The sequence below is a fragment of the Paenibacillus sp. FSL H8-0548 genome (assembly GCF_038630985.1).
GTDB lineage: Bacteria > Bacillota > Bacilli > Paenibacillales > Paenibacillaceae > Pristimantibacillus.
This window is the reverse complement of record NZ_CP152049.1, coordinates 593,701-709,043: the sequence shown is the minus strand read 5'-3', so window position 1 is coordinate 709,043 and position 115,343 is coordinate 593,701. Positions and strand designations below refer to the sequence as shown.

Genomic DNA, 115,343 nt, shown 5'->3' with positions numbered 1-115,343 from the left:
TGAGCAGGCAGCTCCTTGTTAGCTGGAATGCCGTAGTTATGTCCATCGATCTTAGAGCCTTCCAAGAATGCCGGATCAAGCGTGTCGACGATGCCTTGTCCATGCTCTTTGAGCAGATCATCGATTTGCATGAAGGCGCCTTTTCTAGCATTTTGAACGTAGTCGAATGCCCATGAGGCTGTAAACATAATGTCTACCGCTTCGCCGGATGCTGTCATTACTTGCAGCTTCTGTGCGTAGTCGCCCCAATCGATCATGTTCATTTTAACGGTAACGCCGATTTTTTCAGCTGTATATTTACTAACTTCAGCCATAACCTTGTCTACATCTTTTTGAGGCGTACCAATCGTGTACCAGATCAGCTCTACCGGTTTTTCGGCAGTGCCTTCCGCGCTCTCGTTTTTGCTGCCCCCGCAGGCGCTAAGCACGATGGACATGACCAGCATCAGCGCAAGCGCTGGTATAAATCTTCTTTTCTTATTCATTGTGTAAATCCTCCCCGTATCGTGTTGCGAAGCACAAACCGATTGTGTAAGCATACGCTTACTTCTTTGTCTCTTGTCCCATATTCGCGATGCGTTTTAAGGACTAATATAAAAATAACGGATGTAACGGTTTTCAAATAGAGAACAAAGTAAAGGTATGCTGTACAAATTAAAGAAAAAAGACTGCCCAGTCTTGCTTAGAGCAGTCCTTTATAGTCGGTGGGTGAAATTCCAACATGTTTTTTGAATTGCTTGTAAAAATACCCAGTTTCCCAGTAGCCTACCTTCATGGCAATTTCCTGTACCTTTAGTTGCGTTTCTTTCAGCATTTCCTTGGCCTTGCCGATTCGATATTTGTTAATATATTCAGTGAACGTTTCACTCGTTTCCTTCTGGAACAGATGACCAAGATAGACGGGATGAATATTGTATTGCTGGCTTAGCGATTTTAACGACAACGCCTGCGCGTAGTTTTCATGTACATAGCCCAGCAGTTGCTGAATAATCGGACTTTTCACGTCGCGCATAAGCGAATCCACTGTTAACCTCGCTGCTTCCTTGACCACTGACACCAAGCCTTCAATCGTCTCGGCCTGCATCATCTGCACGAAGCCTGCTTTGTACAGCTCTGGCTGGTCTGCCTGTTTGATTTCTTTCAGCTCCATCTTGAACCGAATCATCAGCTCAATAGCCATGCTCTGAATATAAGCCGGCGTAACGCCTTCAAGCGCTTGATACAACTCAAAATCTGCATCAATCGCCGCGTGCAGGCTTTCCAAATCCTTGGCCTTAATAAACTTCGAGTAGGATGACCAATCCAGCGGCTTAGCCTCTATATTGACAATGTCATTCTTCTCTGACAGCAAGCCATAATCCAAAATAGCCGGCTCGTCCATCAACAGAAAATACTCCTGCGCCTTCTTCGCATGGGCATAGCTTCTTGGCGCACCTTCGCCTATTGCCTCCACGCTGCCGAGCGAAATTCGCATGGGACTGGGCGCAAGCCTTTTTTGCATATTCTCAAGAATGCTTATCGCCTTTTCTTTGCCGGCCGCAGGATCATCAAGCATAAAGACAATAACGAGATCGCCATCAATATCGACAAAAGGCAGCATCGACGGGTCTTGAACGGCGAGCCGCTGCGCAGCCTCATAAGAGGGCTCAAATTGATTCTCCGTCCGCAAAATCGCGGTGATGAGATACGGCGCATCTAAACGAATGTCCAGTATATCGGCCCGTTCGCTCAGCTCATTTGGCGCTATGCGTCCGGTTAACCAGCGATACAATATATTATCCCTAAGAATGCGAATATCATAATCGCTAAAAAGTCGGTCTGGTCTCGTCGTATTCAGCTTGTCGATCGTACCCACAAGCGTCTCCTGAAGCTCGTCGATATTGATCGGCTTGAGCAAATAGTTTTCGACGCCAAGCCTCAGCCCCGACTTAATATAATCAAATTCATTGTAGCCGCTCAAAATAATAACCTTCAAATCAGGTCGGAATTTACGAGCTTCACGAATTAAGGTTAGGCCATCCATGATCGGCATCGAAATGTCCGTCAACAAAATGTCCGCCGCTGATTCCTTGAGCGCCTCTAGCGCATCCTGTCCATTTTCCGCGGAGCCTACAATTTCTAGGCCGTATGCCGACCAGTCAATAATATCGTAAAGACCCTCGATGATGAACGGCTCGTCGTCTACTAAGAACACTCTATACATGCTGTGCTTCCTCCTCGCTTGGAAACTCAATCGTTACGATCGTTCCAACGCCTAGCGTGCTTGTAATATCAAGGCCATAGTCCGTTCCATAAAGCAGCTTCAACCGCTCATGCACGCTGCGCAAGCCGAAGGAATCACCAACCTCCTCCACGGAATCAAGCGATTGACGGATCGTCTCGAGCCGCTTGGGCTCAATTCCGATACCATTATCCTCCGCCTGAATGCGGACTCGTCCTTCTGCCTCATAGACGCTTATTCGAATATGATTATCCGATCTGCGGGGCTGGAGACCGTGCACAACGTAATTTTCTATAATCGGCTGGAGCGCCATGCGCATTATATTTTTTCCAGCCAAGCAATCGTCGCATAAAATCTCGTAGGATAGCTTATCCTTGTAACGAATGCGGAACAGCTCCAAATAAAGACGCGAGGTCTCAAGCTCTTCCTTAAGCGTATTTTCGCCTTTAGGCTGAACGAAGCTTTTGAACAGAACGGACAGGCTATAGATCATCTCACCTACATCCTTCGCCCCTTGCGATACAGCACGCATGCGAATCACTTCCAGCGTATTGTACAAAAAGTGAGGGTTGACCCTTGCCTGCAGCGCAGCAAGCTCCGTATGCTTCTGCTTGATTTCCGCTTTATATACGCGGTCGATATGGCGGGTGAGCTCGCCAAGCATATCATTAAAGCTGCGGGATATTTGTCCGAGCTCGTCTTCCTTATCATCTTGAATACGTGCTGACAAGTCGCCATTCTCCACCTTGCGCATGAAGCGGATAATTTTATTCGTTCGTTTCGCAAAATTCGTGACGACCAAAACAGGCAAGAGCAGCACCACAATAATACAAATCGCGCTAATCAATGCAATGGTGTGCTTCAGCCCCTGATAAGCGGCGGCAACCTCTGCCTTCGAAGCTACGCCGACGACTAGGTAACCCGCTTGAGTTTGAGTAAGTGTCGTCACATGCGATTCCTCTTCAAGCATTACGGTATCATACAGCGCTTCGATTTTATCCGCATAGGGATAACGGATTCCATAGTAGCGGTCAGAGGAGTCGAACAAGACCTCGCCAGTAGGCCCAAGCACGAGAATGTATCCTTTTAATTGCTCCTTATAGCTCTCAAGCGCTTGCTTAATGCGATCGGAATTAAAATAAACAAGAAGCTGGCCTAAATTTTTTAATGAATTTTTGTCCGTGATCGGCACGCGCATTGCGAAGAGCTTCGGATCATGCTGATTAATCGCATTACGAACCCAAGCATTAGGTACAGACATCATGCTATTCTCAAGCGCCATCGCATCTGGAATATAAGAACGCGAGGCGTTAGTTGAAATTAATTTGCTCACATGCCCCTGCTTATAAGCGAATAAAAATTGCTTCTCCGAGCTGTACAGCAGCAAATTCTCGATATCATCATCGTTATCCAGCTTATTTTTAAAATAATCGAGTCCCTTAGCCACATCAATATTAGCATCGTTGGTATACTGATCCAATTGATATTTCATGTAATCATCGAACGGATGCTGCAAAAAATAGGAGAGATGAAGCGACAGCGCCTCATTCCTATACACATCCAGCATCATCGATTGTACCGATTCATATTTGCGAGTAATGTAGCTATTAACGCTTTCCATCGCTTTTTTCTGATTTCCGAGCTCATTGTGGATGATCGATTGTGACATTACATTAAACATAAAATAAGAAAAGGTCACGATCGTTACGGTCGTAATGAGAGCGAACAACAGAATCATTTTCATAAAAAGATTATTTTTGACATAGTTGTCGTACAAGCTTCCAGCCTTCAAAATAAACTCCTTCCTCATGTTTACCCAGAACGATTGAATAGATGAGAACACGATTTTCGCTACAACGCTTAATATTACTTCAAGATGATTTATAGATACAAGTAGGTTGGATAATCAACAGGCCTGTATTTTGTGCAACGCGGCCCTTCGAATCACTCTTTATACTGTCGTACATTGCACAAAGCACACTATTTATCATCATGCCCCATTCGCAGTGATCATCTACAGCCGCAGCTGCAACCACACATAAAAAAGGAGTGAAAACCGGATTTGAGTCCTTGCGCGGTGTGACATGCTGAAGAGATTCTGGATACGGATGAGAAGAGCGTGTTGCTGCTGCACTGCACTTTGTCCATAACTAATGGATGACTAACTTACCCTCCAACCAGCTCTCCAACTACTCCCGTTCCGGTGCTATCCTGCACTTTGGCAGGATAGAAGCTATTTCTTCGAGCTCCCACGAGGCTATGTTGTACCCCTGCACGATAGACCGCCTGACAGGTGTTTCTTAAGCCGAAATTAGTCCATTCTAATGCAAATGTGCAGGATAGGCAGCTCAGAAAGGCTGAAAAGCGCGAAGTTACTGCAAATGTGCAGGATAGCCTGCGTGCGGAGAAAGCGGGGGTTCGTGCTCGGAGTGAATGTACCACTATCCTAGAACTAGCCCCATTCCGGAGAAATATAGAGAAAGTATGGCAAAATGATATACTTTCCCGTGCAACAAAAAAACCGGTTCAGCCAAGACTAATATCGCCTTGGCTAAACCGGTTTACTATGAACAAACTTACAAACGCAGCGTTGTTTTTGTTTCACTTGCCCTGACGATGGCATCCAATATCTCTTGGTTGCGATAGCCGTCCATAAAACCGGCAATCCCATCGGGGATAGTTCCCTCAAGCAATGCCTTGAAATTGGCGTACTGCGTAACCCTGCAATGCTCAGGCACATCAACCGACAGCTTCGCTAGCTGCCCTGGCGCTTCCTCGCGAATCCAGGACACCTCATTCGGATTCAGCGTTGAAGCGTGCAGCGTACCGGAATCTCCGTAGATAGATACCTCATGCTGATTGCCCGATCCGATCGCATTGCGAGTCGTTTGGAAGACACCCATCACGCCACCCGTCATTCGCGCTTGAAAGCTTGCGAAGTCATCGACTTCAATTTTGACCATGTTGCCACTCGCTGGATCTATTCGCTCGGGAATAATCGTATGCAGCTGTGCTGAAAGCTCTTCAAATTCTCCAAAGAGAAAGCGCGCCATGTCGATCATATGCGAACCTAAGTCACCAAGCGTCCCTGTACCGGTAACGTCTTTATTAAACCGCCAAATATAAGGAACATTATTTGATGCCGCGCCCCAGCCTTGCAAATATTGAATGGAGAAGCTGCGAACAGCGCCAATCTTGCCATCGCGTACAAGCTCCCTGGCGTAGCGGAAGGCCGGCGTGTAACGGTAGGTGAATGCGAGCATCGCTGGAACCGGCTGCCGCTCATACGCCTCCAGCAGCGGAGCCGCCTCCTCAAACACACGGGTAAACGGTTTTTCTGCCATGAACGGCTTCCCCGCTTGCAGGCACGAATGGATAATCGCTGCATGGACGTTGTTTGGCGTAACAGACACGACTGCATCAACAGCCGGGTCCTCAATTAGCAAATTATAGTCAGTGTAGCGCTTATCGGGAGCGACACCGAGCTGTTCGCCGACTCTAAGCAGTGCCTCTTCATACACATCACTCACAGCAACCACCTCAAAGCAGCCTTCTGCATTCATCCATCTGATATGCTCTCCAGCCATTCCTCCTAAACCAATTAAGCCGATTCGAAATTTGCTCATCTTTATGTTCCTCTCTTGATTAAGCCTTCGTTGAAATTGGCTCGAGTGGAGGCGTATTGCCGTAGACCGGTTCAGCCGTTTGACTAGGCACAGCCCACCTCACGCCATTCACAATTACCTTCTGGATTTCTTTATTGTAATAGGTCGGATACGTTTCATGTCCAGGGCGGAAGTAGAAGACTTTCCCTTGTCCCCGGTGGTAAGTAACACCGCTGCGGAACACTTCTCCGCCTTCAAACCAAGAGACGAATACCAATTGGTCAGGAGCTGGAATATTGAAATGCTCCCCGTACATCTCTTCCTGCGGAAGCTCGATATACTCGCCAAGTCCTGAAGCGATCGGATGCGCCGGATCAATGACCCAAATCCGTTCCTTCTCATCCGCCTCGCGCCATTTCAGCTGTCCCGTTGGTGTCCCCAGAAGCTTGCTGAAAATTTTCGAAGCATGCCCCGAGTGCAGAACGATAAGCCCCATTCCCTTCAGCACTCGCTGGTACACCTTCTCGACGATGGAATCCTCCACCTCATGATGCGCCAAATGCCCCCACCAGATTAATACGTCAGTTTCGCTTAAGACATGATCAGTCAGTCCATGCTCTGGTTCATCCAGCGTAGCTGTTCCTACTTCATATCCAGCTTCCGTTAAGAAGCCGGCAATAGCGCCATGTATGCCGTTTGGGTAGATTTCGCCAACTGCCGGATTATTTCGTTCATGGCGGTTCTCATTCCATACCGTTACTTTTATCATCAATTGTATGCTCCTTCATCCCTATTACTTAACGCTCGTGTAACGTTCATAAGCGTCAGTACGAATCTCAAGCAATCGTTTCATTCCCATAGCATTCAGCTGTTTGATGTAAGCATCCCACCCCTGATCGATGTTTCCTTTGATGATCCACTGAGCACGGTTCGTTTTGACATAGCTGTCAATATCGGTAGTAAGCGTCGGAAGCTCCTGGAATTCCTCTGCGGTATACATAACGTTCGGGAACGGTGTAGTCACATACTCCCTTCCAAGCTTGTCGATCACGAGCTTCAACCCGTCACCAGTTGTCTCATCTAAAACTATGTTTTTCTCGAAGCCGGGACTCACATATTTAGGGCCAAAATCACGCAGCGATTGATCCCAGTACCAAGCATCTGCGCTTGTGCCTTCAGGTGGATTCATTAGCGCATAGGTGCCGCCTTCTTTTTCCTCAATAACCGTACCTATAGCACCCCAAAAGTTTTGAATACTTGCTTCATTCGTGTAGAACTGATCTGCCCAGCGCGCAGAAATTTCAGGGTGTTTGTTGAACGTCGTAATTAAAAACTCATTGCGTCTTAAGCTTAATCCGACCGGGTCTCCAGCCTGATAGCGATTGCCATCCGGTCCAGCAATCGATGGAATGGTTGCATACTCATCTTTCCATTTGCCAAAGACCGCATCTGGTATCCATTGATTGGAGAAGCCGATAATAGCCGCATCAGGGTTTTGCTGCTTCGCCGTAGACATGGTGTTGTCCTGCGTGAACAGCTCCTGATCAATTAGGCCCTCCGAATACAATTTATGAACCCATTTCAGTGCTTCTTTATATTCATTCGAAGCAGGATAAAACACTGGCTCGTCATTTTTAAGCATCATGCTATTGCCATTGAGATCCGTAATGCCGAAGGGGCTCAAAAAATCCATACTGATGTCTACCGAGCCGCTAAATGGAATTTCATCCGCTTTTCCGTTTTGATTTGGGTCCTTTTCTTTAAACGCTTTGAACACATTGTACAGATCCTCGATATTGTCTGGTACCGCTAGGCCAAGTCGATCAAGCCAAGCTTTATTGATGACGGGCTGCATTGTCGTTATCGGACGTGATGGCAGCCGCGCGGGCAATGAATACATTTTCCCATCCGGGAACGTGCTGATTTGCTTCAGCTCCGGCGTTTCCAGCATGGCCGCTTTAAGATTTGGCATGTAGTTTTCAATATAATCATCCAGCGGTCGGAAATAAGATAGGTTATTTACGATATCGGAATCCGAAAAAACATTGTCTCCAAAAATAATGTCAGGCAGCGTACCGCTAGCCAGCATAATAGACTTTTGCTCACCCCAGTCATTGGAGGACATCACTTGCCAATTTATTTTAATATTCGTTTCTTTCTCAAGATCCTGCAGCCATTTATTTGCTTTAAACGTATCCCCCATATTGCCCCAACGAACGGTAAGGACATCAAGCGTGATCGGTGTCGTTACAATCGGCAAGCCTGCTTGGTTGAATTCAGAGTCCGTTTTTGCAGGAGCCTCTTCCTTTTTACCGGCGCAGCCAATAAGGGTAAATATCATACTAAAGCTCAGAATCAATGTAATGAACAATCTTTTCCCCATCGTTTTTGATATGCGGCTCATTCGAGTGTTCCCCCTCTTCAAATTATGATTATCCTAAGGCCAGCTTACTTCACAGCGCCAATCATCACCCCCTGATTGAAATACTTTTGCACAAATGGATACATGCACATAATAGGAAGCGTAGACACGATGATAACGGAATAGCGCATTAGGTTGGCAAGTCGCAAAGCGATAACGGCCGCTTCGCCAGTTCCCATGCTGGACTGCATCTGGTTTGTAATTAAAATATTTCGCAGCACAAGCTGCAGCGGATACAAATCCTGATTCTTCAAGTAAATGAGTGCGTTAAAATAGGAATTCCAATAGCCTACCGCCGTCCAAAGTGCCAAAACCGACAGAACGGCTTTGGACAACGGCAATACCATTTGTACATAATATCTGAGGTTGCCGCAGCCGTCGATTTGCGCTGCTTCCCACAAATCGTCAGGAATGCTGGACTGGAAAAACGTCCGCGCCACGATAATATTGAAAACCGCAACCGAGAATGGCAGTACCATGACGAGAAACGAGTCGTACAAGTGAAAATCGCGGATCGTCAAAAAGGTAGGAATAAGACCGCCATTAAAAAACATGGTGAATATAAAAAACATCGTGATGCTCTTGCGGCCGATAAGATCCTTTCTAGAAAGCGCGTAAGCTGCCGAGACATTAATGACTAAGCCAATTAACGTCCCGATTACGGTATAGAGAATCGTATTTCTGTAGCCTATCCATATATTAGAATGCTTTAACAGCTCCTTATAGCCATCCAGCGTAAAGCCCTTTGGCAAAACCCACATCTGACCGTTAGCCACTGCTGCCGGATCACTGAATGATGCGATAACGATAAAGTAAATGGGATAAACGATTACGATCAGCATCACTATAGCAAACAAGTATAACAACATTTCCACTATGTCTATTTGACTCTTTTTTTCCTTCTGTTTTGTCGAATTCACCACAATGTCCATCTCGCTCATCCGTATCGTTCCTTTCTGTTACCACAGGCTGTTTTCACTGTATTTTTTGGCTGCCTGATTAACAATAATCAATAAGATAAAATTAATAATGGTATTAAACAGATTGATAGCCGAGGAAAAGCTGTACTGGCTGCTCAGCATCCCAATTTTATATACATAGGTAGCAATGACCTCACTGGAGGAAATATTCAAATTATTTTGCATGAGATAAACCTTTTCAAATCCAACACCGAGCAGTCCGCCAATGCGAAGAATGAGCAGCGTAATGGCTGTCGGAAGCAGCATTGGAATATCAATGAAGCGAATTCTTTGCCAGCGGCTTGCTCCATCCACCTTCGCCGCTTCGTAAAGGCTTGGATCAACGGCTGATAACGCCGCAATGTAGATGATGCTGTCCCAGCCGGCATGCTGCCATACATCTGTCCAAACGTAAACGCTGCTGAACCATTCGACCGAGCCCATCAAATTCGGGGCCTCCGCACCAAACAGACGATAGATGTTGCCCAGCAGTCCGCTGCCAGGCGAGAACAGGATCAGTATGAGACCAACCATAACGACGGTAGAAATAAAATGAGGCATGTAGGTCACCGTCTGGAAAACATGCTTGAATCGATTCACACGCATTTGATTAATCATCAGAGCAAGTATAATCGGTATCGGAAAGGTGGCCATGCTGTAGAGACTAATAATTACTGTGTTTTTAATCGTAATCTTAAATTGATAGGAATTGATAAACTTCTCAAAATACTTAAGTCCTGCCCAGGGGCTTTCCATAATTCCGAGAGCGGGACTGTAGTCTTTAAAAGCAATCAATACGCCATACATCGGTTTATACGAAAAAAGCAGAAGCAGCACGACTGCAGGCAGCAGCAATAGATACAAGCCCCAGTTCTTTCTTATCCGGCCAATCGTAAGCTGCGTATTAATGTTGAATTGGCTGGTTTTCAAAGAGATTCCCCCATCCTTATTGTTCTTAACTCTATGTCGTCTAACCGCGCGCTCTTGCTTCTTTATTATAGATGCTGCTTTTTTGACAATGCGGACCTTCCTAGGTCGCCATTCGGACTTTTATTATCTTTTATACGATTCATAGGAAATAGGTCCATACAAATAAAAGAGACGCTGACACTATTCAGACTTTCTTTCGTTTTTTTCGGACTTTCGCGCAAAAACAAAGAAACGAGGTGACTTATTATGGCGCGTTCGCATTATAATAGGTTTTACTAGCAGACAGTAAGTTTAGAGAGAAGGAATTTGTATGAGAGCTATGAAAAAACAGACGACAGGCAAGTCCTACCCGATTAGGCACTACGTTAAAGTGATGCTCTTCATTTTGTTCTCTGTATTAGTAGTGGATTGTTTTATTAGCTTTGTCGCGATTTCTATGGTCAAACAGCAAACGACTAGATATTTGCAGGATACGGCTAATATGTATATCAATCGTATAAACCTTGATTTCTCCAATATTAATCGATACATGGGCTGGACGCTCGCAAACGATGAAATCGTAAAAACGCTGAACCAGCACTATCCTAGTGACAATGAGTTTTTAAAAGCAAATAGCGAGCTGTACAAACGTTTCTCTGAACTTCAAAAAAATTATGAGAACGATTACAATTTCTTCATCTATTTAAAGGATCAGCAGTATTTTTTAAATTCCGCTCCAACAAACCTGATCTATCCCGATTATTTGGAATTAAAAAAACAGATTCTATTTAATGTCCAAGATGAGAGTACGCTTGAAAAATATTATTCCAAATGGTCGCCTATACTGCTGAACGATAAATATTTCATCATCAATATTGTGCCTTATTATGAAAGCTATCTGATCTGCCTAATTTCTACAGATAATCTGATCAGTCCGCTGCAGCAGATGGATCTTGGAGGCGACGGATTTGTTTCCCTTATTGATCATAATGGAGGGGTTCTTGATCATCCGGGCTCTGCTAACGACAATATAAGCCAAAGCGACGAGGAAAAGGCATCCTTTCTAGGACTGTTCCAGACGAGAACCACCTTCAGTGAACCATTCGCAAATGCCGCCTTCGGAGTGAAAATACTCATTAAATTCGGAGCCTTTGAAAAAATCATGATTGCCCAGCTTCTCATTATGCTCCTTGCCGCTATTGTTGCTTGTGCCTTATGCGGCATCATGGTTTATTTCAACATTCTGATTCTACGGCCATTAAAAAACTTTTCGTACAGTCTCACTCAGTTTAATGAAGACAGCAAGCCTCTCGATCTCAAGATGAATAAGATTGTTGAGCTGGAGTATGCGAATAAGCTGTTTAAAAATCTGCTCGAGCAAATACGAATTTTTAAAATCGATATGTATGAGAATGAGCTCGAAAAGCAAAAAATCCAGCTGGATTACATGAAGCTGCAAATCAAGCCTCACTTTTTTCTCAACTGCTTAACCAATATTCACAGTATGGCCCAAATGCATATGTTTGTGGAAATTGAAAGTATGGCTATTTCAACGTCCAATTATTTTCGTTATCTTTTTCAAAACGGGCAGGATTTCGTTAAGCTAGGCGATGAGCTCGATCATGTCCGTATTTATTTAGAAATTCAAAAGCACCGTTACAGAGATGCATTTACTTACCATATTAATCAGGGGGACGGTACTAAACAGATGACTATTCCACCGCTAGTTCTCCAAACCTTCATAGAAAACGCAGTGAAATATGCGGTATCACGAGTAAATGAGGTGCAAATTCGTTTAGAGGTTGAGCTTGAAATCGAAGAAGGGGAAGAGATAGCAGTCATTCGCATCTCTGATACAGGCCCTGGATTTGACCAAGAAACACTCCATCGGCTCGACAGCGGACAGCCGCTGGATCAAACGGAAGGAAATCATATCGGCATCATGAACACAGTGCAGCGCCTTGTATATTTGTACCGCGGCAAAGCGGATATCCAATTTACTAATGTCGAGGCCGGAGGCGCCTGCGTCACCTTATCCCTCCCTCAACTGAAAGGAGCAAAACCATAATGAATGTGCTTCTAGTAGATGACGACTACTTTGTCGTGACGGCGTTGGAGAAAAAAATAAATTGGCAGGCGCTTTCGATCGACCATGTGTATACGGCTTTCAATATTGCCCATGCGCAGGAGCTGTTGAAGCAGCACCCCATTCACATTTTACTTTGTGATATTGAGATGCCGCAGGGCAGCGGTTTGGAGCTGCTTGCTTGGATTCGGGAGGAGCAATACAGCGTACAGACCATATTCCTGACCAATTATGCTGATTTCAACTATGCGCAAAAAGCGATTGAGCTGCAAAGCTTTGACTATTTTTTAAAACCGATTGAGTTCGACAAGCTAACGCTTATTATTCAAAAGGCAGTCTTCAAAGCAAATGAACAGCAAGGGGTAGCCAAGGCGATCAAAGAGGGTTACTTCTGGCAAAAAAATCAAAAAAATGTGCAGGAGCATTTTTGGCGCAAGCTGATTACGGGGAAAACGACTTATGCTAATCCAGCCAACATTACCTATTTAATGGAGGAGCAAAATCTTTCTTATACCTTGTCCGATTTGGTGCTGCCTGTGCTCATTCATATTTTTCCATACGATGAAAGTCTGGGAAAGAAGGATAAGGATCTATTCGATTTTGCGCTGCTGAATGTTTTGCATGAGCTTCTCCAGCACGCCAGCTTTACCGTCGAAACGATATTGGAGTTTAAGGAGTCCAATTGGATCGCTATCCTCAAATGGAAAGAACAGCCTGATCTCGGTATTGTAGAGCATATTTGCGCTACGCTTATTCAGAGGGCAAATCAATTTCTCAAATGCGATGTATGCTGCAATATTGCCGCCATAGGGAAGCTTGAGGCTATCCATCAAGTCATGATAGACCTGCTTAACATGAATGATAAGATCATTAAGTACCGCAATCAAACCTTTTTATTGGAGCATTTCCATCAGCAGGAAGCGTCTTATACGCCACCAGATTTAACCCTTTTGGAACAGCTGCTAGAGCAAAATAAACCGAGTTCCTTTTTGGAGGAAACAAGTAAATATTTACAAAACATATCTCATCATCAGATGCTGAATGCGTCTGTCCTAAGCCTGTTTCGGCTCGACATGGTGCAGCTTGTATATGCCTATCTCAAAAGCAAAGAAATACTGGCTCACAAAATGTATACCGGCAGAACCAACGACCAGCTGTTTATGCAGTCCTTGAACTCTATCGAGGATATGGAAAGCTATCTCCGATATTTGGTGAACACGGCAACGGAATACCGGAGCTTCACAGAGCAGCCCAACTCTGTTGTTGAAGAAATTAAGCATCATATCCGTACGCATTGCGGCGATGAGCTGTCAAGAACGAGCCTAGCGGAAATCGTCTATCTTAATCCCGATTACTTGGCTCGATTGTTTAAGAAGGAAACGGGCATTTCATTAGGAAACTATATCATTCAGGCCCGCATCAAGGTTGCCAAGCATTTGCTGGAAACGACTCAGCTATCCGTTAATACGATTGCCAGCAAAACAGGCTACACCAATTACTCCTACTTTACGAAGCTATTCAAACAGGAAATTGGCTTTACGCCTAATGAATATAGGAAAAATCGATAGTTTGCTGCTTGCTGCTTGGTAAAGTGTGGCTTTGCACCCTCCTAAAACATGACCGAATACAAAAAGCCGCGTTTTCTACGGAGGAACACGCGGCTTCTCACCCTTAGTTCGAGTTTTGGAACTATAGCATCACTTATCACCATAATGTGTGCGAAAAGCAAAAAACTCAATCATCCCATTTTGAAGGCGGTAGACTAATCTGTTGGTGTCATCAATGCGACGGCTCCAATATCCGGATAAATCCCCGCGCAGCGGCTCCGGTTTTCCTATCCCCTCATAGCCATTGCGTTCAATATCTTTAATTAGTTGATTGATCCTTTTCAGCGTTTTCCGATCCTCGGTTTGCCAGTACAAATAATCTTCCCAAGCATAGCTTGTAAAAATAAGATTACTCATCAGCCATACGCTCTAAAACATTCATCGTTTAAGACACTGTAGTTCCTTGCTCCATTTGCTGGATGGATTGCTTTAATCTTTTAAGATTAACCGGGTTATAGAATGGATCGGTCTGGGTTGTGATTTCAAAAGGAATTCCACCTTGGCGTAGTGACTGCCTAACAAAGATATTTATAGCCGTCGTCATGTTCATCCCTAAATCCGAAAAGAGCAATTCCGCTTCCTTTTTCAAGTCTTCATCTATCCGAATATTGATATTGGTTTGTGCCATTTTCAACTCCCCTTTTCAATAACATTATTTACATTGTATTATATTTTATTCACATGGTAAATACATTGTGCGTATTATTACAATATGAAAAATACTTGCACAGCGTAGACATGGATTGGTCTTATTACATATGACGTACCACCATTGTTCCAGCCATTTTCAACACCGTCCAGCTCGCTTTCGTTCGTCTAGATGAGCAAGGTGAAACAGCTGGCGCCGTCCTTTAGCGGCGCCAGCGCGTTACATTCCCAGAAATATAGAGCTAGTATGGCGAAATAATATACTTTCCTATATTTGGACAAAATCACCCTTACGGGTGACTGGAAATCACAGTCGCGTCCGCTCACACTTCTAACGGAAACCAGAGACGTTAAATCGCCTTTATTTCTCGTTTCAGGATTGTAACGGAAATACAGGCCTCTATTTGTACCCTACATGCCCGATCTTGCTTCATTTATGCGTAATAGCGTCTCCCTCTTCCGTTAAAATGTGACGCTAGCCAAAAATGGTACTTTAGCGTCTCTGATTTCCGTTAGCTTTCGTTAGCTTTCGTTATCTGCTCTAGGCCCTCCGTCTGCTGGCGCAGCATCGTTATCCAGAGGTTCGGAGAATCCCTAGTTTCCTATATAACAAAAAAATATTCGCTATCCTGCGCCTGCGCAGAATAGCGAATACATGATACTGCTTTTATCACATACCAATTCCCTGCTCCCGAATCTCTACAGCAGTGTCTCCGCGCCGTCAATAAATATCTCCGTCCCCGAAATATGGCTCGATTGCTCCGAAGCGAGGAACCAGACCAAATCAGCTACCTGCTCCGGCTGCCCTGGCCCATGCTCAAGCGGTTGATTGCCTTCCGGATATTCTACAGGAATACTAATTTTATCTACCTGCTTCGTACGGTCTGTATTCTCGCCAATATTCGTTTCGATTGCCCCCGGGCATATGACATTGACGCGAATTTTATAGCGAGCCAGCTCGAGAGCAGCCATCTTCGCAAAGGCAACTTGTCCGGCTTTGGAGGCGCTGTATGCCGACATGCCAAACCCCGAAAATTTCCGGCTGCCATTAATGGAACTTGTAATAATGATGCTGCCGCCCGCTTTCTTCATATGAGGAATTGCATATTTAACCGTCAGATACGTTCCCTTTAAATTCGTAGTCAACGTCTCGTCCCATGATTCTGGTGTTAGATCCTCGATCGGTGAGAGTGTGCCGTTAATGCCTGCATTGGCGAACACGATGTCGATATGCCCAAAACGCTCAACAGCAGACTGAAACGCCTTCTCCATCCGCTGCGGGTCAGACACATCCACATCAAGGAATATGGATTCCCCTCCCATTTCCTTGATGTTTTTCTCAACATCCTCGGTTCGGTTGTCGTTCAAATCAAGCAAGCAAATATTCGCGCCTCTCCGGGCAAGCTGCAATGCGGTTGCACGGCCAATACCTGATCCTGCACCCGTAATGACCGCTACTTTGCCTTTCAAACAATGCTTGCTGGATGCATCATGCTGCTCATTATGCGATTGGTTCATGCCAAGTTTCCTCCCTTGAAGCTTTTTAATGAATATAAACCGTTATACCCCTCAGTAAACAAGTTTATTCATAATCAATTTAAACCAAATAGTACCTTGATCATATGAGGGATTTAGTCAACAATATTTCATAGAGGAGTTTGTAAACAAGCACACCTCTCATTAGGTATTGGGGGGCAAATCAGAAATGATGTCTTTAAGAAATATGGTGCGCGGCTTAGAAAATGATGCTCCAGCCAAACAACTGATTCAGTTTTGGGAACATGATCCGGAAACATTAAAGTTTTGGAGAGCAAGCAGTAACTTTATTTATGTATTTGAAAGAAACGGTAATCCACATTTCCTCAGGTTTATTCATGAAGAAGACAACACCATCGAGAATATCCAGACTGAACTAGATTTCATGCTGTATTTGAGAGACAAAGGTTATTCGACCGTTGCACCTATTCGCTCCAAGAACGGACATTGGATAGAAACCATTTCAAGTAAGCACGGTTTTTATTACGCAGTGGTCTTTGAGCAGGCCAAAGGAATCCATATCCCACTTGATCAAATGTTGAATCTTCATTTTGAACATTGGGGTAAATCTCTCGCTTCGCTTCATCAACTATCCGAAAACTATAGTGCTGGAACCACCTCACGAAGAGGCTGGGCGGATATTCTTGCGTTTATTTCATCGGTATTGCAGCGTTATCCGAAAGAAGTTGGGGTCAGACAACAACTGGATCAGATACGGGAATTGTTCAATGGTCTGCCCACTGGTGAGGGACATTCAGGTCTAGTTCATTATGATTTCGAGACCGATAATATCTTCTATGTAGCAGAGGAATCGCGGTATTGTGCTATTGATTTCGATGACATGATGGATCATTGGTTTATGATGGATATTACATCTGCCATTTCCGATCTGCTTGAACAAGCTGACAAGGAAGCTTGTAGGAAGATTCAGCAATTTCTTGCGGGGTATAGATCAATCAAGCTATTAGACGAGGCGTATATAAGCTTACTCCCTATGTTTCAGAAGTTTTCAGACCTCTACACACTCGCAAGACTGCTTCGTAGTGTTGAAGATATGGACATCGCTAGTTCGCCAGAATGGGCTATTAAGCTTAAGGAGAAGCTGCTGGGAGTATGCGCTCAAATACGTGAACGTTATCGCCCAGCAGTTAAACTTGCGGCGATCGATCAAAGTAATTGGTATGCCTGCACCCAGCTCGAGGTTACAGGCGAACAGAAAAACATGTTCCCTATCCCAATTGTGTATTGGCTCGCAGAGTCAGCCTACTGCGGATTTACTCCCTTGGCGATATATGCTGCCGAACAGTTAATCGGATTTGCAGTTTACGCGGTCGACCCTGACGACGGAAGCTACTGGATCATGGCCTATATGATTGATCATAAATTCCAGCATAGCGGATGGGGACGATCCGCTATGCTGGAGCTCATGCACCACATGAAGGAAAAGCACGGTTGCGATCAAATCCGACTTGGACATCGGTATGATAATGAGCGAGCATCCAAGCTATATGCTTCTTTAGGTTTTGAAGAAATAGACCGCAACGATCATGAAGTCATACGACAGTTGAAACTTTCCAGCTTTAGCAGTGAAAATGCCGGCTCAGAAAGTTAGCGCTAACCTATTACCTTTATACTCATCGTGGCATATTGTCGAGTACAATTGCCGATTTCCTTTTAGATACAGATACCCACTATTCTATCCCATCAAAAAATAGGATTTTGTACACTTGCTCTTTTAACAGCGCAGAGCTTATTTCGGAAAATATCAATCAAGTTTTTGGTTCAAATATTTGTCATTAATGCTATATTAAATAAACTGGACTGCTACATTGAAATTACGGCGTAAATGATCAATTACGGGAGATAAAACGAGGAGTGAGCTATCTACTCCACTATCTTAAAACTGCTTTTATTCCATCTTTAAACGGGAGTGATTATTTTCATAGAATCATTAATAACGTTAATAATGAACATTATATCTCTGTTAATTAGCTTAACATTTCTGTTTTATGCTTATCGTACATATGTGACAGGAAGAATGACTGGTGAAAAAATAACAAAACACCCCTTTAAAGGGCTGAAAGGATTTAAACTTAAAGAACAATTCCTAAGGCTATGCTTGTTGCTTATCGTTCAGGGTGTACTCTTTTTATGTTTAAGCTTAGTATTTAATGAAAGAACAGCCGTTGCTCAAATAGGCTTAGGTGTCTCTATCGCCGTAATACTTACTTCTTTTAATTTAACTAGGTTTGGGAAAAATGGTGTGGCTATTGGAACTCACTTTTATCCATGGAGTGATTTCCAGTCTTATATCTTCAATATGAAGCTTTCTAATACGAATGAATATTATCCCAATGGAAAATGTCTGCTGACGCTTAGAGAATCTGGAGAGGAAATTCAATTATTTATATATAAGGAGTCTGAACAAGAACTTAAGGCGATATTTGATCAGTATATGAGAACTTGAATTCAGTCAAGTATAAACAGGCCAGTAGCGACCCGGAAAGGATCGCTGCTGGCCTGTATTGGACTGTACGACGAGACACGACTTGGCGTGCTCTAATACCGCTTCCGGATCGTTGCCTTGTATGCGCTGATGATCTCGCGGCAGGCAATACAGCAACTCGAAATACTGGCCGTCTACCGTAATCCATCCGCTTGCGAGCCGCATTCATTTTCGCGCATACTGCCCACCACCTTTATTTCTGTAAATTACATGCTGTCTATAATCATAATTCTCATCGTCAAACTTATTCGTATAAAGTTGATTTCTGCTGCTTCTGCACTGATACGAAAAAACAGTAAGCCTTCACATAACGGGGTTATGCGAAGGCTTACTGTTAACTATTGAGCTTTTCAGCAGCCCGCAGCTCTCTAGCTCTGCTTTTGTTGCACCTCTGATTCAGCAACCTTTTTTACATCTTCCAGAAATTTAACTACGACCTTCTCCGATGCAAATAGCATAAACAGCTTCACAAACCATTTTAACGCTTTATTGGTTGCAGTATATCTTAGCTTTGTAGTCTGATCATTTACTCTGTGCAATTCATATAAAGCTGTGATCTCAAAGTAGTTTGCCAGCGTGAATCCAATCTTCAATTTCTTATCATTCGGATGATTTGAATATTCTAGCGTATGAACATCATATTCTTCTATGCGCTTGCCTTGTTTATACTTTTGACGGTATACACTGCCGACAAATTCTTCAGTTATTTTAATGGGTTCATTCGACACCACTTGAGGCATAATCTTCTGCATCTGCTCCAACGAACCATCTACATACGACCATACATGTTCAATTGGAGCGTTTATCTCAATTTCCCTTGACCATTGCTTCAATCTATTTTCCCCCTTTAATGTCCTATCTTAGGCATGTTAATTATCCAATCATTGAGATAAGGAAAAATGTACCCATTTGGTGGGAAGCCGGAGGATAGATCTATTTATTAGACCTATTCCTGCATTTTAAGCTGAATTGGCGGATTTAGATCTAAAAACTAGACTTATTTCACCGCAGAGCAGGCATTATGTGCCCATTTGGTGGGAACGTGAGGGAATTGATCTATTTATTAGACCTATTCCTGCGTTTTAAGCTGAATTGGCGGATTTAGATCTACGAATTCAGTCTACTAAAAGGATAACCTCTTTTCAAATGACATTCCCTGTGACTGGATAATCAACACGCCTGATCCTATCTATCTATTTTACATGATATTTCAAAATATCAGAATACGAGGTTATTTCTAATCTGCAGCTGCTCTCATAATATTCCTAGTTCATTCACTTTGCGCGAACAGATGGCATTCAGTTATACTTACTCTGAATGAGGAAAAAGCATCTTAGAAGGAGTTGACACTCGTATGCAGCATTCAGGAATTCCTGTTCTCAAAAACATGCATGCATATTCGGCGACAGTGCAGACCGATGAACGCAGCAATCACCAGAATACATACCGTTTATTATTTATAGAAGCACTTTCGGTTACACTGACAATCAATAACAGTACACATACGCTGAAGGGCTTCGGCTGTATATCACTGCCGCCAAATACATCCCTTCATATTCATAAGGATGTCACCGAAAGCCTCCAGCTTCCTTCTGAACAAGTTCGCATATATGCCTGTGACTACGAATGGATAGGCGAGAATCCAGCCAATGATCCTTTGCTCACTCCGATGCTGACAGAGCAGAGTAATCCTTTCCTGCTTGAACAAGTATCTACACTGTATGATTCATACAAAAACCAATTTTCTAACAGCGTATCACAGCGACTTCCCATACAGGCACAATTCTTGACCCTGTTCGCTGATGTATGGTGGGCACTCGAGCAGCCCGACTCTATTCACTTTACCAAGCCGCTCGATGGCATTGACCAAGTAATTTCTTATCTCCACACGCATTATAATCGCAAAATCCAGAGAGATGACGCTGTATTCATGTCTGGTTTAAGTTTGCGGAAATTCACATTAAGCTTCAAGCAGCGTACTGGCTCTACTTTTATCGAGTATCTCAATCGCATACGCATCGACAAGGCCAAGACCATTATGCTGCAATCCCAAGCATCGTTAAATGAAGTTGCCAATCAAGTCGGTTATTCTGATGAATTCTATTTAAGCCGAAAATTCAAACAAGCCACGGGGATGTCGCCGACTGTTTATTTGGGTAAACCGCTAAAAATAGCGTCCTTGGATCATGCGTATACGCTGGATTTGCTCTCGCTTGGCGTCACGCCCTGTGTAGCCATCACAGATGCCTGGGTGAATCATCGTTTCCAGCTGCCGCAAACTTCCAATTCATTTCAGCCCCTCTATTGGCAAACACAGCATGCAGAGCGGCTCCAAATACTCCAGAGCGTCAAGCCTGATATTATATTGTATCCTCTTGTGGAAGCCAGCGAGTACCGCCAGATTGAGCAGTATAGCGATATTGGCCTAGTTATACAGATTCCATGGCGCGGTATCAACTGGAATCAACATTTTATGCATATTGCTCAGCTCACCGGTTTGGAGAAACAGGCACGCAGCTGGCTCGAATACTTCGAGCACAGAGCAGGACAGATTCGAGAATCTTTGCACCTGGCACTGAATCCTCAAACAACTGTTGCCGTGATTAATGTGCGGAGCGATCGTTCACTCATCTATGGATATGGCTACATGGGGGCAGATTTACTCTACGACATCCTGCAGCTTACACCCCCTCAGGCAGTGAAGGCGATGCGCATTCAAGGGTTCGAGCACCCAGAGTTTTCTCTCCCTCAATTGCCTGCGTACGATGCCGATCATTATTTCGTATCCATTGAGAACAATCAAGCGGCAAGACTGCGTGCAGCGGACATGATGAAGAGCACGGAATGGTTGGAGCGAACAGCTGTGAAGCAGCAATGTGTATATCCAGTGGACATGACCAAATGGTACGGCTACGGACCTGCTGCACTGGATGCACAACTGGATGATATCGTGCATTATCTTTTGCCCAATAATCCAAAGAAATAGGAATGAATCTGACATGTACATGGTCTGTTGCAGCTGCTATAGTTATTGATGATAATGATAATCATTATACATAGGAGGGTAATAGGCAATGAGTAGAAAGAGAATAATACTGGTTTGTTTCATGGCAGTCATCATGCTTGTAGGATTAATCGCATGCAGTAATTCGAAGGACTCGGACAGCAGCGCAAATAATCAAGCAGGAGCTAAGGCGACAGACAGCGCAGCAGCAAACAACGCTAAGGCCGATGATACAAGCACGGAAGCGGCTACCCGTGTATATGAACATATGGCAGGCAGCTCGGAGATTCCTGTCAAAGCAGAACGTGTAGTCACAGATTGGTACTATGGTCAGCTCGTTGCCCTTGGACTCAAGCCTATCGGTACGGATGATTATGTGCTGAACAATCATCCCTTCATCGAACAAGCGGGTACTGAGAGCATTGGACAATCTTTGGAGAAGGTCATCGATCTTCAACCCGATCTGATTATTTCATGGGGAGATGGAAAGTACGAGCAGTTTTCCAAGATTGCTCCAACGGTTCCATTGGAACTAAGTGGCGGACCTAAAGATTCGGTGCGTATATTCGGAGAAATTCTTGGACGGGAAGCAGAAGCAGAGCAATGGATCACTGCATTTGATGATAAGATTCTAGCAGCTCGGCAAAAAGTCTCAAGCACCATTGGCGCGGATGAAACCTTCACCATCTTCAATATATGGAAAAACACATTGCGTGTATATGGTTTTGTCAATATGGGCGGCTACGCTCTGTATGAAGCTCTACAAGTAACACCAGCTCCAAAAGTTGATGAAGTGTTCCGCAATTCCGAGGAATGGTATCGTGAAATCTCGTTCGAGGTGATATCAGAATTCGCGGGCGATCACATTATCTTGACCAGCTACGATCCCGATGGTACTTCCACTGTCCTGAAGGACCTTGAAGCCAGCCCCATTTGGAATAATCTCGATGCGGTCAAAAACGGACGCGTACACACGATTAACTATAATTACTTGTATAATGATGACCCTATTGCAATCGAGAATCAGATTGACATATTGGCTGACGCTATCCTTACTGGACGCTAGTTTTAATATTGCCCAACAGAATATAAGCCCTCTTCTTATCCGTCAGGTTGCGGTCATGAAGAGGGTTTATTTCCCTATCAACTACTGGTCTGCCCCCATGCGTATAAATCGGCTGCAAATCGCTTCTATATCCGCTTGGTCATGAGATACGAGCAGGCAGGTCGTATTCGACTTTTGCAAAATCTCGCGCAGCTCGCCGCGAATCGAAAGCTTCAGCTCCGCATCCAAATTGCTGAACGGCTCGTCCATCAGCAATATGGCTGGACTAGGCGCCAGCGCACGCGCTAGGGCAACCCTCTGCTGCTGGCCGCCGCTCAGCTCATGCGGATAACGCTTCGCATAATCATCCAGCTGAATGAGCTCCAGCATTTCCTTCAGCCGCTCTGCTCTGCCCTGTCGCTTTAGCCCAAACGCAATATTGGCTTCTACCGTCAAATGCGGGAACAGCGCATAATCCTGAAAGACCATGCCGACGCCCCGCTTTTCCGTCTCCACAAAAACGCGCTCGTTCATGATCACCCTATCGTTAATGGACAGATTGCCCCGCTCTGGCTCCTCGAGCCCTGCAATAATGCGCAGCAGCGTGCTTTTCCCGCTGCCGCTTGCCCCGATAATGCCGACGATTTCACCTTTTTCCATCACGAATGAAAAGTTATCTATTACAGGCTTCTGCTTCTTAGCGTAACGGAAACGGATGTGCTCCGCTTCAACATAACTCATCACAGCTTCCCCCTCTCCATCATGATAATAAGCAGCACTGGAATAAGGCTGACAACGATAAGCAGCAGCGAGGGCAGTGCTGCTTCATATATGCGCTCATCGGAAGCGTATTGGTAAGCGCGGGTCGCCAGCGTATTATAGTTAAATGGACGCAGCAGCATGGTTAGCGGCAGCTCCTTCATAATTTCAACAAACGTGACAATAAAGGCGGTAACGAGTGATCCTCTCAGCAAAGGCATTTCTACCTTTATGAACGTTCTCATTTTACTAGCGCCAAGCGTCCTTGATGCCTCCGAATAGGCAAGCGATATTTTTTCATAGCCTGCCTCAAGCGCATTATAGCCCGTTGCCATAAAACGGATCACATAGCCGGTAATCAGCATCCCTAACGACAAGCTCAGTACCAGCCGTCCCTTCCCCAGTCCCGCAAGCTCATATATAGGCATCAATCGCTCATCCAGCATAATAAAAATAGCTAGAACGCCAATCGCTATAATCGCACCTGGAACTGCATAACCTGCCGTCATAATACGCGCCAGCACGTACGCCGCGCCTGAAGATAAAAGACGTGCGGTTCTCGCGGCTATCAGCGCAATGATTAATATAATAACCGTACCAATCATCGCACCTGTTACACTATTTAGCATCAGGTCAGCAAAGTCGGTACGCCACACCTTCCGGTACGATTGTATGGACCACATTACAAGCTGGCTCACTGGGGCTAAAAAAGCGAGTATCCATACAAGAGAGCAAAACATCATCGCACCGTATGCAGCCATTCCTTTGAGACGGCTAGGCGATAGCGGCTTGCTCCTGCTCGTCGTCGCATGAAACTGCCGATTGCGGCGAAGATATTTTTCCAGTACAAAAATACCAATTACCGCGAGCATCAGCCACGCAGCCAGCCGAGTTGCCGAATCCACATCGTACATGCCGAACCAGGTTTGAAAGATTGCCTTGGAGATCGTCTGCACGCCAAAATAATTGGACACGCCGTAATCGCTCAGCACCTCGAAAATAACGAGCATCACCCCTGCGATAATGGCAGGACGTGCAATTGGCAGCACGATGCGGAAAAACAGCATAAATCCTCGGCTGCCCAGCAATCTCGCATTTTCGACATAGGAGGCGCTCTGCCGCTCTAGGAAGGAGCATGCAATCATAAATACGTAAGGGTATAAAAACAACGTCATAATGAACGCAGCACCCCGGAAGGACATGACCTCAATTGTACCGGGCTCCAATACGAGGTCGAATCGATTGCGAAGCGTTGCCTGGATAATACCGGTGTAGCTTGTCATCGTACCGTAAGTATAGGCTGCAATATAAGGTGGCACTGCTAAAGGCAGAATAAGCGCCCAGCGAAAAAATCGGCGCAGCGGGAAGCTATAGCCAGTTACGAGCCAAGCAAGCACAAGGCCAATTAACGTAGCAAAAAAACCGGTGACCAGCACCAGTTTTAGTGATCCCAGCACATAATCGGCCAGTAAATATTGCTTTACCTTGACCCAATTGTCATTTGGGGCACGCAGCAGCCCGGTCAAGACATACAGGATGGGCAGCAGAATAACCGCTGCCCCGGCCGCGCTTGCAAGCGACCACCCATCTGTCCTTCTCCCCCATCGTCGAAGAGATTTAATCCATCCCATTACTTATTTCCAGCCAACCTTGTTGGCGATCTCTACTGCTTTCGGATTGAACTCTCCGTATGCTGCGAAATCAATCGACTGATGCTTGAACTCGCCCCAGCTCTTCAGCAGCTCTGGTATCGCGGCTGCCTTATTTACCGGGAATTCAAAGTTAGCACTTGAGAACATTTCCTGTGCTTCTGGAGCCGTAAGGAACTCGATCAGCTTCAGTGCATTATCCTTGTTTGGACTATGCTTAATCAAGCCTGCACCGCTAATGTTAATATGAGTTCCAGTTGTATCCTGATTCGGGAAGAATACGCCGATTTGTTCGGCTACCTTCACTTCCTCGGCATCCTGGGATACTGACAATTGACCAACATAATACGTATTCATAATGGCTACATCGCCAACACCAGCTACGATCCCCTTCGCTTGGTCACGATCGCCGCCTTCTGGATCTCTTGCCAAGTTAGCCGCTATGCCTGCCGCCCACTGTTCTGTCGCAGCTTCACCATTAAGTGCAATGAATGATGCCAGCAAGGACTGGTTGTACAGGTTTTCCGAAGAGCGGACGAGCAGCTTGCCTTTCCACTTCTCCGTCGCCAAATCCTCATAAGTCGAAAGCTGGCTCGGATCAACACGATCCTTCACATAGACGATAACACGAGCACGCGTGGACAATCCAATCCACTCGCTGTCCTTGTCGCGCAGCTCGGCAGGCACCTGCTCATCAATCACAGTGGATACGACTGGCTGAAGCAAACCTTCCGTCTTCGCTGTGTTCAGAATGCCTCCGTCTACCGTAATAAATAGATCGGCAGTCGTGCTTGCTCCTTCACGCTTGATACGCTCAATCAATTCAGGTGCTTTACCTTCAACGACATTAACCTTAATACCCGTAGCTTCCGTAAACTTCGCATATAGCTCGCTATCCACATCATAGTGGCGCGCTGTATAAATATTAACTTCGCCGCCTGTCTTTACTTCAGGAGTAGCTGTAGGCTCCGTCGTTGCTGTATTGCCCGCTCCGGCTGTATTGCCGCTATTTGCTGCGTTGCCGCTTCCTCCGCCACATGCCGTCACCAGAGCCATTACCGTAATCAGTGATATTAACGCTAGCATACTTCTAAAACTCTTCTTCATTTCCTATTTCCCTCCACCTAATATGTAATCAACTGGACGCTTCTTGCAATGAGGATAATATTCATTCTCAATTAACAATCAAAAAAAATAACGATTTGCTATTATTCCGATCATTAAATCAACGAATAAGCCTTCTGCATAAGCGATCCTATATTTTTAGTTTACATATGGAAAATGAGAAAATGATGTGAAATGAAAATTTGTTTGCGTTAACGACTTAAAGCCGTCTATTGCCAGCCCGCAATCGCAAACAAGTCTTTGGCATCCTTGTTGTATTGCTCGAGGCTGGCAAAGTCAAGCTGCTGTGGCCTGAACGAGCCCCACTGCGTAAGCAGCTCCGGCAGCTCAGCCTCTTTATTGACAGGGTATTCGAAGCTTCCTTTGGCAAGCAGCGTCTGGCCTTCCTTGCCGGTCAAATAGCCAATCAGCTCCAACGCTCCCTCTTTGTTAGGCGCATGCTTGGTTAAGCCTACCCCGCTAATATTGATGTGCGTTCCCGTCGTATCCTGATTAGGAAAGAAGACGCCCAGCCCCTCTGCCATCCGCATTTCCTCCCAATCGCTGGAAACCGACATTTGGCCGACATAATACGTATTCATAATCGCCACGTCAGCTATGCCGTTCGCAATAGCCTTAGCCTGCGCTCGATCTCCGCCATCCGGCTGACGGGCAAAGTTGCGAACCATTCCTTTGGCCCACTTTTCTGCCTCGTTTGATCCGTTGATCGCAATAATGGAAGCCAGCAGCGACTGATTATACAAATTGGATGAGGAACGAACTACAATCCGCCCCCGCCACTTTTCTTCAGTTAAAGCCTCATATGTCGACAACTCCTCTGTCTTCACCCGATCTTTCGCATAGACGATAACCCTTGCCCTTGTCGCAATGCCGACCCACTCCTGATCAGGGTCGCGCCACTGAAGCGGCACATTGCTGCTGATCGTCTCCGATTCAATCGGCTGCAGCACTCCCTGGTCCTTCGCATGCTTCAGCACGCCACCGTCCACCGCGAGAAGCAAGTCTGCTTCAGAGCCAGCGCCATCCTTTGAAATCCGCTGCACCAGTTCCTCAGCCGTACCCTTGATCTCTAACACATCAATACCTGTTTTTTTCGTAAACTCCTTATACAGCTTCTCATCAATCTCGTAGTGCCGCGCGCTGTATACCGTCACAACTTTCTTTTTCTTTACTGAGGTCCCCCCTCCAGTGCCTGCGAGCGTATTAGCACTACAGCCTGAGAGCAGCAGCATAAAAACAAGTCCAAGCACCGGATAAAGCATATCCTTCTTCCTCATGCCAAGCACCTCTATTCTTAAAATACTGTATCGAAAATCAAAATTAAAAATGCCGCAAGCTGCTGCCTGCGTGCAGTGCCGGCTCTGCCAGCTTAGCGCTCCTGAGCTGGCAGTTGAATCGTCGCGGTCGTCCCTTTCAGCTCTTCGCTCTGAATCAAAATGGTACCGCCTCTTCTTTCCACAATACGCTTGGCGATAGCAAGCCCCAATCCGTGCCCTCGCTTAGCTCCGCTGCGTGCCTTATCCGCACGATAGAAACGATCCATCACGTATGGCAGATCGGCGGCGGGTATGCCCGTCCCGCTATCGATAACGGCAATACGCGCTTCGTCTCCTGTTCGGTCCAGTGTAATCCTTATCGGATCGCTGATCGCCGAATGCTTGATTGCATTATCGAGCATGATTAGAAGCACCTGCTCCAGATGATTCTCCGACATAGCGATAAACAGCTGTTCTGCTCCTGTCCCCGGATGCACTTGGAAGGTTCTCTCCGGGTATACGACTGTCAGCTTCTTGACCAGTGACCGAACGGCCTGCTCCACAGCAACCTCGCCTTCCGAACCAACAGCCATATCCCCCTTCTCTGCACGAGTCAAGGAAAGCAGCTCCTCGACCAGCATTTTCAGCCGCAGCAGCTCCTCTGTCGCAGCAGCCAAAGATTCCTCAAGTATGGCAGGGTCCTGCTTCCCCCAGCGCCTCAACAGCGCTAGATGGCCTTCAATAATGGCAATCGGAGTACGCAGCTCATGCGAGGCATCCTCTACAAAACGGCTCTGCTTCTCAAAGGAATGCTCTACCTGATCCATCATGCCATTGAAATGCTGCATAAGGACAGACAGCTCATCCCGACTTCCATGCGGCTGCATCCGTGCCTGCATGCCATCGCGCTTAATGCTGCCGATCGTGCCCGCCATTGATTGCAGCGGCTTCAGGAATTGCCTGGCTAACAGCCAACCAACCATACTGCTAACCACAATTGCTCCGAGACCGAACGCAATCATTACCCGAAAGATCGCATTGACAAGCCTGTCGAAATCATCCACGCTTCTGATCATTTCAACGGTACCGTTAACTTCAAATATAGTGAGCGGACTACGCATGACAAACAGGGAACCGCCCTCATAACGGACACGTGCAATCGTCGTCGATTGGTCTGCGGCAAGAGGCTCCAGCCAATCCTCCTCTGGCAAATCCGCCGATACGGCAATGACCGTCTTCCCCTTGTCATCCAGCACTCGGATCAGCTGACCGTTCACGTTTATCTTGTTCAAATAACTACGAATCGAAGCGAGCTCCTCGTTCTGGAAGGAGCTTTCCCGTTCCAAAAAATAATTAAGCACTTCATTCATATCGCGTTGAATACTTTCCTTCTGCTCCTTGACCATCCAATTTTCCACAAAAACATACTGAACGGTATTATACGCGGCAAAGCATAAAAAAATCATACACGCTGATCCTATCGTAAGCTTCCACTTGATGGGCAGGCGGGAGTAAAAAGCCCGTTTTCCTCCGCTCATCTACCCATCACATAACCGATTCCGCGCTGAGTTTTAATATAGCTTTCCTCCTTGGAAACATCTATCTTGTTGCGTAAATATCGAACATAGACATCGACAACGTTCGTATCTACAGCTGTCTCCACTCCCCAAATTTTATCCAGCAGCACTTCCCGGCTTAACACTCTTCCCTGGTTTTCCATAAAAGCTACCAGAAGCTCGTATTCCCGCTTCGTCAGCTCGATCCGCTCCTCTCCGCGGCGCAGCTCTCTGGCATCAAGGTTTACCGTCAAATCCTGATACACAAGCTCCGAGGCTCGGGCGCGTGCCAGCCCGTCCTGTCTCCGGAAGATCACATGAATGCGCGCCAGCAGCTCCTCAATCGCGAAGGGCTTGGGCATATAATCATCGGCCCCGCAATTCAGTCCCGCCACGCGGTCACTTACGCTATCTCTCGCAGTTAACATAATAATAGGCGTCTGGCGAAGCAGGCGCGTTCTGCGGCAGACTTCTATGCCATCCATGCCCGGCAGCATCAGATCAAGCAATATTACATCCCAATGCCTCGCCGTTGCCATATAAAGACCCGTCTCTCCATCATATGCAGCTGTAACGTCATAACCCTCGTATCGAAGCTCCAGCTCGACGAAGCGAGACAGGTTTTTCTCATCCTCGATCAGCAGTACTTTCTTCAAGAAAGGTCCTCCCCTATATCGCTTGTCCACTCTTATATAAGGTAGTATAGCGGAAGATAGAGCTAATGAGAACGATTATCGCAAAAACCAATTAAAGGAACTCTAAATAAAAAAGCCAGCCTTCCCCCTCTCAATGAAGGTGAAGGCTGCAAGCGGCAGTTAGTAAATAAGCAATCAGTCAGCGATTCTCTGGTTCCGGGTTGATCGCAAAGATAGAATGAATATTGCCATCCGGATCTGCAAAAAAGCCAGTTGTGTGCCCCCAAGACATCGACTTCGGTTCTGTAATCGACGTGGCACCCCTCGTGACATAATCCTGATAAATCTCATGCACAGCTTCTGGTGATTCACATTGAAAGTTAAGCTCAAAAGCCTGCCCCTTGCGTTCTTCTACAAAGGAATGATGCCCACTCGTATTTTCAGCCATTAACGGCTTTGAACAAATCGCCAAACGAACACCGCTATTTTCAAATTCGGCATAATGCCCTTCCTCAATAACAGTAGTAAAGCCCAGCACCTCACGATAAAAGCTAGCCAAGCGTGATACATCATCCGACAGCACTGTAATTCCTTCTAATCGCACTCTCATTCTCACAAATCCCCTCTGTCACATTGCGATGAGACACAACCCAATCTTAAATGGTCGAAGCTGCTTGGACTACCAGAGACGACAGTTGCTCATGATCGACCGTATGCCCTTTTTTCAGCTTAATCGTTTTTCTTTCGGGAGGGCCCTCGAATAATCCTTCCGGTAACGATAGCTCGCTGGCATTAAAAATGGTAAAACTTACTGCGTCTTTCGAGGTTGATATAACGGCTGCGTATTTTCCATTTTTCAGAAAATGTGGTTTCTTGTATTGTACACGTTCCTGAACACCTGGAATCGCCCCGTGGACAACCTCTCGCAGCTGGGAGCAGAGCTCCCCCTGCCAAGGTTCTTTTACCGCTTCAATAAAATCAGTTACGTCTTGATTCATTTTCACTTCTCCTTTTTAGGTAGGATCATTATTCATTCTTCACTTATACATAAAATCCCTTTTCTAGACTCTCCTCTTTGGCTACAGTTCTACTCCCATACATTCAAATGGTCTATAAAAACACCGATATTTGCTTCACCTGGTTCCGCTGAGCCTGCTGTATGTATAAACTTCCCTCTGCCATTCTCTCCCTTTTAAAATATATCCAGGCTCCTTCCATATCTACACGACCTATCACTCATCTATAAGACAATCTATTTGGAAAAAAGACACAATAATTCGCATAATTAATAATTTCTATTATATAATTTTTCGCATTAAGCGATTTGTTCGAACTAAACATTTACGTTTTGGTCGCTGCGCTAAGTCTGCATGTGATAAGTTCAACTTATAAATTAGAGTCCCGTGCGCAGCTATCCTTGCAGCACCCTTAGCTGCGTACGACCCGAAATCCGCTATATCATGCACTAAAGTCTCCACTAGATTAAAGAGAAGCGCCTACACTGCACTTCTTACAATGGAAACCTCACATGAGAGCTGTTTCAGACGGCTACATTGTAATATTGCACTAGAATGAGCGCCAAACCAACGAATATCGCCCTAGAATAGGCATTCTATTGCATAAACTACACTGTACGTGCCTTGTTAGGCGAGTAACGTCGATTACGTTGTACAAACTACAACGTAGCCTCCTCCCATAGCGCTGAATCCATCGAGCTAGCACGGCCAATCTAAGAACCGGTGAAAGAAAGCTACAAAGGCGAACAGTTCGTTTCTCCACAACGATCTTCTCGCTTCGCTAAACCTTCATTTTTTCATGCGTACAATTTAACGTTTCCATACGACATATCGATACACAAGGTGAAACGGCAGTCACCGTCCTTTGGCGGCGTCAGCTCACACTTCTAACGGAAACCACAGACGCTAAATCGCCTTTATTCTTCGTTTCAAGATTGTAACGGAAACAGAGGCCTCTATTTGCACCCCACATGCCCGATTTCGGTTCATTTCTGCGTAATAGAGTCTCCCACTTCCGTTAAAATGTGACGCTAACCCAAAATGCAACTTTAGCGTCTCTGGCTTCCGTTAGCTTTCGTTGTCTGCTCTCCGACTGCTGCCGCAGCATCGTTATCAACAGGTTTGGAAAATCCATAGTTTCCTATACGACAAAAAGGCCACCTTATGAGATGGCCTTGACCGAAACGTGAATATGTTTTTATGCGAAATTCCTTCTCCGAATAAATACTATAAATGAATCCATCTCTCAATATCTTGCAGCTGCCCCTCCACCGCGAGTGGAGAGTACATCCACCATCTGTCAAAAGAAACCACATGTACGTTGCCGCTGCGAACCGCCTTTAAGCTTTGCCATGCCTCCGTGTTCTGGAGCTTGCGAAATCCAGCCTCAGCGCTAGCGTCTCTTATGTTTACCATGACAAACAGCCGATCCGCATCATAACGATAAATGTCTTCGAAAGCCAGTGCATCCGAGAATACGTTGCTGCCATTATAGTCGTCAATAATATGCTGAACGAGGGGATGCGGTTTCCACCGCAAGGCGCGATATAAGACATGCCCCATATTGCGATCACCGGCTACACGGAAAGAGTCCTTGTCAATGACAAGCGCCGCGCATGTCTCGCGAACTCCAAGCAACGCCCGCTTACGCTCACGAATAACTGCCACTTTTTCCTCATGAACCTCCAGCCAGTCTCGCCCTTGCTGTCGCTTGTCTATTACAGTGGATACGTTGCCAAGCTGCTGATAGACGTCCTGGGACTGCCAAGTCACGCGAACGACTTCAGCGATTGCTGAAAACTGTTCATATTCACCTGGAGTCATATGCTCGTAGCCTAAAATAATATCCGGTTTCATCTGCTTAATCTCATCGAGATCATAAGGGTCCCATGCAAAAGAACTCATCGAAGAGAGATAAGGGTGCACATACTCGTTCTGCTGAATATGATAGTCCGGCGCGCCAATCGGTGTCACACCAAGAGCGAGCAGATGCGAAGTATAGAGAAGGCCAATGACGCGAAGCTTCGTATTCTTCACATAAAACGTTGGTGAAATGCCCACTTGCTGTTTAAATCTACGGCTAAAATAAAACTCATCCCGGAATCCGACTTGATTAGCGATGGAAAGCATATCACGCCCCGAGGTGAGCAGAAGCTTCTTAGCTTGTTCCATTCGCACCCTGTAGACATAATCCATGGGACTTATACCTGTCATTTGCTTGAAAATATGAGAGTACTGCCGCGGTCCAATCTCCGCCATAGCAGACAAATCCTTTATAGTAAGCTTGCGATCATAATGCTCCTGTATGTAGGAAATCGTATACTCTACAGCTTCCTTTGAATTCGAGGGCATTCCCGTACATGCCCTGTCTAGAAACGTATACAACACCTCTTGCATAAGAATACTTCTCCTGAACTTCTCTAATCCAGTACTAGCTTCCTTACTTGCAGTGAGAGTTTCCAATATAGTGAGCAAGGGAGAGAATGGCGTAACTGCTACAGCTCGGTTTTGAAAATAGGAAAATATGTTTTCTTCCCCTTCATGATGTCCACCGAGCTTGCCGGCAGCAAAGGTCAAGGAGAAGACCTGCAAGGTCTTCTCCCGCCCCACTGCGAATTCAATGCTCGCTCCAGGAGCGAATAACACGCAGTGGCTTTCCCGAAGCGCAATCGGCTGTCTTTCCACTACGATTGCGCCTGACCCTCGGTAGATGATCCACAGCGTATACATATCGATATTAAGTGTCCTGTTTGTAGTGTTCAGGTCATAGCTTTTGCTCGCCAAGCCGTGCCATTGCATATGTAAATCGTCGAAGGGCCAGTCCTCTGGATTCAAGTTCATCAGCCTAGTCCCCCTTCAAATCAATGATCATAATTATCACTGTTAGTAGGTTCATTGTATTATACTTCTCAATCGTCGAAAAGACCCTCTGCAAGCAAAGGGCCTTAGATCTATCCTACTAGTATGCTTATTGGTTTTCAAATAAGGCTACCGCTTCATCAAGCAGTGCATCAGTAGAAAACAAGGTGTACGACCACCATTTGTCGTGAGGGACAACAAATACCTTTCCATTTTTGACCGCGGGCAAACTTTTCCATATTTCTGATTGCTGCATTTGCTCAAAATACTCTACGGAGCCTGCCTGTGTATCATTCACCTTCACGATTAAGTAATCTGCATTAAATTCGGGAAGCTTCTCAAACGACATCCCTTCCGTATAGACCATAAAGCCGTCTTTCTCATCGATTTGCTTCTGGATTTCCGGCAGTCTCTTCAATCCTAATAAATCATGGAGCACATAGCCCATATTACGATTGCCTGCAACCTGAAAGGTTTGCTTGAAAATTTCGATTGCGGCTACCGTTTCATCAGGCTTAACATATTTACTGATTTCTTCCTTGTCGATCGCTACTTTTTCTTCGTGCTTCTTGATCCATGCTTCCGCTTCCGTTTTCTTATCTACAATATCTGCAATAAATCGGAGTTGATCATACAGATTCGAACCCCAAGGATACATAACGACCGGAGCGATTTTCTCCAGCTTCTCTGTCACCTCAGCATCTACAAAGGATGATGCGATGATAAGATCAGGCTGTAAATCGATAATAGCTTCAAAGTCAGGAGGGTAATCTCCAGCGAGCTTGATCTGATCCGCATAGCTTTGCAAATAATAATCCTGTTCAATCTCATAACTCAGCCCGCCTACTGGTGTAATGCCAAGCGCAAGAAGCTGAGTGGTCGCACTTATCGAGAAGATCCGTTTCGGATTGATCGGTATTTCTTTGACGCCTATGGAATCTTCAAACGATTTTGTTTGCGGAGCTGCCGTCTCTGTGCCTTGTTCCTCTTTCGTTGTATTATTGCCGCAGCCTGCGATGGCGAGCATACACAACAACATGCAAATACTTATGACTAGTCCTCTATTTTTCAACCTTGTGCTCATGCTGATTCCCCTTCATCTTCTCATAGTAGTGAGATTCATTCTCACTGGTTATGATTATATCGAAACGCACATCGATTTCCCATGGATAATTCTGCGTTTTTGCTTATACGATTCAGAGGTGTTACGACCATCGACAAACAAATCCAGAAGATTGCTACTCTCGATTCCCCTTCCCCTAGTCACCTACAAACGTGAAAAAACAGCCGTTATCCTGTGAAAGTGCAGGATAATGGCTGTTTGAGTGAAGGAGTTCCGTGACATAGAACGTGCTGCTTCAATGCATCCATTCCTAATGAAGCTGTACCTTTAATTTTGGATGCTTTAGCTGTTCTTCTGTAAATTATCCAGATGCATATCCAGATTATCCAGCGTTTCGGACATGCCTTGAATCATCCCCATATCGAGCACCGTTTGCAGCGCCTCTGGTGATGCATATTTTCCGGTGTTAATCAGCTTCGTCTTACCATCCACATCAACAAAATCGAGTGTGACCAGCGTCACTGGCATATTTTCCGCAATATTGCCCTCCGCATCCGAGAAGCCATCCGTAAAGACGATCTGCTTAGGCGACGTAATTTCCTGATATAACGCCTTACCCCACGACTCCATGCCGTAAAAATCACCCTGATTTTTATCCTCACACTTCATACAATAATGCCATGTACCACCTGGACGGAAATCAACGTTGCATACGGGGAGGGTCCAGCCTTTCGGCCCCCACCAATGCTTCAAATGCTCTGCCTCCGAAAAAGCCTTAAATACAAGCTCGCGTGGTGCTTGGAAAACACGCTCCAATATAAGCGTGCTTCCTTCAACCTTGGTTACCATTTGATTGGCCTGATTAGAATTAGTCATGTCATACATCCTCCTCAAAATTGTTTGCGTGATCAGTTGGTTTACGGCCTATTTCTACTATTGCTTTCCTTTGTCCTTGCTTTGCAGCTCCTGTAAATAGTCATCCAGTCGATCGTATCGCTGCTCCCACATACGCCGGTACGATTCCAGCCAAGCGTCTAATTCCTTAAACGGATCGGGGCGCAGCTTGTAAATGCGACGGTTGGCAACTGCTTGCACCTCAACAATGCCGGCCTCGCTAAGGACGCGCAAATGCTTGGACGCTTGAGGCTGACGCAGCTCGAGCCGTTCGGCGATCTCCCCAACCGTTAGAGGACTCTCGCGCAATAGTTCAACAATCTGCAAGCGTTTAGGCTCAGCTAAGGCACTCATAACGTTAGCATTCATTAGAAAGTCATCCATTCACTTTATTTAATTAATTCGTCCGCCTCCAGAAACAAACATCGCTTTAGAGACTCCGTATTCCTTCCCTCCTTGTATTTCCTTTTGTTGATATGAATATACCACATAAGGAATATTCCTGTACAGGAATATATAAAACATTTTAATACGATACGGTTTTCTGATTTATTGTTTACGCTCTCTTTTCGCTGTATAATTATCCCAAAGATTTTGAGTTTATTTTAAGATTACGGGGGAATAACGATGGTTTTTGTGGCATTATTGAGAGGCATTAATGTTGGCGGCAATAATAAGATAGACATGAAGCTGCTCAAGGGGACTTTTGCAGGGCTTGGCTTAACAAATGTTGTTACCTACATCAATACCGGAAATATTATTTTTACAGACAGCGTTCATTCTGCGACAGAGCTGTCTGCGATGCTGGAGGAGGCCATCCATAACGATTTTGGTCTTACTATCAAAGTAATGATCCGTACGCTGGAAGAAATTAAGACTATCATGGATAACATCCCCGATCACTGGATGAATGACAAAAGCATGAAAAGTGATGTGCTTTATTTATGGGATGATGTCAATGAGGAGTCTGTGCTTGAGAAGCTGATCATTAAACCCGAGGTCGACAATGTCATTTACGTTAAAGGCGCTATTCTTTGGTCTTACGACAAAGAACACGCTGGTAAAAGCGGCATGAACAAAATTATCGGCACCAAGCTCTACCAACGAGTGACCGTCAGGAACGTAAATACGGCTCGCAAAATTTATGAGCTGATGCAAGCCGCTGAGTGCTAAATATACTAGAACTTGATTCCATTCAGTTACTCTTGCTTAACAGGATTTAATGAGATATGCCCATCTGCATAAACGATATCCAAAATAAAATCAGTTCCCGCAATTTCGAAATTAACAAATCCGCTTTGGCTGGATATGGCTGCTGCAAACAGGGACAAGCTGCCATCATGGTTATCAGTGAGGAGCATATCTCCGTTCATATGCGTATAATCAAGGGGTACGATTTGTTTTGCTGCCGGGCTAAAATAAGCGACATGAGAGCGATGAAGCCCGGAGCCCCATGAATAGGTAAAATACAATTCCGACCTTCCATCGCTGTCAAGATCAGCGAGAGCCATGCTGGTCACGCCAAAGCCGCCGAACCACTCACCGAGCGGATATACTTCCCCCTCATATAACAGGAATGAAGCAGCAGAAGTGTCATATTTAAAAATCATATATTCTGAGTTTTCTTTTATATATTCCGGTGTGATGTTGTAGACTGTGTCCGCGTCATAGCCCGCATCGAAGTTCTTTTGCAGCGCTAGAAAAGCATCGACATTGCCCTGAGCTCCAGCTATAGTCGCTTTCCTCGGCATTTCCCCCTCAAGCTTATTTATTTTAAAGATGCTCCAGAAATATTCACTCTTTAGGATATTGGCGGTGTCTTTGTGTATTTTCGCCAGCCATATCTCGCCATCCAGCTGATAGAGCCGATAGACAGGAGATGCTGACGGACTGGTCAATACGTACTGATAGCGCTCTTTGTACGAGGCAATATCCGGAACGCCCATATTCTCCATCATGAAGCCTTGCTTAAATTCCTGCTCGTCCACAGTTGTCCGATCATAATCGATCGCTATTTTTCGCTGATTGCCGGCTTCGTCGGTTATGATGAGCAAATTCTCAGTAAATGTATAATATTCCTTATATCCTTCAGAGACGTACAAAGAACTAAGTGGATTCATGTAAACCTGCTTCTCAAAGCTATAGCTTCCGTACAGCCCCTCTGCCGCCTTCGGCTTCGGCGCCTCATTCACAGTTGGATTTGTAGCACAAGCGGCTGCAACTGCCATACAGGCAATAGCTGAGAGGACTGCAACCCATCTTTTTGGCGCCTTAAAGCGCAAAATATTCATCACCCGCTCTCGGACACTCGTCTCGCCAAAGGCAAGCGGTCCTGCTGACGGAAAGCGGCGGTTTGCCGCAAAGGAGAGCAGCGACGTGCAGTATTCCTTCCGATTGACCGTACCGATTTCCGACAACACCTTCTCATCGCAGCTCATCTCCATGTCTTTGGCCATCGATATAAAGGCAAGCCAAGCAAGCGGATTAAACCAGTGAAAGGAAAGAACTAGAAATGCGATCGGCTTGATCAGGTGATCCTTCTTTTTCAAATGGTACGCCTCATGCTGCAAAATATACTTGCGCTCCTGCTCACCTAAGCCAAAGGGTATGTATATTCGGGGTTTTATAAAGCCCAGCACGAATGGCGAACGAATGTTGTCCGACTCAAAGATATCGTTATCGAGCCGAACTGCTGTCGCTATGCGCCGCCTCAGGCCGATGTAGGCGACCATGCTGTAAATCAGCAGTACCGCGACTCCTAGACACCATATCATTGTTCCAAGCCCTATCCATATTTGCAGAGGATTAACGCTGGCCGCCGGAGCAGCTGCGGGCAGACTGTCGCTGACTAAGGTGTTCAAGGTCGGGATGCCCACCGTCACCCTCGGAAACTCCATATAACCAACATCGGCAGGGACATAGCTCAGTGCCACGTCACTGCTCTTTTGCGCTGATGTCATATCAAAGGGGTTAATATTAAAGATGCTAAGCTCCGAGGAAAAAGACACCGGACAGACTAAACGGAACAAAACGACAGTCCACAACAAATAGGAGTATTTCTTCGGCGCTCTCTTGAGCAGCAAGCGGATGAGGAGCACTGCAAGGATAACATAAGTCGCCGTGATGCTCATGTTAAGTACCTTTAAAAACAGCGTTTCCATTCTCATTCCTCCTTGTGTGCGTCAATCAAACGCTTTAGCTCATCGGCTTCCTTCTTGGAAAGAGTTTTATTTCCGAAAAACGAAACGAGAAACTGCGGCAGCGAGCCCTCGAAGGTCCGCTCAATAAAGTACTCGCTCTCATAGGCTTGTACTTGCCCTTTGGGAATAATGGAGCTCACTATGGTATCCTCGTTTTTCAGAAGACCTTTTTCAATCATTTTCCGAAGCACCGTATAGGTGGTAGGCTTCTTCCAACCGAGCTTTTCTAAGCATAGAGTTACCAACTGCCCCGATGCTACCGGCTCGTTCTCCCACACGACCAGCATAAAGCGATAATCGCTTTCACAAAGCTTCAAATTGTTCATATTGACCTCCCATTGACGGTTTATGATCATAAACCAATAACATTAGTCTATAGTTATAAACCAAGATTGTCAATGGGATGGGAGAGCTCCTATCGTCATATCGGATAATACAAAAAACTCGCCCCTAAATGTGGCGATATTGTGAATTTTATAAATTTCAGCGATATATTACACCATAAAATTACATAAAAATCAAGTACTGTTTCATCCAATAGTTCAATGTTACAACAGATATGAGGTGATGGATAATGGAAAATAACAGTTTAACTGCTCTCGTCAGTGCGTTCTCAAGAGCGTATCACGCCGAGCATAATCTAATCAAAATTTTTAATGATACGCTAGCAAAACAACTTTTAACCAATGTAGAATACGAAAATATTGCTATCAATATGTCGCAGGCGATTGCGTACTTCCATCCAGAATTTGTTGGTTCAAAGGAGCAGGCTCTGCAAAAAATCGTTGATCATCAGCTGTCTCCATCTCCGCTTGACAGGGCTGCATTTGCTGAACAGGCACTTGCGGTTGCCGTCATGCTCGGTGCTAGACAATATCTTATTTTTGCCGCTGGCTACGACACCTTCGCTTACCGTAAGCCGAAGTGGGCAACGAAGCTGCAAATCTTTGAAATCGATCATCCTGCTACTGCAGCCGATAAACGCAGACGAATATCGGCCCTGCATATGGACACTCCGTCAAATCTGCATTGCATTTCAGTCGACTTTAGAGAATCGGATTGGCAAAGCCGAGTGTTGGCCTGCCCTGCATTTGACCCGAGGCTAATCAGCTTTAGCAGCTTGCTCGGAATCAGCTATTATTTGCCCAAAGATGTGTTTAAGCATTTCTTGTCTACAATTGCCTCGCTGGTGCCAAACGGCAACAGCATCGTCTTTGATTATCCTGATGAGCTGACGTTCACTTCGCAAGCAGGTGATCGGGTGCATAAGCAGGTGATGATGGCCGCACGGGCGGGCGTGCCTATGCAGGCGAGCTATTCCTATTCGGAGCTGGAGCAGATGTAGGATGAGGTCAACCTGCTCCTCTATCAGCATTTGACTCCTGCGGAAATTACCGAGCAGCTGTTTCAGGCCTACAATGACAACCAGCCTGCACACAAAATAACGGCATTTAATAATGTAAACTATTGCTTGGTCGTTAAGCGATAGTTTCAATAAACCGACCTAGACATAAGTACATCTGCTACATAAAGAAAGCCGGCAATCTCCCTGAGTGGAGACAGCCGGCTTTCTTATAATTATCAAACGTATTGGAGAGCATACGAGTGTGTGCTAGATTTAAATACACGATTATCTTTCTCTAGCTTGCCGTATTCACCTTCCGGCTCTGACCAGAATGCGCCGCTTCGACGCCAGCTAGAATGACTTCCAAGGCGCGCAAGCCTTCCATTCCATTAATTTCGTGACCATCGCCTGACAAAATGCCTTCGACGAAATGATCGATAACGCCGGAATTCATCTGTCCACCCTTGTCGTTTGTCTGCATTTTTCCGATTTCGATGTTTTCCCTGACGCCATCCGCATAATTCACAATTATACCGTACACTGGGTCGGCTCCAATTTTCAACGTCCCTTTCTCACAATAAAGAACGGTACTATTTACTTCGTTCGGATAATAGGTCCAGCTTGCAGTCAACGTGCCGATGGAGCCACTATTCGTCTTCAACAGAAAAATGGCGTTATCGTCAATCGGAATTTGTTTATGCAGCGTGCCTACCAAGGCGGATACTTCGGCAATCGGATCATCAATCAGCCAAGCAATTAGATCCGCCTTATGCACGCCAAGATCGCCCATTGCGCCAACAAACGCTTGATCTTTATTAAAAAACCAACTTTTGGCTCCGTCTACGCTCCAATTTTCAGGCCCGCTATGCCCGAAGGTGGTCGTAAAGGACAATACCTTACCTAATTTTCCGGACTGCAGTATTTCTTTCGCTCTCTGATGAACGGGCATCAGCCGCTGGTTATGGCCGACCATCAAAAAAACGCCATTATCCTCGGCTGCCTTAACCATTGCCCTTGCTTCCCCAATCGTTGTCGCCATTGGCTTCTCACACAGCACATGCTTGCCTGCCTGCATCGCTTGAATGGAGACCGCTGCGTGAAACTGATTCGGCGTGCAAACGGACACGGCATCCACTTCATCCAACGCAAGCAGCTGCTCTGTACTTGTTAAGGCATATTTTGCCCCAAATCGTTCTTTCACCTCGTTTGCCCGTTCCTCGCTAAAATCGCAGACAGCGACAATTTCAACATCTTGCCTTGCCAAATACTCCGGAAGATGTCGGCGCTGCGCAATCGCCCCGCAGCCGATCACTCCTACTCTAAGCTTGTTCATTTCCAAATTCACCCTTCCTGACCGTGTTTGTTATATAGAGCTGACGATATGCTTCATATGGTCAATGGACTGCTTCGTGTATTCATCATAAATAGAGCCAGCCTCGCTTTTATCGCTTCTTGCCACCAAGTACGGATTAGCGACAGGCGGCAAAAACTCCATCGTGATCGGTCCTTTGTAGCCTAACTCGATTAATGTTCGAATGACATCCCCAAAATTCGTCATGCCTAAGCCGGCTGCCTCTCGCGTATTGTCCGCGATATGCACATGCACGAGGAATGGAGCAATGCGGCGGATGGCTGCACTATGGTCTCTCTCTTCAATATTCATATGGAAAAGGTCGGCCATAATTTTTATGCTGGGCAAACCCACCTCCTCGGCTAGCTTCCTTGCATCGTCGAGCTTATTAACCAGATAAGTTTCGAATCGGTTCAACGCTTCAATCGCCAAATGAATGTGGCGGCTTTGTGCATAAGAGCCCGCTTCCTTTAGGCTCTGAACGACATTGCCCCATTCCTGCTCCATCGTTGTATCCGGCTTGCTTTTACCGACCGGAGAAGGAACGACGATCAAAGTGACTGCTCCCACCATAACGGCCAAATCCACACAATCCTTCACATATTGCACCGCGTTTTCCCTAGTTTCGGGATTCGAGCTGGACAAGTCCCGGTCTGGCGTATAGATTCCGCATATGGAGGTGCATTCAAGGCTGTATTTTTCAAGCAATTGGTTTACCGTATCTGCATCGATCAGCTTCGGTTCGCCGGCAAGCTCAACGCCGTCATAACCATATCTTTTTAGGCGCTCCAGGCTCACTTCCATCGGCTCATTGCCGAAAATCCACTGCGTTGCGCTGTATTTAAACATCGTCATATCCCCCTATTAGCCTTTTACGGCTCCCATTGTTAAGCCGCTGACCATCTTACGCTGCAAGATCAGTGTTATAATGGCAATTGGTACAATGATCAAGGTTCCCGCAGCCGCGATTTGACCCCAAAGCACGCTGACCGGCGTCGCATATTCATTTAATCCGACAGGAGCCGTCCGAACATTCGGGCCTGACAAAATGTTGGCAAACAAAAATTCGTTCCATGCAAATATAAAAGAGAGCAGGCCGGCGGAAATCAAACCTGGTCCGATAATCGGGAAAATAACACGGAAGAAGGCCGTAAATCGGTTGCATCCGTCCACGAGCGCAGATTCCTCGATCTCACCCGGCACATCTTTGAAAAATCCGTACAGAAGCCAGGTCGTGAGCGGGATATTCATAAAGGTATACATGAGTATCAAGCCCGTATACGAATCCAGCAAACCGATCTTGGAAAATAAAAGATAGATTGGTAGAATCGTGACGATTGGCGGAATGATTCTAAGCGTCAAAATCCAGGTTAGCACGTCCTTGGCGCCCTTTAGCTTATAGCGAGCATAAGGATAAGCGATGCCGCTTCCCAAAATGACGGCAAACACCGTGGAAACACCCGCCACGATCAAGCTATTCCCCAAATATAGAAGGAAATCCCTCTCAAGCAAAACAGCTTTATAGTTATCTAAGGTAGCCGGAAATGTCCATTTCGGAATAGTCGTGAACGCATCGGTCTGGTTTTTCAAGGAGGTTAAAAACATCCATACTACTGGGAATAGGAACAGAAGCATGGCTATAATTACTACGGTGTACTGCCAGGTCAACGAGGATTTATTAGCCAGTCTACTCATGATTTACCCCCCGTTTCAAACAAATCGATTTTCCTAAGCACAAGCATTAGAATGGTTACGACAAGAATAAGCATCACGACGCTAATTGCCGCTCCATAGCCGAATTCCAAAAATTTAAAGCCTTTGTCATACACAATCCAGCTCAGAGTAGACGTTACGTTTATCGGTCCGCCCTTCGTCATCATGTAGATGGTGTCATAGATCCGGAAAGCGTCGATCGTTCTTAGCAGCAAAGCAATGAATATAATTCGCGACAGCTGAGGAATCGTCACATAACGGAAGGACTGCCAGGCCGAAGCCCCGTCAATACTTGCCGCTTCGTAGGGCTCATCCGGTATTCCCTTTAATCCTGCGAGCAGAATGATCATCATAAATGGTGTCCACTGCCATACATCGGTCATAATTAACGCAGGCAGCGCCAATTGCGGATCCGACAGCCAAGCTGTTCTGGAAAAACCAAGCAGCTCCACAAAATAATTGAATACACCGTACTGTTCGTTCATCATAAATCGGAACATGAGTCCGACGACGGTAGGAGCCATTGCAATTGGAATCAAAATAATAGATTGGAATATACGCTGTCCCAGCTTCAACTGGTTCAAAACGACAGCCAGAGCTAAACCGATCATAAATTCCAAACCTACCGTGCTGATGACGAATATCGCCGTCACCTTTATGGCATTCCAAAAATTATGGTCCTGAAAGAGCTGAGCATAGTTATCAATGCCGATAAACGGCTTTACCGCTTGAATCGGGCTGTACTCCTGAAAGCTGATCACGAACAGGAAAATAAAAGGATATATCGCAAACAGCAGCAATAGGAGCATTCCAGGTGCCATTACAAGATAAGGGCCGCTTCGCTGCAACTTCAGGTTTCTCATGTCTATCTCCCCTAACCATAAATGAGGGGGGAGATCCCCCCCTTTAAGTCTATTTCAGCATTTTGTTAACTGCATCATCCGCTTGTTTCAAAGCTTCTTCAACCGTAAACCTCCCCAGCTGAGCTGCGCTCAAATATTCGGATACCGTGCTCTCCCACTTTTCCTCCTGAGGGAAGAAAGGACGAGCTTTTGTCGTTTTCATTGCTTCCTGCAGCGCTTCGTAGCGGCGGAATTTATCGGTATCCGTACCTTCGATTTTCAGATCAGTCAATGCGGGATCCGAATAGGATTCCGTTCGAACCGGATCGCCGCCGCCCAATTCTGCTTGGCGGACATCATTTTGTTTGTTTTCAAGCCATGCCATAAATTTAAAAGCTTCATCCTGCTGCTTCGACGATTTAGGAATAACGATCGACCAGCCAGCCAAATGTGGAACGGTTTCCTTCATTACAGGCGTTTGAACGAAGTCCCACTCACCGACCGTTTGCGACGTTTCCGGCTGATCAACCTCAAAGGCTGACCAGGACCAGTGAAGCGCCATCGCCAGCTTGCCCTGGGCAGCATCAGAGGCGACTTCTGCAAAGGTATAATCATTGATTCCGGCAGGAGCGAATTTCATCAGGTCGATCCATGTTTGTGTAGCTTCAATCGCTTCAGGTGTCGATAAGGAAGATGTCATGTTATTCCAGTCGATGACATCTGCTCCGTTGGAATACAGGAAGGTCAGCCACGTATGCACATTGCCAAAGCCCTTCGATCCTTGTGCCGCCCACCCGGACAGCTTCTGTCCTTTATACTCTTTTCCATTGAAAAACTCGGCCACATCGCTGAACTGATCCATCGTTTGCGGCGGAATCAGCTCATAGCCGTAAGCTACTTTGAACTCCGATTTAATTTGCTCGTCATTAAATAAGTCGGAACGGTACCATAGCAAGTGCGGATGAATCGTCTGCGGCAAACCGTATAAGGTGCCACCCTCACCGAAGGAACCGTTTTGGCCGTTCCACTGGGTCAAAGCGAGAGCTCTAGGCAAATAAGCAGACGTGTCTACATCATATTTTTTAACCAGCTCATCCAGCGGCACGAGACTGTCCGAGGAGGCAAACTCAGGAATCCAGTTGTAATCGACATTGAACAAATCATAGTTGGCTTGGCCCGCAATCGATAGAGCCAGCTTCTGATAGATAACATCACGTCCTACAAGTTCAATGTTGACCTTAACGCCGGTTTCTTTCTCATATTCTTTCGCCAATTCCTGCGTAGCCTGTCCCCATGTCGCACCAAGGAAAACGCCGTTTAAAGTAACCTTCTCCCCAGGTTCCGATGTTTCTTTAACCTCAGCATCCGCCGTGTTTCCGCCATTCGAATTCGAGCTGCAAGCGCTGATTAGAAATACTAGACATAATAAAAGCAGTAAAGAGGCTTTGGTTAATTTTCTGTTCATTGTGTCATCCCCCTATTTATTGTTTAACGCGCCGTCGTATCGACCATAATTTTGATCGTATCTTTGTTATTCATCGCTTCTGTAATCCCATCCACAACAGAACTTAACGGAACAGTTTTTGAAATAATAGTAGCAGGCTGGAATCGCTTGCTCGAAATCAGGTTTATAGCCTTCACCCACGTATCGTAGGTTCCCGCGTAAGAGCCCACGATCGTCAGCTCCTTGCTGTAAATTTCAAACGGCTTTATTTCCAATACCGCATGCGCAGGTGCTGCGCCATAGGTAACAAGCGTTCCGCCCCGGCGAACCATTTGGAATGCCTGCTGGTAGGTCGGAACAGCGCCGACCGCTTCGATGACAAAATCGGCTCCGCGCTGCTCGGTTAAATCGTACACCGCCTGCACCGGATCAACTTGAGAAGCATCAACGACATGATCGATGCCGAGCTGGCGCGCCTTCTCGATTCGTGCCTGATTCATTTCGCTGATAATCACCTTGCTTGCTCCGTTCATCTTAGCCAGCTGCGCATGAACGAGGCCCATCGGACCGGCACCGATAATCGCTACCGTGCTGCCTATCGTAATATTTGCCCGGTCCTGACCGCGAATGACACAGGCAAGCGGTTCAATATACGCCGCCTCCTCCCATGACATCTCCTTCGGAAGCTTATACACATTAGACTCTGGAACCTTGATATACTCTGCGAATGCCCCGTTGATATGAACGCCGATTTGCTCAATTTCCTTACAAAACAGCTTCTGCCCCATGCGGCAGAAATAGCATTTGCCACAGCTGATGTTAATGTCCGCCGTTACGCGGTCTCCTATTACAACGGTTTTGACCGAGGCACCGATCTCTACGACTTCTCCTGAGAACTCATGTCCTTGGATTAGCGGTAACGGTACCGGGAAATGTCCCCTGTATATATGCGGATCGGTTCCGCATATGCCGCAGCGCTTCACGGCGATCAGAATCTCATCCGCTTGAATGGAGGGAACGTCTACCTCAACTATTCTTGTATCCTCTGCCCCGTAAGTGACTGCTGCTAACATCTTGTTCATGCTTGAATGGCCTCCTTAACAATTTGACGAAAATAGCTGTTTTAGAAAAACAATCGATTCCTCTGTATACAGATCATAAAACTCTTCAAATTTCTGCCCGCTGAACGGATCAGCAAGCGGCGGAAGAATTTCAAGCGATACATAACCCTCGTATTGGATGTCCTTAAGAACTCTTGCGATCGGTTCGAAATTAAGATGTCCCCGTCCAGGCGCCGCCCGATTACTGTCCGCAAAATGTACGTAAAACAATTTATCTCCAACGCTTCTGAACGCTTCTGCGATGTCCGTTTCCTCAATGTTCATGTGGTACGTATCGCCCATGCAGCCTACGTTAGGCAAATCGACCATCGTCACAAGCTCTAGCGATTGCTCCAAACGATTGATCAGATAGGTTTCATAACGGTTCCATGCTTCCACGCATAAGCGGATGCCGCACTCGCCCGCATATAACCCTGCTTCCCTTATCCCTTCCGCAGCCCAGCTTAAATCCGTCTCTCTATCTGCTTCACTATGGATTTTCATATTAGCGGTAGGAGTTACCGAGATACCCTTTGCGCCTAACGCAACCGCGAAATCCACGCACTGCTTCAAGTACTGTACTGCCTGCTTGCGAATTTCGGGGTTGCTTGAAACCAAATCTCTCTCTGGCGTATAGATGCCGCAAATAGATGACGCTTTCAAAGCGTACATGTCCAATAAGCCGCGAATACGGCCTGCGTCCATCTGTTCCGGCTCGCCGACAAACTCAGCTGCATCATAACCGCAGCCAGCAATTCTTTTGATACCCATTTCGATGTCTTCGTCCACATAAACCAATGTATTGTAAGCAAATTTAACAGCTGTCACCGCGATCCCCTCTTTCGTTATCTTCTGTTATCATCATACCGGGATCGGCTTAACGATTGAACACGGTGAAATTAGTGTTTCCCCATGTATTTTTAGTGAAAATTAAAAATAACCCCCTAGACGGGGGTTACTCGCTTATGTTACCGAAGCAATTGGATGACGAACGGTAAGGCGAAAGCCGGAGTTAGGCTCGGGGTCAATCTGAATCCCATATTCATGGCCAAAATGGAGCTGCATGCGCTTATGGACGTTACGCAAACCAATACCACCGCTCTCTTCGCCGTTTGCGCGGCGATCCTCCAAATTCAGACGTAACCCTTCAGACAGTCCCGGCCCGTTATCCTCAATGACAAAGACTAGATCCTCATCCTGCAGCTTCGCTGTCATCCGAATTTTCCCTATACCTTCAGGAAGCTTGTTGATTCCGTGCTTCACAGCATTTTCCATAATCGGCTGCAGCACAAGCTTAATCATTTTTAATTTCGTAATCTTCGGATCCACCTGAAAATAAACCTGAAACGAACGGTTACTTCGCAGCAGCTCAATATCCAGATACGTCCGGGCATGATCGATTTCACGTTCTACGGTCGTCCATTCATCTCCGTTATTCAAGCTGAAGCGCAATAAGCTTGCCAGCTTCGTGACCATAGAGGCAATATGCTTCTCACCTGCTGACTCTGCACGCCATTTGATCGAATCCAATGTGTTATAAAAAAAATGCGGATTGATTTGGTGGTTAAGCGTTTGTAGCTCCAGCTGTCGCTTGCCTGCTTCCATTTCCTTTGTTGCCAATAACAGATCTGACATCCCCGTGATCATCTGATTATATCCTTTGACAAGCTGACCAATTTCATCCTTTTGGTAATCGTTAAACGCAAAATGCGTCAGCGCGCCGCTGCGCACCTTTACCATATGCGAAACGAGCTGCTTGATAGGAATCGTAAAATTGCGCACAATTAATACTAGGAACAACGTTATCACAAACAAACTTCCAAGCACGATCCAAAGCGTAAAATTTTTAATTTGGTCCAAATGGCCCGTAAGCTCCTTTTGCGGCACTGTGGCATATAATTTCCAGCCCTCTTGCTGCAGCACAATCCCCGCTCCTGTCCAGCCCGTTTCCTGCTCGTACGTATTGCCGTATTCCCTCGGGTTAGGATGCGAAATGATACGGTTATTCCCATCCACCATGAGCAGCGTGTAATTTTGAAAGGAGGAAGGGAAGGCCAGTTCTTCACGCAGTAGAGAATCCGAAATCTGAATCGCAATTACGCCTAACGCTTCGTAATAATAAGAGGACCGTATAGCCCTTACATAAATGAAATTCGAACGTCTAGCGTTCTCGTCCCATTCTTGAAACCAGACGCCCTTGCCCACCTGCTCGGCGGCCCGTTGATAATGCTCAGGCCGCAGCTTATTGAAATTAATTAGTTTGGAATAATTCGGATATGCCTCTATATCCATCGGAAGCACATACGTTTCATACGAGCCCTTTAACTGTGTAACCACTCCAGTAAGACGCTTAATAAACTCAACTTCCTCCTTGTAGGTTTCTGGTGGTTCCATCCTCAGTAGCTTTTGCAATTCCAGCGATGAAATCGTCTTCCCCGATTCGTTCTCCACATTTTGAAAAAAGTTGTCTATTTGCTTACCATTTAGCTGTAAATTATCCGCAAGAAATTGCGAGGAGACAGATTCCAACTGAGCTTTGGACCTGCTGTAGGACAAATAGCCAACCAGCGCTACGGGAATAAATATGGACAGGGACATGAGGATGAACATTTTTTTAAACAACGTATTGGTATTGGAAAATAGTCGCTTTCTCATCGTCCATACCTGAATTCCTTCGGAGTTTGTCCGACGCGTTTCTTGAATACGCTACCAAAATGCTGTAAATCGTGGTAACCAACTGATTCCGCAATCTCATATACCTTCAGACTGCTTTCCCTTAGCAGCTTTTTCGCTTGCTCGATTCGCGTACTGGTGAGAAAATCCATATACGTCTGGCCTGTCTCTTTTTTAAACAATTGACTAAGCCATACGGGATGCAGGCTAAGCTCATCGGCAATTATTTGAAGAGACAAATCTTCCATATATCGCCTGGAAATTAATTGGAGCGCTCTTTCAATGACAGCGTTCAAGCTCATTGAAGATATTTTTTCGCTCAAATGAAGCAAATACCTGCAAACAACCTCCTCATATTGCTCGAGCGTATGGCATTCGTCAAGGCTTTCCCAAACGCTCATCGGAATCTCCTCCAGATCCTTGGAAGAAGATTTACGCAAACAGACGATGATGTCCGATAAATAATTTAAGATTCCTCTTACCCTGTCGTTTCGTCCAGCCCCAAGCTCTACTGAAATAGTTTGCCGGATAAAACGGTGCACTTTAAGCTGGACTAATTCTTCGTCCTTTGCTTTTAGGATTGAGGCCATCTCCTCTGGGGAGGAATAATCTCCTTCGTCCTTCGATTCGTAAAACACGCTTGTTTCCGCCGACAGCGAATGAATCCGAAATGCGGTCATCGCTTCTTCATACGCATCGTGGATGCTCTCAAACCTTTGCATCCGTGAGCTCGCCCCGAGCGCGATATCAAGCTTGTGGTACTGTTTCACTTCGTTTATAATTCTTACGGCAAGCCCTTCGACTGACTCCTCCCCCGTCAACAAAACCCAGCGGTTTTTTGGATCCTTGAAGAGAATGGACGGTTGCTGCTCCAAAAGCAGCTCCTGTACGATATTTCCGATTGCGAAGGTCTGAATCGTATATTCCCGTCCTTCCGGCTTACCTTCCGGGTATCCCTTTGTATCCATAACGAACAGTGAATAGGCCTGATCGGCCAACCATTCCAAATGCCAAAGCTTTAACCTCTGATATATATGCTCTTCCAATGGTGTTTGCTTAAAACAAAAATCGATTAGGTCGTTGTCTCGCATCATACGGTTGCCGATCTCCGCATACGCCTGCTGATGCTTCATCTGACCACTCAAGCTTTCCTCCCTGCCAATCAGTAGCAGCGTTTTCTCGATTTTTGCAATAAAATCTTCTGTGCTGTATGGCTTCAATAAATAATCCATAGCTCCAATTTGCAGACTTCTTCTGGCGTATTCAAAGTCATTATAGCCGCTCACAATAATAACCTTAGGGCCATAGGATTCACTCCTGCAGTACTCTACCAAATCAAGCCCTGTCATGCCGGGCAGCATAATATCCGTGACGATAAGTTCGGGCTGCTGCTCCTCAATGATCTCCAATGCCGACTCCGCGGTTCCTGCTGTATATAAAATCATGTCCATATTGATCGATTCTACTGCATGCTTCATACCCATTAAAGAATCCGGTTCATCCTCAATCAGAATCAGCTTCATTACAGTTCCCCCTATGCTGGTTCTTACAGCAACAATTTATCATGAAACCGTTTTGATTACAATTAGGCGGAGGGGGATGCACAGTCACAGAGAAAAGGACGCTCGTTAAAGCACAAAAAATACATCGCCCAAGGTATTTAACCTAAATGGCGATGTATTCAAATCCTGCATACTGTTATACATCTTTGAGCCCTTGCAGGAATTTAGAAAGAAGTCTGCTTGACGCGTGGCTGCTCACTGTTTAGAACAAGCGTCCGCGCTGTTGAAGTATGAATTTCGCGAATAAGCTCTGGGTTTTTCATTAGTGACAAGCCATAAGAAGGAATCATTTCTTTTATTTTCGGTTCCCACTCTTTGACATGCTGCGGGAAGCATTTGTTAATGACCTCAAGCATAACGGAAACAGCGGTAGAAGCGCCCGGAGAAGCACCTAGCAATGCCGCTATTGAGCCATCACTCGCACTAACCACTTCCGTACCAAATTGAAGCGTTCCTTTGCCTGCAGCAGTATCTTTAATAACCTGCACACGTTGGCCAGCTACTACTAAATCCCAATCCTCGCTTTTGGCGTTCGGGATAAACGCTCGCAGCTCTTCCATGCGCTTTTCTTTCGATAACATCACTTGCTGAATGAGGTAAGTTGTTAAGGAAAGGTTTTTGGCACCTGCGGCCAACAGAGTTGTGAGATTATCCGCTTTTACGGAAGTGATCAAATCCATCATAGAGCCCGTTTTTAAAAACTTCGGCGAGAAGCCGGCAAACGGCCCAAATAGTAACGATTTTTTGTTATCGATAAACCTGGTATCCAGATGCGGAACAGACATTGGCGGTGCCCCAACTGCAGCTTTGCCGTATACTTTTGCATGATGCTGAGCTACAACATCCTTATTGTTGCACACCATAAATATTCCGCTTATTGGGAATCCACCAATGTGTTTCCCTTCAGGAATGCCCGATTTTTGCAATAAATGCAGGCTTCCGCCGCCACCGCCGATAAAGACGAATTTTGCAGTATGATTCTCAACTTTACCGCTATCGACATTCTTTACTTTCAATTCCCATGAACCATCGCTCGTACGTTTAATATCATTAACCTGCTGCTTGTAGTGAATACCGACTTTTTTACTCTTTAAGTGGTCAAACAGCATTCGAGTCAGAGCACCAAAGTTAACATCCGTTCCCGTGTCAATTTTTGTGGCCGCAATGGGCTCATTCACTGAACGGTCTTTCATAATAAGAGGAATCCATTCCATTAGTTTTTTCGGGTCATCGGAAAATTCCATCCCTTGAAACAGTGGATTGTTGGACATCGCTTCAAAACGTTTTTTCAAATACGCTACATTATTTTCCCCTTGCACTAAACTCATATGCGGCAATGGCATAATAAAATCCTGCGGGTTGCGTATTAAATTTCTGTTTACGAGATAAGACCAGAACTGCATGGAAACCTGAAACTGTTCATTAACATTGATCGCTTTGCTAATATCTACAGATCCGTCCGGTTTTTCGGAGGTGTAGTTAAGCTCGCATAGCGCAGCATGTCCCGTTCCTGCATTGTTCCATTCGTTAGAACTTTCTTCTCCTGCACTTGCGAGCTTCTCAAACACTGTAATTTTCCAGTCCGGTACTAATTCTTTCAATAGTGTCCCCAAAGTGGCAGTCATAATTCCGGCACCAATTAAAATAACGTCTGTTTTAGTTTGTCTGTTGCTCATTTTTACCTTCCTAACACGCTAATATTTGAAGAAAAGATATTGGCGCTCCACAGCAAGCCAAGGTGCGACCTAGTCAACCTTTTCCGTATCAATTAAAACCTCATTATATTGTATCACTAAATTAATAGATTAAGATAATTGCTACATCTATTATAAGCTAGTTATAACCTATTTAAAAGCCGGTAAATTTCAGTAAAGACAGCCTGCTGCAGTTTTTATCCTTATTTTTCTCTATTTAACGAAACAAGCCATGTGAATCCATAGGATTCACACGGCTTGTTAACTATTAGCTTGGTAAATGCGCTCCGTATTTAGGAAGAATAGTATCCTTAGTATAATCGTCCACTTGACGAAGTGATTCTGCAATAGCTGGCATATTCAATGCTTGAATAAGCTCGTTAATCGCTTGAACCCCCGCAGCTGCATGTCCTTCTCTGTCTTCAGGCGTTTTTAATAGCGGTGTTGCCATATGATCAGAGGGCTCATGAAAATAAGAACCAACAGCGCCAGATTGATAAGCATACTTGCCTAATAGATTTCCAGGATTTTTATTCATGCCTGCCAGCATATGCTGCACATCATACGTAACCGACTGCGATTCAGGTACGTTTAATGGTACATCTTCTAGTCTGCCCAGCACCTTATATGCTCCAATACTTATAGCATGGAATTGCTCCAGTAAATTAAAATTGACTATTTCTGCCGCTTTTAACAAGTCCATATAGAGGATCGGCACTTTCGTTTCATCAAAGAAATCACGAACCATACCACTTACGGTCAAATACGCTGGACCATGAGATGTAACATAAATTTGTCGTCTAAAGCCTTGATTCAACAACGACTTCGCTATCTTATCTAAATAAGCCATCCCATCTTTTACACTCATTTGAATCGTGCCGCGAGCGACAGTCGTTCCACCTGGAAAGAAATAAGGTAAATTATGAAGAACAAGCCCATCAGATGCTTCAGCCATTTTCAAAGCGATCGCTTCTGCTAAAACGGTTTCAGAATCTAAAGGCAAGGCTCCGTGAGTTTCCGTTACGCCAACTGGAACATAGATAATATCATTTCGATCTAAATATTGTTCAACTTCCCCATTGGTCATTTTTGAAAGGAATCTAGTACGCATATCAAACACTCCTATTCTTTTATAGATAAGAACTCACTATACATTAGAATTTTTCTTATTTAGCTGCTCTCATTTCTTTTAACGCAGCATACATTTCATTAGTTCGCTTTGTATTGAGGTTATAGATTAGACCTACACCGATTAAAATAATAACGAATGCGAGTATTGGCATACCCGTGTACATTTTCAATACGCCTTCTGCTACTTCCGGTGATTGAGATTTTGCCCCAGAAACGAACCCTACCCATCCTAAAGCATAGCTTCCGATAGCAGCGCCTAGTCCCATACCGACTTTACGAGCAAAGGAATATAGAGAATAAAGTGTACCCTCGTAATGCTTTCCTGTTTGAAGCTCGGCATAATCGATACAATCGGTTACAAGAGCCCAAACCACCATAACAAAAACAGATGAACCGATTGTAGCTAGATTATATACAGCCATGAACACGTATACATTTTCAATTGTGACAAATGTGATGAAAAGTGTTGCAGCAAAACTGAAGATTGAGGTCGCAATAATAATATTTCTTTTATTAAACCTAGCTACCAATTTAGGAATGATCGTGAACAATACGAGCGTAATACCAATGCTAATAAAGGAGTTGATCGTAAAAGCACCAGGCATGTGATAACGTTCTGCAAAGACGATAGGTGCTAATTGACTTACACCATTGATCATAAGTAGTGAACCAACGGAAGCAACCATCATACCAATCAACGGTCTGTTTTTAAGCGCTACTTTAAATGCATCCTTAAAATTGTAATCGGATTTTGCACCTGCGGGTTTATCATCACGAATACGTTCTGTCGTTAATCGTACAAGCCCTGTATAAGCTAATACCGATAAAATACTAAATACGATAGCAATTTGGAAAAAGGCTTCTGGAATTACAGAGCCAGAATGATCATAGATAAACATGGGAACAAAGGATAAGAAACCAAGTCCAACAACCATCCCGCCAATAGCCCGTGCACGAGATAATTTGGTGCGTTCAACAGGATCAGTAGTAATAACAGATGCCAGAGAACCGTAAGGGATAGAATCAGCTGTGTAAGCAACACAGAAGAATAAATAGACGAATACGACCCAAATATGCGTGGCAGTAGATCCCAAACCAGATACATCTGCAAAAGACAGTAAGCAAGAAGCTGCTAATATCCATTTGGAGATCGTAATATACGGCAAAAATTTATCGCCGGATTTCCCTAGCTTCCAACGGTCTGGAAGAGTTCCCATAATTACGTTGCAAGCGGCATCAAAAAACTTGCCTAATAAAAACAAGGTCCCCATAAAGTAAGGGCTTACACCTAAAACATACGTACAGAAGATTAAGAAAAATCCACCTATATATAAGTTGACGAAACTTCCACCTATATCTCCTAGCGCGTATCCTACCTGGTCTCTTGCTCCAAACTTTCTCATCGTTCTTCCTCCTCTGTCTTCCTGCAAGTAAGCGCTCTATTTCGAGCTTATTTATTTAGTATACATTCAATATTAAAAATACTTTTACGCTACAATTGCATGTTTTTATAGTATAATTGCATCAATTTTTTCAAAAACCGCAAAAAAATAGACGCAAAGTTTATTATGCGCCTAAGAGTTCCACTATTTATATCGATCAATTCACTAAATTTTTTTTAGAATCGTTAATGATACCTTTTTTGAACTCTAAAGGAGTTACTCCTGCTTCCTCTTTAAAAAACTTTGAAAAATACTGAGAATTGCTAAATCCAATCATAATGGCAATTTCAGTCATGGAAAGATTGGAGTAAAGAATAAGCTGCTTCGCTTCCTTTATTCTTCGCTGATTACGATAATAACTAATCGTTATTCCTTTTTCCTTCTTAAATACTCGCATCAAATGGGAAGGATGAACATGCAGCTTTCCTGCCATTTCGTCCATGGAAATGTCCTCTGCAAAGTTCATTTCAATATATATTTCTGCCTTCTCTACGATTGTTAATTTGTCACTGTTAGATTTTCGGATTGTTGGATCAGAATACTCTTTAACCATATTTGAATGAATCTTATCCAGCTCAGAGATATGTTCGGCATGCTCGATCATGATGGCATACTTTTCCGATATAAAGTGAGTCTGCCATGCACTTAAGCCTCCTTTTTCAGCTGAATAGCTGTAAAGGGTATTGTGCGACAATAAAATGTTTTTATAAGATCTAATTTTATCATTTGGGACTCGATTAAGAATGTTTAAATGCTTATCATTAAATTTCTGATTCAAGTCCCTTTCATATTCATTTATATCATCCAGATTGCTATGTTGAATAGCATATAGAAATTTCTCTCTTAGCTTATGGACTGCTTCAATATATTCAGGTGTTGGTCTATTGACATCTGTGTTTAAACCTATATTTACATTCCCATTATAAGCTACGCGATGTTCCTTCATCTCAAGCCCCTGCCTCATATATTTGCTACTACTTATTATAACTCTTATGCTTTTAAATTGCTGATTTCTCTATCCCCGCTGTTAACATTACTCTGATTAAAACACAAAAGTCCCACAAGAGGGGACTTTTTTTCAAACGATAAAAGGATTATTTTTGGGGGCAGCGTCTTACGTTATTTCTTGAAAACTAACCTTTCACTTGAAGATCAAGTGTTCGAAGTACCAGCTCGCAGTACATCATATTCGCCCATGAGAACCATTCCCTTGTGTATAAGGATGGATCATCCTTATGAAATCCCTCATGCATCATTCCACACCCATTATCCGTGCTTTCAAGCAGTTTAAGGATTGTTTTTCTTTCGTTGTTGCTCTCGCTCGTCAAACCCTCCATAGCCAAAGCTATTGGCCAAATATAGTCAGACGGAGTATGCGGACTGCCCACTCCCGCTGCGGCAGCACCTTTAAAATAGAAGGGATTATTCGAGCTAAGGATGAATTTGCGAGTATTGACATAGATCGGGTCATCCATGGAACAGTAGCCTAAATAAGCGCTAGACAGTAGACTTGGGACATTCGCGTCATCCATAAGGTTATAATTTCCCATTCCATCCGTCTCATAGGCATATATCAGCCCAAACTCTGGATGCTCAATGATGCCGTATTGTTGAATACCTGCGTCAATTTCATTTGAAAGATCCATAGCTTCCTTCGCCAATTCCGTGTCATTTAACACTTCAGTCGCTATTTCAACGACGTATCTTAACACAACGACGGCAAACATGTTCGAAGGAATTAAATATCCATACGTACAGGCATCATCACTCGGCCGGAAACCCGACCAAGTCATTCCGGTATAGCCTGTCTCCGATCCTTTGCCGTCACGAATCAATGTATCGGTTGCTGGACAATTCATGCGTTGAAAACGGTATTCGGATTGGGTTTCATGATACTGCTCCGTTCTCCACAACTTTAATATGAGCGATAACCCTTCGCGAAAAGCGGCACTAAAATGTGACGTTCTGCCCGTATTTTTCCAAAGCAGATAACTTAGCTGGATCGGATAACATAACGAATCGACCTCGTATTTGCGCTCCCATACCCATGGTCTCATTTCCGTTAAATCTTCGGTGTGACCGAGGCCCGTTGGCCCCTCATTAAATGCATTTGCATAAGGATCTGTTATCACCAGCTGAAATTGCCGCTCGACCAGTCCTGCAATCACATCCCTGACTTCCGAGTTTTCCCCGGCAATCAATAGATAGGGCCTAATTTGAGCAGCCGAATCTCTAAGCCACATAGCTGGAATATCCCCTGTAATCACAAAGGTAGTTCCGTCATCCAGCCGCTTGAGTGTTGTCTCCCATGTATTTGCAACGCATGTTTCAAAAATAGCAGCGCGTTTGGGCTCATCCCCAAGCATTATTTTCAGTGTCTGACTCCATAGGTTAATGGCTTCCGGTAATTTTGCAGCATCTGTATTGATGACAGAGCCCCTCCTTCATTTAATCATGATTCATTATGCTTAGGCTGACTGCCGTTAGTTAGCGGAATCACCATATTCCAAGTATGATCAAAATGCCACGCCTTCTCGCCCGTACCCGTTGCAGCGAATAAGTGCGTCGGAACCCCGTCTTGAAATAATAAATTCGGCCGCTCTAGGTTGCACATTTCGATTTCGCTGCCATCATCCCACTTTACCGTTCTCGAATAGGCCTTTGGGTCGGGATGGATATTCCAATGTATGCAATCGTCGCTGGTCGCATAGATTCCTGCTCCCCACTCTCCAGTGATCCCTCCGCAATTGTTTTTAAAATCATCCTTCATAAGCAAATGAAATTGGCCATCGGCATGCCATAGATATGGATCTTCAACATGCAAATCGGGATTATCAAAGCCTAGAATCGGTTGGTTCGACAAGCGCTGGAAGGGACCTGCCGGGTTGTCAGCGATCGCTACACCGAGTTGGAGAGTAGATCCCGAATACTCCCTTGATTTATAAATCATATAGGTCGTTCCATCGTCGAGAATGGCTACTGCGGGATTAGTAGTAATCGTTCCGTCCCATTGTCCCAGACGCGGCTCCAGCAAAGGCGTATCTTTACGACTCCAAGGCCCGAATACAGAGCTTGCAACGGCCAAACCGATTCTTTTATTGTTCCAGACCTCAGCCCCGCGTTCAGACGGGATGAAATCGTTTGGTCCTGGAATAGGCCCCCCATAAGTAGTTCCCATATAGTAGAGATAATAAGTGCCGTTATAATACTTAATATGAGGATTATGTTGATTCATTCCGTCAAAATAGGAGCGGTCGCGCCGTCCAAGTACGGTTTCCTCATAGTGATAGGGACCCTCAGGAGCGTCACTGGCCGCCCTTACGATTTCACAATTAAATAGCCAATGAACACCAAAACCTAGTTCTTTCTTCCATCGCGACGCAAATAAATGATAGCGTCCATCCTCCCCGCGAATACAGGAGCCGCACCAAATATAATAATTTTCCTCACGGTATCCTCCCGCTTTAGGGGCGGGAAGGATTAGAGGATATATCGGATTTGTCATTTTCAACTACCTCCAAGCCATAATGAATTTATCCTTTCACACTTCCCATAACAATACCCTTCATAAAGTATCTTTGAAGAAACGGGTATACCAAAAGGATAGGCAGAGTACCCAGAAAGATTTGCGCTGCTTTGGAAGTACGATCGGATATAAGTCCCAGCATGTAAATGTCAGACTGCCGCATATTCTCAAAATCCAGCTTAATAATGACAGATTGCAAATAAGTAGCCAAAGGATAATGGCTCGGTTTGTTCATCAGAATCATGCCGTCAAACCAAGAGTTCCAATGATGGACGACGGTAAACAACAGGATGGTGGCAATAGCCGGCATAGACAGCGGTACCATGATCTTCCAAAGAATGAGCCAATGTCCCGCCCCGTCAATAACAGCGGCCTCCTCCAATTCTTTTGGCAATGACCTGTAGAAGTTTAAAAGGAGAATAATATTAAAGACAGCGACCGCCGCCGGCAGTACTAAAGCCCACAACGTATCAATCAGACCTGTCATCTTAATGGTCATATACCATGGAATCAATCCACCGTTAAACAAAATAGTAAATACAAAAAACCATGCAAATAGAGTACGGTGACGAAACGCAGATGTTTCTTTCGAGAGAGGATAAGCCGTCAATATGGTCAGAAAAAGACTCAGTCCGGTACCTAACAGCACTCGTTGTAAAGTTATGCCAATTGATGCCAAAAATCTTGGATTATCCAAAATAAAAGAATAGGATTTCACAGTGAAATCGACCGGCCAAAACGTAACGTCTCCTGCGGAAACCGCCGAACTAGAGCTAAATGAGATCGCTAGTATGTGAACAAGCGGCAGTATGCATAATAGTGATACCATAATCAAAAAAGTATAATTAAAGCTCTGAAAAGCAACACGTCCCCAAGAAGCCGACCGCATATACTCTCCCTCCTTTGCTAGAAGATTCTATAATTAGCCAACCGGTATGCCAGCCAATACGAAACGGATATAAAAATAAACGATACAATCGATTTTATTAGCCCTATTGCAGTTGCAACACTATATTGAGCATCCTCCAGGCCCATACGATAGACCAACGTATCTAAGACATCTCCGCTCTCATAAACCTGAGGATTATAAAGATTAAATACTTGATCGAAACCAGCATTCAACACATTTCCCAGGCTCAATGTAGCCATAAGAACGATAATTGGAATCATTCCCGGAAGCGTCACATGCAGCATCTGCTTAAAACGACTGGCCCCGTCGATTACGGCTGCTTCATATAAAGCAGGATTGATCCCTGTCAAAGCAGCCAAATAAATAATCGTGCCAAAGCCAAACTCTTTCCATGTATCGGACAGAACTAGAACAGAGGGAAACCAGCTATTATTCCCCAGAAAAAAAATCGGCTTGAAGCCTAGCCATTGGATGAAATGATTAACAATCCCTTCGGATGGCGATAAAATATCAATTAAAATGCCTCCGAGAATTACCCAGGATAAAAAATGCGGTAAATAAATTAAAGTTTGAAGCGAGCGCTTCATAAACGATTTTCCAATCTCATTAAGCAGCAGGGCAAATACGATGGGAACAACCAAATTGGCTAGCATTTTCAATAAAGAGATCCAAATCGTATTGCGCACAACCTTCCAGATATCCGGGAGCTCGAACACATAACGGAATTGATTAAGCCCCACCCACTCTGATCCAAACCAACCCTTGGAGGGCTTAAAATCCTGAAACGCAATGACTCCGCCTGCTAACGGAATATAACTGTATATAATTACGAGTATGACTGCTGGGATAAGCATGGCATACAAGGGCCACTGCCGCTTCCACCTGCGGTTCACGATTGTATTCATTCTGTCATCTCCTCTGTGCATCTAACCCGTTGGAGGCAAGAAGGGGCTGCAGCGCTTGTCTGACAGCCCACCTTTATGCATTCCTGCTATTTCTGCGAAGAGAGCTCAGCGTTAATTTCTTTCGTTATTTGCTCTCCTCCAAGCGCATTCCACTTATTAACGTATTCGTCAAATGCGGATATGTCTGCGAACCCGAGAATGATTTTCGTAAATGTTTCTTTCTCAAGCTTATCCAGCGTGCTCCATTTCGAGGACATGGTATCGGTTTGGCCTCCGAATTTAGTAGAAACGTAAGCATTAGAGTCATAGGATTTAATTAAGATGGAGAATCCAGAATCTTCAGGACCACCCTGGCGCGTGGATGCCCAACCGGAGAGGTCGTTATTGTTTTTAAATTCAACCATCTTGCTATACTCCGGAATGTAATCGGTCAAAATGCTTTTATCCTCTTTCGTTACTGCCTCAGCCAAATTTTTAAGATCGGAGATCGTCACATTATTGGCTTTATCCGACATGACAAAAGCAGATGTGTAAACGTGAGTCTGATCGCCGTTAGCATCGTTTGGATTGTATACAGCTTCATCCTTAGTCGCCCCATAACGCTTTTCCTGATAGAAATTGAGCATCTTGACCACTGCTTCAGGATTTTTGAAGCCTTTGCGGACTACCGTGAATTCCGATGCAGGGAAACCCACACTGCCAAGCGCCGTTTGATCATCAACGGAAAGAAGCGGATAAGCTTTCCAATCGGCTTCCGGATTCTTTTTCTTCATGTCAATGAAGTTGAGCGGTACCCAATTGTGTCCAAAAACCATGCCGAATTTATTATTTACGAAATCATCGATAACCTTATCTGTGTCTTTTACACCAAATTCGGGGTCAATTAAGCCCTTCTCATACATTTTCTTCAATTCTTCCAACGCAGTTCTCATCTCAGGAAGTGTACTGCCATAAACCGTTTTTCCTGTACTGTCTTCGATCCAAGTTTGCGGATATGCATGAAAGCTATTAAAAAACCCGTTTAAAGAAGCGATACCGCCATAGAGATCCTTGTTTAGCGGAAGTCCAAACGTGTCAGCCTTTCCGTTTCCGTCCGGGTCTTCATTAGCGAATGCCTCTGAAATCGCAATGATGTCCTGCATGCTTTTCGGTTCCGGCAGTCCCAATTTGTCCATCCAATCCGTCCGCAGCCATACCATCGGCAGACTATAAATCGTTGATGAAAGTTTAGGCAGACCAATGAGCTTCCCCTCATAGGTAGCAGCTCCCAAGCCAAGGCCTCCATCTCCTTCCGTCAGTTCTTTCGTGAAAGGCGTCGCGTATTCACCATAAACCTCAGTCAGGTCTGCAAGCTGTCCTGCCTCAGCCAAACGCATTAATTGGGCTCCGTTGACCACGAATATATCCGGCAAGTCACTAGAAGCAATAGAAATATTCATTTTGTTAAAATAGTTGCCTGATGCTGTCGTCCAATCGTAAACGAGCTTGATACCCAGCTCTTTCTCATACCCTCTGGTCCAAGCATTGTCTTCGAAGCTGTCCCCTTCCGGAAATCTCCAATTTTGTTCCGAATGGGTGGCTGCATGCACCTCAATCAATCCCGCTTGTTCTCCTGAACCGTTCTGATTCGTTCCCGTGTTGTTGCCTTTCGATTCGGTAGAACCTTCGTTGTTCGTATTATTGCCGTTTCCACATGCGGATACAACCAACGAAACTGCTAACAATACCATAATGACCCATCTGTTTGTTCTCATATTTTCCCCCCGCTTAAATAGGATAATTAGCCTCGTGAGTAATCTTAGCATCCGCTATTCAAAGTGAGAACGCATACAATGTTGACATCGTAGTCTTTTGTTAACTTCTCTCTTACGCGACGATTTTTATTTGATGTAGCGCTCTCTAAATTCCTGCGGGGTAAACCCGTTATTCATCTTGAAGAACTTGGTGAAATATCGCGGCGATTCAAAACCGATAGCCTTTCCGATTTCATGCACTTTCAAGGACGTATCCAGCAGCAATTGTTCTGCGCGTTTTATGCGCATTTCTGTTATGGCATCCGATAAGTTTTTCCCGGCTAACTGCTTGTACAAGCGTGACAAATAAGCAGGATGATAGGCTACGTGCTCAGCGATTTTAGTCAAGGAAAGATCCAAATGAAGATTTTCATCAATAAACTTCTTAATTTGCAAGACCAAATCTGTATTTTGAAGCTCCCATTCTTGTGTACGGCTGTCAAAAATATAGGCCATAATATCACGATACTCATGAAGAAAAACATCCCATTTCAAGCTATAAACGCCTTTAAGAATGGAAGACAGGTCAAATCTGGACTCCACTTCATATTTCATATCCAGTTTCTGGATCGTTGCTAATGCAAGGGAAACCAGCTCGAAATACACTTCGGCTTGTTGCCATTCCGTATCCGTCTGAAGAGGCGTGGATAAGTCGGCTAATTGCATAACTTGCTGCAGAAATTCATGTTTTTGATTGTGCTCGAGCGCATACTTCAAACCCGTTATTCTCTTGCCAGGCAGCGTTTTCTCCGAGCATTCCTCTTCCTGTGGATGCTTGCGGTCAGTAACAAAAATTTGGCGCTGCAGTCCAAAATGTCGAAACATTACGTTTTTTAGACGATGGTATTGCATATCGATTTCTCCGAACGGAACAATGCTGTCACTCATCACCAGAGAAATATCCAATTGAAGCAGTGTCTTGCATTTCTCCTGCACTTGCCCCATTATGCCCTCGGTGTAATAGATTAAGCGTTCATGCGAGATATTCAAATCTTTCGGTTGAAGAAACCAAAGGATATGTGATCGGTCACTGTCAACTGAGAAAACATTTGTAGATTGACAGAGCAAATCCTGCGCAATATTTTGAATGGCGAATAAAAACAAGTTACAATCCGTGGTTTTGATTTTTGACGGCCAATGATCAACTTTTCCCAATACGATAAGTACTGGTAGATCGGCTCGCAGCGGAATATCAAGCTCCTCGAACGAAATAGCAAGCTGTCCCTCTTCCTCGGAATATCCATTAACCGCATCCATTAACAAAGATTTACGAAGTGAGGCCTTGGCCTGAAACCATCGTTCTCTTGCTTCCTCCACCCATTGCTCCTTTTGCAGCTCCGCTTGCAGTTCATAGGCAGCTTTCTGCAAAGCTTCCATGATAACTTCGTCACCCTCGGTCTTTAAAATGTACTCTACCCCGCCTTGCCGCAGCGCTTCCTGCACATAACTAAATTCGTCATTGCCGGTTAAGTAAATCACCTTGCATCTCGGCCAGCGCACTTGAATTTGCCGATGAAGCTCCAATCCTGTCATTCCTGGCATACGAATATCCAGCAGCATAATATCCGCTGGCGTTCTCTCCATGTACTGCAAAGCCTCTTGAGCGTGATAAGCCTTTATTATTTCCCATTCCGGGTCACGCATGTCCCGCAAGCATTCGGCCAAACCATCCGTGAACAATGGCTCGTCATCCACAATCATTAATTTATACATCATATAGTTTCATCCTCCGTTAATTATTCCTGATGCTCAGGAATGGTGATCGTAATGCTCAACCCGCCCAATTTGCTGCGTTCCAAATGCAAGCCATAATCCTTGCCGAACTTTAGCTGCAGCCGTTTATGCACGTTGATTAGTCCGGTCGTCTCATAAATGAGATCATCGTTCGATCGCATTAATTGCGTGTGAAGCTCTGCCAGCGCAGTGTCTGTAAGCTCATTTCCGTTGTCCTCAATCACAATTTTGAGCCGCTGTTCCTCACGCACAAATGATATTTTTAAAAAGCCATCAGAGAGCTTGCTTCCCAAGCCATGCGTGTAAGCATTTTCAATCAACGGCTGCAAAATCAACTTTGGTACCTGCAAAGACTCTACGCCAGCCGGAAGCCCGTCTGATTCTGTGATTATCCGTTTCGAAAACCGGATCATCTGAATTTGAATATATGCCTGTGCATGATGAAATTCATCAGCAAGATTCACGATGTCGGATGCATTTCTTGTAATGTATTTGAAATAGTCTCCAAGAAAGCGAGTGTATTCCACCACTTTTTCTAGATCATGATTTTGGGCAAGGCGATAAACAACGTAATAGCTATTATAAAGAAAATGAGGATTAATTTGAGATTGCAGCTGCTTTAGCTCCGATGACTGCAAACGAATTTTATGCTCAAAAACCTCTTGAATCAGAATTTTGATTCGGCCTGCCATGGAATTGAATTGACGGTATACGGTAGAAAATTCATCTCCCTTGCGGGTACTGAGAACAACATCGTAATCCCCTTTTTCAACTCGTCGAAGTCCGGCCAGCAAGCTTTGAAAGGGGCGATGAATCAAACGATAGATTGCATAACTGAATACGAGCACAAGAAGTAAGGAAGCCATTAAAATAACAAAATACGTATATTTGTACCTGCTCAGCATGCCGGTCATCTCTGATTTGGGAACCGTAACCATAAGATGAACGCCCAGTTTTTCAGACACCTCGTCAACTACCATATATTCAGTGCCGTTAAGGTTCATTTGGTCATAAGCTGGCTGCTTTGACCCGGATTGCATGGCATACATTCGCTGTTTCAAAGAATGGTTATCCATCAGCTCTGGACTGTCGGATATTACCCATTCGAGTTCTGGGCTGAACAGCATGGCAGATCCATTTTCGTAAGAATTAAGACTTCCAATCTCGCTAAGCATCAATTCAATCGTCGGCTGAGAAAGCACAATTTCCATCGCAAAAGCGATATTATCTATTTTCATAGGTACAGGATTCAACCCGCCCATAGCTAATGATGAGCCGTAACCATAAAGCATTGCATTCGTCAAATAGGATTCCGTTATTCTGGAAATTTCATCTTCTGACATACGATCCTCGTAACTGCTGGCGAACACACCTCTCTTCAGAGAAGGGAAGTACACTTTTATTTCCTGCACGAATGGACTGGAGGTTTTCAACAAATCCAGCTTGTCCTTCACAGATAAGATAAGCTCACTCTTCGTATAGGGTTCCATAAACGGCCCTTCGTTAGCAAGCTTTAAGAAATCCTCATGCACTAAATAACTATTCTTGAGGCTGTCTATACGCTCGATCTCGGTCTCAAAGCTCTTAAGAAAATAACGCGCATTCAAATGGATCGCATCCATAGACCGCTGCAAGATACTTTGCTCGACTTGATGGTTCATATACACAGTAAACAAATAAATCGGTGCATTTAATATGACAAACATAGTTATGAGATTAACGAGTATTGTCTTGCGGATATGAAATAAGTTTTTCAATTTCGGATCTCCTCTGTTCTGATTCTGGTGGTGGATGAGAAAATAAGTCCTAGACTACCGCTGTTTTATTCTTTACGGTCCTTTGATTTGGCGGCATTGGGCAACTGCCTAAACTCGCTGGGTGAGAGACCTGTCTCTTTCTTAAAATTATTGCTGAAATAGTGAATGCTCGCATAACCGAGCGCATTAGCAATCGCTTCGATGGGTTCTCCCCGCAGCAGCGCCTGCTTTGCCTGCTTAATCCTCTCAGATATCATGTACTGCTTCGGTTTCTGCCCCATCTCCTGATGGAAGATGACGGTGAAATAGCCCGGATGGTAGCCGCACAGCTCCGCCAGCTCACTTACTGTCCAATGCCTGGCTGGTTGTTCACGCATTGCATCCAGCGCCGGTCCAGTCTTTCTCACTGGGTCATCCGTCTGTGTACTCATAGTTGATCGGACAACGAGCGTCAGCAGCTCCATCATCAGAGTACGCAGTGCGAATGGATAGGCGATATATTCTCTACTGTACTCTCTAACGATGCGGGCAAATATCTGCTCCGCGAGGATGATCGAGAAGTGCCTCGGCAGTTCGAGATCCGTCTCGCCTGGAATCGCGATGCGATACCGCTTCAGCTCCATCGCCAGCTGCTCCGTATCCGCTTCACGAATTAAATAGCCAGGGTGTACGGGTATGGGGGAATCACTACGGAATGCAAAATGAACACTATAGTATTCGGTAGCCTTCGTCGTCTCAAGCAAATGGGCATTGAGCGGCCCAAGCATTACGCACTCACCGGGTGAAATGCGGTACCGGCTCCGCCCCATCTCCAGAGAGGCTTCACCGGATATGATATAAAAAAACTGCCAGTCAGGGATGATCCGCGGCCCCCATTGCACATTCGCGTTTGCCGCATCGCGGCTAGCGAAATTAACTGCAGGGCTACAATCGTAAAGCGAGCCTAAATGCAAATAGATCAGTCCTCCTGACATCTAAATCTTGAAAAAACATAAATCTCCCCGTTATTTGTCTAAATATTATTCATTGCTACTAATGTATATTTAAAGCGTATACAAAATCAACTTCATTATCATGGAGGTGCGTTGAATCATGTTAACGGAAGCGCAAGTGAAGCAGTTTGATCAGGACGGATTTCTTAAAGGGGATGTCGTATTAAGCAATGAAGAGGTTGAGGTGCTTCGCAGTGAACTGCAAGACGTTATGGACGGCAAAAAAGTCAATAAACCAGTACTCAATCATAACATGGCGGATGCGGGGTCACTCTACGACAATATGAAAATGACGGTAAGCGAGCGCGTTGTACAAATCGTAAACATTTGGATGGCGAGCGATGTCTTCTTCAAGCATGCATCAAACCCTCGGATTTGCGAGGAGATTGCACAGCTTTCCAGAACTGATACCGTTCGCATCTGGCACGATCAAGTCCAATACAAGCCTCCGGTATCAGGCGGACCGACCGGTTGGCATCAAGATCATCCACTTTGGCCAATCATACAGCCAGCCGATCTTGTCAGTGCATGGGTAGCGCTGGACGATGCAGTCATCGAAAACGGCTGTATGTGGATGGTTCCCGGCAGCCATAAGTGGGGAAATCATCAGAAATATTTGGCCAGTGACAAAAACTTCATGCCATTCCATAAACAGCCCGATTTGCTGCAAAAGGACGCTGTTGTAAAGGCCGTGCCTTTTGAGATCAAGAAGGGACAGGTTGGCTATCATCACTGTATGACTTGGCACGGCAGCCCTCACAACCGCTCCGAGCTGCATCGCCGAGCAATTGCGGTCCACTACATGCCAGGCCATACGAAATACGAGCCTTCTTCCAATCACGTGATGCTCGATTACGTAAACGTGAAGGCTGGAGAAATTCTTCAGGGTGAACATTTCCCAGTGGTATACACAACGAAGCCAGCGATCGAGATGATATAAAGGGAATCTCACCCCAATACGAGAAACAGCGACATCCAAGGACAAGAAAACAAGTCCTAGAATGCCGCTGTTTTGTTACGAGAAGAAAGAGTAATATCTACTTCTTCATGCTAATCTGAAATACATCCTGAGCCTCTCCGCCCAAAACAATCATTCCGCCTTCAGGCAGCACAACCGAATGCTCCGCGTTTATGATCGAGGAATATACAAGCACCCCATCTTCATCATAAACGATAACCCCTCCGCTCGCTGGAGCTTCAATAGTCATTTCTTTGCCTGCTGAATTTTTATCTATTTTAAACCATACGGCATGACCGCTAGCCTGAATGGTGGAGATCGACGTTTTCCCGCCATAGATCGGTTTCACATCATCTTCACTCATGAAGGACAGTCCGTCGATCATCAAATATTCCTTGTCGTTCTTTGTATAGAAGCTTAAATCAAAAACATCTCTTCCGCTCATAACCGGAATTTCAACGATGTTTATCGCTTTATTCTCATCCAAAATTTTAGTGCCAGATGCATAGCCATTATCGCTATCCACCACGATATTCTTTGTTAAAATCTCAGGAAAAAGATAGAACATCGAAGTAATCTTTTCCTCCAGTGCGTAGTAATTTTTAGCGTTTCTTTTTTCCCATGCGGCTTTTGTTGCAGCTTCCAGAGGATTGCTATCCAGCTTCTGATAGTCATAGATAACCATTAGCGTTTGACCAATTCCAGGGAAATCCAAATACGCGTTGAGCTTAAAATAGGTTTTGCCATTCGTTTCTTTGTCAAAGCTTACCGTCACATTGCCTTCATTGTTGGTGAATTGTCCATTTCCCGTGTACATATAGGTTTGCGGCGGGATAATTCCCCCTACAAGAGCCGGAAGATCGATCTCTCCGTTCTTAATCGCGACCTCCATTGTTGAGCCTACTGCACCATATAAGCCGGCATAAGCGAGCTGTTCCGCTGGCATGTCTACCTTCACCGAAGATTCAAAGGTTTTATCCGGCAGGATATGATCAATCTTACCTTTCTCTTGCAAATATGCTAATAGTACGTTAGATGCAAATAAACTATTATAGAGCGAGCTTCCTCCTGATGACAGGACAGCGATAGAAATAGTTTGTCTCTTCCGATACCCATACACCATTTTTATATTCAGGGCTTTGCATAGCGATAGCTGACTTCTCGGATAAAATATTCGGATGATTACCGCTCAATACGTCTCCGAAAATCGTTAGTTCTTCATCAGTGGCGTAGATCCCGCCTGCCCCGATGACGTTCCCATTCTCGACAGGCAATGCCTGCTCCATTGCAGGGTAATAGGTTTTCGCAAGCTTTTCTCTGTCAAATGAATCAAGCGGCGTTTTGGTAGAGCTTAATTTAATGGGTTGCTAACCTGTTGTTCTAGAAACTCGGTATAGCTTAAGCCGCTGACTCGTTCAACAAGGATTTCAAGCAGTTGAAATCCATCGTTGCAATACACCGAATATTCACCTGGATCGGACTTTAGGTTCTCAGATCGCAGCCTCATTAATAATTCATCATGACTCTAGGTGTCATTGTCATCGAACAGCATGCTATTCTCGTAGTGCGTGCCATAAAGCCCTGACGAGTGATTCATTAGCATATGCGGTGTAATGTCCTTATATCTTCCATCTGCCATGGTGAAATCCTTGATATACGTGATGAGCGGTTGATCGATGTCGATCTGGCCGGCATCAGCAAGCATCATCGCTGCGGCCGTCACATACATTTTGCTGACTGAGCAACATCGTGTCCTTCGTAATTGGAGCGTTGGTGGCGTTATCGTACACACCAGCGCTATCCGATAAAACAATCGATCCCGAATCCCTAATGGCGTACTGCAAGCTTGTTACCCCATAATCGGACACAATCGTTGAAGCCAGATTTTGAGCCATTTCCTGTACGGTTTCCATATTGCCTTGTGCTGAAGCTTGATTCATAGGTGTAACCAAATAGATAGCAGTCATCACTAATGCAATGATTTTTTTCATTTCAACTTCCTCCTTAGCATTCTTTAACAGATTTGATTGGCTGTATTCAGCATACAAGAGAGGTTGGTGGTATTCGTGGAAACAGCTCGAAACGACAAAAAACAATCCCTAAACAACAGCTTGTCTAGGGATTGTTCGTTCAAAATTGTATAAACTCCTATTCAGCGATCGTGGTCAGCAGGCGATATGTCTCCTTGCAGCACGTCTGGACATTTCACCCCAAAGTAACGCGCCAGATTCTAGTTTTGGCCGTCAATTCACCTCTTCCAGCAGCTCCTTGATGAGCGGGTCTGCACTCGATTCCGAAATTTCATACGTTATTTTCAGTATAGTTCCGTCAGCTCTAATAAAATAATTGGTCGGAATCGCCGTAATTCCATATTGAGCTGCGACTATCCCGTCCTGATCAAACAAGCTTGGCATTTGAACGTTGTATTCATCCAGGAAGGCACTCGCCTCCTCCATGCTGTCATTCGCCGTTACATTAATGGATATAATTTCAATATTATTTTTATAATTGGCATAAATTTTGTTAAGATCCTCTGCCTCATTCTGGCAGCCTGGACACCATGAAGTCCAGAAATTTATCAGCTTCGGCTTGCCGGAAGTTGCCGATACAGCTGTTGACTGACCGGAGATATCCTCCAGAGTGAAGTCTACCATTCGCTCACCGTAATGATCCGACATCACATATTCGAGCGAAGCCGCATCATTCACATATTGATAAATGAGCCATCCCCCAACGATTAATCCTGCCGATACAAGTAAACCTGCTATTCCCGCCATCAGTTTAACCTTCATCAAAAATGAACCTCCACATTTTTACTGAACAGATGAATCTATACGATACTGAGAACGCTTTTTAAAATATCGCTTTTTCAAAAAATTAATAAAAATTCATAAATCCAGGAATATTGTACCATGATATCACTAAATAGAGCCATGGTTATGACCCTTCTTTCTGCAAGTTCAATTCGACCTCATAAGCACATATAGGTGCTTATTGCCCAAGAAAGCAAGCTGTTTTACTTCGATAAGCACCTATGTGTGCTTATCGCGGCCGAATGACCGAAAACCGCCAGCCACTAATTGGAATCATTAAGAGGGTGTCCTAGCCAAATTCATGGCTTATGGGTCACAGTTCACGCACGGGAGTCCCTAATCACAAACTCTTCCTTGTCGCTTCATTTCATCTATCTCATCCAACCCTTAAGCTCTAATAGGCGCGACACGATACGAAGCGCTTCTGTCTGAGTCTTGTGTCTCCTCATGAAGCGATAAGCTCCATCCGAATGAAAAGACTGACGCTAGACGCTGCGCGTCGGCTTCTGACAAATGAGCGATGACTGCTTCGTTCTCCGGCTCCAGAATAAGCTCCGCTTCTTCCTGCAGCGCGACGAGAACCCAGCTGTGAATACCGCGAATCGTGTTGTACTTGATTTGATAGCCGTTCATAACGGCTTGCTCAAAGGTACTCGCCTCCCCATTCACTAAGGCTGTTAAAGCGGTGTAATCGAAATGGAATTTGCTATCATCGGTAGGCAGATTGCCGGCCTGAACTCGGCTAATTGGTTCATCACTGGGCCAGCCGTATGCCTTAAGTGATTCCAACATCAGGGCATCCCATTGTGATAGTTTGGTTTCGGGCTTGAATCTGTCAGCCATTCGTGAACTCTCCTTTGTATGTGAAAGAGACTGCCTAGAACATCATAGGTGATAACCGGAGGCAGTCTCTTGCCAATATTAAGCGTTACTTGCTCGCTCTGTAGGCGTTTAGGGATTCTTTCACTTTCGCCGGATCAGCTTTCAGCTCCAGGCCTGTGTCGACAAGCGGGCTAAGCGTCGAGACGGCTTTGAACTTGTTGCCGTTATAAAAAGACAAGATCTCATCTTGGTTGATGGAGTAAAGAACAGCTTTCCGCAGGTCTGCGCTTTCCGCCACTGGGCGGTTTTTCGTATTGAACAGCAAGTAAGAAATAGCGTTGCTCTGAACCGTTTGGAGCGCCAGCTTGCTGTCGCTCTTCACGACGTCGAATTTTGTCTCGGATACGCCGTAGTAGATATGAATTTCGCCGCTGCGAAGCGCGGACAAGGTGCTGTCTGCGTCTTTAATGAAGCGGATTTTAATATTGGCGATATTCGGCTCATTGTCCGTGCCAGTCATATAGGCTGGATTTTTGTAGAAGATCGCCTCGTAATCGTTTTTCGAGGATAGGATGTAAGGACCGCTCGTATACAATGTATTGTTATACGTGCTGCCTTCCGTAACCGTATTTTGGTCGCCATAAGGAATATCTTTGTTCACGTCGAATTTGTCCACGGCGTACGTATTGATGCTCTCTACCTGTTTCTTGGACACGATGCCTGCTGATTGGTGAGCCAAATAGTTAAGTACTTGAGGGAAAGGCTCAGTCGTTGTAAGCTTAACGACTTGGTATTTACCCTCTTTGTTGTTCGCTTGCTTCTTATCCGATACGAGCTCGGAAATTTTTGTTCCAAGGCCCTTCTCAAGAGCACGGCGAATTCATGAAGAGACATACTGGTAGATAAACATAAATATTGGTTCATTTTGGCGCCCGTAGAAAGTGAATATCTCATCCCTCTTTCAGCAAGGCCTCTCAAGGAGTAAGATAGAGCTTAGACGTATTTTCGGAGGGATCATGATGAGCGACAATAGATATCAAGGGACTTTTTTTGAGTATTTTAGTGATTTTCAGGATAATAGGCAGGAAGGGAAAGTGTATCATCGACTAACGGATATTCTGTTTATTGTCGTAAGCGGTGTCCTTTGCGGATACGATGAATGGGACGATATCTATACGTGGGCAAAAGTGCCAGCAACTGGAGAGTGGTTTAAAAAATACATCTCCTTAATGAACGGTATTTCTTCCTTATCCACGATTAAGCGAGGCTTTTCGTTGATTCAACCCCAGGAATTTTCAACCCGTTTTATCGATTGGATGGGCGATGCGCAAGGTGACTGGGCCAAACTGACAGGGGTTGGCATGGTTAAACGCGAGGTATCGTTTATCGCTGACCCGACTAAAACCACCACAGAAACCGCTTATTATATTGGCAGCGTAGACGATGTGACCGACTTCGCTACGGCTGCAAGGAAACATTGGGGCATTGAAAGCATGCATTGGAGTCTGGATGTTACCTTTGGAGACGACCGCAATCAAACAAGAGAAACGGCAGCAGCCCAAAATCTAGCCGTCGTCAAACGGATGGTCTTCAATGTGCTCAAAAATGAAACCAAGATCCAACCAAAAACGAGCAAGCCCAACAAAAGAATCATCGCAGCCGCGGATATAGACTATCACGATCATTTGATTAACATGGCATTCAAGCAAATGTAGTATTTAACCATCAGACGGTGAATTCCCCCCCCATTCTTTATATCGAAGGAGCTTCTTTATACCTTCAACATACATGAAAGGAGAAGTCTGTAATATTTCGAAAATAATCATTGCTATTCCCACTGGTAATATCTGGGTTCATGAATTTGCCGTGGGGTGCTGAGCGTTTTTACGTGTTTCTGATGATCTATACGAGTTTTCATGAATTCAATTTCGATCTACTATTGTTGATTCCCAGTTAAATCTAAGCCTAACCAAGAAGACATCATCCAACTAACTCGCCTCAAATACTTATATACTCAGGACGACCTTCCCAAGGGTTTCTAAACTCCTACTCTTTCCACGAGGTATTTTCCGAAAGACCGCATGCGGGATGCAAAATGAGGGGAATCTGTTCGATTTTCAACCCTAATTGTTGATTGTACGTTGATTGGGTTCTAGAAGTTTAGGAATTGTTGATTTTTTTAAAAGAATTGGTTTAAACCACAAACTACTAAGTGGGCCAGCAGTCACTCTCAAGAGGAGGGGCTGACCGGCCTTTGTTTTGCCTCTACATAGTGCCGTACGGTATATTTTCGTGAATACGAGGGCGTGCGCTCGGCTCGGAGATATTTGTAAGTATCTTCAGTGAGCGATTGTTGATTCCGTGTTGACTTCAAGCATAAAAAATACATCAACTTGAGCATTCAGCCCACATGGCGATGTATTCAAATCTTACATACTACTCTCCCCTCAGCTCTTACTCTTCCCCCGTAGCAACCGGATTCCCCTCCACAGAGCTCCAATCACTCCAGCTTCTTACTCCCCACGAACCCCCATGCTCGAATAACTCCAAGCAGAAAAAGTAGGGGTTCGGAGCAACGCGGCGGGAGTGCTTCGGAGGATATGCCAGCGCCTATGTGCAACGATCTCCCTTGGCTACGCTTGGGAGGACTTGTGGAGTAAGAAACTCGTGGAGGACGGGGCTTGAGCGGCAATCCGGTTTGAGCCGGGGGAAGTCATCCACCCGTGGCTGGGTCAAGCAAACGGATCGCCAACAAAAGGCCAAGTGAAGCAAGGTAGCACCCGGAAGGTGGATGGGCTGGGTTGGGGGCTACTACACCGGTTGTTTGCAACTTGTTGGCGTTTTTTTTGCAAACCAAGCACACTTAAAAGTTACATAAATAACGGAACCCCAATCAGTTATTATTTTCGATATATTCCATCCAAACATGTCCCTCTGGAAATTGTGTCTGCAGCGAAGCTTTGAGCCACTCTTTGGATTGTGGTTCGAGCAAAGGTAGAACATTCAAGAAGTCGTTATGATCCTTTTCTCGGATTTTTAAACTTCCACCTTTATAGAGAAGTTGTATTTCTGGCTTTAAGTATGGGATCCCTTCTTTTGTCTTTGCTATTATATCTGCCATTGGTCTGCGGATAGACTTTTCCCTTCCGTAAATCCATGAGTCATGGTTTGAATCTATCAACATAATTTGAAAAGCCCATGGGGAGTTGCTATCTTTACTAACCCAGATATCATTTGTAACGGCGAGAAACTCTCCTTCTTCCCAACGATCGAGCTTTCCATTCTCGGCCTTGTACAACGTCCAATCTTTCGATAGATATTGGAACGTAGTTAATTGCTCCTCACGTAATATTATTAAGTCTACATCATCATGTTCCCTTGACTGCTTGCCGACATACAAATCTAAAGCCCAGCCTCCTGCAATACACCAAGTAACAGGAATCTTTGAGTAAATCGTGCATACTTCGGGTACATTTAAGGTCACCCAATTGTTGATATCCGTCCTCAAACTAATCCTCCTTTCATAAGGCAGCGGCAACTGTAGCATACGATGGATTTTCACTGCGCTCACTTGCCGATTGTAAGCTTAAGCGATTATCTTATTGCATGTATAAACTCACACCGTTATAATAAAAATAAAGAAGGAGCCGTGCGTCAACACGACTCCGACAGCACAGTAGACCGCTTCAAAGGCGGTCGGCTTCGGAAACGAAATCTACATTACAGAAATAGACCGTACTCCTTGCAACTGAAGTGCTCCCTGTCAAGTAGACAGTAGAAAAAAACAAAAAACGATTAGACCTATCCCTCAGTTCAAGTACAGAGAACTGGGGGATTATTTTTATTAAGCAGCTCGGCGATACTCGTGGGGAGACAAGCCGTTAAGTCGCTCCGTATATCGGTAGTTGTTGTAGTATCGAATATAGTTCCTCACATCTTCAAGAACTTCATCGTAGGTATCGTATTTCTTCAAATAAAAGCTTTCTGCCTTGAATGTGCCCCAAAATCGCTCGATCGGCTGGTTATCCAGGCAGCGACTCACACGAGACATGCTTGTTGTGAAACCGTATTTCACCTTCAAGCGATTATATTCATGCGAGGTATATTGGAAACCTCTGTCACTATGCAGAAGTGGCGTGATTCCACGTTTTCCCCTATATGCCTTCTTTATCGTGTCCATGACCAATTTGTTGTTGTTGGAGTGGCTGAGCACCCACGAAACGACGGAGTTATCGTGCACATCAATCATGGCGCTCAAATAGGACTTTCGACCGTTCCCATACTTCAGCTCGGTGACATCTGTACACCACTTTAGGTTCGGAGCAGCGGCTTGAAAGTCACGGTTCATGACGTTTTCGGCAACATGTGTTTCCGTGGCTCTCACGTAGCTTGGACGCTTCCTCCGAATCACTGCTTTTAATCCGAGAGCTCTCATAATCCCGTAGTAACGCTTTTTGTTGTAAGTCTTTTTCAGTTTACGGTTTAATTGGAGACGCATTTGGCGATAACCCAGTATCCCTTTTCGCTTGTCATAGCGAAGCTTCACTTCTTTTGCTAGTGAAAGCCGCTCAAGTTCTCGATTGGACGGCGTCCATTTTAACCATTTATAATAGGCAGATCTGGCGACGTTAGCGAGCTTGCATAACGCTAGTATCGCGTAGCCCTTTTCCGTGTGCAGTTCTTGAATCGCTTGATACAAGTCTACGTGTCGAACGAGGGTTAGCGTGTACGTTTTCGCCGGATCTCTGCCAACTTTTTTTCGAAGGCGTTCTCCATTTCTAAATACTCGTTACGCGCTTCTAGCTCTTTGATTCGGAGTTTAAGACGTTCAGCCTCATCCAGTTCTTCCTCAGGTCTACTGCGCCCACGACGGTCCCTAAGAACCTCCTCGCCGCCTGAATGATATTTACGAACCCATGCGTACACCTGTTGGTAGGAAACATCGTACTTCTTCATCGATTTCTGATAATCCAACTGATTGGCAAGGGTATACTGCACAATTTCAATACGCTCTTCAAAAGTGGTTTTACGTCCTTTATTCATGTGAACCGTTCCTTTACGAGTAGGTTTAATTTCTTTCCCACAAGTATACTTGGAAATCCAGTTCGTCAAAACACTTTTACTTGAAATGTGATGCTGGTTTGTCGCTTCTCGGATGGAGTACTTTCCGGATAGAACGTCACGAACCGCGGTCTGCTTGAGCTCATGTGAGTACGTTTTCCAAGCTTTGGATTCCTTTAACCCTTCATAACCATCTGCTTTGTATTTCCTTATCCAATCCACAACAGTCATATCGTCGATCCCCAGTTGCTTTGCTTCATGATGAGGATTTGAATCCTGTTTAAGGCATCTTTTTACAACCTGTAGTTTTACATCTAATGAAATTGCACTCCTTTTTGACAAAGCAAAAACTCCTATCATGGTAGAAGTAGAAGTTTTGTTTTTTCTACTGTCTACTACGATGGGAGCATATCACAACGGGGCGGTCTATTTTTGTTGGTTAATCAATGCAATGATGGCAACAACCAGTGTCAGCAGTGCTACAATAAGCGCACCAAAACCGATCATTAACGTCATAGCGTCTTTAACCTCCATGGGCATCCCTCCCTTCGTCGAGAGGTAGCCGACCACCCTTGCAAGCCGTTCTATGTGTTTGTCTTATTCTAGCATAATTTGTAAGCATTGAGTGAGAAAGTTCTGCTAGTGTGGCTTATTTTAAAGGTATTGTTGAACCGATGTTGATTGATCTTTGAGAGGCTTCTTGTTGTTAATTTCGGTAAGAAGAACTCTTCAATAACAATGGCCGGTAGCCGCTTTGAGCACGGGGACTACCGGCCTTCTTTGTGCCTCAGAGGTGTATCGACTCCATGCGGGCGTCCGCTCGGCACGTGGCTTCCTGCAAGTATTTTCAGAGAATGAGTGTTGACTCCTTGTTGACTTCGACAATCCTAAACACAACGCAATGAAGTACATCGCCACATAAGCGATGTACTCCGAGTCACACACTACTATGCCGATTACGCCTTTCTTCGTCCCCCACCGCAACCGGATTCTCTTCATAAGAAATCCAATCACTCCAGCTTCCGGCGTAAAGCCGGAATTTAGTTGAGGTCAGCATCAGCTTTAGGCCGTGCGATATTGCTTAACAATAACCAATTCGTTAAAATACACCAAACAATTCCCGAAGATAGTCCCTGCGCCCATGCAAAATACGATATATAATGATCGAATCATCTACGATCCGGTAAAAAACTAAGTAGGGACTAACCACAATGAACCGATAGCCACGTTGTAAAAGTGAATAATCATCATCGGACAGCACAGAACCCATATTGGGAAAATCAACTAATTTTGAAATGGATTCATCCAATTTTCTCAGCATACTTTCTGCCGCAAAAGCATTCTCCTTAGTGATATACGAAAAAATTTCATCCATATCATCGACTGCTGCCGGAGAATAACTAATTCTTTTCTTGGGCTGCATCGATCTTCCTCCGCATCCTTGCCATGACTTGGTCATGATCAAGCAAATGCATTCCTTCGGAAATCTGCTTTTCTGCGACCAAAAGCTTGGATTGCAGTTTTATGCGAGCTTCCATTCGCCGGTATGTCTCATGACTCATCACAACCAAATCTGCTTCCCCGTTGCGTGTCAGAATTACGGGTTCATCAAGTTCATGACAAAGCTTTGAAAACCCATTGTAGTCCTGTCTAATTGTCGTTGATGGCTTAATATGCACGTTGTACAGCCCCTTCTTAAATGACATTATTCTAACTAAATTATATCATTATATTCATATCATTTGCCACCGAGACATCGGAATGTATTCTTATTCGATCTACTTCACTTAGAAGTCAAAACTCTTTTCACAATTTTTTTCGCAACATCCCGGGCCGGCTTTAATGCACCGTTTTCTTTTGCTTCCCTGAAAAAGGAGGCGATGGGCAGCCGTTCTTGGCTACGCGCCACAGCTTGCATATCTGTGTCAATCATCCCCGCTGCCGGTTGTTTAGCTGAACCCGAAGAGATGTTCACTATTACCCCATGAGTATCCCACTGTTCCGTCTGTTGCAATAATGACTGGGCCAGTATGATCGGAGCCAACAAGTTGACGTGTACATTTCTTGCGGTTTCTTCAGCCGTGAAGCTATCTACAGGACCAAGTGGAGTCACTTGAGCGCCATTATTAATTAATGTAATCGACTCTAACCCGGCAAGTTGGAGTAAAGAATCATTGTTGTTCCTGGCTATGCAAATAATTAAATGATTGCGATTGATCAGTTGTTTGCAAATCTCCAGACCCAAACCGCGAGATGATCCTGTAACAATAAACGCTTTCAATGACAATGCCTCTTTTCATCCTGTTATTTTGGAGCAACGCATTCACAATCTCCAGGTTACATGTATAAACAGAGGAAGTTATAATAAAACTAAAGAAGGAGCCGTGAGACAACACGACTCCAACAACATATTAGACCGCTTCAAAGGCGATCGGCTTCGGAAACGAAATCTACATTACAGAAATAGACCGCATTCCTTGCAAGGGGGGCGGCCTACTTTTGTTGATTAATCACAGCAATGATGGCAACAACCAGCGTCAGCAGCGCTACAAAATAAGCGCGCCAAAACCGATTATCAACGTATTACTATGCAGTTTAAGCCTTCTCCTCATCCCCCACCGCAACCGGATTCTCACTGTACGAAATCCAATCACTCCAACTCCCTGCATAAAGTCTTACCTTGTTAAAGCCCGCTTCCTGCAGCGCGATGACATTCGGCGTCGCAGTCACGCCGGAGCCGCAGTAGACGATGAGCTCGCCGTCGCGATTCAGGTCGGCGAATCGCTCGGCTTGGGAGGTAGCATCCTTCCATGCACCGGACTCCGCGAGGCCGTCCTTCCAGAAGCGGTTGATCGCTCCGGGAATGTGGCCGGCCACCTTGTCCAGCGGCTCGACTTCGCCGCGATAACGAGGCGCTTCGCGTGAGTCGATCAGCGTCACGCGTTCGTCTCCGATCAGTTCCTTCACTTCGCCCATCTCCACCAGCATCGTGTGCTGGACATTCGCCAGGAACTTCGCTGGGATAAGCACCCTCTGCTCCGACGATACCGGGAATCCCGTATTCACCCATGTCGTATAGCCCTCATCCAGCACAAACACCTGCTCATGACCCAAATACTTCAGCAGCCACCACAGACGCGAAGCCATCGCGCCGCCTTGGTCATCGTAAGCGATAACCCGCGTCTCGTTGCTTATGCCTACGCGGCTCAGCGTGACAGTCAAATCAAAAATATCCGGTAGCGGATGGCGTCCGCCATGCTCTTCGATCGGTGCGGATAGATCCTTCTCCAGATCCAAATACACGGCTCCGGGAATATGTGATACCTCGTATAATTCGCGGCCCGCATCCGGCTTGCCCATCAAGAACCGACAATCGACGATGACAATGTCCGGCTCGTACATGCGCGCCAGCAACCACTTTAGAGAAACAATATTGTTCATTCGATATTCCGCCTCCCTGCTTCTATTCATGCGTTCTATTATACCGGAAATAGGCCGTGCGTTACATCGACATTTTAGAAGCTTCAGCCTAATTTGTAAAACAAACTTGACATAATGAATAGTTTAACATACATTATGTACATCAAACTTAACTTTGAGATTATCAATAGGAGGTATGCGGCATGACTTATCAAGAAAAGAAGAGCATCGTATCAATCATCAGCGCCATTCTTATTTTCGTTTCTTTTAGCGCGTACAAGTACGTACAGTATCCCGGGGAAGGTTTGGAGTCGACGGAAGCCTTTCGCTATTGGGGCTCCTTCGTCCTCGTCCTGACTTTGGTTTCCATCTTTGCGCATATCGTAATCAGCATCGTTTTCAACATCATTTTTCGAATCACGACTGGAGAGAAGGAGCCGACGTTCGCGGACGAACTGGATAAACACATCGAATTGAAGGCGCACCGAAACGGTTTCTTCGTATTTATCCTCGGCTTTCTTCTTGCCATGGGATCGCTGGTCATCGAACAGCCTGTACAGGTGATGTTCGTCACTTTGATTGTCTCGGGGTTCATCTCTGATGTCATCGGCTCCGTGACGAAACTATATCACTATCGGAGAGGAGTCTAAGATGGGTAAAAATCTTGTCGGCAATCACATCCGCAAATTACGATTCAACCATGACGAAATGACGCAGCAGCAATTGGCTGACAAGGCGGGCGTAACCAGACAAACCATCGTGGCGCTGGAAAAGGGCAACTACTCCCCCTCGTTGGAGCTAGCTTTTCGCATCGCTCATGCCTTCGGCTTGCAATTGGAAGAGGTATTTTTCTACGGGGAACATGCCAGTAAAGAAACAGATGGAGGTTAAAAATGAAAGCAGACCATTTAACCGGGAAAGTCATCGGTGTTTTGTTTTTCCTTGCGGCGGCTTCAGCAATCATTGGACTTCTGCTGTACAACCCGATCCTCAATGATCCCGATTACTTGATTACCGGAGCTGCACACGCCAACCAGGTGATTCTGGGTGCTCTGATGGAATTAATTCTTGTCATTTCGGCGATTGGTACGTCCATTATGATGTTTCCCTTCTTGCGTAGGTACAATGAAAGCCTCGCGCTCGGCCATGTTTGCTTTCGGTTTCTGGAAGCCGTTGTCATTACCATCGGCATCATCAGCGTGTTGTCCCTATTAACCTTGAGCCAGGAATATGTAGCGGCAGGCGCCCCGGACGTGGCCTCGTTCCAAGCTTCGGGCACTGTATTGCATGCCATCCACGAATGGACATTCTTGCTTGGCCCTAACTTCATGCTGGGGATAAATACGATGTTTTACAGTTATATCTTCTATCAATCCAAGCTCGTACCGCGTTCTATCTCCATCTTGGGAATGACGGGGGCAGCTCTCGTTTTGATTGCGGCGTTATTTGAAATGTTCGGCGTATTTCCTCAGCTTTCCGTCTGGGGCGCGCTATTGTCGCTTCCTGTAGCGGCGAATGAGATGATTTTAGCGGTATGGCTTATTGTTAAAGGGTTTAATCGGTCTGCGGCTGCACCCTTGCGTTGATGTAATCAATAGAATGGTCAACCATAATATATGGATTGAACCAAATTGATGTGAAACTCTTAACGACTGGTTGACTTAATATCGGAGGGGGCTGATCGATGTCGATCGGCAGCCTTCTCCGATTATTATTGAGCTATCGTTTCCATTAGCTTAACGTCCCAAATCGATTTGGATTGTAATTGGATTGATATTGTAATTCCAAATATTAACTTAATAAAGGGGCTTCGTCTATTGATATCCCCCTCTCCGATCACCGGCTCACCTGTTGCTGCTCCTCTTCCCCCAGTTGCCAGATCAAGTCCACATACAAAAATACGGTAGATACTGTATATAAGTATCTACCGTACTTGTAATAAGTATTTACTACTCTACGTCTAGTGAATGACCAAGACTTACGTTCAACATCCGTAAAATCATAATTAACGACTCCATTCTCGTAGCATTCGCATTCGGTTTGAATGAACCATCCGCTGTACCCTTTACAATTCCCATATCGGATAACGTATCAATCTCAGCTTCTGCCCAGTTGCCCGAAACATCCTTGAACTTATCATTTTTCACTAAAGTAATGTCCATTACTTTTGACAGCATAGCCACGATTTCTGCTCTTGTGATGCTCTGATTCGGCTTGAATGTTCCATCTACGTAACCGTTGATAATACCACTAGCTTTTAACGTTGCAATGGCATCTGCCGCCCAATGACCTTTGATGTCCTTGAAGCTAGAATCATTATCAGACGTTAATCCAAGCGTTCTTACTAACATAGTCGCAAATTCTGCTCTCGTTATCGTAGCATTGCCATGGAATGAGCCATCCGCATTTCCCTTAATGATCCCAAGCTTAGCAGCTAACGCGATTGCTTTAGCATATGGAGCACCCGTAGGTACATCCGTAAATGTTACTGCTGGTGCAGTCTTTGCTTTTTCTACTATTGCATTGATAACATCGATATTAACTTTTTCGTTGAAAAATGATGTAGGTGTTGGTGTTATCGGTGGTACTGTTGGTGTTGGTGTTGGTGTTGGTGTTGGTGTTGGTGTCGGTGTCGGTGTCGGTGTTGTATCACTTACCGTAATCACAAGTGTCTGCGTAGACGCATCGCCGAAGGTAAACGTTAACGCCTTGCTTCCGACCGCTTGATCGGACAAGTATTCCTTCTTTATCGTGACGATGTTATCCGAAATCGTATAGTCTGTTCCCTCTGTCAGCGTAGCTGCACCATTCTTAATGCTCGACAATGCGCTGCTGTACAACGTCATCGTCGTCGTCACTTCGGTTTGGGCGGACACTTTCTTATCGAAGCTTGCACTCGTGGTGCTTAGTGTCGGTGATGTGGTGTCGCTCACGCTAATCGTGAGTATCTTCGTTGACTCATTACTGAAGGTGAACGTTAATTCCGTGCTTCCCACCGCTTGAGCGGACAAGTATTCCTTCTTTATCGTTGCGATATTATCCGAGATTGTATAGTCTGTTCCCTCTGTCAGCGTAGCTGCATCATTCTTAATGCTCGACAATGTGCTGCTGTACAACGTCATCGTTGTTGTCACATCGGCTTGGGCGGACGCTTCCTTGTCGAAGCTTGCACTCGTGGTGCTTAGTGTCGGTGATGTTGTGTCGTTCACGTTAATTGTGAGCGTCTTCGTTGACGCATTACTGAAAGTGAACGTTAACTCCGTGCTTCCCACCGCTTGAGCGGACAAGTATTCCTTCTTTATCGTTACGATATTATCCGAGATTGTATAGTCTGTTCCCTCTGTCAGCGTAGCTGCACCCTTCTTAATGCTCGACAATGTGCTGTCGTACAACGTCATCGTAGTCGTCACATCGGCTTGGGCGGACACTTTCTTGTCGAAGCCTGCACTCGTAGTGCTTAGTGTCGGTGATGTTGTGTCGTTCACGTTAATTGTGAGCGTCTTCGTTGACGCATTACTGAAAGTGAACGTTAACTCCGTGCTTCCCACCGCTTGAGCGGACAAGTATTCCTTCTTTATCGTTACGATATTATCCGAGATTGTATAGTCAGTTCCCTCTGCCAGCGTAGCTGCACCCTTCTTAATGCTCGACAATGTGCTGTCGTACAACGTCATCGTTGTTGTCACATCGGCTTGGGCGGACACTTTCTTATCGAAGCTTGCACTCGTGGTGCTTAGTGTCGGTGATGTTGTGTCGTTCACGTTAATTGTGAGCGTCTTCGTTGACGCATTACTGAAAGTGAACGTTAACTCCGTGCTTCCCACCGCTTGAGCGGACAAGTATTCCTTCTTTATCGTTACGATATTATCCGAGATTGTATAGTCTGTTCCCTCTGTCAGCGTAGCTGCACCCTTCTTAATGCTCGACAATGTGCTGTCGTACAACGTCATCGTAGTCGTCACATCGGCTTGGGCGGACACTTTCTTATCGAAGCTTGCGGTCAGAGGGCTGATCTTGCTATTATTCGTGCCGCCAATGACGCTCACATTGGATGATCGAGAATTGACGACATAGACTTTGTTTGTTTCGGGATTCACCGCTACTGCTTCAGGATAATCTCCCGTTGCTACCGTCGTCGTCGTGTTGTCCGTGCCGTCAATGACAGTTATGTTATCTGAATATATATTGGCCACATAAATTTTGTTCGTTATGGGATTCACTGCTACTGCTTGAGGAAATTCTCCCGTTGCTATTGTTGTCGTGTTATTTACGCCGTCAATGACGGTCACAGAGAATGAATAGTAATTGACGACATAAATTTTATTCGTTTCGGGATTTACTGTTACTCTCTTAGGACCATCTTCCGTAGCTACAGTCGCCGTTGTGTTGTCCACACCATCTATGACGGTCACGTTATCTGAACCCGTATTTGCGACATAGATTTTGTTCGTCTCAGGATTAACCGCTACTGCATTAGGAGTAGCTCCCGTAGCTACCGTCGCCGTCTTGTTGTCCACTCCGTCAATGACGGTCACGTTATCTGAACCATTATTGACGACATAGATTTTGTTCGTCTCAGGATTAACCGCTACTGCATACGGAGAAACACCCGCAGCTACCGTCGTTGTCTTGTTGTCCGCTCCGTCGATGACGGTCACGTTATTTGTGTTTTGGTTGGCGATATAGATTTTGTTTGTTTTTTGATTCACTGCAACTGCTATTGGACTCCTTCCCGTTTCTACTATTTCCCTTGTGTTGTTCGTTCCGTCAATGACAATCACGGCATTTCCACCTGGAAGAGTGACATAGATTTTGTTCGTTACTGGATTCACCTCTACTGCTGTAGGAGTAAACCTATTCATATCTACCGTCGTCGTCGTGTTGTTCGCCCCGTCAATGACCGTCACATCTTGTGAGATTGTATTGGTGACATAGATTTTGTTCGTTACTGGATTCACCGCTACTCCCATTGGACTTTGCCCTGTATCCACATCCGTCAATTTAATGTCTGCCCACGCTAATTGAGGCACTGAGAGGAGCGTCATAATCACAATCCCTATCACGATTCTTTTGTAAAGCCGACTAATAAGTTCCTTTCCATATGTCACTCCCGTGGATCGCTGGCTACCCTGATCCACGGGGGGATTCAAGCTATTACTATTTATTTTCATTTCTAGTTCCTCCTATTTTAATCACCTTTAATTCCTAATTTTACCTCATGCTCTTTGCGCATTCTATTATCCGAAAGTAGAAATATAGTCGAACTCGGGTATACTTTCGTTCTCCTCATAGACAAAAAATAAGACAATCTCTCTCCTAAGAGAAAACTTGTCTTATTCCGATCAGACCTTTGGGACGGCCCATCTCTTATAAATATTCCGCTCTATTTGTGGTACGGTTCACCTTAACATTTATAGGGCGAATTTTGAAAGGGCATCTTATATCGGTGAATTTTGGGATTTTTCCTGATTTTTAAAAGAAACCAATGCATGCACATAGCTATACCATGGTGGATATGAGCGAAGTTTTCTTAGATGATACTTTACTATTTTAAAAATTTCAAATTTATTCGCTTCAAACTCGGCAAATACATTTTTATTTACTATTTTTAAAGATGGCTTAGTTCTATCAATAAACGTACTAAATGATGACTCGTCTATAATATATACCCTATTAATATATAGAGGCGAACCAATGGAAGTTGTAATAATTAATCTATTTGTATTACTTATAACTAAGTGTTTTCAAACTAAAAAGAGTGTGATGTGGTCTGTTGTGCGTGGCGGCTCACTCTTGCTATGATGTAAATGAGACGTAAAAAGGCGGCGAAAGGATATACTCCCTATCGCCGCCTTCTTCAATAATAGAACCTGTCTTCAAATGAGTAAAAGCTTACCCTCGGAATGGCCTCATTTCTTTATTTCGCTTTTAGCAGATTCAGAATAATCGTAACAGCTTCTGCTCTTGTCGCGTTCGCATTCGGCACGAAGCGGTTGCCGCCTTGACCGCTGACGATACCTGATTCTTTGACCAAGGCAATCGCCGATTTGGCCCAGACAGGAATGTCACTATCATCTGCAAAACCCGTAGAAGCTGTAGCCTGAAGAGCTGCACCATAGGCTCTGGCAACCATGACCGCGAGCTCTGCACGCGAAATGCTCGCACTCGGACGGAAGCTTCCGTCATTGTAGCCAGATGTGATGCCGGCTTTTACCGATTGAGCAATAGCCGTCTTCGCCCAGGCTCCAATCTTCTGCTCATCGGTAAAGCGCAGCGGCGTGCCCTCCTCGTCAAGCTTCAGTGCATTCATCAACATAACCGTAAATTCAGCACGTGTTACGGTTGCGTTCGGTCGGAACGTACCTTCTGGATAACCTTTTACGATACCTTGCTGTACCGCCTGCTTAATATTCGCTTCTCCCCAATGCCCAGCGATATCGGAGAATGATGACTCTGTCTTCGTGTCATCAACGGCCAATACCGTAAACTTCGTAAAATGGTCCACCTCTGCCGATATCATATTTCCATTTACTTGCCCGCCAATCTCCACCCAAATCTTGTTCGTTTCATCGTAATAGAAGATCGAGGAGTGCTGGCCCTCCTTGATCAGGGAGGTATCGAACTTGATTGTAAGTTTCACAGGCTTCTTGAAGTCGCCTGTGAAATTCTTAAGCAATTCAAACACCGCACTAGCGAAGATTTCATCATAGTTCGCAAGGTTCGCGGTATTCAGAAGCTTCTCTATAGTGATCGAAAGCTCTTGTCCTGCAGAACCTGCGGGAATGGAAAGCGTGATTTCATCGCCCAGCTTCGTTTCACCTGCTCGGCCCACTGGAATCGTAATTTGACCGTTAGCTGTCGTTACCGGCGCAGACCCCTGCGATCCCATTGATCCTCCGTCTGTTGATCCTCCATCTGTTGGATCTCCTGGCCCTTCAATGGCTTTGAAAGCAGGTACTTGGAGCAGTGAAAGTCTCGGAAGGAGCGCAAGCTCACTGTTATAATTCCGTCCGAAGGCCCACAACGTACCGTTCTGCCCAATCGCAAAGCTGTGGTCATAACCTGGGTGATCTTGACAATGCCCGTCAGCAGCCCTTCACTCATAATGATCTGCTCGGCCGTGGAGTCGTCCGTATACCACGACCAAGCAGTGCCATCATTTTTCAAGGCAATCGTATAATCGTTACCCGCTGCAATTGCGGTAATACCCACCAGCAAAAACATAGCCATTTCTGGTCAAGGGATTCCCAGATTGACTCGATACCGTCGCCTGCTGATCTTCAAGCACTGTGACAGGAGTCGAAACGTCTCCGCTGCTTGCACCATTACTATCATACGTAAGGGTATAACCTGAGGCAGCCTCTGCCTTAGGAATTACTGGCCCCAACAAACTGGTTAACATCATAATTGCAAGAACTAATACTCCAAATTTCCTGTTGTATATATTCCTAATCCCCGGCACACTCATCTCTCCTTCTAAAGTTTTACGTCGATTATAGTTTTTTATCTCTATGAGCAGTAGTGAGCGTTGTCATCAATTTTGTCACGTGACAAAACTAATCAAACTATTATTTTCAACTTATTTCACTATACGGATTGATGAACACACTCTTGCTACACCTCTTCGCGCTCCCTATTGGGATCCCCTATCAAATGGACGATGCAACCATGGAAACAGTCATAATACCTCGTTGGTCGTGATTTTCCCTCTCATCATTCCTTGGCGTTTTGTGTTTGCCAACTACATGAAGAAGCAAGAAAATCGGTGGCACTGGTCAAAAATAACTCTTGAATTGTTATCATATAGAAAAAAGGCTGCTAATCGATTTAGACAGGTGGACTATCTAAAAAATTAGTATCCAAATCCGGTGAAGTTTGGATTAAATTACGTTCTTATGGCGAGCGCTAATTCGGCGTTGACTTCAATGTTCCGAGCAGAACGCAAAAAAGTACATCGCCTTAGGAACGATGTACTCCGGATCACTTATACTATACCTCTTGAAGCTACTCTTCGTTACCAGTCACTACTTGGATCTCGTCATACTTGCCCCCAATCACTGTTCCATTAATATACACATCTTCAAGCTTCATTCGGAGGTCCATATACCTCAAAATCATATATTCTTGCCGCAGCGTTTTGGGTTTGCGTAGGCGTCGTAACGTTCAACTTGATATATCTGACCGATACTACAGTAATTTTGTCTACTGAAATACCGCCCGTATTGTTGGTTGCATTTACTACTTTATTCCATTTCACACCATCAGTGCTAACCTGAATATTATAAGCTTTGGTGTTGTAGGAGGCGGTCTCTCCACCTTCTGATGCGTGTTTTATGACAAATTGGTTCACTTGCTTCACGGAGCCGAGATCGATCTGCAGCCAACGGTTACTGGACTTAGAGCACCATTTGCTATCATTGATGACGGTGCCGTCCACGGCTTTAACCGCAGTTTGCGAGGCGTTGCACGTACTGTCAACCGTAGCAGGCTTATTTAGAGCCAAATTTGAGGGTCCAAATACCTGAAACTCAAAGATTCTTGCAGCAAGGTTTGTGGTTTGCGTAGGTGTCGTAACGTTCAGCTTAATATATCTTGCTGATACTGGAGTGATATCGTCTACCGTCAGGCTTTTCGTATTATTGGTCACTTTGACTACTGTGCTCCAATCCTTGCCGTTATTACTGACTTGGATATTATAAGCTTTCGTGTTATATGCGGTCGTCTCCCCGCCTTCTGCTGCATGCTTGATAATAAATTGGTTCACTTGCTTCACGGAGCCAAGATCGAGCTGCAGCCAACGGTTGCTGGATAGGGAGCACCATTTGCTATCATTGATTTCGCTGCCGTCCACAGCTTTGGCCGCGGTCTGCGAGGCTTTACACACGCTGTCAACCGTCGCGGGTTTATTCAATGCCAAATTTTGCTGCTTGAATACCGCGAACTCATATATTCTGGCCGCAGAATCTGAAGTTTGCGTAGGTGTCGTGACATTCAACCTGATATATCGGGCCTGCGTATCCGGTATATTGTCTACCGTAACGCCACTCGTATTATTCTTGACATTAACCACCGTATTCCAACTAGTACCATTGCTGCTAACTTGGATGTTATAAGCCTTCGTGTTATAAGAAGCGGACTGACCACCTTCCGATGCGTGCTTAATGACAAATTGGCTCACTTGCTTCACGGAACCGAGGTCAATCTGCAGCCAACGGTTGCTAGACATGGAGCACCATTTGCTGTCATTAATCACGCTGCCGTCGACCGCTTTGGCCGCATTCTGTGAGGTGATGCACGCGCTGTCAGCCGATGCGGGTCTATTTAATGCTAAATTCGGCGAACTCACCGTTATCGTATACGTCACCTTACTCGTTCCAGCTTGCGGGCTGACGATGATCTTCATGCCCGTCTCTAGCGTCGTCGCTTTCGTTATCCCGTCTGCATTGTAGATTTCGAACGTTGCATTCGCTGACGGCGTGATCGCTGCCTTCAGCGCAGCTAACTTGATGCCACTCCCGACAGTGATCGTCTCATTCACCGTCCCGCCAGCACTTACCGTACCGATCGTCGAGGTCAATGTAGCAGTGCTACATTGTGCATTTGTACTCGAGGCCACCCATTTCGCATACAACGTTAGGTTTTTAGTGATTGCATCTGAGCCATTGTATCGTTGCGTCAACGCACTGTCGTAATACCAGCCTTCGAAGTTGAAGCACTCCTTCGTCGGGATACTCTGAAAAAACACTTTACCTCCAGGACTCACAAATTGAGGAGGGATTACTGAGCCACCGTTCGTTTCATAACTCACGACATTCTGGGCGGATGCGCCCCCATCATCGAGTCCGGCATATGCAGGAACCCCAGCTGTCATTAACGATAGGATGATAGCTACCACCATCAAATAACCTCTTATCTTTGCTGTAATCCTTTTCTTTCCCTGACTAAGTCTTGACCTTTCCATCATTCGTGCCCCTTTCTGCTGCCCTAAAAATTAATACTTGCAATACTGCGAGCTCGCCCTCATAAGCAGCCCTGAAAGTTCCGCTTGTACAACAGCGTATAGTCGCTTCAACTGGCATGGCATGTGGAGGCTGAAGCGCAAAAGAAGAATACGGACTGCTGCATCAATCATAATGTTATTCACAAAACGCGAAATGATGCTTGGTTATCACAGATTTAGAACCGTATGTTTAGGCAATGATGGATTGTCAAAAGGAGTCAATGAATGGAGTCGTGAACAATTAAAACTAGAAAATAATACTTACACAAAGAATCTATTTAAAACTATTACCATTTTAGCATAATTATCCCTAAGCAAATAGAGTTATTTCATGTCCTTGTTTGGACAACTAGAGCTATGGGTTAACGAGAGAATTGCAGGAGCAGATTTCGGAGAAACGACGCAGCCAATGGCATGTTAAAACAATTTCCGATAAAGCAGACTCGTAAGTGTGAATATAAAAATCCCAATTTCCAGATTTTTGTTGCCTCTCAAATCCGCTTGAATGACAGCCTCATTTTGAAATCCGATATGACCCTCACAAGGCTCAACTACAAAGCTAATAATTGCAAAATGTTCAGACAAGCAACTTTATTCTTACATAAAATTGTCCGTTAATGATTAAACTAATTTTTGTGCTCCAAGGAGCGCAATTACCAGGAGGCGATAAATGAATGGCAAAACCGGATAATCGGGCAGATAATGTTGAGCATTTAGAGCAAAGCATCCAAAATACAAAGGAAAACATGAAAGAAGCTGAAAATTACTTAAACGAATTTTCATCCGAAATCAACGGTAAGGAACGTAACCAAATCGAAGAAAAAAATGCACGCCGCAGAGAAAGTATACAAGGTTTTCAAGAGGAGATTAAAGACGAATCAGCTTTTTCCCAAGAGTAGATAAATAACAGGCGATTCAGTCCCAGACATTCAAATGGGGCTGAATCCATTTAACGTGCATATCAGATTGAGCCTAGCCCCATTCGGGGTCATTTGCTTGCTTAAATCCACCACTCGTCTATACCCAATGTTGGGGTTGTCCACCAATATGAACGGCACCATGCTGTATGCGTAGGATTTTAAGATTCCGGGGATGATGAGGAGCAGAAATCATAAGAAGTTCAGAAAACCTCTCCATAACATCGATTTCACGATATCCAAATACCTGTGCTTATTAAAAGCAAAGCCTAAATGGTTTAGATTCACCTCATGTTCCGCAGATTGCTTGAAGTAACGCATCGAACCGACCTCAAGGGGAAAACAGAGAAAGATACGAAACGCAAATGCGAACAAAAAGACAACAATAAAAACGATTATCGCGATAGCAAGGAAAGGCGCGAGATTTACCCCATCCACATCCATGCCGGAGGAGCCGGATGATCCAAAGTTAAAGTCTAAGGTCGAAGGACTACCGCCCCCACGACAAATACCAGTATAATACTCACCAAAAATGCCTTCCAATACGATGTCCGCAGCACCCCCTTGGCTTTTCGTTTCAGTTCTTTACGATCCCATATGGCTTTTCCTCTCTCCTTTAATATTTTGTTTTTCATCTATCTCACAATAGTTACCTTAGATAATATAGTACGAAAAATAGTAAATCATTCGTGTAATTGGGGGCAGTTCCAAGGGAGGGCTGCTGGCTTTTTTTATTGGGTGCAAAATAAATCGCAAAGCATACGAGCGTACGCTCATATCAATCAACATAGAAATAGGACGAAGCACGATCATCCAAAAATGCCCTTAACCTTTTTCCAAAAAAAAGCCTCCTTCTTCATATGTGCGACAGAAACAGCACATAATGAGATGGAGATAACTATGTTTGGCCCCGTAATACACTGGTCTGACTAGCAGTATATTACTAAAAGTTTTAATTACGATCTTTCTTACTATGCAAGAGGCTGACCCTGAGTCACCTCCGATGACTTTAGGGACAGCCCCGTTCCGTTATGCTTCGTCTTCTTCACCATCTTCTTCCGACTTGTCTACGAAAAGAGTAAGAATGGATGGTAACGATAGAAGTCCCGCGGCTACTGCTTTTACTTCTTCAGCATATTCCTTTTTGATTAAATGTTTCAGCAGTTGTTCGACACTATTGAAATACTTAAACGCTTCTCTCGCCATTTCATCCCATTCCTGAGAGAGATACAAATAATCATCCACTCCAACAATTCCATAATCACATGTCAATTGTTCCCCAGGGTATATATTTCTTTCAGCTAAAATAAATTCAAATACCGTATCGATACAGGTCGGATGGAAGCTATGATTCATGTATTTTGCATGGTCCCAATGTAAAATATAATACTCACCGTCGAATTAAGCACAAACAAGATTTGTATGACAATGCTATGACGCTTCCTTGATTACCGGCTTTCCGGCTTCAACCAAACGTTTGTTACGAATGAAGAAAATGGACAGTATCACAATAAACAACCCTGTTCCGACAAGCAGCCATTCAATATCGATTACATCCGAAAGCGGACCGAATATGAGCATCCCGATTGGCATCATCGAAGTCGATATCATACCGAATACACCGAATATGCGTCCCATGAAATCCGGATCTACCTTCTCCTGCAGCAAGACGGTCGTCGGTGTATTAAAGAGTGGTATCGCAACGCCGAATACAGCCATCATAGCTAAGTAAATCCAAAACACAGGTATAATTCCCAAAGCTAACGTACAAACGCCCATAATCAAGCTAGCGAAAGTCATCGTATATACTTTGTTACGGAAGCCGCCCCATGATGCAATAATAGCTCCACCAGCCATCATACCGATAGAAAAAGCAATTTCAATGGCTGTCAATCGCCAATATTCATCTCCAAAGCTGCGTGTCACTTGCAGTGGCGTTAAAAATGCAGCCGGTGCCATCAATACAAAGAAAAAGGCGAAGAAAATAAAAAAGGTTTTGAGAAAGCTATGGTTATTAATGTAGCTTAAGCCCTGTTTAAAGTCATCAAAATAGCTTGTCGTTTGCTTATCAGACGCCTTCTTGTGCAAAGGTATTTTTAGAAAGAAAAATAATATAAAGATCGCTATCGCCGCTGTGACAACATCGATAAAGAAAATGACCTCGATTGTTGCCATTGTAAGCAATGTCGCACTTACGATTGGCGCTACAAACATCATGAGCGCTTGAAGACTTCCGTTTATTCCGTTTACCTTCGTCAACTTATCCTCGGGTACGATTTGGGGCAATATCGCCCCAACTGCAGGCGTTTGAATGCCCGCTCCAAGCGCGCGAACTGCAGCAATAACAAACAACAACCATATCTCGTCATAACCCTGCAATAATGTAATAGCCAGAATCAGCGTAACGATGGCAATCATAGCATCAGCTATCATAATAAGAAATTTCCGGTTGAAACGATCCGCCCATACACCTGCAAATGGCGATAACAGAAAGGTAGGGATAAAACCACAAACGATAAATAGTGTCATCATCATACCCGATTTTGTAGTTAGCGTAATATGCCACATAATCGCATATTGAACTAATGCGGAACCAAATAGCGAGAGTGTCTGACTACTCAGAAAGAGGATAATATCTCGTTTCCAATGCTTTTTTCCATGATCTTCGGTTGATGCCATTATCTTTATTCTACTCCTTTATTCTCTGTATATTTCATCGATTATCCAGCTCATATAGTTTAACAATCTTTCATTAAATAATACATATTGTAAACAAAAAAAATAGCGAGCGAGATGGTGGCTAGACCAAATAATATCCAGATGTTTGATAACATCGAAAGAATCGTATCGCCTTCCCTATCAATTCGAATTAACCCTTCCACTTATATATGGGCTTCCAAATAAAGCGTTTTTATATTATATCATGGGTTCTTTGCTTATAGTATATTTATTCCTATGCCTCGACAGCAAAAGGACGATGCAGAGGCTGTCCCCTGATCGTCCTTTTTTTGTTCCAATAAATCTTTCTCACATTAGGCTTATTTAGCTAACAATCCCGCATCTGTTGCCTGGTTTTTCGGTTTGCGATGGAAGAGACGGTCAAAACCTTTGTGCATAAGCGGAAGGACGAAACGATCTAATCCAAAGCGGCCAGCGTTCGCACCAGCGAAGATGACAATCAATCCAAGAAGCAGAAGCCAAGGGTTAGTGCTTACCGTGCCAGCGAACATAAACATGAAGTTCATTAAAGCTCCGAAGAATGCGGCAGTAACCGTTAATGTACCAAGGATGAGTCCAAGTCCTACAAAAAATTCTCCCCATGGTATAGCGATGTTAATTAAACCCACATTCGGTACTGCAAAGTTTTCTACAAAAGCAGTGTAGGTCGGGTAAACCGCCCCGCCTGTAGCTTTATCAAGTACCGGGTTGTTTACAGCTGCATTGAGGAAGCCCGTTGCATCGAAAGGCGTTGCTCCCGTAATTTTATGCCATCCAGCGTTTAGCCATGCAAACCCAACTACAAAACGGACAATAGTGACTAGTATGCCAGCAATTCTATGCTCTCTCCAAAATTTTAACATGATGCTCACTCCCTATCTTCATAATTAGTTTTAAATACGTTGAATGTTAAGCTGAATATACTTTGCTATATTTTAAAACATACACTTCTTGTCTTTAGTCTCTCCGACATTTGAGATCGTTTTAAATTCATCGGGATCACCGTCCTCGTTTAGTTTCGATTGCTGATTGCTTCTTGTTGATGTCTTTATTATAGATCGTAAAACCTGTCGACATTGTGATTTAAATCACAAAGTTAGCGTTGTCATTTGAACACTATGTGAATAAATTCACTAATTATGTTTTTGGAATACAATTAGATCGCACAAGATCCCCTGTTTGCATTCAGATTCCGATGGATAGACCAATATTGGAAATAAAAAACGCCGCTTTCTTACAATCAAACCCAAGTGTAGGCAATGATTGTACAAAAGCGGCGCGTTCTCTATTTGCGACCTATACCGTCCGTTTGTGATCAGCTGCTTAGATTCCACCTAAGAGGGCTCCAGCAGGTCATCAACCATCCACCTATCACAGCCCTCGAACCCGAGTCTGACATGTCCCTCTGCTCTTACTCTTCGCCTGCTCGCGATTCTGATCAAAGATTAGACGGCAGGGTTCGGGTTCGGGCCTTGGCTCGGTTCCGGACTTTGGTTCGGGTTCGGGCTTTCGCTCGGTTCCGGACTCGGGCTCGGGCTTTGGCTTTGGCTTGGGTTCGGGTTCGGGTTCGGGTTCGGGTTTGGCGTTGGTGCCGTTGATTGCCCGTTGATTGCCCTCACACTAGAAAGGTCACCGACACTTGCGAAAATCGTTGCAGGATTTACTCCCGATGGAATGATCAGATTAGTGATAGAAGTGCCTGCTCCCAAATCAATCTGCGGATTGCTTCCAGTTACCCGAAGATTCCCAATCGTCCCCTGCACATTCAGGTTAACTACTCCGACATTGTTGTTTACGATCGTCTGCGCGATGTTCACTGAGCCAGTGAAGGAGGTGCTGCCAGGTGGTGTATCGTCAGCCGTATCCGAATCACCGATGTTCAGCGTATCGATTGGCGTTGAACTTGCAACTTGCAAGTTAACGCCAGACTGAACGGTAACTGTGCTAAACGTAGTCGAAATATCGGCACTGAGTTCGGTATCCACCGATGCCGTAACCGTACTCTGTATGTTTTCAACAGTAAGCTGCAAGGGACTCCTATCAATAGCCGAATTGCCGACGGTTCCGGAGCCTGTATCAGTGCCTGCGGCAATTGCTCCCGCCCAAAACGCAAGACCTGCCGAGTCTGGTTGTCTTCCGAATACATTCAAATATATTTGGTCAACAATTTGGTCGCTACTATGCCCGGCGAATACAGCATTATATTCCGGACTATCCGCGAAGCTGTTTGCAGCCGTAATAGTTTCGGGATTATCATTAATGGAGTCTGTCCAAAATTGAAGACCCAATTGGTCAGCAGGACGGGTAAAGTATGAAACATAAAGTTGCTGGATGTCTTCTATGTTCGTAACTCCCAAGGTGCGGACTTCTCCCTTTGACTTGAAGCTTAATTGGGACGTCTTGTCCGCATTGATATCAACTTTTTTCAATAGAGCGCTGTTAAACAAATATAATTGTCCGAGATCGCTATGCTCGAACCATATATTTGTGATCTGTGATTTCGGACGATCGTTATCTTTCAGGAAAACCGTTTTGCCTTGAACGAGCACATTGAAGGCAAAGAAATCCGACTGAACTGCCGGGGTCAAATTTAAATCCCCTTTAACTTCCAAGTGAGCCAATGCGACCTGATTGGAGCCCACGATTACGGTTCCGTTGACGGTGTTGCCTTTGGCATCAAATATGATTGGTGCATCCATTCCGGTTAATGCGTCTTTGTATCCAATAATTAGCCCTTCAACAGACGTTATCGTATCCTCCGCATAGGTGAACTGAATCGCCGCATTGTGCAAAGCAGCTTTGTTCGACGGTTGAAAAATGCCTTGTACCGATGCGCCCGCGCGATAGGTATGGCCATCGATCTTAATTGTGCCGTCATTGCCAATGTCTTGAATGATAGACGGACTGAAGAAGGAGCGATAAAGCAGAGTTATCCCTTCGGCCAGCACAATATTTGCATTTGGAGCGAAGCTATCCTTCGTTTTCCCGTTCGCAATACCTGCTTTCGACAAGGCGCCTACCGCGCCAGCATACCAGCTTTTCTGCGGAACATCACGGAACCCGCTACCAACTTGCGGCTCTGACTTCAGCTTCTTGGCCGTGACAATCAAGTTCGCCACTTCAGCCCTTGTAATCTTTAAGTCCGGACGGAACGTGCCATCTGGGTAACCTTTCGCCAGCCCCGCATCTTGGAGGGCAGCAACATATCCGGTTAATTCGCCGTCAACAGGCATATCCTTAAACGTTGAGGCGCTTTTGGAGGGGGACAGACTTAGTGAGGTCGCAAGGAACCTAGCAAAATCGCCGCGTGTCATAGCAAGCTGGGGACTCAGCTTATCTCCTTGCTTTGGATTAAGAATTTCTAGCATAATCCAAGTGTTAACCGCCTCTGCGTACCATGCTGTATCTGGTACATCCAAATAGCGTGGCTGGTTTATGGGCTCGGCAGAAGCAGCAGATCCCTTTTGGCTTACCTGCGGCTGCGAAGACTCGGCCACCACATTGAATGGAGAGCAGATGTTCAGCAACAGCAACGAAACGAGCGCAACAGTGAGCCATTTTGTACGATTAATAGTAAATAGCATTAAGTAATCTCCTTTTTGGTAGTCCAATTTTAGTAATATTTTTTGTTACTTACCAAATGTCGTTTATCATTCTAACATCATTGACATCATCAAATCTTAATGAATTCTTAATGGATTTCCACGATTCACAGCAGCACATGGATGGCAACTTCAGTTGCGGTCACCTTGCACCATTTTTGTTGATTATCCCGTGAGCCGGTCAATCAATTGCGTTGTTAGCCATTTGAACGTTTATACGGATATACAAGCGGGTGCTCAGTCAAAGTGATCTGTAAGTATGTTTAACAAATAAATGTTGACTCCGTGTTAACTTCTAAACAGAACAAAATCACCCTTACAGGTGATTGGACATCGCAGACGCATCAGCTCACACTTCTAACGGAAACCACAGACACTAAATCGCCTATATATGTCGTTTCAAGATTGTAACGGAAACACGGGCCTCTATTTGTACAAAAGATACACGATATCGCTTCATTTCTGCGTAATAGCGTCTCCCACTTCCGTTAAAATGTGACGCTAACCAAAAATGGCACTTTAGCGTCTCTGGTTTCCGTTAGCTTTCGTTGTCTCCTCTCCGGCTGCTGGAGCAGCATCGTTATTAACAGCTTCAGAGAATCCATAGTTTCCTATACAATAAAAAAACATCGCACCGAGGTATGACCTACAATGCGATGTATTCAAAATTTACATACTACTCTTATCTTTTCAGACTTTAGTAGTCGCCTACCGGGACCGGATCCCCGCTATCCGAACTCCAAACGCTCCAGCCGTCGATCCCTGTCTCCTATCAGCTTGCTATCGCTGTCGGGATTATTATAGGAAAACGGGGTTCCAAGCTATAATTGCTATGAATGGCATCGGCAACCGGCAATTGACTGTTCCGGCTCATTACTTCGAGAAACTGCTCATCCGACTCCTTAATATCCGAGAATACCCGATAAAACAAATTTCGGTCGATCGTCTTTCTCATTACGATGCCGTAATCCAAATAATCATTCCCAGTTGAAGCATATGCAATAAAATCATCGGTTCTATCCAAACTATCACATGCGCCTCCGGCCACTAGCCGTTGCATTGCCTCGAGTGCACAAACATAATATCTATTTATTAATACCTCGACTTGCGAAATAGTATTGGTTAAATAAAAAGGTGGCTACCTAAATACACTGGTACCCATCGCCTTACCTTCTCAAGTCAGCAAACACCAGACGGACCCAGGCATTCTCCAACCGTTCAACCCGACTGATCTCTGCACGAGGCCTTGACTTCCATCTGCCCTTCGATAGTCGTAATGCAAGTCTTCTTTGGGATAGATATAAATAATTTCCACTGCAAGATAAGAGCGATATTCGTCACTTATCGAACGATTCACCCCTGTAGCTATTGCCCACCAATGTCATAATAAATAATCGATGCACTATTAATATCGAGGGGCGAAAGCTCATCAATTCTGCATCGGTTGCAGAACGCCGTAAGGCACAATCTCCTGGATACTCTGGAAATTGTGCCTTACGGCGTTCAATAGCTCAACTCAAGTCGTGCTCTCATGTTAACGAGTACTACAGGTGCTAGTCTTTCGCTTCATAAACCTCCACCGACATCAGCGTCGGCTTCAAACGTGATTCTGTGATGCGTACTCGCAACTTAAAACCGATAACCGGCTGCTTCAAACGGCAAATCTTCTTATAACCCACGAGGTGCCCCTCATAGATTGTTTTCCAACCTTCCTGATCCTCGCATTCGAGAAGGAAAGCTTCAATTCGTTGTCCAGCTTGAATCCATTCCATTAAAACCACGCGGTCGTACGTGATACTGCGGCCAAAATCCAGTTCCAATACCACCTCATCATGCTCTTCTGAAGGACACCAATAAGTATCTCTCCGGCCATCTACCGCTTTGTCCGGACCGTGCCCACCTTCCGCCTCGTCGAAGGTTATCGCAAGTGCATCCAAAGCAGCATTAGTTCCATAATAGGACTTCAACCAATCGCCAAATGCCTTCATTCGGGCAACGTCGTTCTCGTGAATTAGTCCTCTTCGATCCGGCGGTAAGTTCAGCAGGAATGTCGCGTTCCCTCCCACCGCTCGTTCATAAACGTCTTGCAGTTCTTCCAGAGATTTCACTTTGTTGTCTTCGTACGCATGATAGAACCAGCCCGGCCTTATCGACGTATTCACCTCAGCCGGGTACCAGACGACGTGGTCCGCTCCCGCCAGAACGGACCTGCTTCCCAAGTCTTCGTCTCGCGATCCGACCCGGCGAGCGAATTCACCGTCATCCTCCTGTTGGGATTCCGACTGAATCTTCTCGTTGTCCTGCATCGTGGCTGGCACCACGCTCCACTCGCGCTCCCGGGTATGGCCGCCTTCGTTGCCGCACCAACGCACATCGGGCCCGCAGACGGAGATGACGGCTCCAGGTTGTAACTGACGGATGACGGCATAGTAGGCATCCCAGTCGTAAACTTGCCGCTTGCCATTAGGTCCTTCTCCGCATGCGCCGTCAAACCATACGCAGAACAACTCGCCGTATCCCGTTAGCAGCTCCGTCAGTTGGTTGATGAAGAAGGAGTTGTACCGCTCTGAATCGCCGTAACTCGCTTCATGCCGATCCCAAGGGGATAGGTAGACGCCGAACTTGATCCCCGCCGCGCGGCACGCCGCAGCGACTTCTTTCACCAGATCTCCTTGGCCCCCAAGCCAAGGGCTGCTTGCGACAGAATGTGTCGTATATTTGCTAGGCCAGAGGCAGAATCCGTCATGGTGCTTGCAGGTGAGGATCGATCCTTTCATTCCCGCGGATACACAGGCATCTACCCATTGACGCGCATCCAGATCCGTCGGATCGAAGATCGTCGGATCTTCCTGACCATCCCCCCATTCTCGGTCTGTGAAGGTGTTGACCGTGAAATGGATAAATCCGTAAAACTCCGTCTGTTGCCAAGCCAGCTGCCTGTCTGATGGTCCGACCTGGGCTGCTTCTAGAATCGATACGCTCATAAAAACTCTTTTCCTTTCTTTTCCCAGATCGGGTTTGTCAGTAAATATAAGCAAGGAAACCCACCGATGTGTCGTTTCCTAATTGATATCATTCGAATAGATTAGCGCACAGGACGTACAAGCGAATATTTGCTCCCGGTCTTTCTGCTTGGCGAATGCGGTTGCTGCATGCACCGTGCCTTGCTCGTTCTTACCCTGAATATAGATCAATTGCCCTGCATCTCGCTCCAGGGCCTCCCCGATTCCCGTAGCGTTGCCATGTCCGAAAATCCCCATTACGCCGCGGAAGAACTTCACTTCCGCACCGTCAATGGAAATGTACTGATTGTCGAGCAAGCGAAGCAGCGCCTACGCCAGTGTGATACATATCGTCGACACTATAAGTGTTAAGCTCTTTATCTATAACTGCTCGACCAATTCGACGAGCTCCATCGGCCTCGTAATCGTGTAACGTGGTATTTCCAGCTCGTCGGCCGGATCCTTCGCATAACGGGGCGACCAGTTCAGATACACGCTGATCATACCGACACCGTTTGCGCCGCGAATATCCCGCTTCAAGTTATTGCCTACCATGACGATGCGCCCGTAATCCCCGGGCTCCAGCTCCATGGCGGCAGCCGCCGCCTTGAACATGCGTGGATGTGGCTTGAGCTCCTTAATGCATTCGGAATAGATCATGACTTCGAAGCAGTCGTAGAGGCCGTGATCGGTCATCATGTTTTTGAACGATTGCGCGAGGCCATCGGCAACCATCGCAAGCCGATATCCCCGTTCGTACAACGTCCGAACCATCTCTGCTGCGCCGGGGATTAGCTCCGCGGAGATGACGACATCACTCTCGTCGCGAACCTCTGTGCCTTCATCGATCAACGTATCTCCGCAATCAAGGAAGATAACGGGTTTGTTGTCCTGCTGTCGTTCGTTCATGCCAAGCTCCCTTCTATGGTCGGTACGATACCGCTCAGAGCTATCCTCATTCGGCTTACCTCGACGCCGGCAAGCATAACAATCCCTATGCCATGATTGTCGTTCGTCACGGTACGCAGCTCTTCCTTATAATATTCAGTCGTAAACGAGTACCGGGATCCGCTGCATACGCCGTAGACGTTGCCGTGCCGATCGACAGCCTCGTTCGTCAAGCCGTGCCAGCCGCGCAGAGCCGCTTCCGCATACTTGTCCGAATGCTCTAGCCAGCCGAAGGCAACGCCGCGGGAGAAGGCGTAAACGAACATGGCCGTGCAAGACGATTCCTCGTAAGACGTGGGATCGTTAATCACCTGGTGCCAGCGGCCATCCTCGCCCTGCAGGGCCAAGTATCCGCTGCACAACTCGTTATAGAATGCAAGCAGCGCCGGACGATCCGGGTCGTTCTGTGGAAGCGCCTCAAGGAGCTCCGACAGCGAGAAGACGACCCAGCCATTCCCCCGCCCCCACGGCACTCCCGTCGCCGTACCGTACTTGAAGTCGTACACATGCGACATGATCCTCTCCTCGGGCATAAATAGATATTCCTTGTACAAGAGAAATTGCCGCGCAGCGTCGCGTAGAAAGCTGTCGTCGCCGTACCGCAAAGCGTACCGCCGCATGAACGGGGTACTCATGTACAGATCGTCGGCCCACATCGTGTTCTCGGCATACTCTCCAGCGCAAATCCGATAAAACGCGCCGTCCTCCCGACGCTCGAGCGTATCTCGAATGAAGGACGAGATTCTATTCGCGACACGATTGAACCCTTCGTCCTCTAGCTCCGTGCTCGCCTCTAGCAGCGCCGACCCGAACGAGCCGCAATTGTCCAGCATCTTCATCAGCACGAGCTGCTGATTGACGGAAGGGAAGCCGTAACGTTCGCAATCCCATAGCGCATACTCGTAATAATCCGTGCAGATCTTAATATGGGACAGTACATAATCAATCAGATCCTGTCTGCCGAGCAGGCGGCCCGCTTGCAACAGTCCGTACATCGTCACGCCCAGCGGATAATCCCAACGGGCGAAGTTCGTCGCGCCGCTCGTCGTCCATTTGTTGCTCAGGTACGCATTCTCGTAATAGGGGCGGATCCAGGTATCCGGCCGATCCAGCCGCCAATATAGCGATTCCCCAGCTGACGGGAATATGGTATTCAACCGTTGCAGCTCCGAAGGCTCATACACCGTGTCTGATGCGAATGGGCCTAGATAGAACCATACGTCATCGCTGCCCTTCACGGATACTGGAGCTTCCCACTCCACTCCGCCTTCGCCAGCCGCTTCGCACACCCAATTCCAGTTGTCTTCGCCACTCGTAGATTCGACCAATACATCGTACGATCCTGAACGAAGCGTGACGGATACAGAGAAGTTGCCGGATTGCTCAGCCCCCACGATCCGCCGCCCATCAATCCAAAGGGAGAACGGACCGCTAGACAACCCCCGGAATCCGACGTTCGCTTCCCGTGTTGTCTTCACTAGCAGCCTGGACCAGGCATATCCCTTCTTGCCCGAAGCAACGCCGAATAACCGCTCGAAAGGTGATACCGGAGCATCAGACGGCCAGGCCGCCTTCGGCGACCAATCCAGTCCCGCGACGTCTTCCGAGCCGAATAGATCTGGAGCGCATTCCGAGAATCGATCCTTCTGGACAGGGGCCGAAAATAGCCAACCCGCTTCGCCGTTGCGCTCATGGAACGGCATCTGCACATGCAGAATACGCACCTTCGCTTCCTCCGCACCCAGTTTACAGCCGAAGCCGGCCGCCGTATTCCTTACCTTTACGAACAATGTATTCCACCCCGCCTGAAAGACAGCTGGGACCGAGACCGTGTGATTACGTTTCACCTCGTCCACTGTGTTCGAACGATACGCAATCGCGTCGTTCATATACAGCTCGACGGGACCGTAGCACGCGAGTCGTAGGTCGATACTTCGTTCCGAATCGCTCCAGACGAGGCATGCAGCATACGCCATGCTACCTCGCGGGGCATCCGGGAATCGGGCAGCGAAATTCAGATCGTATAAGCCGTCCTCCGTCTGCAGTGCACCGCCACGATGGAACGCGCGGAATTGAAACGGAATCGCGGGATTGTTTCCTACGTAATGCTGGGCGATTGTCTGGACGATGTCCTCGTCACGGTCACCCAGCCAGTAACCGATACTTTGCGGTTGTTGCATATATGATGTCATCAATGCCCTTCCTTTCCTAACACTCTCCGGGTTTCGGCAAGACAGATGCTAATGCGAGCCGGCACCTCACGGCGCGAGGCCGTCGATGCCCGCCGTGATGGCTCGCTTCACAATCCAGGACGGAGCCGTCTTTCGCCACGTAAACTCAGACATGCTCCAACTCGTAGAGATGCGTAATATCGTAATCTCAGTAGATGGCACATTCAATAATTACGCCCAGTCGCTCATCGTCAAGGCGAAGCTTCGGCGGGAGGACGCCGACGCGTACCGGGAAAAACGGCTCGTTCTCGTCGAACAACAAGATCGGCGCACAACGGATCGCGAGCTGCACCTCCTCCTCAAGAAGCATTCGTCGTCCCTTCGGATTTGCCCACGCTGAAGGCTTCAGCCGCGATCGGCCGTATTCGAAGCTCATGCACGAATGGCGTCAGCAGGTTGATCAGCACGACGCGTGCCCCGCGAGGCGTCTTGGTACCATGCATATACCCTAGCTGATGGTCGCTGCGTCCGCCGACGATCTCGAAGCCGTAATCGCCTGCCATGCAGCGAAGCGTCCCTTCTGTCCATAGCAATCCACCGTCTTCCATCTGCTCAGCAGATCCCTCAATCGTCATGTCCGCATCCAATACGAGAGAAGCTTGCATGAGGACGTCTGCCGGACGTTCGCTACTCAGACGCACTACCCACGTCTCGCCGTCGCGGTCAATATCGACCTCGATCTGGTGCTGCTGTACATGCGTCAGCTCGCGCACATGATGCGGCAACAAGTACCAAGGACTGCATGCCGACCGTGCCGACTCCGGCAGCGCCTCAGTCGGGACGGGTCCGTAATACCCCTTCTCCATCGCTACTTCCAAGCGGCAGCCGCTACCTGTCTGCTGGAGCCGCTGCAACTCGACCGTGCCGGGCGAGAACATTGTATACAGGCCGATGCCGTGCAACCGAGCGTCGCCGTGACGGAGAGAAAAAAATACGTTTGAGCGCGTCATCATCGTAGCGCTGGAGATGCCATCGCGATATCGCAGCAGTTGCGCCCCAAAGGAGCGATGTATGCTGCTGTGATGGATAATGCCATGATGACCGGCCCCCTCCATCCGTGCTAACTGTTCCTCGATGGGATAACTGCCGTTAATCAGCTTCATGAATTGATCCGGAAGTGGAGCACGCGGCAAATCATCTACATGTGGGCATGGCATCGAATGCCAGCCGAGGAGCGCATGATTGTTGGCTGCCCCCATCATCTGGATACGCTCGGCGGCCAGATCGTACATCGCCGCGAACAGCGGATCGCGGTCCCGCTCGGCCATAACCCGGTAACATAATAAGTAATTGGATAAGTCCGCACGCGCACCCAGGTCCTGCCGCCCCGAATATTCCGTCACAACCTCTCCATCATGGTGAATCAGATAGGTCATCATGCGCAGATTCTTGCGAACCGGCTCCAGCAGTTCCGGCTTGCCAAGCCTTTCCGCCGCATAGATAAGCATTATGTTGCTCACCGCATTGTAGATACCGTTGCTGCGCTCCGTCCATTCGCCATCGTCGGTATAATCCAGCCCTTCCGCAAGCCATGCCTCGGCGCGTCGGATGAGCTCTTCACCTCCGAATATTCCATGCAGGCCACTTAGCGCAGCTACGAGAACCCAACGATGGTTGGGCGTATGCACTCCGCCCGTCGTCAGCGCCGGAATCGAGTACGCAAGAAATAGCCTCACCTTCGCGGCGGTCGGCTCCATCAGATCCCAGTCACATGACGCCAGTAGCTCGTACAACTGACAGAAACCCGCTACAACAAAGCCCGTGTCAGGCGGCGAATTCACGTTCGTTCCACCAAGCGAGATCGTACCGTCCGCGTGTTGTCGGCTCAACATGAATTCAACGGCGAAATCCATTCTGATCAACAGCTTCTCACTTCGATAATGCTTCGAATCGGGCGACAGCAACGCCGCAGCCATACAAACAATTGCACCAGCGGTTCCGCCATGGCTGGCGTTCGGAACGCCAGAGTCCGGCTGCGGAATGCCTCCAATATTCCGGCTCGTAGCTTCCATAATCTGCAGATCCACGACGCGGTCCGTCTGACGGTCATTAATTTTTACAAGCTTTTCGTAAACGTTCATGAATCTACCTCTTTCTCTTCGTTGTCGTGGATGGCTCGCGGCTTCTCTACCGAATACATATGCTTGCGGTAGTCGGTTGGCGTCATGCCTACGATCTTCTTGAACGAACGACCAAACGAGATTGGGATATCATACCCGACCAGCGATGCGACGTCGTTGATTGATTGATCCGTGCTCTCAAGCAGCCTCTTGGCATGATCCATCCGAATGGTCAGTAAAAAGTCTGCAAAGTTGAAGCCCGTGTGCTCCTTGAAGAGCTGACTCGCGTATTTGCTGTTGATATTGAATTTTTCGCTGAGATATGTCAAAGACAAATCCGAGTTCCAATAGTTGGTTTGGACGTAATCACGTATTTGATGAATCGTCTGAACGCTGCTCTTCGTCTTGACCAGTTCCGCGACGCTTTGCTGGGCCTGCTGGCAAACTTCGAGGACTGCGGTGGCAATCTCGTCGAACGATTCTCGTTCCGTAGCGTGTAGCCATTCCGGCAGCAAAGACCCCACCCAGAACGAAGACAGCTCGTGCGGAAGCTCCTTCATCGCTTGATTCATACAGCTCTTAAAATATTCAAACAGATGCAGGATTTCTTCATTGGAGAAGTCGCCTTCACGTACGTCGTCGAACAGCCTCTCGACTGTCGCACTCCAATCCGGCTTCGCAATTCGAAAATCCTGTGCTATTCGATTCATCTCCCCATAGTAGCCGTGCGTTCTCGGACCTCTCGGTAACGGTGCTGCCCGATAGAATAGCACCCGATCGTAACCCGACGACAGTTTATGCTGAAGCGCGACCATCGCATGCCGGTATGACAACCTGAGCGCTTCCCAGTGGTTCGCCAGCGTGCCCACACCGATTGTGACCGTAAGTCCGAGGTTGCTTCCCACCCACGCCCGGAACGAATCCAGCAATGCGGCGAGGGGAGGGCTCGTCTCGGCAAAGGCCGGGATATAAATGACGGTTAATCGATTTTTCCGATTCCACTCGGACCACGTCTTGCCCTCGCTCGTTGAAACGAATTCCTGGAGCACATTAGCAATCGCGAATTTTAATAGATTTTGGTCCGAGCGAGTAGCATACTTCCGTTCGAACTCAGCATAATGATCGATTTCAATGACAAGTGCAAAACCTTCCTCTATTGTCTGGGGCATATCTAAGCCCAGCAGCGAACGATTCCAATCCTCCTGCAGCGGCTCGTCAGAATCAAGCAACGCGGCGAATGCCTGCTTTCGGCGATGATGCTGTGATTCTTGCACTTGTGCTTCGTATAGCGCGTTCTCGTCCATTAACCGGTCGATCGCCTTTTGGATGAACGAAAACTCGTCGTTTGCCAAACCACTCTTACCTGCCGCGCGAGGCTCTGACCGTGCTTGAATGAGTTGCACAATCTGTTCAATTGGCCTGTAATTCCGTTTCGTGATGAACACCGTATAGGCAAGACTCAATAAAACCGTCACCACGCCAAGGACAATCCAGATTCGCGAGATTAGCTGCATCCAGCTGAATGCGACACCTGTTTGTAATCCGCTCACGAACTCCCAGTCGACCGAGGTCGCATGCAGCCGATTCATAACTAAATCTTCGTCTATTTCCTTTCCATCAGACGAATAGACAACCTGACCTGTACGGTCCAACACATGAAGGTACGATACGTTCGGATCGATCATATCCGTGATTTGTGTCATTAGAGCATCTACCGATACGTTGACAACGACGAGTCCCTCCCCGCCCATCGGCAGCTGCGCCCATCGGCTGATCGAGATGACTCTGTGACTGACTTGGGTTACGGTATCGTTCAAGCTGTCACCGTACATCCGTACATCTGACCACTGTCGCCCGATGGTGGCACGCTTCGTCAATTCATGGAACAAAAATTCCCGGTCTCCGAACGAATTCGCCGATTGAAAATTACCTTCCGCCAAGATCATGTCGTCCCAAATACGATACAAGTAAGTTGATTGAATCGCATTGTCATCGAACAGCATTCTCCGAATCCGATCTAACGCTTCGTAATTTATCATGCGCATGTCGCTCGTTGCGGTTTCGTCATAGGTGAAAAACTCATCCAAATGTCCGCCGATGCGAAGCTCATCGATAACGATTCGCTCAATTGCTTTCAGATGCTGTTCAATAGAACGGATGACATGTTCCGTCGAATATCGGTTCGTCCGCTCCGCTTCCCTAAGCGAAACTTCGTTTATAACGAATATCGCCAAAAACACGATGACTGCGATCGTCAAATACAACGACGGCAAGTACGAGAGCACCGTTTTTTTGTACCATGTTTTTTTCATCCGAAGCGCCCCCTTACTTTTACTCCCTATCCCTTAACGGAGCCGAGTGTTAATCCGCTAACGAAATACCGCTGCAGCCATGGGTAGACGATCAAAATTGGTACCGTAGCAAACATAATACTGGCCGCTTTGAGACTTTCAGAGACCACCTTATCCATCCCTGAACCTTCTGATGCCGTTACCTCCGTGATCAAATTATTCATGACCATCTGATACAGTTTTAACTGCATCGGATACAAATTCTGATCAGTGACATAGAAGAGAGCGTCCCGGAAACCATTCCAACGCCCCACTGCGTAAAACAGAGCCAGCGTTGCGAGCACAGGCAAGGATAACGGAAGCACGATCCGGAACAACTTGCCGAAATGCGTGCAACCGTCGATCTCCGCCGCTTCATGCAAGCTGTCCGGAATCGTCGACCGGAAAAAGGTAATCATAATGATCATAAAAAACGGACTGATGAGCCCTGGGAGAATGAGCACGCTCATCGTGTCGAGCAGCCCCAGCGACTTGATCAGCATATATTCGGGTATGAGTCCGCCGCTGAAGAACATCGTGAATAGGATAAAAAACATAGTCAGCTTGCGTCCCTTCAGTTTGTCATTCGACAACGGATATGCAGCGAGCGTCGTCATAAACATCGCGAACAAAGTGAAGGAGACAGTCAACAACACCGTAAACCCCAGTGCGCGAATCATCGCCTTGTCCTTGATCACGCTAATGTATGCGTCGAAATTCATTTCAATCGGAAACAGCGTGACCCTGCCTGCTGTGATCGCGCCGCCGGAGCTTAGCGATATGGACGCAATATGCAAAAACGGCGCCAGACAAGCGAGCACACAACAAGCGATAAACACTACATTGATTACATCAAAAAACGTCGTCTTTTGCTTTCTTCCCATGCCTTACACCACCTCATATGATACTTTCGTCGGTTGTTTTCTTCGCGATGTAGTTCGCTGCCAAGATAAACACCAGACCGACCACGGCCTGGAAGAGGCCAACAGCGGTCGCGATGGAGAATTGTCCGCTTTGTAGGCCGACTCGGTAAATGAAGGTGCTCAGCACGTCCGAGACGTCGCGCACCATGACGTTCCCAATAATGTAGGGACGATCAAAGCCAATATCGAGCATGTCGCCAAGCTTCAGGATCATCAATACAATGATCGTTGATCGAATACCGGGAATCGTAATATGCCAGATACGCCGTACTCGACTGGCTCCGTCGACGTCCGCCGCATCGTACAATTCTTTATTAATGCCTGTCATTGCCGCAAGGTAGATGATACTTCCCCAGCCGACACCTTGCCAAATACCAACGCTTGTATACGTCGTCAGCCAATAACCCGCTTCAGCGAGAAATGGAATCGAACCGATACCAATCTTGTTAAGCAGCAGATTAATGATGCCGTAGTTCGTGGCGAAAACTTGATACATGATACCCCCGATAATCACCCATGAGATGAAGTGGGGCAAATAGAGAAGTGTCTGAGAAATCTTCCTAAATGCGGGGAATTTCAGCTCGTTCAGACAGACAGCTAGAATAATTGGAGCCGGAAACCCGAAAATAAAATCTAAACCGTTTAATAGAAAGGTGTTGCGTAAAGCAATATAAAAGCCTTGCATAGAGAATATCTCACGAAACACATCAAATCCGACCCATGCGCTCTCCGCAATGCCTTTAAACATGTTAAATTCCTTGAATGCGATGGTCACACCGTACAACGGCATGTACTTAAACACAAAGAAGTATGCAATTACAGGCAGCAGCATGATGTAAAGCTGCCAGTACCGCAGCGTGTAACGAATGAATGACATAGCCTGGGCCTCCCCTCTGATTACTGAACATACAAGGGGGGGATATCCATCCCCCCCTTTATTCAAGCTTTTCTTCTTATTATTTCATTGCTTCGTAAGCTGCTGTACGTTCCGCGATAACTTCGTTGCCAGCAGTATTCATGAGGTCCTTTAATGCCGCCTCGTACACAGCATCGAACCGATCCGGTTTGGCCATAGTGGACTTCACGAGCAACTCTTCGTACTTCTCCAGTAATACGACTGCATGCTTCGCTTCCGAGTCGAGCGGCTTATCGAATTGAATTGGCTGCTGCACCGCATCTTGACTTGCCATCTTACGGTTCTCAATAGCCATCGCACGATTATTCTCATCAATAACAAGCCCAAAATACTGGAGATTTTTGTCTTGCGAGCCGAAATCATTACCGTTCGTAATGATCATCATGTCACCTGTATTAAACAACAGTTTCGTATCTTCTGAGCTTCCATTACGTACAGGGAAGCCGTCCACAAGGTTGTGATGCACACCTTCTTCTCCGAATGACATGTATTGAATCACTTCGTCCTGTGCAAGCCAGTTCAAATACTTAATGGCCTCGACGGAACGTTCGCTTAAAGTTGGCACCATGATGTGCATACCGCTCGGCGTATACGCTGGCTGACGAGTCTTGCCTTCAAAATCTGTCCACGGCAGCAGTGGCGTCACGCTAGCGTCTGGTACCTTCTTCTCAAGTAGATTTACATGGGATTCTTCCCCACCGTAGAAATACTGCGTTACGTCATGCATCATGATGCCTGTATAACCATTAACGAAATTCTCTACCTTTTTCTTTTTGTCTTTGTCCAATGCGAAGTCTGGATCAATAAGGCCTTCATTGTACAACTTGTTCAAGAACTGCATGCCGTCCTTGTGACCATCCATCAGAATCGGATATTCACGTGATCCAATTGTAATGGAGCGCATATACCGAGCTTCGTCGGATTGTTCTTTAATAAACGACCAGATAATTGGCTCATAGGAGTCCGGTGTCAGCGAGAAGGAAAGAGGAATTGTCCGGTTCCCACCGAGGTTCAGTTCCTTGAATTTCTTAAGCGCATTGTACGTTTCTTCCGTGGTCTTCGGTACCGGCAAGCCGGCTGCATCGAGCCAGTCTTGACGGATGATGCTAGTATACTTTTCTAGGTTGACGCGGCGCGCCACGACGGAATATTGAACGCCGTCAAAGATACCGTATTGCAGCGCGTCACCAAGATAAGACTTTAGATTCGGCCCATGTTCTTCGATAAGCTGTGTCAAGTCCGTTAAGCCGCCTTGTTTCGCCCAGTTATAGACGGCGCCTGAGTTATAAGTAAATATGACATCGGGTGCGGTGCCGGCTGCCATCAAAACGTTAAGCTGATTGATTTCTTCACTTCGAGGCACGGCTACGAATTCAACGTCTATGTTGTTGGGATCTCCGAAATTCTTCTGTACATATTCCGTCATTTGGTTTTTCGTAACTAATAATCCTTCCGGCGCGTTACCGCGTTCAAACACCTCAACACGCAGCTTGACTCGTTCCTTCGGTGTTTCGGTAGCCTTCTCTCCACCCTTGCCCCCTGTATTATCATTCTGTCCGGCATTGTTGTTTGCGCAGCCGGTTAAGACTAACGCTAGGACCATGAATACGAGACACCATTGCATGGCTTTCTTTTTAACCATTTTCATGTGTGTGATGCACCTCTCCCTTTTTAATTACGTTTAGCGAAACGTGAAGCGCTTTCACTTGGTCGCAAATGAATCATACATATTTGCCTCCACAATCGGCAACATACATGTTTCCTGTGACCCAACATTCTTCCGGTTTAGGCCTGATAATCCTTATTATATAAGGAAACTAGGTTATAAGCTTGCTAGAAATAATGGCAACTGAATTGGCATTGCTGAGGGCATTTAGTAAAGTTATTTGACTTAGAGCATGAAAAATACACCGCTCAAGGCACGAGCCCACATGGCGATGTATTTTTTAATGCTCAGAGTCAACAATCTAGGGTTGAAAGCACTCTACAAATATTGATTGCCTGTGCGTTCGGCTTTGATTTCTATCTTCTTTCGTTCAACTTATATAGCTGCTCAAAATATCATCAACGATATAAATCGTTTTGATTTTGCTACTATCGGCTGTCCGAAACAAATGGCACGCTCTATCGGAGGTCTAGTCGGACAGTTCAAATATAGCACAGATATTCGAAAAGTAATCGTTGCCTCAATTGCGGCTTCATGCTGCGTTCGGATTCTCTGCGCGCTGCTTCCATCCTTCCGGATCTCATGCTACGGGACCCTTATTCACTTTTTCCGTTCCTCAGCATGTTCTCTGGAAATGCTTCGACTGACATGGCTTCAGGTGGTTCGAAGCACAGTCCCTCTTTTGTACGTCCATGAGAGCGTGGTGCTCGTGGGCGATGGGATGAAACAGGCCAAAGAAGCCCGCCGGATGCCCGGCGTCAAGAAACTTCATCAGGAATCCAAGAATTCCTCCAAGGCGAAGTATATTTTCGGACATTTATTTGGTGCCATCGGCATTCTCATGGGAACGTCGCAGAAGTCGTTTGGCCTGCCCTTGTTTATAATCCTACAGGGTGGTTGTTCTCGCTTTAGCAATTTCTTGTTTTTCAGCCAGACTAGCCTGATTCATAACTTCCCTCATGCCGCATATACATCTATAAGGATAAATGAGGGAAAGGATGCGAACGATGAGGCTTTATATCGCGGACAGTACCGACAATCTTCGCACAATAGCGCTTAAATACGAGATCGGAATTAAGGAGCTTATTTGCCTCAATCCTCACATTATCGATCCTTTATCGAATATTGCAGGCCAGCAGGTGAAGCTTCCGCCTCTGAAAGGGCTATCGGATAAGAACGTGGATCTCCCTCCGTGCACATTACAGTTGATTAACCCAGAGGCACGCGAGCAATGGATCCCTTTAAGCTCGCTGGACGAGATGCAGCATAAGGAATATGATGTGCTTATCGTCGGAACAGGAGCCGGAGGCGGTGCTGTTCTGAGACGCTTGATACAGCAATTAGCCAACAGTGGGAAACGAATTGGAGTTCTCGAAAGAGGCGGACTGTTAATTCCAACGCATGCACAAAATATCGAAACGATGACTTCGAGACGGGTTTTTGATTATTACTCCAGCCAAGCCAACTATATCGACAATTATCTATCCGGCCAAATTTATGCCCTGGGGGGCAGAACCCTGTTCTGGAGCTCGACGTGCCCACGTATGACGGACTCTGAATTGTTGCAATGGCCGATCCCCCTCTCCGAACTTACCCGTTATTATGACCTCGCGGAAAAGGCTTTGAGCGTCACGCCAAACTTCACCAAAGGTGCCCCGCTCACGCAGTTGCTGCTAGACCGCCTGCAACGGAACGGTTATCCTGATGCCACTGATGAACCGCTCGCCGTTAATCTTGAGCCTCCCAACGCGTTCGGCGTCATGAATTCAAACCCAGTTTTCAGCTCTGTTCATTTTTTGGCAGAGGCTCTGAATTACCCTTACGACCTCGCGATCCATGCAAGAGTAGTGAAGGTGCTGACCGATCAGAACCGTTGCGTCGGCGTCGAGGTGATTTCGCACAATAAACAAACATTCACATTGAAGGCAAAAAACGTCGTTCTCTCGGCAAGCACATTTGGAAGCGCACAAATTCTGTTGAATTCGGACATCGAAGGAAGAGCCATCGGTCACTATATGACCAATCACTCAAGGGTGCTGGGTTTGGGTCAGATAAACCGCAACGAATTCCCCGAAGTGCTCGGTCCGCTTCGCATTTTAGTGCCAGGACAGATTGACCGTCCTTATCAAATTCAAATTATCGGGCCTGATAATTATCCATGGGTGCAATATGCTGAACAGCCTTTGCGGGAGAAATGGAGCTTTTTTCTTGCAACACTTGGCAAGGTTGAGACGCGCTATGACAATTACGTTTCACTTGACCCGGTCAAGCGGGACAAAGACGGTGTGCCAGAGCTTAACATCCACTTTTCATATAGTGCTAAGGACGAAGAGGTGATCAGGCTAATGGGCGAAGGCGTAAAGCAGGCAGCCGCCGCCATGAATGCTGCTTTGGTATCAGACGAGGGCCCCGCTTTGTGCCAGCTGACGATTGGCTCTGACATTCATGAAATGGGTACCTGTCGAATGGGGGAGGACCCGTCAACATCGGCTACGAACCATTTTGGACAAATCCATGGCATCACCGGACTTTATGTCGCGGATAACAGCGTGATACCGACAAGCGGGACGGCTAATCCGACACTGACGACCGTCGCCCTTGCCTTTCGCACGGCTGATGAAATAGCCAAACAATTGAAATAATGAGAGCTGCGAGGAGATAGCAATGAAATTTGTAAGATGCGGCGACAAAATGAGGGAGCTGACTGCCATCCCTCCGGGATTACAGCTTTATACACTACGCAACGAGCTGGAGCAGGATTACTTTGGGACGCTTGAGAAGGTCGCAGCTGTAGGCTATAAGCTAGTGGAGCCCTTCAGTTGGGGATATGCTGATATTCCGGCGGAGCGAATGAAGGCGGAGCTCGATCTCCTTGGTTTAAGAACCGTATCAACGTTTGTCTACCCGCTAACGCTAAAAAACGTGCAAAGTCAGCTCGATTACGCCCAAACCATTGGCGCCCGCTACATTGTAACCTTCTTATTTCAAGAGAGTTACGCCGATGAACGGACACTTAAAGCGTCTATCGGTTTGTTACGAAAGCTTGGCCTGCAAATCCAGCGCCGCGGCATGCAGCTTCTATATCATGCTCACGCTGAAGAATTTGAAATGCGGAACGGAAAACGAATCATCGACCGCTTGCTGGCGGGCGTTGGCACTGACGTGATGAAGCTTGAGCTCGATATGTATTGGGCGAAAAAAGCAGGTCTAGATCCTTATTCTACCTTACTCGCATATAAAGGCTTATCACCGCTTATTCACGTGAAGGATATGGATGATAGCGGTAATTTCACAGAGGTCGGGCAAGGTACGATTGATTGGGCTCCAATCTTCAGCAGCTTCAACGAAACTGGAGTCATGTATTATTTCGTCGAGCAGGACGAAAGCTTAAATCCCCTTCAGAGCATTCAAACAAGCCTAGATTATTTGAAATCAGTTATGCCGCTAGATAAACAACAATCAGGGAAGGAAAGTAGTGTATGACTACACTTCAATCACTTTTCGACGCCATAGCCGTTTATCTTTAGGTAAGCTTGGAATATTTCGTCGATCCTCGAAATGCTTTTTTTTCACAACTGCCTCATGCGGTGTCCCCAGCGGCTCCAAGACCGCAGCAGAATAAAAATGGGATGCATCTCACCACCAATACGTGAGCGCATCCCAATTATTAAAGAATACAGGATTTAAAAGCAAATCTTCAGTTTGGAGAATAATCTGCACAATATAATCAAGGTCTCTTCAGGGTAAAGAACTCACTTCTGAATGAAAGAAGCTTACTCCTTACTGGTTTTGGCCATACGACTTGTCGCACCTTCATTTTTCGAAGTCCACAGGTGAAATAGACTGAAGAAATTGTTTCGTAATCAGCCCTGCTGTCTTGAATCATTTGATGCAATCGTGGGTCGGAAGCAATGGCCGCTTTTCTAATTGGTTCAGTCGAAATTTGAAGCCTAGCTTCCCGTGCCCTGATAACGATTCAGTCCCGCATTCCAAACCCGATAAGCGATGAAGAACAGGATAATGCCGATGACCGGAGTGGCGTATGGCAGCCATGATGCGAACAACACTCCGCCTTCCTTATCGAGTATCAAATGGGCCGGATAAAAATTGACGAAGCCGTAAGGAATGATAAACGTCAATATGATCCGCAAAAACTTGCCGTAGATCGAAATCGGGTAATCAGCAAAGCCCCGAATACCGAAAATAACGATATTCATCACCGACCGAGCGCGAACAATCCAGAAGCACATAGAGCCGGTTATAACGATAAACGATGCTTGAACGAGTACCGCTCCAAGCAACATGAACGCAAAGCTGACATAAGCGCCGAAGCCGGGATGAATATCCAGGCGATTGAAGCAGAACCCCAGCATGATGGCCGCGATCGCAATATCTCCGAGAAAGAAATGGCCGAAGCTGCGAATGATCATATGGATGAAGGGATTGATCGGTTTGACGAGCAGACTGTCGAAGGAGCCTTTA

At 45.8% G+C, this 115,343-nt stretch carries 95 protein-coding genes and 4 pseudogenes (2 of these 99 only partly in view); 17 read left to right on the top strand and 82 right to left on the bottom strand.

Going from position 1 to position 115,343, the window contains the following annotated elements; all coding sequences use genetic code 11:
• The 8 genes from MHI37_RS03110 to MHI37_RS03075 form a co-directional block, all read right to left on the bottom strand.
• On the bottom strand, positions 1–485 hold the beginning of the coding sequence (locus tag MHI37_RS03110; protein WP_076335095.1) for an ABC transporter substrate-binding protein. 982 nt of this gene lie to the left of the window's left edge; 485 of the gene's 1,467 nt are visible here — the first part of the coding sequence; it begins with the start codon at positions 483–485; its stop codon lies off the left edge, out of view.
• A 197-nt stretch (positions 486–682) separates the two neighbouring features.
• A complete protein-coding gene (locus MHI37_RS03105) occupies positions 683–2,203 on the bottom strand; it encodes a response regulator transcription factor (protein WP_076335094.1) in 1,521 nt (506 codons plus the stop codon).
• The gene (locus MHI37_RS03100) at positions 2,196–4,013 is read right to left on the bottom strand and encodes a sensor histidine kinase (protein WP_306010656.1); all 1,818 of its coding nucleotides are present in this window, start codon (positions 4,011–4,013) and stop codon (positions 2,196–2,198) included. Before MHI37_RS03100 ends, MHI37_RS03105 begins: the two co-directional genes overlap by 8 nt.
• Before the next feature lie 784 nt (positions 4,014–4,797).
• Positions 4,798–5,847: a Gfo/Idh/MocA family oxidoreductase gene (locus tag MHI37_RS03095; RefSeq protein ID WP_076335092.1), complete on the bottom strand. Its 1,050-nt coding sequence runs from the start codon at positions 5,845–5,847 to the stop codon at positions 4,798–4,800.
• 19 nt (positions 5,848–5,866) lie between these two features.
• Positions 5,867–6,595: a ThuA domain-containing protein gene (locus MHI37_RS03090; RefSeq protein WP_076335091.1), complete on the bottom strand. Its 729-nt coding sequence runs from the start codon at positions 6,593–6,595 to the stop codon at positions 5,867–5,869.
• 24 nt (positions 6,596–6,619) lie between these two features.
• A complete protein-coding gene (locus MHI37_RS03085) occupies positions 6,620–8,230 on the bottom strand; it encodes an extracellular solute-binding protein (protein WP_076335090.1) in 1,611 nt (536 codons plus the stop codon).
• A gap of 44 nt (positions 8,231–8,274) precedes the next feature.
• On the bottom strand, positions 8,275–9,180 hold the full coding sequence (locus MHI37_RS03080; protein ID WP_076335228.1) for a carbohydrate ABC transporter permease: 906 nt from the start codon (positions 9,178–9,180) through the stop codon (positions 8,275–8,277).
• Between the two features lie 27 nt (positions 9,181–9,207).
• Positions 9,208–10,062 carry an ABC transporter permease subunit gene (locus tag MHI37_RS03075; protein ID WP_144023599.1) on the bottom strand — a complete coding sequence of 285 codons (855 nt, stop codon included), beginning with the start codon at positions 10,060–10,062 and terminating at the stop codon, positions 9,208–9,210.
• A gap of 385 nt (positions 10,063–10,447) precedes the next feature.
• Between MHI37_RS03075 and MHI37_RS03070 the strand changes: the two genes are divergently transcribed.
• Both MHI37_RS03070 and MHI37_RS03065 read left to right on the top strand, forming a co-directional pair.
• Positions 10,448–12,184 carry a sensor histidine kinase gene (locus tag MHI37_RS03070; RefSeq protein ID WP_306010655.1) on the top strand — a complete coding sequence of 579 codons (1,737 nt, stop codon included), beginning with the start codon at positions 10,448–10,450 and terminating at the stop codon, positions 12,182–12,184.
• A complete protein-coding gene (locus MHI37_RS03065; protein ID WP_076335088.1) occupies positions 12,184–13,770 on the top strand; it encodes a helix-turn-helix domain-containing protein in 1,587 nt (528 codons plus the stop codon). Before MHI37_RS03070 ends, MHI37_RS03065 begins: the two co-directional genes overlap by 1 nt.
• Before the next feature lie 129 nt (positions 13,771–13,899).
• Here MHI37_RS03065 and MHI37_RS03060 read toward each other — a convergent pair whose 3' ends face one another.
• From MHI37_RS03060 to MHI37_RS03050, 3 genes are all read right to left on the bottom strand, one after another.
• The gene (locus tag MHI37_RS03060; RefSeq protein WP_076335087.1) at positions 13,900–14,166 is read right to left on the bottom strand and encodes a Txe/YoeB family addiction module toxin; all 267 of its coding nucleotides are present in this window, start codon (positions 14,164–14,166) and stop codon (positions 13,900–13,902) included.
• A 28-nt stretch (positions 14,167–14,194) separates the two neighbouring features.
• Positions 14,195–14,437: a type II toxin-antitoxin system RelB/DinJ family antitoxin gene (locus MHI37_RS03055; protein ID WP_076335086.1), complete on the bottom strand. Its 243-nt coding sequence runs from the start codon at positions 14,435–14,437 to the stop codon at positions 14,195–14,197.
• Positions 14,438–15,156: 719 nt separating this feature from the next.
• Positions 15,157–15,975: an SDR family NAD(P)-dependent oxidoreductase gene (locus MHI37_RS03050; protein WP_076335085.1), complete on the bottom strand. Its 819-nt coding sequence runs from the start codon at positions 15,973–15,975 to the stop codon at positions 15,157–15,159.
• Positions 15,976–16,162: 187 nt separating this feature from the next.
• Between MHI37_RS03050 and MHI37_RS03045 the strand changes: the two genes are divergently transcribed.
• Together MHI37_RS03045 and MHI37_RS03040 are read left to right on the top strand one after the other, a co-directional pair.
• The gene (locus MHI37_RS03045; RefSeq protein WP_083676065.1) at positions 16,163–17,605 is read left to right on the top strand and encodes a GNAT family N-acetyltransferase; all 1,443 of its coding nucleotides are present in this window, start codon (positions 16,163–16,165) and stop codon (positions 17,603–17,605) included.
• Between the two features lie 426 nt (positions 17,606–18,031).
• Positions 18,032–18,460, top strand: coding sequence for a hypothetical protein (locus tag MHI37_RS03040; RefSeq protein ID WP_076335084.1), 429 nt, complete (start codon positions 18,032–18,034; stop codon positions 18,458–18,460).
• A 6-nt stretch (positions 18,461–18,466) separates the two neighbouring features.
• On the opposite strand, the gene MHI37_RS03035 is transcribed toward MHI37_RS03040, so the two are convergent.
• Positions 18,467–18,664 carry a hypothetical protein gene (locus MHI37_RS03035; protein WP_076335083.1) on the bottom strand — a complete coding sequence of 66 codons (198 nt, stop codon included), beginning with the start codon at positions 18,662–18,664 and terminating at the stop codon, positions 18,467–18,469.
• Between the two features lie 203 nt (positions 18,665–18,867).
• A complete protein-coding gene (locus MHI37_RS03030; RefSeq protein ID WP_076335082.1) occupies positions 18,868–19,332 on the bottom strand; it encodes an SRPBCC family protein in 465 nt (154 codons plus the stop codon).
• A gap of 521 nt (positions 19,333–19,853) precedes the next feature.
• Between MHI37_RS03030 and MHI37_RS03025 the strand changes: the two genes are divergently transcribed.
• Together MHI37_RS03025 and MHI37_RS03020 are read left to right on the top strand one after the other, a co-directional pair.
• The gene (locus MHI37_RS03025; RefSeq protein ID WP_076335081.1) at positions 19,854–21,485 is read left to right on the top strand and encodes a helix-turn-helix domain-containing protein; all 1,632 of its coding nucleotides are present in this window, start codon (positions 19,854–19,856) and stop codon (positions 21,483–21,485) included.
• An 88-nt stretch (positions 21,486–21,573) separates the two neighbouring features.
• Entirely contained in the window at positions 21,574–22,569 is a 996-nt protein-coding gene (locus tag MHI37_RS03020) for an ABC transporter substrate-binding protein (protein WP_076335080.1), read from the top strand.
• 81 nt (positions 22,570–22,650) lie between these two features.
• On the opposite strand, the gene MHI37_RS03015 is transcribed toward MHI37_RS03020, so the two are convergent.
• The 12 genes from MHI37_RS03015 to MHI37_RS02960 all read right to left on the bottom strand — a co-directional run bounded on the left by MHI37_RS03015 (position 22,651) and on the right by MHI37_RS02960 (position 35,729).
• Positions 22,651–23,289 carry an ABC transporter ATP-binding protein gene (locus MHI37_RS03015; RefSeq protein WP_076335079.1) on the bottom strand — a complete coding sequence of 213 codons (639 nt, stop codon included), beginning with the start codon at positions 23,287–23,289 and terminating at the stop codon, positions 22,651–22,653.
• Positions 23,289–24,938 (bottom strand): iron ABC transporter permease, encoded by a 1,650-nt coding sequence (locus tag MHI37_RS03010; protein WP_076335078.1) that lies wholly within the window; start codon positions 24,936–24,938, stop codon positions 23,289–23,291. The genes MHI37_RS03015 and MHI37_RS03010 overlap by 1 nt, the downstream gene beginning before the upstream one ends.
• A 3-nt stretch (positions 24,939–24,941) precedes the next feature.
• A complete protein-coding gene (locus MHI37_RS03005; RefSeq protein ID WP_076335077.1) occupies positions 24,942–26,063 on the bottom strand; it encodes a Fe(3+) ABC transporter substrate-binding protein in 1,122 nt (373 codons plus the stop codon).
• Between the two features lie 227 nt (positions 26,064–26,290).
• Entirely contained in the window at positions 26,291–27,358 is a 1,068-nt protein-coding gene (locus MHI37_RS03000) for an extracellular solute-binding protein (protein ID WP_076335076.1), read from the bottom strand.
• Between the two features lie 92 nt (positions 27,359–27,450).
• The gene (locus MHI37_RS02995) at positions 27,451–28,803 is read right to left on the bottom strand and encodes a HAMP domain-containing histidine kinase (protein ID WP_256709748.1); all 1,353 of its coding nucleotides are present in this window, start codon (positions 28,801–28,803) and stop codon (positions 27,451–27,453) included.
• Positions 28,804–28,871: 68 nt separating this feature from the next.
• Positions 28,872–29,549 (bottom strand): response regulator transcription factor, encoded by a 678-nt coding sequence (locus MHI37_RS02990; RefSeq protein ID WP_076335074.1) that lies wholly within the window; start codon positions 29,547–29,549, stop codon positions 28,872–28,874.
• Positions 29,550–29,727: 178 nt separating this feature from the next.
• Positions 29,728–30,138, bottom strand: a complete 411-nt coding sequence (locus MHI37_RS02985; RefSeq protein WP_076335073.1) for a VOC family protein — start codon at positions 30,136–30,138, stop codon at positions 29,728–29,730.
• 46 nt (positions 30,139–30,184) lie between these two features.
• On the bottom strand, positions 30,185–30,526 hold the full coding sequence (locus MHI37_RS02980; RefSeq protein WP_076335072.1) for a DUF1801 domain-containing protein: 342 nt from the start codon (positions 30,524–30,526) through the stop codon (positions 30,185–30,187).
• A gap of 1,245 nt (positions 30,527–31,771) precedes the next feature.
• Positions 31,772–33,385 (bottom strand): helix-turn-helix domain-containing protein, encoded by a 1,614-nt coding sequence (locus MHI37_RS02975; RefSeq protein WP_076335071.1) that lies wholly within the window; start codon positions 33,383–33,385, stop codon positions 31,772–31,774.
• 127 nt (positions 33,386–33,512) lie between these two features.
• Positions 33,513–34,487 (bottom strand): ABC transporter substrate-binding protein, encoded by a 975-nt coding sequence (locus MHI37_RS02970; protein ID WP_083676064.1) that lies wholly within the window; start codon positions 34,485–34,487, stop codon positions 33,513–33,515.
• Between the two features lie 321 nt (positions 34,488–34,808).
• Positions 34,809–35,342: an SRPBCC domain-containing protein gene (locus MHI37_RS02965; protein WP_076335069.1), complete on the bottom strand. Its 534-nt coding sequence runs from the start codon at positions 35,340–35,342 to the stop codon at positions 34,809–34,811.
• Positions 35,343–35,399: 57 nt separating this feature from the next.
• Complete coding sequence (locus MHI37_RS02960; protein ID WP_144023596.1) at positions 35,400–35,729, bottom strand: metalloregulator ArsR/SmtB family transcription factor; 330 nt, start codon at positions 35,727–35,729, stop codon at positions 35,400–35,402.
• A 258-nt stretch (positions 35,730–35,987) separates the two neighbouring features.
• Here MHI37_RS02960 and MHI37_RS02955 point away from each other — a divergent pair, with 258 nt between their 5' ends.
• Positions 35,988–36,533, top strand: coding sequence for a DUF1697 domain-containing protein (locus MHI37_RS02955; RefSeq protein WP_076335067.1), 546 nt, complete (start codon positions 35,988–35,990; stop codon positions 36,531–36,533).
• Positions 36,534–36,559: 26 nt separating this feature from the next.
• Here the strand turns inward: MHI37_RS02955 and MHI37_RS02950 are convergent, their stop codons facing one another.
• Positions 36,560–38,521 (bottom strand): M56 family metallopeptidase, encoded by a 1,962-nt coding sequence (locus tag MHI37_RS02950; protein WP_076335066.1) that lies wholly within the window; start codon positions 38,519–38,521, stop codon positions 36,560–36,562.
• 2 nt (positions 38,522–38,523) lie between these two features.
• Complete coding sequence (locus tag MHI37_RS02945) at positions 38,524–38,886, bottom strand: BlaI/MecI/CopY family transcriptional regulator (protein WP_076335065.1); 363 nt, start codon at positions 38,884–38,886, stop codon at positions 38,524–38,526.
• A 248-nt stretch (positions 38,887–39,134) separates the two neighbouring features.
• Between MHI37_RS02945 and MHI37_RS02940 the strand changes: the two genes are divergently transcribed.
• Positions 39,135–39,905 (top strand): class I SAM-dependent methyltransferase, encoded by a 771-nt coding sequence (locus tag MHI37_RS02940; protein WP_218638919.1) that lies wholly within the window; start codon positions 39,135–39,137, stop codon positions 39,903–39,905.
• Positions 39,906–40,200: 295 nt separating this feature from the next.
• Here the strand turns inward: MHI37_RS02940 and MHI37_RS02935 are convergent, their stop codons facing one another.
• The 21 genes from MHI37_RS02935 to MHI37_RS02835 form a co-directional block, all read right to left on the bottom strand.
• The gene (locus MHI37_RS02935) at positions 40,201–41,238 is read right to left on the bottom strand and encodes a Gfo/Idh/MocA family oxidoreductase (RefSeq protein ID WP_076335225.1); all 1,038 of its coding nucleotides are present in this window, start codon (positions 41,236–41,238) and stop codon (positions 40,201–40,203) included.
• Between the two features lie 30 nt (positions 41,239–41,268).
• On the bottom strand, positions 41,269–42,105 hold the full coding sequence (locus tag MHI37_RS02930) for a sugar phosphate isomerase/epimerase family protein (RefSeq protein ID WP_076335064.1): 837 nt from the start codon (positions 42,103–42,105) through the stop codon (positions 41,269–41,271).
• A gap of 15 nt (positions 42,106–42,120) precedes the next feature.
• Positions 42,121–42,951 (bottom strand): carbohydrate ABC transporter permease, encoded by an 831-nt coding sequence (locus MHI37_RS02925; RefSeq protein ID WP_076335063.1) that lies wholly within the window; start codon positions 42,949–42,951, stop codon positions 42,121–42,123.
• Positions 42,948–43,832 (bottom strand): sugar ABC transporter permease, encoded by an 885-nt coding sequence (locus MHI37_RS02920; protein WP_076335062.1) that lies wholly within the window; start codon positions 43,830–43,832, stop codon positions 42,948–42,950. The genes MHI37_RS02925 and MHI37_RS02920 overlap by 4 nt, the downstream gene beginning before the upstream one ends.
• Before the next feature lie 49 nt (positions 43,833–43,881).
• On the bottom strand, positions 43,882–45,276 hold the full coding sequence (locus tag MHI37_RS02915; RefSeq protein ID WP_076335061.1) for a sugar ABC transporter substrate-binding protein: 1,395 nt from the start codon (positions 45,274–45,276) through the stop codon (positions 43,882–43,884).
• A 23-nt stretch (positions 45,277–45,299) separates the two neighbouring features.
• Positions 45,300–46,337 carry a zinc-dependent alcohol dehydrogenase family protein gene (locus MHI37_RS02910; RefSeq protein ID WP_083676061.1) on the bottom strand — a complete coding sequence of 346 codons (1,038 nt, stop codon included), beginning with the start codon at positions 46,335–46,337 and terminating at the stop codon, positions 45,300–45,302.
• A 15-nt stretch (positions 46,338–46,352) separates the two neighbouring features.
• Complete coding sequence (locus tag MHI37_RS02905; RefSeq protein ID WP_076335060.1) at positions 46,353–47,183, bottom strand: sugar phosphate isomerase/epimerase family protein; 831 nt, start codon at positions 47,181–47,183, stop codon at positions 46,353–46,355.
• A gap of 135 nt (positions 47,184–47,318) precedes the next feature.
• Positions 47,319–49,010 carry a histidine kinase gene (locus MHI37_RS02900; protein ID WP_076335059.1) on the bottom strand — a complete coding sequence of 564 codons (1,692 nt, stop codon included), beginning with the start codon at positions 49,008–49,010 and terminating at the stop codon, positions 47,319–47,321.
• Positions 49,007–50,551, bottom strand: a complete 1,545-nt coding sequence (locus tag MHI37_RS02895; protein ID WP_076335058.1) for a response regulator — start codon at positions 50,549–50,551, stop codon at positions 49,007–49,009. The genes MHI37_RS02900 and MHI37_RS02895 overlap by 4 nt, the downstream gene beginning before the upstream one ends.
• Positions 50,552–50,754: 203 nt before the next feature.
• Positions 50,755–52,266, bottom strand: coding sequence for a malate:quinone oxidoreductase (locus tag MHI37_RS02890; protein WP_076335057.1), 1,512 nt, complete (start codon positions 52,264–52,266; stop codon positions 50,755–50,757).
• Positions 52,267–52,552: 286 nt separating this feature from the next.
• Complete coding sequence (locus MHI37_RS02885) at positions 52,553–53,395, bottom strand: creatininase family protein (RefSeq protein WP_076335056.1); 843 nt, start codon at positions 53,393–53,395, stop codon at positions 52,553–52,555.
• Positions 53,396–53,450: 55 nt separating this feature from the next.
• Entirely contained in the window at positions 53,451–54,818 is a 1,368-nt protein-coding gene (locus MHI37_RS02880) for a glycoside-pentoside-hexuronide (GPH):cation symporter (protein ID WP_076335055.1), read from the bottom strand.
• A 196-nt stretch (positions 54,819–55,014) separates the two neighbouring features.
• Positions 55,015–55,803 carry an AraC family transcriptional regulator gene (locus MHI37_RS02875; RefSeq protein WP_076335054.1) on the bottom strand — a complete coding sequence of 263 codons (789 nt, stop codon included), beginning with the start codon at positions 55,801–55,803 and terminating at the stop codon, positions 55,015–55,017.
• A 187-nt stretch (positions 55,804–55,990) separates the two neighbouring features.
• Positions 55,991–57,223, bottom strand: coding sequence for a glycoside hydrolase family 125 protein (locus MHI37_RS02870; protein ID WP_076335053.1), 1,233 nt, complete (start codon positions 57,221–57,223; stop codon positions 55,991–55,993).
• 86 nt (positions 57,224–57,309) lie between these two features.
• The gene (locus MHI37_RS02865; protein WP_076335052.1) at positions 57,310–58,362 is read right to left on the bottom strand and encodes a glycoside hydrolase family protein; all 1,053 of its coding nucleotides are present in this window, start codon (positions 58,360–58,362) and stop codon (positions 57,310–57,312) included.
• A 28-nt stretch (positions 58,363–58,390) separates the two neighbouring features.
• Positions 58,391–59,272 carry a carbohydrate ABC transporter permease gene (locus MHI37_RS02860; protein WP_076335051.1) on the bottom strand — a complete coding sequence of 294 codons (882 nt, stop codon included), beginning with the start codon at positions 59,270–59,272 and terminating at the stop codon, positions 58,391–58,393.
• 17 nt (positions 59,273–59,289) lie between these two features.
• Entirely contained in the window at positions 59,290–60,198 is a 909-nt protein-coding gene (locus tag MHI37_RS02855) for an ABC transporter permease subunit (RefSeq protein WP_076335050.1), read from the bottom strand.
• An 86-nt stretch (positions 60,199–60,284) separates the two neighbouring features.
• On the bottom strand, positions 60,285–61,952 hold the full coding sequence (locus tag MHI37_RS02850) for an extracellular solute-binding protein (protein WP_076335049.1): 1,668 nt from the start codon (positions 61,950–61,952) through the stop codon (positions 60,285–60,287).
• A gap of 126 nt (positions 61,953–62,078) precedes the next feature.
• Entirely contained in the window at positions 62,079–63,707 is a 1,629-nt protein-coding gene (locus MHI37_RS02845) for a response regulator (RefSeq protein WP_076335048.1), read from the bottom strand.
• Positions 63,708–63,727: 20 nt separating this feature from the next.
• On the bottom strand, positions 63,728–65,482 hold the full coding sequence (locus MHI37_RS02840) for a histidine kinase (protein ID WP_076335047.1): 1,755 nt from the start codon (positions 65,480–65,482) through the stop codon (positions 63,728–63,730).
• A 65-nt stretch (positions 65,483–65,547) separates the two neighbouring features.
• A complete protein-coding gene (locus MHI37_RS02835) occupies positions 65,548–66,435 on the bottom strand; it encodes an AraC family transcriptional regulator (RefSeq protein ID WP_076335046.1) in 888 nt (295 codons plus the stop codon).
• Between the two features lie 139 nt (positions 66,436–66,574).
• Here MHI37_RS02835 and MHI37_RS02830 point away from each other — a divergent pair, with 139 nt between their 5' ends.
• Entirely contained in the window at positions 66,575–67,414 is an 840-nt protein-coding gene (locus MHI37_RS02830; protein WP_076335045.1) for a phytanoyl-CoA dioxygenase family protein, read from the top strand.
• A gap of 97 nt (positions 67,415–67,511) precedes the next feature.
• On the opposite strand, the pseudogene MHI37_RS02825 reads toward MHI37_RS02830, so the two are convergent.
• The 4 genes and pseudogenes from MHI37_RS02825 to MHI37_RS02810 form a co-directional block, all read right to left on the bottom strand.
• Positions 67,512–69,423 (bottom strand): annotated as a pseudogene (locus MHI37_RS02825) (serine hydrolase domain-containing protein).
• Positions 69,424–69,675: 252 nt separating this feature from the next.
• Positions 69,676–70,224 carry a TlpA disulfide reductase family protein gene (locus tag MHI37_RS02820; RefSeq protein ID WP_076335044.1) on the bottom strand — a complete coding sequence of 183 codons (549 nt, stop codon included), beginning with the start codon at positions 70,222–70,224 and terminating at the stop codon, positions 69,676–69,678.
• Between the two features lie 408 nt (positions 70,225–70,632).
• Positions 70,633–71,088 (bottom strand): hypothetical protein, encoded by a 456-nt coding sequence (locus tag MHI37_RS02815; protein ID WP_076335043.1) that lies wholly within the window; start codon positions 71,086–71,088, stop codon positions 70,633–70,635.
• A gap of 85 nt (positions 71,089–71,173) precedes the next feature.
• Positions 71,174–71,947, bottom strand: a pseudogene (locus MHI37_RS02810) (ABC transporter substrate-binding protein); the annotation flags it as partial.
• Between the two features lie 136 nt (positions 71,948–72,083).
• On the opposite strand from MHI37_RS02810, the gene MHI37_RS02805 reads away from it, so the two are divergent.
• Positions 72,084–72,782 (top strand): ISAs1 family transposase, encoded by a 699-nt coding sequence (locus MHI37_RS02805; protein WP_083676057.1) that lies wholly within the window; start codon positions 72,084–72,086, stop codon positions 72,780–72,782.
• Positions 72,783–73,960: 1,178 nt separating this feature from the next.
• Here MHI37_RS02805 and MHI37_RS02800 read toward each other — a convergent pair.
• From MHI37_RS02800 to MHI37_RS02765, 8 genes are all read right to left on the bottom strand, one after another.
• Complete coding sequence (locus MHI37_RS02800) at positions 73,961–74,575, bottom strand: hypothetical protein (protein ID WP_076335041.1); 615 nt, start codon at positions 74,573–74,575, stop codon at positions 73,961–73,963.
• Between the two features lie 336 nt (positions 74,576–74,911).
• Complete coding sequence (locus tag MHI37_RS02795; protein ID WP_083676096.1) at positions 74,912–75,766, bottom strand: IS3 family transposase; 855 nt, start codon at positions 75,764–75,766, stop codon at positions 74,912–74,914.
• 20 nt (positions 75,767–75,786) lie between these two features.
• Positions 75,787–76,470: a helix-turn-helix domain-containing protein gene (locus MHI37_RS02790; protein ID WP_342556530.1), complete on the bottom strand. Its 684-nt coding sequence runs from the start codon at positions 76,468–76,470 to the stop codon at positions 75,787–75,789.
• An 84-nt stretch (positions 76,471–76,554) separates the two neighbouring features.
• On the bottom strand, positions 76,555–76,662 hold the full coding sequence (locus MHI37_RS02785) for a putative holin-like toxin (protein ID WP_076340144.1): 108 nt from the start codon (positions 76,660–76,662) through the stop codon (positions 76,555–76,557).
• A gap of 565 nt (positions 76,663–77,227) precedes the next feature.
• Complete coding sequence (locus tag MHI37_RS02780) at positions 77,228–77,551, bottom strand: type II toxin-antitoxin system RelE/ParE family toxin (RefSeq protein WP_076340143.1); 324 nt, start codon at positions 77,549–77,551, stop codon at positions 77,228–77,230.
• Entirely contained in the window at positions 77,529–77,807 is a 279-nt protein-coding gene (locus tag MHI37_RS02775) for a type II toxin-antitoxin system Phd/YefM family antitoxin (RefSeq protein ID WP_083676607.1), read from the bottom strand. The genes MHI37_RS02780 and MHI37_RS02775 overlap by 23 nt, the downstream gene beginning before the upstream one ends.
• Positions 77,808–77,911: 104 nt before the next feature.
• Positions 77,912–78,409, bottom strand: a complete 498-nt coding sequence (locus MHI37_RS02770) for an SDR family NAD(P)-dependent oxidoreductase (RefSeq protein ID WP_076340141.1) — start codon at positions 78,407–78,409, stop codon at positions 77,912–77,914.
• A gap of 314 nt (positions 78,410–78,723) precedes the next feature.
• Positions 78,724–79,569, bottom strand: coding sequence for a sulfurtransferase (locus MHI37_RS02765; RefSeq protein ID WP_076340140.1), 846 nt, complete (start codon positions 79,567–79,569; stop codon positions 78,724–78,726).
• A 182-nt stretch (positions 79,570–79,751) separates the two neighbouring features.
• Between MHI37_RS02765 and MHI37_RS02760 the strand changes: the two genes are divergently transcribed.
• Genes MHI37_RS02760 through MHI37_RS02750 form a run of 3 tightly spaced genes read left to right on the top strand, consistent with a single transcriptional unit; the run spans position 79,752 to position 81,134 of the window.
• Entirely contained in the window at positions 79,752–80,198 is a 447-nt protein-coding gene (locus MHI37_RS02760; protein ID WP_076340139.1) for a hypothetical protein, read from the top strand.
• 1 nt (position 80,199) lies between these two features.
• Complete coding sequence (locus MHI37_RS02755) at positions 80,200–80,439, top strand: helix-turn-helix transcriptional regulator (RefSeq protein ID WP_076340138.1); 240 nt, start codon at positions 80,200–80,202, stop codon at positions 80,437–80,439.
• A 2-nt stretch (positions 80,440–80,441) separates the two neighbouring features.
• The gene (locus tag MHI37_RS02750; protein WP_076340137.1) at positions 80,442–81,134 is read left to right on the top strand and encodes a DUF4386 domain-containing protein; all 693 of its coding nucleotides are present in this window, start codon (positions 80,442–80,444) and stop codon (positions 81,132–81,134) included.
• A gap of 363 nt (positions 81,135–81,497) precedes the next feature.
• On the opposite strand, the gene MHI37_RS02745 is transcribed toward MHI37_RS02750, so the two are convergent.
• The 5 genes from MHI37_RS02745 to MHI37_RS02725 form a co-directional block, all read right to left on the bottom strand.
• Positions 81,498–84,719, bottom strand: a complete 3,222-nt coding sequence (locus MHI37_RS02745; protein ID WP_342556529.1) for a X2-like carbohydrate binding domain-containing protein — start codon at positions 84,717–84,719, stop codon at positions 81,498–81,500.
• A gap of 746 nt (positions 84,720–85,465) precedes the next feature.
• Entirely contained in the window at positions 85,466–86,437 is a 972-nt protein-coding gene (locus tag MHI37_RS02740; RefSeq protein WP_076338704.1) for an S-layer homology domain-containing protein, read from the bottom strand.
• Positions 86,410–86,778, bottom strand: a complete 369-nt coding sequence (locus tag MHI37_RS02735) for an RCC1 domain-containing protein (protein ID WP_076338703.1) — start codon at positions 86,776–86,778, stop codon at positions 86,410–86,412. Before MHI37_RS02735 ends, MHI37_RS02740 begins: the two co-directional genes overlap by 28 nt.
• Before the next feature lie 850 nt (positions 86,779–87,628).
• On the bottom strand, positions 87,629–89,446 hold the full coding sequence (locus MHI37_RS02730; protein WP_076338702.1) for a discoidin domain-containing protein: 1,818 nt from the start codon (positions 89,444–89,446) through the stop codon (positions 87,629–87,631).
• A 519-nt stretch (positions 89,447–89,965) separates the two neighbouring features.
• Positions 89,966–90,133 (bottom strand): hypothetical protein, encoded by a 168-nt coding sequence (locus MHI37_RS02725; RefSeq protein WP_179090286.1) that lies wholly within the window; start codon positions 90,131–90,133, stop codon positions 89,966–89,968.
• Between the two features lie 89 nt (positions 90,134–90,222).
• On the opposite strand from MHI37_RS02725, the gene tlp reads away from it, so the two are divergent.
• Positions 90,223–90,447, top strand: a complete 225-nt coding sequence (gene tlp, locus MHI37_RS02720; RefSeq protein ID WP_076338701.1) for a small acid-soluble spore protein Tlp — start codon at positions 90,223–90,225, stop codon at positions 90,445–90,447.
• Positions 90,448–90,573: 126 nt separating this feature from the next.
• Here tlp and MHI37_RS02715 read toward each other — a convergent pair.
• From MHI37_RS02715 to MHI37_RS02640, 16 genes and pseudogenes are all read right to left on the bottom strand, one after another.
• Positions 90,574–90,666, bottom strand: a pseudogene (locus MHI37_RS02715) (hypothetical protein); the annotation flags it as partial.
• An 828-nt stretch (positions 90,667–91,494) separates the two neighbouring features.
• Entirely contained in the window at positions 91,495–91,848 is a 354-nt protein-coding gene (locus MHI37_RS02710; protein WP_342556557.1) for an SET domain-containing protein, read from the bottom strand.
• A 48-nt stretch (positions 91,849–91,896) separates the two neighbouring features.
• Positions 91,897–93,144 carry an MFS transporter gene (locus tag MHI37_RS02705; RefSeq protein ID WP_076338698.1) on the bottom strand — a complete coding sequence of 416 codons (1,248 nt, stop codon included), beginning with the start codon at positions 93,142–93,144 and terminating at the stop codon, positions 91,897–91,899.
• A gap of 359 nt (positions 93,145–93,503) precedes the next feature.
• Positions 93,504–94,046: a DoxX family protein gene (locus MHI37_RS02700; protein ID WP_076338697.1), complete on the bottom strand. Its 543-nt coding sequence runs from the start codon at positions 94,044–94,046 to the stop codon at positions 93,504–93,506.
• A gap of 582 nt (positions 94,047–94,628) precedes the next feature.
• Entirely contained in the window at positions 94,629–96,767 is a 2,139-nt protein-coding gene (locus MHI37_RS02695; RefSeq protein WP_076338696.1) for an S-layer homology domain-containing protein, read from the bottom strand.
• A 790-nt stretch (positions 96,768–97,557) separates the two neighbouring features.
• A complete protein-coding gene (locus tag MHI37_RS02690; protein WP_076338695.1) occupies positions 97,558–97,809 on the bottom strand; it encodes a hypothetical protein in 252 nt (83 codons plus the stop codon).
• A gap of 529 nt (positions 97,810–98,338) precedes the next feature.
• The gene (locus MHI37_RS02685; RefSeq protein WP_076338694.1) at positions 98,339–99,769 is read right to left on the bottom strand and encodes an alpha-L-fucosidase; all 1,431 of its coding nucleotides are present in this window, start codon (positions 99,767–99,769) and stop codon (positions 98,339–98,341) included.
• A gap of 111 nt (positions 99,770–99,880) precedes the next feature.
• Positions 99,881–100,114 (bottom strand): annotated as a pseudogene (locus MHI37_RS02680) (3D-(3,5/4)-trihydroxycyclohexane-1,2-dione acylhydrolase (decyclizing)); the annotation flags it as partial.
• Between the two features lie 54 nt (positions 100,115–100,168).
• On the bottom strand, positions 100,169–100,696 hold the full coding sequence (locus tag MHI37_RS02675) for an HAD family hydrolase (RefSeq protein WP_076338693.1): 528 nt from the start codon (positions 100,694–100,696) through the stop codon (positions 100,169–100,171).
• The gene (locus MHI37_RS02670) at positions 100,693–102,624 is read right to left on the bottom strand and encodes a glycoside hydrolase family 88 protein (RefSeq protein WP_342556528.1); all 1,932 of its coding nucleotides are present in this window, start codon (positions 102,622–102,624) and stop codon (positions 100,693–100,695) included. Before MHI37_RS02670 ends, MHI37_RS02675 begins: the two co-directional genes overlap by 4 nt.
• Before the next feature lie 490 nt (positions 102,625–103,114).
• Positions 103,115–103,276 (bottom strand): hypothetical protein, encoded by a 162-nt coding sequence (locus tag MHI37_RS02665; protein ID WP_179090285.1) that lies wholly within the window; start codon positions 103,274–103,276, stop codon positions 103,115–103,117.
• Positions 103,266–105,047 carry a hypothetical protein gene (locus MHI37_RS02660; RefSeq protein ID WP_076338691.1) on the bottom strand — a complete coding sequence of 594 codons (1,782 nt, stop codon included), beginning with the start codon at positions 105,045–105,047 and terminating at the stop codon, positions 103,266–103,268. The genes MHI37_RS02665 and MHI37_RS02660 overlap by 11 nt, the downstream gene beginning before the upstream one ends.
• Positions 105,044–107,338, bottom strand: a complete 2,295-nt coding sequence (locus MHI37_RS02655; RefSeq protein WP_076338690.1) for a helix-turn-helix domain-containing protein — start codon at positions 107,336–107,338, stop codon at positions 105,044–105,046. The genes MHI37_RS02660 and MHI37_RS02655 overlap by 4 nt, the downstream gene beginning before the upstream one ends.
• A 26-nt stretch (positions 107,339–107,364) precedes the next feature.
• A complete protein-coding gene (locus tag MHI37_RS02650) occupies positions 107,365–108,240 on the bottom strand; it encodes a carbohydrate ABC transporter permease (RefSeq protein WP_076338689.1) in 876 nt (291 codons plus the stop codon).
• Positions 108,241–108,253: 13 nt separating this feature from the next.
• Positions 108,254–109,156, bottom strand: coding sequence for an ABC transporter permease subunit (locus tag MHI37_RS02645; RefSeq protein WP_076338688.1), 903 nt, complete (start codon positions 109,154–109,156; stop codon positions 108,254–108,256).
• A 79-nt stretch (positions 109,157–109,235) separates the two neighbouring features.
• Positions 109,236–110,843, bottom strand: coding sequence for an extracellular solute-binding protein (locus tag MHI37_RS02640; protein ID WP_076338687.1), 1,608 nt, complete (start codon positions 110,841–110,843; stop codon positions 109,236–109,238).
• Between the two features lie 727 nt (positions 110,844–111,570).
• Here MHI37_RS02640 and MHI37_RS02635 point away from each other — a divergent pair.
• From MHI37_RS02635 to MHI37_RS02625, 3 genes are read left to right on the top strand one after another with little or no spacing between them, the layout of a single operon-like run.
• Positions 111,571–111,921, top strand: coding sequence for a hypothetical protein (locus tag MHI37_RS02635; RefSeq protein ID WP_179090284.1), 351 nt, complete (start codon positions 111,571–111,573; stop codon positions 111,919–111,921).
• Complete coding sequence (locus tag MHI37_RS02630) at positions 111,869–113,503, top strand: GMC family oxidoreductase (protein ID WP_256710636.1); 1,635 nt, start codon at positions 111,869–111,871, stop codon at positions 113,501–113,503. The genes MHI37_RS02635 and MHI37_RS02630 overlap by 53 nt, the downstream gene beginning before the upstream one ends.
• 22 nt (positions 113,504–113,525) lie before the next feature.
• Positions 113,526–114,344: a sugar phosphate isomerase/epimerase gene (locus MHI37_RS02625; protein ID WP_076338685.1), complete on the top strand. Its 819-nt coding sequence runs from the start codon at positions 113,526–113,528 to the stop codon at positions 114,342–114,344.
• A gap of 467 nt (positions 114,345–114,811) precedes the next feature.
• On the opposite strand, the gene MHI37_RS02620 is transcribed toward MHI37_RS02625, so the two are convergent.
• On the bottom strand, positions 114,812–115,343 hold the 3' portion of the coding sequence (locus MHI37_RS02620; RefSeq protein ID WP_076338684.1) for an ABC-2 family transporter protein. 272 nt of this gene lie beyond the right edge of the window; 532 of the gene's 804 nt are visible here — the last part of the coding sequence; the start codon falls outside the window, past its right edge — the gene reads right to left on this strand; it ends in the stop codon at positions 114,812–114,814.

Excerpts from the sequence above, each read along its gene's own strand:
- MHI37_RS03105 (WP_076335094.1), bottom strand. The coding sequence starts at position 2,203 with ATGTATAGAGTGTTCTTAGTAGACGACGAGCCGTTCATCATCGAGGGT.
- MHI37_RS03095 (WP_076335092.1), bottom strand. The coding sequence starts at position 5,847 with ATGAGCAAATTTCGAATCGGCTTAATTGGTTTAGGAGGAATGGCTGGA.
- MHI37_RS03090 (WP_076335091.1), bottom strand. The coding sequence starts at position 6,595 with ATGATAAAAGTAACGGTATGGAATGAGAACCGCCATGAACGAAATAAT.
- MHI37_RS03085 (WP_076335090.1), bottom strand. The coding sequence starts at position 8,230 with ATGAGCCGCATATCAAAAACGATGGGGAAAAGATTGTTCATTACATTG.
- MHI37_RS03080 (WP_076335228.1), bottom strand. The coding sequence starts at position 9,180 with ATGGACATTGTGGTGAATTCGACAAAACAGAAGGAAAAAAAGAGTCAA.
- MHI37_RS03070 (WP_306010655.1), top strand. The coding sequence starts at position 10,448 with ATGAGAGCTATGAAAAAACAGACGACAGGCAAGTCCTACCCGATTAGG.
- MHI37_RS03065 (WP_076335088.1), top strand. The coding sequence starts at position 12,184 with ATGAATGTGCTTCTAGTAGATGACGACTACTTTGTCGTGACGGCGTTG.
- MHI37_RS03060 (WP_076335087.1), bottom strand. The coding sequence starts at position 14,166 with ATGAGTAATCTTATTTTTACAAGCTATGCTTGGGAAGATTATTTGTAC.
- MHI37_RS03055 (WP_076335086.1), bottom strand. The coding sequence starts at position 14,437 with ATGGCACAAACCAATATCAATATTCGGATAGATGAAGACTTGAAAAAG.
- MHI37_RS03050 (WP_076335085.1), bottom strand. The coding sequence starts at position 15,975 with ATGAACCAATCGCATAATGAGCAGCATGATGCATCCAGCAAGCATTGT.
- MHI37_RS03045 (WP_083676065.1), top strand. The coding sequence starts at position 16,163 with ATGATGTCTTTAAGAAATATGGTGCGCGGCTTAGAAAATGATGCTCCA.
- MHI37_RS03040 (WP_076335084.1), top strand. The coding sequence starts at position 18,032 with ATGACTGGTGAAAAAATAACAAAACACCCCTTTAAAGGGCTGAAAGGA.
- MHI37_RS03035 (WP_076335083.1), bottom strand. The coding sequence starts at position 18,664 with ATGCGGCTCGCAAGCGGATGGATTACGGTAGACGGCCAGTATTTCGAG.
- MHI37_RS03025 (WP_076335081.1), top strand. The coding sequence starts at position 19,854 with ATGCAGCATTCAGGAATTCCTGTTCTCAAAAACATGCATGCATATTCG.
- MHI37_RS03020 (WP_076335080.1), top strand. The coding sequence starts at position 21,574 with ATGAGTAGAAAGAGAATAATACTGGTTTGTTTCATGGCAGTCATCATG.
- MHI37_RS03015 (WP_076335079.1), bottom strand. The coding sequence starts at position 23,289 with ATGAGTTATGTTGAAGCGGAGCACATCCGTTTCCGTTACGCTAAGAAG.
- MHI37_RS03010 (WP_076335078.1), bottom strand. The coding sequence starts at position 24,938 with ATGGGATGGATTAAATCTCTTCGACGATGGGGGAGAAGGACAGATGGG.
- MHI37_RS03005 (WP_076335077.1), bottom strand. The coding sequence starts at position 26,063 with ATGAAGAAGAGTTTTAGAAGTATGCTAGCGTTAATATCACTGATTACG.
- MHI37_RS03000 (WP_076335076.1), bottom strand. The coding sequence starts at position 27,358 with ATGAGGAAGAAGGATATGCTTTATCCGGTGCTTGGACTTGTTTTTATG.
- MHI37_RS02995 (WP_256709748.1), bottom strand. The coding sequence starts at position 28,803 with ATGATTTTTTTATGCTTTGCCGCGTATAATACCGTTCAGTATGTTTTT.
- MHI37_RS02985 (WP_076335073.1), bottom strand. The coding sequence starts at position 30,138 with ATGAGAGTGCGATTAGAAGGAATTACAGTGCTGTCGGATGATGTATCA.
- MHI37_RS02980 (WP_076335072.1), bottom strand. The coding sequence starts at position 30,526 with ATGAATCAAGACGTAACTGATTTTATTGAAGCGGTAAAAGAACCTTGG.
- MHI37_RS02975 (WP_076335071.1), bottom strand. The coding sequence starts at position 33,385 with ATGAACTTGAATCCAGAGGACTGGCCCTTCGACGATTTACATATGCAA.
- MHI37_RS02970 (WP_083676064.1), bottom strand. The coding sequence starts at position 34,487 with ATGAGCACAAGGTTGAAAAATAGAGGACTAGTCATAAGTATTTGCATG.
- MHI37_RS02965 (WP_076335069.1), bottom strand. The coding sequence starts at position 35,342 with ATGACTAATTCTAATCAGGCCAATCAAATGGTAACCAAGGTTGAAGGA.
- MHI37_RS02960 (WP_144023596.1), bottom strand. The coding sequence starts at position 35,729 with ATGAATGCTAACGTTATGAGTGCCTTAGCTGAGCCTAAACGCTTGCAG.
- MHI37_RS02955 (WP_076335067.1), top strand. The coding sequence starts at position 35,988 with ATGGTTTTTGTGGCATTATTGAGAGGCATTAATGTTGGCGGCAATAAT.
- MHI37_RS02950 (WP_076335066.1), bottom strand. The coding sequence starts at position 38,521 with ATGGAAACGCTGTTTTTAAAGGTACTTAACATGAGCATCACGGCGACT.
- MHI37_RS02945 (WP_076335065.1), bottom strand. The coding sequence starts at position 38,886 with ATGAACAATTTGAAGCTTTGTGAAAGCGATTATCGCTTTATGCTGGTC.
- MHI37_RS02940 (WP_218638919.1), top strand. The coding sequence starts at position 39,135 with ATGGAAAATAACAGTTTAACTGCTCTCGTCAGTGCGTTCTCAAGAGCG.
- MHI37_RS02935 (WP_076335225.1), bottom strand. The coding sequence starts at position 41,238 with ATGAACAAGCTTAGAGTAGGAGTGATCGGCTGCGGGGCGATTGCGCAG.
- MHI37_RS02930 (WP_076335064.1), bottom strand. The coding sequence starts at position 42,105 with ATGTTTAAATACAGCGCAACGCAGTGGATTTTCGGCAATGAGCCGATG.
- MHI37_RS02925 (WP_076335063.1), bottom strand. The coding sequence starts at position 42,951 with ATGAGTAGACTGGCTAATAAATCCTCGTTGACCTGGCAGTACACCGTA.
- MHI37_RS02920 (WP_076335062.1), bottom strand. The coding sequence starts at position 43,832 with ATGAGAAACCTGAAGTTGCAGCGAAGCGGCCCTTATCTTGTAATGGCA.
- MHI37_RS02915 (WP_076335061.1), bottom strand. The coding sequence starts at position 45,276 with ATGAACAGAAAATTAACCAAAGCCTCTTTACTGCTTTTATTATGTCTA.
- MHI37_RS02910 (WP_083676061.1), bottom strand. The coding sequence starts at position 46,337 with ATGAACAAGATGTTAGCAGCAGTCACTTACGGGGCAGAGGATACAAGA.
- MHI37_RS02900 (WP_076335059.1), bottom strand. The coding sequence starts at position 49,010 with ATGAGAAAGCGACTATTTTCCAATACCAATACGTTGTTTAAAAAAATG.
- MHI37_RS02895 (WP_076335058.1), bottom strand. The coding sequence starts at position 50,551 with ATGAAGCTGATTCTGATTGAGGATGAACCGGATTCTTTAATGGGTATG.
- MHI37_RS02890 (WP_076335057.1), bottom strand. The coding sequence starts at position 52,266 with ATGAGCAACAGACAAACTAAAACAGACGTTATTTTAATTGGTGCCGGA.
- MHI37_RS02885 (WP_076335056.1), bottom strand. The coding sequence starts at position 53,395 with ATGCGTACTAGATTCCTTTCAAAAATGACCAATGGGGAAGTTGAACAA.
- MHI37_RS02880 (WP_076335055.1), bottom strand. The coding sequence starts at position 54,818 with ATGAGAAAGTTTGGAGCAAGAGACCAGGTAGGATACGCGCTAGGAGAT.
- MHI37_RS02875 (WP_076335054.1), bottom strand. The coding sequence starts at position 55,803 with ATGAAGGAACATCGCGTAGCTTATAATGGGAATGTAAATATAGGTTTA.
- MHI37_RS02870 (WP_076335053.1), bottom strand. The coding sequence starts at position 57,223 with ATGCTTGGGGATGAGCCCAAACGCGCTGCTATTTTTGAAACATGCGTT.
- MHI37_RS02865 (WP_076335052.1), bottom strand. The coding sequence starts at position 58,362 with ATGACAAATCCGATATATCCTCTAATCCTTCCCGCCCCTAAAGCGGGA.
- MHI37_RS02860 (WP_076335051.1), bottom strand. The coding sequence starts at position 59,272 with ATGCGGTCGGCTTCTTGGGGACGTGTTGCTTTTCAGAGCTTTAATTAT.
- MHI37_RS02855 (WP_076335050.1), bottom strand. The coding sequence starts at position 60,198 with ATGAATACAATCGTGAACCGCAGGTGGAAGCGGCAGTGGCCCTTGTAT.
- MHI37_RS02850 (WP_076335049.1), bottom strand. The coding sequence starts at position 61,952 with ATGAGAACAAACAGATGGGTCATTATGGTATTGTTAGCAGTTTCGTTG.
- MHI37_RS02845 (WP_076335048.1), bottom strand. The coding sequence starts at position 63,707 with ATGATGTATAAATTAATGATTGTGGATGACGAGCCATTGTTCACGGAT.
- MHI37_RS02830 (WP_076335045.1), top strand. The coding sequence starts at position 66,575 with ATGTTAACGGAAGCGCAAGTGAAGCAGTTTGATCAGGACGGATTTCTT.
- MHI37_RS02820 (WP_076335044.1), bottom strand. The coding sequence starts at position 70,224 with ATGAAGGTTAAACTGATGGCGGGAATAGCAGGTTTACTTGTATCGGCA.
- MHI37_RS02815 (WP_076335043.1), bottom strand. The coding sequence starts at position 71,088 with ATGGCTGACAGATTCAAGCCCGAAACCAAACTATCACAATGGGATGCC.
- MHI37_RS02805 (WP_083676057.1), top strand. The coding sequence starts at position 72,084 with ATGATGAGCGACAATAGATATCAAGGGACTTTTTTTGAGTATTTTAGT.
- MHI37_RS02785 (WP_076340144.1), bottom strand. The coding sequence starts at position 76,662 with ATGGAGGTTAAAGACGCTATGACGTTAATGATCGGTTTTGGTGCGCTT.
- MHI37_RS02780 (WP_076340143.1), bottom strand. The coding sequence starts at position 77,551 with ATGCAGCCCAAGAAAAGAATTAGTTATTCTCCGGCAGCAGTCGATGAT.
- MHI37_RS02765 (WP_076340140.1), bottom strand. The coding sequence starts at position 79,569 with ATGAACAATATTGTTTCTCTAAAGTGGTTGCTGGCGCGCATGTACGAG.
- MHI37_RS02760 (WP_076340139.1), top strand. The coding sequence starts at position 79,752 with ATGACTTATCAAGAAAAGAAGAGCATCGTATCAATCATCAGCGCCATT.
- MHI37_RS02755 (WP_076340138.1), top strand. The coding sequence starts at position 80,200 with ATGGGTAAAAATCTTGTCGGCAATCACATCCGCAAATTACGATTCAAC.
- MHI37_RS02750 (WP_076340137.1), top strand. The coding sequence starts at position 80,442 with ATGAAAGCAGACCATTTAACCGGGAAAGTCATCGGTGTTTTGTTTTTC.
- MHI37_RS02745 (WP_342556529.1), bottom strand. The coding sequence starts at position 84,719 with ATGAAAATAAATAGTAATAGCTTGAATCCCCCCGTGGATCAGGGTAGC.
- MHI37_RS02740 (WP_076338704.1), bottom strand. The coding sequence starts at position 86,437 with ATGGGATCGCAGGGGTCTGCGCCGGTAACGACAGCTAACGGTCAAATT.
- MHI37_RS02735 (WP_076338703.1), bottom strand. The coding sequence starts at position 86,778 with ATGGCTATGTTTTTGCTGGTGGGTATTACCGCAATTGCAGCGGGTAAC.
- MHI37_RS02730 (WP_076338702.1), bottom strand. The coding sequence starts at position 89,446 with ATGGTGGTAGCTATCATCCTATCGTTAATGACAGCTGGGGTTCCTGCA.
- tlp (WP_076338701.1), top strand. The coding sequence starts at position 90,223 with ATGGCAAAACCGGATAATCGGGCAGATAATGTTGAGCATTTAGAGCAA.
- MHI37_RS02705 (WP_076338698.1), bottom strand. The coding sequence starts at position 93,144 with ATGGCATCAACCGAAGATCATGGAAAAAAGCATTGGAAACGAGATATT.
- MHI37_RS02700 (WP_076338697.1), bottom strand. The coding sequence starts at position 94,046 with ATGTTAAAATTTTGGAGAGAGCATAGAATTGCTGGCATACTAGTCACT.
- MHI37_RS02695 (WP_076338696.1), bottom strand. The coding sequence starts at position 96,767 with ATGCTATTTACTATTAATCGTACAAAATGGCTCACTGTTGCGCTCGTT.
- MHI37_RS02685 (WP_076338694.1), bottom strand. The coding sequence starts at position 99,769 with ATGAGCGTATCGATTCTAGAAGCAGCCCAGGTCGGACCATCAGACAGG.
- MHI37_RS02675 (WP_076338693.1), bottom strand. The coding sequence starts at position 100,696 with ATGAACGAACGACAGCAGGACAACAAACCCGTTATCTTCCTTGATTGC.
- MHI37_RS02670 (WP_342556528.1), bottom strand. The coding sequence starts at position 102,624 with ATGAACGACGCGATTGCGTATCGTTCGAACACAGTGGACGAGGTGAAA.
- MHI37_RS02665 (WP_179090285.1), bottom strand. The coding sequence starts at position 103,276 with ATGCTTCTTGAGGAGGAGGTGCAGCTCGCGATCCGTTGTGCGCCGATC.
- MHI37_RS02660 (WP_076338691.1), bottom strand. The coding sequence starts at position 105,047 with ATGAACGTTTACGAAAAGCTTGTAAAAATTAATGACCGTCAGACGGAC.
- MHI37_RS02655 (WP_076338690.1), bottom strand. The coding sequence starts at position 107,338 with ATGAAAAAAACATGGTACAAAAAAACGGTGCTCTCGTACTTGCCGTCG.
- MHI37_RS02650 (WP_076338689.1), bottom strand. The coding sequence starts at position 108,240 with ATGGGAAGAAAGCAAAAGACGACGTTTTTTGATGTAATCAATGTAGTG.
- MHI37_RS02645 (WP_076338688.1), bottom strand. The coding sequence starts at position 109,156 with ATGTCATTCATTCGTTACACGCTGCGGTACTGGCAGCTTTACATCATG.
- MHI37_RS02640 (WP_076338687.1), bottom strand. The coding sequence starts at position 110,843 with ATGAAAATGGTTAAAAAGAAAGCCATGCAATGGTGTCTCGTATTCATG.
- MHI37_RS02630 (WP_256710636.1), top strand. The coding sequence starts at position 111,869 with ATGAGGCTTTATATCGCGGACAGTACCGACAATCTTCGCACAATAGCG.
- MHI37_RS02625 (WP_076338685.1), top strand. The coding sequence starts at position 113,526 with ATGAAATTTGTAAGATGCGGCGACAAAATGAGGGAGCTGACTGCCATC.